106 protein-coding genes, 2 tRNA genes and 3 pseudogenes (2 of these 111 running past the window's edge) are annotated in these 112,369 nt (G+C 74.2%); 45 read left to right on the top strand and 66 right to left on the bottom strand.

The window, feature by feature from the left end; genetic code table 11:
* On the top strand, positions 1 to 245 hold the 3' portion of the coding sequence (locus EV376_RS00485; RefSeq protein ID WP_130320195.1) for a hypothetical protein. 1 nt of this gene lie to the left of the window's left edge; 245 of the gene's 246 nt are visible here — the last part of the coding sequence; its start codon straddles the left edge of the window (only 2 of its three bases are visible, at positions 1 to 2); it ends in the stop codon at positions 243 to 245.
* A complete protein-coding gene (locus EV376_RS00490) occupies positions 242 to 493 on the top strand; it encodes a flavin reductase (protein WP_130320196.1) in 252 nt (83 codons plus the stop codon). The genes EV376_RS00485 and EV376_RS00490 overlap by 4 nt, the downstream gene beginning before the upstream one ends.
* Before the next feature lie 290 nt (positions 494 to 783).
* On the opposite strand, the gene cutA is transcribed toward EV376_RS00490, so the two are convergent.
* Genes cutA through EV376_RS00505 form a run of 3 tightly spaced genes read right to left on the bottom strand, consistent with a single transcriptional unit; the run spans position 784 to position 2,960 of the window.
* Positions 784 to 1,104: a divalent-cation tolerance protein CutA gene (gene cutA / locus EV376_RS00495; protein WP_130320197.1), complete on the bottom strand. Its 321-nt coding sequence runs from the start codon at positions 1,102 to 1,104 to the stop codon at positions 784 to 786.
* Positions 1,105 to 1,113: 9 nt separating this feature from the next.
* Positions 1,114 to 2,130, bottom strand: a complete 1,017-nt coding sequence (locus EV376_RS00500; protein ID WP_130320198.1) for a 1-acyl-sn-glycerol-3-phosphate acyltransferase — start codon at positions 2,128 to 2,130, stop codon at positions 1,114 to 1,116.
* The gene (locus tag EV376_RS00505) at positions 2,130 to 2,960 is read right to left on the bottom strand and encodes a patatin-like phospholipase family protein (RefSeq protein WP_130320199.1); all 831 of its coding nucleotides are present in this window, start codon (positions 2,958 to 2,960) and stop codon (positions 2,130 to 2,132) included. The genes EV376_RS00500 and EV376_RS00505 overlap by 1 nt, the downstream gene beginning before the upstream one ends.
* A gap of 119 nt (positions 2,961 to 3,079) precedes the next feature.
* On the opposite strand from EV376_RS00505, the gene EV376_RS00510 reads away from it, so the two are divergent.
* A complete protein-coding gene (locus tag EV376_RS00510; RefSeq protein WP_130320200.1) occupies positions 3,080 to 4,639 on the top strand; it encodes a serine/threonine protein kinase in 1,560 nt (519 codons plus the stop codon).
* Between the two features lie 14 nt (positions 4,640 to 4,653).
* On the opposite strand, the gene EV376_RS00515 is transcribed toward EV376_RS00510, so the two are convergent.
* The 5 genes from EV376_RS00515 to EV376_RS00535 all read right to left on the bottom strand — a co-directional run bounded on the left by EV376_RS00515 (position 4,654) and on the right by EV376_RS00535 (position 10,620).
* Positions 4,654 to 5,709 (bottom strand): glycosyltransferase family 4 protein, encoded by a 1,056-nt coding sequence (locus tag EV376_RS00515; RefSeq protein ID WP_130328469.1) that lies wholly within the window; start codon positions 5,707 to 5,709, stop codon positions 4,654 to 4,656.
* Positions 5,710 to 5,872: 163 nt separating this feature from the next.
* Positions 5,873 to 6,538, bottom strand: coding sequence for a BON domain-containing protein (locus EV376_RS00520; RefSeq protein ID WP_130320201.1), 666 nt, complete (start codon positions 6,536 to 6,538; stop codon positions 5,873 to 5,875).
* A gap of 175 nt (positions 6,539 to 6,713) precedes the next feature.
* Positions 6,714 to 8,303, bottom strand: coding sequence for a trypsin-like peptidase domain-containing protein (locus tag EV376_RS00525; RefSeq protein WP_130320202.1), 1,590 nt, complete (start codon positions 8,301 to 8,303; stop codon positions 6,714 to 6,716).
* 62 nt (positions 8,304 to 8,365) lie between these two features.
* Positions 8,366 to 9,922, bottom strand: a complete 1,557-nt coding sequence (locus tag EV376_RS00530) for a sensor histidine kinase (protein ID WP_130320203.1) — start codon at positions 9,920 to 9,922, stop codon at positions 8,366 to 8,368.
* Positions 9,919 to 10,620: a response regulator transcription factor gene (locus EV376_RS00535; RefSeq protein WP_130320204.1), complete on the bottom strand. Its 702-nt coding sequence runs from the start codon at positions 10,618 to 10,620 to the stop codon at positions 9,919 to 9,921. The genes EV376_RS00530 and EV376_RS00535 overlap by 4 nt, the downstream gene beginning before the upstream one ends.
* Positions 10,621 to 10,897: 277 nt before the next feature.
* On the opposite strand from EV376_RS00535, the gene EV376_RS00540 reads away from it, so the two are divergent.
* From EV376_RS00540 to EV376_RS00570, 7 genes are all read left to right on the top strand, one after another.
* A complete protein-coding gene (locus EV376_RS00540) occupies positions 10,898 to 11,578 on the top strand; it encodes a hypothetical protein (protein ID WP_130320205.1) in 681 nt (226 codons plus the stop codon).
* Between the two features lie 196 nt (positions 11,579 to 11,774).
* Positions 11,775 to 12,710 carry an ABC transporter ATP-binding protein gene (locus tag EV376_RS00545; protein ID WP_130320206.1) on the top strand — a complete coding sequence of 312 codons (936 nt, stop codon included), beginning with the start codon at positions 11,775 to 11,777 and terminating at the stop codon, positions 12,708 to 12,710.
* Complete coding sequence (locus EV376_RS00550; protein ID WP_130320207.1) at positions 12,707 to 13,528, top strand: ABC transporter permease subunit; 822 nt, start codon at positions 12,707 to 12,709, stop codon at positions 13,526 to 13,528. Before EV376_RS00545 ends, EV376_RS00550 begins: the two co-directional genes overlap by 4 nt.
* Before the next feature lie 358 nt (positions 13,529 to 13,886).
* The gene (locus EV376_RS00555; RefSeq protein WP_130320208.1) at positions 13,887 to 17,618 is read left to right on the top strand and encodes a multifunctional oxoglutarate decarboxylase/oxoglutarate dehydrogenase thiamine pyrophosphate-binding subunit/dihydrolipoyllysine-residue succinyltransferase subunit; all 3,732 of its coding nucleotides are present in this window, start codon (positions 13,887 to 13,889) and stop codon (positions 17,616 to 17,618) included.
* Between the two features lie 77 nt (positions 17,619 to 17,695).
* Entirely contained in the window at positions 17,696 to 17,869 is a 174-nt protein-coding gene (locus tag EV376_RS00560) for a DUF6104 family protein (RefSeq protein ID WP_486482846.1), read from the top strand.
* A gap of 90 nt (positions 17,870 to 17,959) precedes the next feature.
* Positions 17,960 to 20,035 (top strand): phosphate acetyltransferase, encoded by a 2,076-nt coding sequence (pta, locus tag EV376_RS00565; protein ID WP_130320210.1) that lies wholly within the window; start codon positions 17,960 to 17,962, stop codon positions 20,033 to 20,035.
* A 151-nt stretch (positions 20,036 to 20,186) separates the two neighbouring features.
* Complete coding sequence (locus EV376_RS00570; protein WP_130320211.1) at positions 20,187 to 21,302, top strand: acetate kinase; 1,116 nt, start codon at positions 20,187 to 20,189, stop codon at positions 21,300 to 21,302.
* Between the two features lie 155 nt (positions 21,303 to 21,457).
* Here EV376_RS00570 and EV376_RS30015 read toward each other — a convergent pair whose 3' ends face one another.
* Complete coding sequence (locus EV376_RS30015; protein ID WP_165437929.1) at positions 21,458 to 21,625, bottom strand: hypothetical protein; 168 nt, start codon at positions 21,623 to 21,625, stop codon at positions 21,458 to 21,460.
* Between the two features lie 158 nt (positions 21,626 to 21,783).
* Here EV376_RS30015 and EV376_RS00575 point away from each other — a divergent pair, with 158 nt between their 5' ends.
* Both EV376_RS00575 and EV376_RS00580 read left to right on the top strand, forming a co-directional pair.
* Positions 21,784 to 22,689, top strand: a complete 906-nt coding sequence (locus EV376_RS00575; protein ID WP_130320212.1) for an alpha/beta hydrolase family protein — start codon at positions 21,784 to 21,786, stop codon at positions 22,687 to 22,689.
* Positions 22,690 to 22,827: 138 nt separating this feature from the next.
* On the top strand, positions 22,828 to 23,796 hold the full coding sequence (locus EV376_RS00580; RefSeq protein ID WP_130320213.1) for an alpha/beta hydrolase: 969 nt from the start codon (positions 22,828 to 22,830) through the stop codon (positions 23,794 to 23,796).
* Positions 23,797 to 23,881: 85 nt separating this feature from the next.
* On the opposite strand, the gene EV376_RS00585 is transcribed toward EV376_RS00580, so the two are convergent.
* The 3 genes from EV376_RS00585 to EV376_RS00595 all read right to left on the bottom strand — a co-directional run bounded on the left by EV376_RS00585 (position 23,882) and on the right by EV376_RS00595 (position 26,589).
* Positions 23,882 to 24,844, bottom strand: a complete 963-nt coding sequence (locus EV376_RS00585; RefSeq protein ID WP_130320214.1) for a zinc-binding dehydrogenase — start codon at positions 24,842 to 24,844, stop codon at positions 23,882 to 23,884.
* Between the two features lie 76 nt (positions 24,845 to 24,920).
* On the bottom strand, positions 24,921 to 26,096 hold the full coding sequence (locus tag EV376_RS00590; RefSeq protein WP_130320215.1) for an NAD(P)-dependent malic enzyme: 1,176 nt from the start codon (positions 26,094 to 26,096) through the stop codon (positions 24,921 to 24,923).
* A gap of 142 nt (positions 26,097 to 26,238) precedes the next feature.
* Positions 26,239 to 26,589, bottom strand: a complete 351-nt coding sequence (locus tag EV376_RS00595) for a S24/S26 family peptidase (RefSeq protein WP_130320216.1) — start codon at positions 26,587 to 26,589, stop codon at positions 26,239 to 26,241.
* Positions 26,590 to 26,666: 77 nt separating this feature from the next.
* On the opposite strand from EV376_RS00595, the gene sodN reads away from it, so the two are divergent.
* Both sodN and EV376_RS00605 read left to right on the top strand, forming a co-directional pair.
* A complete protein-coding gene (sodN, locus tag EV376_RS00600; protein ID WP_130320217.1) occupies positions 26,667 to 27,071 on the top strand; it encodes a superoxide dismutase, Ni in 405 nt (134 codons plus the stop codon).
* Positions 27,072 to 27,267: 196 nt separating this feature from the next.
* Positions 27,268 to 27,675 carry an ATP-binding protein gene (locus EV376_RS00605; RefSeq protein WP_130320218.1) on the top strand — a complete coding sequence of 136 codons (408 nt, stop codon included), beginning with the start codon at positions 27,268 to 27,270 and terminating at the stop codon, positions 27,673 to 27,675.
* A 13-nt stretch (positions 27,676 to 27,688) separates the two neighbouring features.
* Here EV376_RS00605 and EV376_RS00610 read toward each other — a convergent pair whose 3' ends face one another.
* Positions 27,689 to 28,078 carry a hypothetical protein gene (locus EV376_RS00610; RefSeq protein ID WP_130320219.1) on the bottom strand — a complete coding sequence of 130 codons (390 nt, stop codon included), beginning with the start codon at positions 28,076 to 28,078 and terminating at the stop codon, positions 27,689 to 27,691.
* Positions 28,079 to 28,121: 43 nt separating this feature from the next.
* Between EV376_RS00610 and EV376_RS00615 the strand changes: the two genes are divergently transcribed.
* Positions 28,122 to 29,072: a diacylglycerol kinase family protein gene (locus EV376_RS00615; protein WP_130320220.1), complete on the top strand. Its 951-nt coding sequence runs from the start codon at positions 28,122 to 28,124 to the stop codon at positions 29,070 to 29,072.
* Positions 29,073 to 29,516: 444 nt separating this feature from the next.
* Complete coding sequence (locus EV376_RS00620; RefSeq protein ID WP_025616811.1) at positions 29,517 to 29,774, top strand: WhiB family transcriptional regulator; 258 nt, start codon at positions 29,517 to 29,519, stop codon at positions 29,772 to 29,774.
* Positions 29,775 to 29,873: 99 nt separating this feature from the next.
* Here the strand turns inward: EV376_RS00620 and EV376_RS00625 are convergent, their stop codons facing one another.
* The 4 genes from EV376_RS00625 to EV376_RS00640 form a co-directional block, all read right to left on the bottom strand.
* Complete coding sequence (locus EV376_RS00625; RefSeq protein ID WP_130320221.1) at positions 29,874 to 30,650, bottom strand: CbiX/SirB N-terminal domain-containing protein; 777 nt, start codon at positions 30,648 to 30,650, stop codon at positions 29,874 to 29,876.
* A complete protein-coding gene (locus EV376_RS00630; RefSeq protein WP_130320222.1) occupies positions 30,632 to 31,393 on the bottom strand; it encodes a phosphoadenylyl-sulfate reductase in 762 nt (253 codons plus the stop codon). Before EV376_RS00630 ends, EV376_RS00625 begins: the two co-directional genes overlap by 19 nt.
* Positions 31,390 to 31,548, bottom strand: a complete 159-nt coding sequence (locus tag EV376_RS00635; protein WP_130320223.1) for an IS1 family transposase — start codon at positions 31,546 to 31,548, stop codon at positions 31,390 to 31,392. Before EV376_RS00635 ends, EV376_RS00630 begins: the two co-directional genes overlap by 4 nt.
* Before the next feature lie 67 nt (positions 31,549 to 31,615).
* A complete protein-coding gene (locus EV376_RS00640; protein ID WP_130320224.1) occupies positions 31,616 to 33,322 on the bottom strand; it encodes a nitrite/sulfite reductase in 1,707 nt (568 codons plus the stop codon).
* Between the two features lie 343 nt (positions 33,323 to 33,665).
* On the opposite strand from EV376_RS00640, the gene EV376_RS00645 reads away from it, so the two are divergent.
* Positions 33,666 to 35,111 carry a glycosyltransferase family 39 protein gene (locus EV376_RS00645; RefSeq protein WP_486482480.1) on the top strand — a complete coding sequence of 482 codons (1,446 nt, stop codon included), beginning with the start codon at positions 33,666 to 33,668 and terminating at the stop codon, positions 35,109 to 35,111.
* Positions 35,112 to 35,132: 21 nt separating this feature from the next.
* Here EV376_RS00645 and EV376_RS00650 read toward each other — a convergent pair whose 3' ends face one another.
* On the bottom strand, positions 35,133 to 36,656 hold the full coding sequence (locus EV376_RS00650) for a PAS domain-containing sensor histidine kinase (RefSeq protein ID WP_130320226.1): 1,524 nt from the start codon (positions 36,654 to 36,656) through the stop codon (positions 35,133 to 35,135).
* A gap of 25 nt (positions 36,657 to 36,681) precedes the next feature.
* Entirely contained in the window at positions 36,682 to 37,713 is a 1,032-nt protein-coding gene (locus EV376_RS00655) for an SIS domain-containing protein (protein WP_130328470.1), read from the bottom strand.
* Between the two features lie 184 nt (positions 37,714 to 37,897).
* Between EV376_RS00655 and EV376_RS00660 the strand changes: the two genes are divergently transcribed.
* Positions 37,898 to 39,718: a tetratricopeptide repeat protein gene (locus EV376_RS00660; protein ID WP_130320227.1), complete on the top strand. Its 1,821-nt coding sequence runs from the start codon at positions 37,898 to 37,900 to the stop codon at positions 39,716 to 39,718.
* A gap of 133 nt (positions 39,719 to 39,851) precedes the next feature.
* On the opposite strand, the gene EV376_RS00665 is transcribed toward EV376_RS00660, so the two are convergent.
* Positions 39,852 to 41,426 (bottom strand): MDR family MFS transporter, encoded by a 1,575-nt coding sequence (locus EV376_RS00665; RefSeq protein WP_130320228.1) that lies wholly within the window; start codon positions 41,424 to 41,426, stop codon positions 39,852 to 39,854.
* Between the two features lie 112 nt (positions 41,427 to 41,538).
* On the opposite strand from EV376_RS00665, the gene EV376_RS00670 reads away from it, so the two are divergent.
* A complete protein-coding gene (locus tag EV376_RS00670; RefSeq protein ID WP_486482481.1) occupies positions 41,539 to 42,123 on the top strand; it encodes a TetR/AcrR family transcriptional regulator in 585 nt (194 codons plus the stop codon).
* Between the two features lie 27 nt (positions 42,124 to 42,150).
* Here the strand turns inward: EV376_RS00670 and EV376_RS00675 are convergent, their stop codons facing one another.
* Together EV376_RS00675 and EV376_RS00680 are read right to left on the bottom strand one after the other, a co-directional pair.
* The gene (locus tag EV376_RS00675; protein WP_130320230.1) at positions 42,151 to 42,654 is read right to left on the bottom strand and encodes a GNAT family N-acetyltransferase; all 504 of its coding nucleotides are present in this window, start codon (positions 42,652 to 42,654) and stop codon (positions 42,151 to 42,153) included.
* The gene (locus tag EV376_RS00680; RefSeq protein WP_091068708.1) at positions 42,651 to 42,866 is read right to left on the bottom strand and encodes a biotin/lipoyl-binding carrier protein; all 216 of its coding nucleotides are present in this window, start codon (positions 42,864 to 42,866) and stop codon (positions 42,651 to 42,653) included. The genes EV376_RS00675 and EV376_RS00680 overlap by 4 nt, the downstream gene beginning before the upstream one ends.
* Positions 42,867 to 43,134: 268 nt before the next feature.
* Between EV376_RS00680 and EV376_RS30615 the strand changes: the two genes are divergently transcribed.
* A complete protein-coding gene (locus EV376_RS30615) occupies positions 43,135 to 43,209 on the top strand; it encodes a 50S ribosomal protein bL37 (protein ID WP_370461611.1) in 75 nt (24 codons plus the stop codon).
* Between the two features lie 57 nt (positions 43,210 to 43,266).
* Here the strand turns inward: EV376_RS30615 and rsrA are convergent, their stop codons facing one another.
* The 5 genes from rsrA to EV376_RS00705 form a co-directional block, all read right to left on the bottom strand.
* The gene (rsrA, locus tag EV376_RS00685; protein WP_130320231.1) at positions 43,267 to 43,554 is read right to left on the bottom strand and encodes a mycothiol system anti-sigma-R factor; all 288 of its coding nucleotides are present in this window, start codon (positions 43,552 to 43,554) and stop codon (positions 43,267 to 43,269) included.
* A 1-nt stretch (position 43,555) separates the two neighbouring features.
* Positions 43,556 to 44,350: a sigma-70 family RNA polymerase sigma factor gene (locus EV376_RS00690; RefSeq protein ID WP_130320232.1), complete on the bottom strand. Its 795-nt coding sequence runs from the start codon at positions 44,348 to 44,350 to the stop codon at positions 43,556 to 43,558.
* Positions 44,351 to 44,620: 270 nt separating this feature from the next.
* Positions 44,621 to 45,241, bottom strand: coding sequence for an alpha/beta family hydrolase (locus tag EV376_RS00695; protein WP_130320233.1), 621 nt, complete (start codon positions 45,239 to 45,241; stop codon positions 44,621 to 44,623).
* Positions 45,242 to 45,413: 172 nt separating this feature from the next.
* A complete protein-coding gene (locus EV376_RS00700; protein WP_130320234.1) occupies positions 45,414 to 45,809 on the bottom strand; it encodes a WhiB family transcriptional regulator in 396 nt (131 codons plus the stop codon).
* A 197-nt stretch (positions 45,810 to 46,006) separates the two neighbouring features.
* Positions 46,007 to 46,726, bottom strand: coding sequence for an SOS response-associated peptidase (locus tag EV376_RS00705; RefSeq protein WP_130320235.1), 720 nt, complete (start codon positions 46,724 to 46,726; stop codon positions 46,007 to 46,009).
* A gap of 103 nt (positions 46,727 to 46,829) precedes the next feature.
* Here EV376_RS00705 and aroA point away from each other — a divergent pair, with 103 nt between their 5' ends.
* The 4 genes and pseudogenes from aroA (at position 46,830) to EV376_RS00725 (ending at position 51,063) form a co-directional block, all read left to right on the top strand.
* Positions 46,830 to 48,131 carry a 3-phosphoshikimate 1-carboxyvinyltransferase gene (gene aroA, locus EV376_RS00710; RefSeq protein ID WP_130320236.1) on the top strand — a complete coding sequence of 434 codons (1,302 nt, stop codon included), beginning with the start codon at positions 46,830 to 46,832 and terminating at the stop codon, positions 48,129 to 48,131.
* Positions 48,132 to 48,220: 89 nt separating this feature from the next.
* Positions 48,221 to 49,237 carry a ribosome small subunit-dependent GTPase A gene (gene rsgA / locus EV376_RS00715; RefSeq protein ID WP_486482482.1) on the top strand — a complete coding sequence of 339 codons (1,017 nt, stop codon included), beginning with the start codon at positions 48,221 to 48,223 and terminating at the stop codon, positions 49,235 to 49,237.
* Between the two features lie 25 nt (positions 49,238 to 49,262).
* Positions 49,263 to 50,081, top strand: coding sequence for a histidinol-phosphatase (gene hisN / locus EV376_RS00720; RefSeq protein WP_130320238.1), 819 nt, complete (start codon positions 49,263 to 49,265; stop codon positions 50,079 to 50,081).
* A gap of 59 nt (positions 50,082 to 50,140) precedes the next feature.
* A pseudogene (locus EV376_RS00725) lies at positions 50,141 to 51,063 on the top strand (hypothetical protein).
* Here EV376_RS00725 and EV376_RS00730 read toward each other — a convergent pair.
* The gene (locus EV376_RS00730) at positions 51,018 to 52,220 is read right to left on the bottom strand and encodes a glycosyltransferase (protein ID WP_130320239.1); all 1,203 of its coding nucleotides are present in this window, start codon (positions 52,218 to 52,220) and stop codon (positions 51,018 to 51,020) included. The pseudogene EV376_RS00725 and the gene EV376_RS00730 overlap by 46 nt on opposite strands.
* A 199-nt stretch (positions 52,221 to 52,419) precedes the next feature.
* On the opposite strand from EV376_RS00730, the gene EV376_RS00735 reads away from it, so the two are divergent.
* From EV376_RS00735 to EV376_RS00745, 3 genes are read left to right on the top strand one after another with little or no spacing between them, the layout of a single operon-like run.
* Positions 52,420 to 53,418 (top strand): SDR family oxidoreductase, encoded by a 999-nt coding sequence (locus tag EV376_RS00735; RefSeq protein WP_130320240.1) that lies wholly within the window; start codon positions 52,420 to 52,422, stop codon positions 53,416 to 53,418.
* Positions 53,418 to 54,185, top strand: a complete 768-nt coding sequence (locus EV376_RS00740) for an ATP-binding protein (RefSeq protein ID WP_130320241.1) — start codon at positions 53,418 to 53,420, stop codon at positions 54,183 to 54,185. The genes EV376_RS00735 and EV376_RS00740 overlap by 1 nt, the downstream gene beginning before the upstream one ends.
* A gap of 49 nt (positions 54,186 to 54,234) precedes the next feature.
* A complete protein-coding gene (locus tag EV376_RS00745; RefSeq protein ID WP_130320242.1) occupies positions 54,235 to 54,807 on the top strand; it encodes a DUF5709 domain-containing protein in 573 nt (190 codons plus the stop codon).
* Between the two features lie 7 nt (positions 54,808 to 54,814).
* Here the strand turns inward: EV376_RS00745 and EV376_RS00750 are convergent, their stop codons facing one another.
* On the bottom strand, positions 54,815 to 55,450 hold the full coding sequence (locus EV376_RS00750) for a response regulator transcription factor (protein WP_130328471.1): 636 nt from the start codon (positions 55,448 to 55,450) through the stop codon (positions 54,815 to 54,817).
* Positions 55,451 to 55,520: 70 nt separating this feature from the next.
* Entirely contained in the window at positions 55,521 to 56,639 is a 1,119-nt protein-coding gene (gene macS, locus EV376_RS00755; RefSeq protein ID WP_486482483.1) for a MacS family sensor histidine kinase, read from the bottom strand.
* Positions 56,640 to 56,757: 118 nt separating this feature from the next.
* On the opposite strand from macS, the gene EV376_RS00760 reads away from it, so the two are divergent.
* Positions 56,758 to 57,204 (top strand): ATP-binding protein, encoded by a 447-nt coding sequence (locus EV376_RS00760; protein ID WP_130320244.1) that lies wholly within the window; start codon positions 56,758 to 56,760, stop codon positions 57,202 to 57,204.
* Between the two features lie 82 nt (positions 57,205 to 57,286).
* On the opposite strand, the gene EV376_RS00765 is transcribed toward EV376_RS00760, so the two are convergent.
* From EV376_RS00765 to EV376_RS00800, 8 genes are all read right to left on the bottom strand, one after another.
* On the bottom strand, positions 57,287 to 58,120 hold the full coding sequence (locus EV376_RS00765; protein WP_130320245.1) for a phosphoribosylaminoimidazolesuccinocarboxamide synthase: 834 nt from the start codon (positions 58,118 to 58,120) through the stop codon (positions 57,287 to 57,289).
* Positions 58,121 to 58,230: 110 nt separating this feature from the next.
* Positions 58,231 to 58,482, bottom strand: coding sequence for a hypothetical protein (locus EV376_RS00770; RefSeq protein WP_130320246.1), 252 nt, complete (start codon positions 58,480 to 58,482; stop codon positions 58,231 to 58,233).
* Positions 58,483 to 58,595: 113 nt separating this feature from the next.
* A tRNA-Met gene (locus tag EV376_RS00775) sits at positions 58,596 to 58,669 on the bottom strand.
* 167 nt (positions 58,670 to 58,836) lie between these two features.
* A tRNA-Met gene (locus tag EV376_RS00780) sits at positions 58,837 to 58,913 on the bottom strand.
* A 98-nt stretch (positions 58,914 to 59,011) separates the two neighbouring features.
* Positions 59,012 to 59,905 carry a hypothetical protein gene (locus EV376_RS00785; protein ID WP_130320247.1) on the bottom strand — a complete coding sequence of 298 codons (894 nt, stop codon included), beginning with the start codon at positions 59,903 to 59,905 and terminating at the stop codon, positions 59,012 to 59,014.
* Positions 59,895 to 60,404, bottom strand: coding sequence for a SigE family RNA polymerase sigma factor (locus tag EV376_RS00790; RefSeq protein WP_130320248.1), 510 nt, complete (start codon positions 60,402 to 60,404; stop codon positions 59,895 to 59,897). Before EV376_RS00790 ends, EV376_RS00785 begins: the two co-directional genes overlap by 11 nt.
* A 147-nt stretch (positions 60,405 to 60,551) precedes the next feature.
* Positions 60,552 to 63,545, bottom strand: coding sequence for a UPF0182 family protein (locus tag EV376_RS00795; protein ID WP_207227988.1), 2,994 nt, complete (start codon positions 63,543 to 63,545; stop codon positions 60,552 to 60,554).
* Positions 63,546 to 63,655: 110 nt separating this feature from the next.
* Entirely contained in the window at positions 63,656 to 64,669 is a 1,014-nt protein-coding gene (locus tag EV376_RS00800; protein WP_130320250.1) for a YlbL family protein, read from the bottom strand.
* A gap of 182 nt (positions 64,670 to 64,851) precedes the next feature.
* Between EV376_RS00800 and EV376_RS00805 the strand changes: the two genes are divergently transcribed.
* Entirely contained in the window at positions 64,852 to 66,060 is a 1,209-nt protein-coding gene (locus EV376_RS00805; RefSeq protein WP_130328472.1) for a zinc-dependent metalloprotease, read from the top strand.
* Between the two features lie 99 nt (positions 66,061 to 66,159).
* Here the strand turns inward: EV376_RS00805 and EV376_RS30620 are convergent.
* The 3 genes and pseudogenes from EV376_RS30620 to EV376_RS00815 all read right to left on the bottom strand — a co-directional run.
* Positions 66,160 to 66,558 (bottom strand): annotated as a pseudogene (locus EV376_RS30620) (hypothetical protein); the annotation flags it as partial.
* Positions 66,559 to 66,855: 297 nt separating this feature from the next.
* Positions 66,856 to 67,101: pseudogene (locus EV376_RS30625) on the bottom strand (hypothetical protein); the annotation flags it as partial.
* A 127-nt stretch (positions 67,102 to 67,228) separates the two neighbouring features.
* Positions 67,229 to 67,747 carry a M48 metallopeptidase family protein gene (locus tag EV376_RS00815; protein WP_130328473.1) on the bottom strand — a complete coding sequence of 173 codons (519 nt, stop codon included), beginning with the start codon at positions 67,745 to 67,747 and terminating at the stop codon, positions 67,229 to 67,231.
* 498 nt (positions 67,748 to 68,245) lie between these two features.
* On the opposite strand from EV376_RS00815, the gene EV376_RS30020 reads away from it, so the two are divergent.
* The 3 genes from EV376_RS30020 to EV376_RS00825 all read left to right on the top strand — a co-directional run bounded on the left by EV376_RS30020 (position 68,246) and on the right by EV376_RS00825 (position 71,123).
* On the top strand, positions 68,246 to 68,413 hold the full coding sequence (locus EV376_RS30020; protein WP_007464795.1) for a DUF5679 domain-containing protein: 168 nt from the start codon (positions 68,246 to 68,248) through the stop codon (positions 68,411 to 68,413).
* 193 nt (positions 68,414 to 68,606) lie between these two features.
* Positions 68,607 to 69,656 carry a PqqD family protein gene (locus EV376_RS00820; protein WP_130320252.1) on the top strand — a complete coding sequence of 350 codons (1,050 nt, stop codon included), beginning with the start codon at positions 68,607 to 68,609 and terminating at the stop codon, positions 69,654 to 69,656.
* A 120-nt stretch (positions 69,657 to 69,776) separates the two neighbouring features.
* Positions 69,777 to 71,123: an ABC1 kinase family protein gene (locus EV376_RS00825; RefSeq protein ID WP_130320253.1), complete on the top strand. Its 1,347-nt coding sequence runs from the start codon at positions 69,777 to 69,779 to the stop codon at positions 71,121 to 71,123.
* 345 nt (positions 71,124 to 71,468) lie between these two features.
* Here the strand turns inward: EV376_RS00825 and EV376_RS00830 are convergent, their stop codons facing one another.
* The 3 genes from EV376_RS00830 to EV376_RS00840 all read right to left on the bottom strand — a co-directional run bounded on the left by EV376_RS00830 (position 71,469) and on the right by EV376_RS00840 (position 74,504).
* The gene (locus EV376_RS00830; RefSeq protein ID WP_130320254.1) at positions 71,469 to 71,831 is read right to left on the bottom strand and encodes a WhiB family transcriptional regulator; all 363 of its coding nucleotides are present in this window, start codon (positions 71,829 to 71,831) and stop codon (positions 71,469 to 71,471) included.
* A gap of 131 nt (positions 71,832 to 71,962) precedes the next feature.
* Positions 71,963 to 72,220: a hypothetical protein gene (locus tag EV376_RS00835; RefSeq protein ID WP_130320255.1), complete on the bottom strand. Its 258-nt coding sequence runs from the start codon at positions 72,218 to 72,220 to the stop codon at positions 71,963 to 71,965.
* A gap of 124 nt (positions 72,221 to 72,344) precedes the next feature.
* The gene (locus EV376_RS00840) at positions 72,345 to 74,504 is read right to left on the bottom strand and encodes an ATP-dependent DNA helicase UvrD2 (protein ID WP_130320256.1); all 2,160 of its coding nucleotides are present in this window, start codon (positions 74,502 to 74,504) and stop codon (positions 72,345 to 72,347) included.
* Between the two features lie 81 nt (positions 74,505 to 74,585).
* Here EV376_RS00840 and EV376_RS00845 point away from each other — a divergent pair, with 81 nt between their 5' ends.
* Positions 74,586 to 74,828 (top strand): mycoredoxin, encoded by a 243-nt coding sequence (locus tag EV376_RS00845; RefSeq protein WP_130320257.1) that lies wholly within the window; start codon positions 74,586 to 74,588, stop codon positions 74,826 to 74,828.
* A gap of 60 nt (positions 74,829 to 74,888) precedes the next feature.
* Here EV376_RS00845 and EV376_RS00850 read toward each other — a convergent pair whose 3' ends face one another.
* Positions 74,889 to 76,163, bottom strand: coding sequence for an MFS transporter (locus EV376_RS00850; protein WP_130320258.1), 1,275 nt, complete (start codon positions 76,161 to 76,163; stop codon positions 74,889 to 74,891).
* A 162-nt stretch (positions 76,164 to 76,325) separates the two neighbouring features.
* Between EV376_RS00850 and EV376_RS00855 the strand changes: the two genes are divergently transcribed.
* The 3 genes from EV376_RS00855 (at position 76,326) to EV376_RS00865 (ending at position 78,085) form a co-directional block, all read left to right on the top strand.
* The gene (locus EV376_RS00855; RefSeq protein ID WP_130320259.1) at positions 76,326 to 77,306 is read left to right on the top strand and encodes a Scr1 family TA system antitoxin-like transcriptional regulator; all 981 of its coding nucleotides are present in this window, start codon (positions 76,326 to 76,328) and stop codon (positions 77,304 to 77,306) included.
* Positions 77,307 to 77,380: 74 nt separating this feature from the next.
* On the top strand, positions 77,381 to 77,608 hold the full coding sequence (locus tag EV376_RS00860; RefSeq protein WP_130320260.1) for a DUF397 domain-containing protein: 228 nt from the start codon (positions 77,381 to 77,383) through the stop codon (positions 77,606 to 77,608).
* A 201-nt stretch (positions 77,609 to 77,809) separates the two neighbouring features.
* The gene (locus EV376_RS00865; RefSeq protein WP_130320261.1) at positions 77,810 to 78,085 is read left to right on the top strand and encodes a hypothetical protein; all 276 of its coding nucleotides are present in this window, start codon (positions 77,810 to 77,812) and stop codon (positions 78,083 to 78,085) included.
* Positions 78,086 to 78,291: 206 nt separating this feature from the next.
* Here EV376_RS00865 and nudC read toward each other — a convergent pair whose 3' ends face one another.
* The 3 genes from nudC to EV376_RS00880 form a co-directional block, all read right to left on the bottom strand.
* Positions 78,292 to 79,239 (bottom strand): NAD(+) diphosphatase, encoded by a 948-nt coding sequence (nudC, locus tag EV376_RS00870; RefSeq protein ID WP_130320262.1) that lies wholly within the window; start codon positions 79,237 to 79,239, stop codon positions 78,292 to 78,294.
* Positions 79,236 to 80,576, bottom strand: coding sequence for a M16 family metallopeptidase (locus EV376_RS00875; protein ID WP_130320263.1), 1,341 nt, complete (start codon positions 80,574 to 80,576; stop codon positions 79,236 to 79,238). Before EV376_RS00875 ends, nudC begins: the two co-directional genes overlap by 4 nt.
* A gap of 116 nt (positions 80,577 to 80,692) precedes the next feature.
* Complete coding sequence (locus tag EV376_RS00880; protein ID WP_130320264.1) at positions 80,693 to 81,997, bottom strand: M16 family metallopeptidase; 1,305 nt, start codon at positions 81,995 to 81,997, stop codon at positions 80,693 to 80,695.
* Positions 81,998 to 82,134: 137 nt separating this feature from the next.
* Here EV376_RS00880 and EV376_RS00885 point away from each other — a divergent pair, with 137 nt between their 5' ends.
* Genes EV376_RS00885 through EV376_RS00900 form a run of 4 tightly spaced genes read left to right on the top strand, consistent with a single transcriptional unit; the run spans position 82,135 to position 85,285 of the window.
* A complete protein-coding gene (locus tag EV376_RS00885) occupies positions 82,135 to 83,196 on the top strand; it encodes an ABC transporter substrate-binding protein (RefSeq protein ID WP_130320265.1) in 1,062 nt (353 codons plus the stop codon).
* On the top strand, positions 83,193 to 83,972 hold the full coding sequence (locus EV376_RS00890; protein ID WP_130320266.1) for an ABC transporter ATP-binding protein: 780 nt from the start codon (positions 83,193 to 83,195) through the stop codon (positions 83,970 to 83,972). The genes EV376_RS00885 and EV376_RS00890 overlap by 4 nt, the downstream gene beginning before the upstream one ends.
* Entirely contained in the window at positions 83,962 to 84,846 is an 885-nt protein-coding gene (locus EV376_RS00895; protein WP_130320267.1) for an ABC transporter permease subunit, read from the top strand. The genes EV376_RS00890 and EV376_RS00895 overlap by 11 nt, the downstream gene beginning before the upstream one ends.
* Position 84,847: 1 nt before the next feature.
* The gene (locus tag EV376_RS00900; RefSeq protein ID WP_130320268.1) at positions 84,848 to 85,285 is read left to right on the top strand and encodes an Rrf2 family transcriptional regulator; all 438 of its coding nucleotides are present in this window, start codon (positions 84,848 to 84,850) and stop codon (positions 85,283 to 85,285) included.
* A gap of 76 nt (positions 85,286 to 85,361) precedes the next feature.
* Here EV376_RS00900 and EV376_RS00905 read toward each other — a convergent pair whose 3' ends face one another.
* The 7 genes from EV376_RS00905 to EV376_RS00935 form a co-directional block, all read right to left on the bottom strand.
* A complete protein-coding gene (locus EV376_RS00905) occupies positions 85,362 to 85,550 on the bottom strand; it encodes a hypothetical protein (protein ID WP_130320269.1) in 189 nt (62 codons plus the stop codon).
* A 163-nt stretch (positions 85,551 to 85,713) separates the two neighbouring features.
* Positions 85,714 to 87,042, bottom strand: a complete 1,329-nt coding sequence (locus EV376_RS00910; RefSeq protein WP_486482484.1) for a DEAD/DEAH box helicase — start codon at positions 87,040 to 87,042, stop codon at positions 85,714 to 85,716.
* Positions 87,043 to 87,257: 215 nt separating this feature from the next.
* Positions 87,258 to 87,461: a transcription antiterminator/RNA stability regulator CspE gene (gene cspE, locus EV376_RS00915; protein WP_130320270.1), complete on the bottom strand. Its 204-nt coding sequence runs from the start codon at positions 87,459 to 87,461 to the stop codon at positions 87,258 to 87,260.
* 201 nt (positions 87,462 to 87,662) lie between these two features.
* Positions 87,663 to 91,076, bottom strand: a complete 3,414-nt coding sequence (locus EV376_RS00920; protein ID WP_130320271.1) for an ATP-dependent DNA helicase — start codon at positions 91,074 to 91,076, stop codon at positions 87,663 to 87,665.
* An 85-nt stretch (positions 91,077 to 91,161) separates the two neighbouring features.
* A complete protein-coding gene (locus EV376_RS00925; RefSeq protein ID WP_130320272.1) occupies positions 91,162 to 94,695 on the bottom strand; it encodes an ATP-dependent DNA helicase in 3,534 nt (1,177 codons plus the stop codon).
* Between the two features lie 114 nt (positions 94,696 to 94,809).
* Positions 94,810 to 95,361 carry a TIGR00730 family Rossman fold protein gene (locus EV376_RS00930; protein ID WP_130320273.1) on the bottom strand — a complete coding sequence of 184 codons (552 nt, stop codon included), beginning with the start codon at positions 95,359 to 95,361 and terminating at the stop codon, positions 94,810 to 94,812.
* A 2-nt stretch (positions 95,362 to 95,363) separates the two neighbouring features.
* Positions 95,364 to 96,215 (bottom strand): LOG family protein, encoded by an 852-nt coding sequence (locus tag EV376_RS00935; RefSeq protein WP_130320274.1) that lies wholly within the window; start codon positions 96,213 to 96,215, stop codon positions 95,364 to 95,366.
* Between the two features lie 155 nt (positions 96,216 to 96,370).
* Here EV376_RS00935 and EV376_RS30025 point away from each other — a divergent pair, with 155 nt between their 5' ends.
* Positions 96,371 to 96,541: a hypothetical protein gene (locus EV376_RS30025; RefSeq protein WP_165437931.1), complete on the top strand. Its 171-nt coding sequence runs from the start codon at positions 96,371 to 96,373 to the stop codon at positions 96,539 to 96,541.
* A gap of 66 nt (positions 96,542 to 96,607) precedes the next feature.
* Here EV376_RS30025 and dapE read toward each other — a convergent pair whose 3' ends face one another.
* On the bottom strand, positions 96,608 to 97,681 hold the full coding sequence (gene dapE / locus EV376_RS00940) for a succinyl-diaminopimelate desuccinylase (protein ID WP_130320275.1): 1,074 nt from the start codon (positions 97,679 to 97,681) through the stop codon (positions 96,608 to 96,610).
* 25 nt (positions 97,682 to 97,706) lie between these two features.
* Here dapE and dapD point away from each other — a divergent pair, with 25 nt between their 5' ends.
* On the top strand, positions 97,707 to 98,666 hold the full coding sequence (dapD, locus tag EV376_RS00945) for a 2,3,4,5-tetrahydropyridine-2,6-dicarboxylate N-succinyltransferase (RefSeq protein ID WP_130320276.1): 960 nt from the start codon (positions 97,707 to 97,709) through the stop codon (positions 98,664 to 98,666).
* Positions 98,667 to 98,715: 49 nt separating this feature from the next.
* On the opposite strand, the gene EV376_RS00950 is transcribed toward dapD, so the two are convergent.
* Positions 98,716 to 102,042 carry a S8 family serine peptidase gene (locus EV376_RS00950; protein WP_130328474.1) on the bottom strand — a complete coding sequence of 1,109 codons (3,327 nt, stop codon included), beginning with the start codon at positions 102,040 to 102,042 and terminating at the stop codon, positions 98,716 to 98,718.
* Positions 102,043 to 102,215: 173 nt separating this feature from the next.
* Between EV376_RS00950 and EV376_RS00955 the strand changes: the two genes are divergently transcribed.
* A complete protein-coding gene (locus EV376_RS00955; protein ID WP_486482485.1) occupies positions 102,216 to 102,770 on the top strand; it encodes a sugar O-acetyltransferase in 555 nt (184 codons plus the stop codon).
* Between the two features lie 4 nt (positions 102,771 to 102,774).
* Here the strand turns inward: EV376_RS00955 and EV376_RS00960 are convergent, their stop codons facing one another.
* The 5 genes from EV376_RS00960 to fdxA are packed head-to-tail and all read right to left on the bottom strand — an operon-like array spanning position 102,775 to position 106,573.
* Entirely contained in the window at positions 102,775 to 103,422 is a 648-nt protein-coding gene (locus EV376_RS00960; protein WP_130320277.1) for a nucleoside/nucleotide kinase family protein, read from the bottom strand.
* Positions 103,422 to 104,057, bottom strand: a complete 636-nt coding sequence (locus tag EV376_RS00965) for an SIMPL domain-containing protein (protein WP_130320278.1) — start codon at positions 104,055 to 104,057, stop codon at positions 103,422 to 103,424. Before EV376_RS00965 ends, EV376_RS00960 begins: the two co-directional genes overlap by 1 nt.
* Before the next feature lie 29 nt (positions 104,058 to 104,086).
* A complete protein-coding gene (locus EV376_RS00970; protein WP_130320279.1) occupies positions 104,087 to 105,112 on the bottom strand; it encodes a prephenate dehydrogenase/arogenate dehydrogenase family protein in 1,026 nt (341 codons plus the stop codon).
* A 31-nt stretch (positions 105,113 to 105,143) separates the two neighbouring features.
* Positions 105,144 to 106,250 carry a succinyldiaminopimelate transaminase gene (gene dapC / locus EV376_RS00975; RefSeq protein WP_486482847.1) on the bottom strand — a complete coding sequence of 369 codons (1,107 nt, stop codon included), beginning with the start codon at positions 106,248 to 106,250 and terminating at the stop codon, positions 105,144 to 105,146.
* Positions 106,247 to 106,573 (bottom strand): ferredoxin, encoded by a 327-nt coding sequence (gene fdxA, locus EV376_RS00980; protein WP_088992046.1) that lies wholly within the window; start codon positions 106,571 to 106,573, stop codon positions 106,247 to 106,249. Before fdxA ends, dapC begins: the two co-directional genes overlap by 4 nt.
* A gap of 78 nt (positions 106,574 to 106,651) precedes the next feature.
* On the opposite strand from fdxA, the gene EV376_RS00985 reads away from it, so the two are divergent.
* On the top strand, positions 106,652 to 107,704 hold the full coding sequence (locus EV376_RS00985) for a GNAT family N-acetyltransferase (RefSeq protein ID WP_130320281.1): 1,053 nt from the start codon (positions 106,652 to 106,654) through the stop codon (positions 107,702 to 107,704).
* Positions 107,705 to 107,781: 77 nt separating this feature from the next.
* Here the strand turns inward: EV376_RS00985 and EV376_RS00990 are convergent, their stop codons facing one another.
* From EV376_RS00990 to mshB, 3 genes are all read right to left on the bottom strand, one after another.
* Positions 107,782 to 108,249 carry a hypothetical protein gene (locus tag EV376_RS00990; RefSeq protein WP_130320282.1) on the bottom strand — a complete coding sequence of 156 codons (468 nt, stop codon included), beginning with the start codon at positions 108,247 to 108,249 and terminating at the stop codon, positions 107,782 to 107,784.
* Positions 108,250 to 108,331: 82 nt separating this feature from the next.
* On the bottom strand, positions 108,332 to 108,790 hold the full coding sequence (locus EV376_RS00995; RefSeq protein WP_130320283.1) for a hypothetical protein: 459 nt from the start codon (positions 108,788 to 108,790) through the stop codon (positions 108,332 to 108,334).
* On the bottom strand, positions 108,787 to 109,707 hold the full coding sequence (gene mshB, locus EV376_RS01000) for an N-acetyl-1-D-myo-inositol-2-amino-2-deoxy-alpha-D-glucopyranoside deacetylase (protein WP_130320284.1): 921 nt from the start codon (positions 109,705 to 109,707) through the stop codon (positions 108,787 to 108,789). The genes EV376_RS00995 and mshB overlap by 4 nt, the downstream gene beginning before the upstream one ends.
* 86 nt (positions 109,708 to 109,793) lie before the next feature.
* Between mshB and EV376_RS01005 the strand changes: the two genes are divergently transcribed.
* Complete coding sequence (locus tag EV376_RS01005; protein ID WP_130320285.1) at positions 109,794 to 111,935, top strand: prolyl oligopeptidase family serine peptidase; 2,142 nt, start codon at positions 109,794 to 109,796, stop codon at positions 111,933 to 111,935.
* Between the two features lie 109 nt (positions 111,936 to 112,044).
* Here the strand turns inward: EV376_RS01005 and EV376_RS01010 are convergent, their stop codons facing one another.
* On the bottom strand, positions 112,045 to 112,369 hold the end of the coding sequence (locus EV376_RS01010; RefSeq protein ID WP_130320286.1) for an ABC transporter substrate-binding protein. It continues 1,418 nt past the right edge of the window; only the last 325 of its 1,743 coding nucleotides appear in the window; its start codon lies beyond the right edge, outside the window; its stop codon occupies positions 112,045 to 112,047.

The raw sequence follows: 112,369 nt of genomic DNA on the forward strand, positions 1-112,369 counted from the left end.
TGCGCCCGATGAATCTCGCCCCGAACACCACGATCCGGGTCCCGGACGAGGGCTACCGCTTCGGCACCGGCCCACTGACCTTGACGATCACCGAGGTCGTCGCGAGTGCGGTGGTCGGCGGCAAGGTCTGGGTCCAACTGAAGGGCCGCGAGATCCGCCCCGACTGGTCGGTGGCGCCACGGGAGCGGTACGCCGAGGTGCGCCTCGACCTGGTCACCGAGATCGAGCCGGCGCGGGTGCTGTGAGCCGACGGCGCAGGACCGAGCACGCACCGTCCCGCCCGACGTGGCGCTGCCGGGCGTGCGGCATCGCCTGGCCCTGCTCGCCCGCGAAGCTGCGCCTGCTCGGCGAGTACCGCACCGACCGGATCGCCCTCCTGGTCTACCTCGCCGCCTGCCAGGAAGAAGCCGCCCGACAGCTGGCCGGGCTCGACGACCTGCCGACGCCGGAGCGCCTGGCCGAGCGCTTCACAGGTTGGGCCCGGGCCCGCTAGCCGCGCCGCCGGGCCAGGCCCAGCAGCCCGCGGCGGCGGCACGCGGGCCCCGCCCGGCGGCGATCGACTACCGGCATCGGCGTGGCACGCGGGGAGCGCGTGGCACGCGGGGAAGAGAAGTCGCAGTGCGTCGGTATTCCTCTCCGGCATTTTTATGACGGAGAGGAATACGCCACGGCAGCGACCACGGCTCTCCCCGAGGACACGCGAGCCACGGCTCTCCCCGACGACACGCCAGGTCTCCGACCACGCGGACAGGTAAAGGCCCGGCCGCCAGCCGGGCCGGGAACCTACGGGCGGGTGTGCTCGTGCACCCAGGCGGCGTAGTCGGGGTTGCCGCTCTCCACCCGGGTCACCAGGATCTCCGGCACCTCGTACGGATGGCTGGCCCGGATCTGCTCGACCAGCGCGTCGACCCGGTCGGGCGCGGTCTTGAACTGCACGGACCACTCGGTGCTGGTCTCCACGCCCTGCCGCCACCAGTACGTGCTGTCCACCTGGCCGCCGACCTGGGCGCAGGCCGCGAGCCGGCCGGCCACCGCCGCGGCCGCGAGCACGTCCGCGACCGAGCGGGCGTCCACCACCGTCGTCACCACGCAGATCTGTTCCACGAGCGCACCCTACGTGGCGCCGTCCCGGTTGGCCGCGATCCACGCGTCGATGCGCCCCCACCAGTCGAAGAGCCAGTCGATGCGCTCCTGCTTACCGGCGGGCACCTCCTCCGGGGGCACCGACCAGAAGCGCATCACGATCCGCTTGTCCATCGGCAGTTCCCGCCACACGTCGGCGACGGTGAGCATCCGGTCCAGACCGGTGTGCGCCACGAAGATGACGCCCGCGTCGGGGGCGGCGTCCAACGCGGCCAGCAGGCCGCCCGGCTGCGGCGCGAGCACGTGCCGCAGCCGCTCCGCGCGCAGCGCCATCAGCTCGTGGCCCAGCTCGCGCAGCCGGGCGATGGCCCGGAGCCGCCGTTTCGGGGTGAAGTTGCCGCCCTCGGGGAAGATCACGAACACGTCGTCGTCGTCCAGGCCGGTGGCCAGGTACCCGATCTGCTCGGTCATCGTGCTGCGGCCGTCGGGCCCGGGTGCGATGAAGCGGCTCGGCAGCCGGTTGAGCAGCACGTCGATCGCCGGGTCCCACTGGAGGCTGTCCTTGAGCACGATCCGCGGCTCCCGGCGGAACCAGTTGACCAGGGCATGGATCAGGATGAACGAGTCGCCGGGGCCGGCGTGCCGGCACACCACCAGCTCCGGCCGGCCGGGCAGGGCGGTGTCCGGGTCGGCGCCGGCCACCTCGATGGACAGCCGCAGCGCCCACCGGGCCTGCCAGAACAGCACCCGCAGAAACCAGCCGGCGAGCACGTAGTGCGCCCGTTGGAAGGCCGGGGACCGCACCCGCCAGCCGAAGCCGGAGGCCACCCAGAGCCCGAAGAGCGCGAGCAGCGCCGCCGCGTCCCAGACCAGGTAGACCACGCCGATCCAGAGCAACCGCAGCGGCCGCAGCCGGCCGGGAACGAACGGCGAGAGAGCCAGGCCGAGCAGGGCCCAGGCCGGAATCGTCGTCACCATCAGGAACGCGAGCAGCACCACACCCGGCGCGAGGACCAGCCGGCGCAGCCACCGGGGTGGTAGCGGCATCAGCGCTCCAGCTGGGCCAGGTAGTGCCGGGTGGCGGTGTACGCCCGGCTGATCCGCCGCCCCACCGCCGCCATGTCCCGGTACGCCCACGGCGTGTCGTCGCGGGGCCGCAGCCCTCCGGTCGGCAGCACGTGCACCTCCACCCCGTCGGGCACGGCCGCCAGCTCCCGCGCGAACCGGTGCCGGCGGGCGATCTCGAACGCGACCTGGGCGATCTCCCAGGGTCGCCGGGGCGGGCTGAGCTCCCGTTCGATCCGGCCCACCTGGAGTACGAAGATCCGGGTGGCCCCGGCCGCCACCGCCTCGCCGATGGGGACCGAGTTGACGATGCCGCCGTCGACGTAGTGCTCATCGCCGATGCGGGCCGGGGGCAGCAGCCCCGGCACGGAGGCGCTGGCGATGACCGCCGGCACCACCGGCCCGCGGTCGAACCAGTGCTCGGCGGCGCGCTCGATGTTCGCCGCGCAGCAGCGGAACGGCACCCGGAGGTCCTCGAAGGTGGTGTCCTCGCCGAGCTCGCTCTCCAGCAGCCTGCGCAGGGGGCGCGGCGAGTGCAGGTGGGTACGCGCGGCGAACCGGCGCAGCTGCCGGGCGACCGAGTCGCCGTACACCTCGCTCGCTTCGGGGGAGGCCCAGAGCCGGACCAGGCGGTCGGTGACCGCCTCGCAGGGGTCGGCGGCCACCAGGGCGCCGTTGACCGCGCCGATCGACGTGCCGAGCACCAGGTCGGGCCGGATGTCGGCGCGGAACAGCGCCCGCAGCATGCCCACCTCGACCGCGCCGAGGACGCCGCCGCCCCCGAGCACGAACGCCACCGGTCCCCGCCCCATGCTCCCAATCCTGGCACGGCCGCGCCGCACCCCCGTTCCAGGTGGCCGCCGGGACCGTTGACAGCTGCGAAACATTGACGCAACCTGATAGCGCTCCCACCCCGAGGCAGGTGCGATCCGTGAAGCCGGCACTGCATCCCGGCCGGTTGCTGTCCCGCAGGTACCGGCTCATCGACCAGATCGGCGCCGGCGGCATGTCGGTCATCTGGCGGGCCCACGACGAGGTGCTGGACCGCGTGGTCGCGGTGAAGGTCCTCGTGCCGTCCCTCGCCGCCGACGCCCGTTTCCGGGACATGGTCCGCGAGGAGGCGCGCGCCGCCGCCCAGCTGGACCACCCGCACGTGACGTCGGTGCACGACTACGGCGAGACGGTCGCCCCGGACGGCACCATCACCTCGTTCGTCGTGATGGAGCTGCTGGCCGGCGAGGAGCTGGAGCTGCGGCTGACCGAGGGGCCGCTGCCCTGGGCGGAGGCGGTCGAGATCGGCGCGCAGGTGGCCGACGCCCTCGCCGCCGCGCACCGCCTCGGCATCGTGCACCGGGACATCACCCCGGCGAACGTGATGATGACCCGTACCGGCGCCAAGGTGCTCGACTTCGGCATCGCCACCCGGATCGGCGCCCCGGACGAGGACGAGGACGGCGGCACGTTCGGCACCCCGGCGTACGTCGCCCCGGAACGGCTCGACGGCGCGCCCGCCCAGCCGGCCACCGACGTGTACTCCCTCGGCGTGCTGCTGTTCGAGGCGCTGAGCGGCCGGGTGCCGTACCCGGCCGACACCTGGGAGCAGCTCAGCGCGGCGCTGGCCGAGGGGGCCGCGCCGACCCTCGCCGACGTGCCGGACCTGCCGTCCGAGGTGGCCCGGGTGTGCCTGCGCTGCCTGGCCCGGGACCCGGCCGCGCGGCCGACCGCCCGCCAGGTCGCCACCGTGCTGCGCGACCAGATGCTCCCCGCCGACCCGCAGGCCGCCACGACGCTCACCCTGCCCGCCCTCGGCGCGTCGTCGGCGGACGATCCGCCGCGGCCCGCCGCCGTACCGTCCACACCCGACGAGCCGCGGCACCCGACTCCCGCCGCCGTACCGGACGCGCCGCACCAGCCGCCGCAGGGCGGGCCGGCCGAACCGGTGGGCTCGGAGCCGGCGGCCCGCGCCGCCGCTGGACCGGCCACGGCGGAGCGGGTCCGGCGCCGCCGGCTGCGGCCCGTGCTGGTCGCCCCGATCGTGCTGGTCGTCGGGGTCGCCGTGGCGCTGCCGGCGCTGTGGAAGGAGGAGCCGGCTCCGCCCCGGACGCAGCCCTCGGCCGGGCCGGTCGAGGCGCCACCCACCGGCGAACCGGGCACCCCGGCCACGCCGACCGACCGGCCGGCGCCACCCACCGGGAGCCCGGTGCCGGTGCCCAGCCGGGCCGGCGACAGCCTGGTGGCCGCGGTCAATCGGGTCGAGGGCGTGATCGGCGCCGGTCTCAGCGACGGCGGCATCCGCTCGGACGTGGGCGTGGACTTCCGCAACGAGCTGCGCAACCTGACCGACGCCGCGCGCGCCGGCGAGGACGTCGCCGACTGGGTGGCGCGGCTGCGCGACAAGGTCGCGGTCCGGCTGCGCGACGGCGCGATCACCGATGCGTACGCGGCGAAGCTCGACGGCGCGGTCGCCGCGCTCGCGGCGACCCAGGCCTGATCCGGCCGGCCGCCTCAGCGGGCGGCGACCCGGACCGACTCGCGGACCGGCGCGGCCGTTCGGGCGACGAACCGCCGGAAGACCGCCTCGTAGCCCTCGACCAGCCGGGCGGTGGAGAAGTTCTCCGCGACGTGGGCTACGCAGGCCGCCGGGTCGAGCCCGGTCGCCGCCCGCAGGGCAGCGGGCAGCTCGTCCGTTCCCCGGCAGATCAGGCCGGTGCGGCCGGGCTCGACCAACTCCGGCACGGAACCCCGGTTCAACGCCACCACGGGAGTGCCGGTGGCCATCGCCTCCAGCATCACCATCCCGAACGGCTCCTCCCACTGGATCGGCATGACCAGGCACCGCGCGTCGAGGAGCAGCCGGTACGTGGCCGCCCGGTCGGCGTCGAGCACCACCCGGACGTCGTCGCCCAGCATCGGCCGCACCACCTCCTGGTAGTAGCGGCGCTCGGCGGGTTCGTTGCACTTGCCGGCGAGGGTCAGCGGCAGGCCGGCGGCGCGGCAGGCGCGGATGGCGAGGTCCGGCCCCTTGTCCGGGCTGAACCGGGCCAGCCAGAGCACCGGTCCCCGGCCGGGCGTCCGCTTGTGCGGGATGTCCTCGACGTCGAGCGCGTTGTGCACGGTGCCGACCCAGGGCAGCCCGGGGTTGAGCCGCCGCTGGGCGTGGGAGATCGCCACCAGGCCGACGCCGTGGTCGGTGTCGCTGAGCACCGTGCCGTACTCCCCCACCGGGTTGCCGTGCACGGTGGCGACCGTGGGCACCGCCCGCCGCCCGGCCACCAGCGGACCGATGGTCGTGTGGTCGTGGATCAGGTCGAAGTCGTCCGGACCGATGAGGTGGTTCACCTGGGCGAGGTGGGCCAGTTCGGGCAGGGACTCGCCGAGCCGGTCGTACTGCAGGTGCGGGACGGTCGACACGAAGCGGGCGGCGGTCCCGGTCTTCTCGCCGGCACCGAACAGGGTCACCGCGTGGCCGCGGGCGAGGAAGCCGTCCACCAGACCGGCGACCACGTGCTCCAGCCCGCCGTAGCCGGGCGGCGGCACCGACAGCCACGGCGGCACCACCATCGCGATCCGCAGCGGCGCTTCGGCCGGCCTGCCGTCCGGGTGGTTCACCGCCACGAGCCCTCCCCCTCGGTCCCTGGTGGCCGCCGGCCCGCTGTCGCCCAAGGGGCGGCGGTCCTTGGCGGTTTCCCGATGGCGACACGGCTAAACCGGACAAGCAGGGCATTCAGCCGCCCACGAGAAGGTGGTCCCGGACCGCCCGGACGCCCTCCGCCGACCACGCGATCCGCTCGGCCTGGTCCCGCTCCCACCAGGACCGGACCACCCCGCCGAGAACGACGGTGTCCCCGTCCACCTCGACCGTCACCCGCTCGGTGCCGATCCCCCGCAGCAGGGCCCGCTGGACGTCGCGCCGGATCCGTTCACCGTCCGGCCGGACCGCTGGCCGTACCTCGATCAGGTTCGTCACCCCGCGTACGCCGCGCAGCCGCCGCACCTCGGCCTCCGCGGTCCGCCGCTGCCAGCCGAACTCGACCTCGCCGCGCAGCATCACCCACCCGTTGGCGACCGTGACGTCCAACCGTTCCGCCGGCACGAAGCTGTCCCATTCCAGCGCCCGGCTCACCGCGATCGCGATCTCCCCGTCGGTGTACTCCTCGGTCCCCAGCAGCCGGACCTCCAGGTCGTCGGCGACCGCGCGGACGCCCCGGACCCGCTGCGCGCAGCGGTGTGCCGCCCACTTCCGGGCGTACGCGTCCACCCAGCCGGTCAGCGTCACCACGCCGTCGTCGACGGTGACCCCGATCTCCTGCGGCTCGACCCGGGGATCCCAGGCGAGTTCCTCCAGCACGTCCCGCTGGATCTGCGCGTCGGTGCGGACGGCCGTGGTCATCGCTTCCCTCCGTACGCCTCGTGGTTCCCGGAGTCCGACGGTGCCCGGCGCGCGGGTGACGGCGGTTCACCCGGACCGGGTGAACCGCCGTCGGCGGAAAGGCGCGGCGGGCGGCGGAGCCAACCCCCTTGGCTCCACCACCCGCCGCAGGAGGGAGGAGGAAAGTCTGTACTCGTTAGGACGCTTCGGCGAGCGTCACGGTTGCCTTCGATTCGGCGCCGTTCCGCTTGTACGTCACCTCGACCCGGTCCCCCACCTTGCCGGCCTGGACCGCGCCGACCAGGTCGTCGGAGTCGTTGATCACCTTGTCGCCGAAGCGGGTGATGACGTCGCCACGCTGTAGGCCGGCCTTGTCGGCGGCGCTGCCCGGCGTGACGGCGGCGACCAGCGCGCCGCCGCCCTCGGCGCGGTTGACGCTGACGCCGAGCGTCGGGTGGCTGACCTTCTCGCCGCGCTGGAGCTTGGCCGCGACGTCCTTGGCCTTGTTGCTCGGGATGGCGAACCCGACGCCGATGTTGCCGGTGCTGCCCTGACCGCTGGTGGCGATGGCGGTGTTGATGCCGATCACCTCGCCCCGCGTGTTGACCAGCGCGCCGCCGGAGTTGCCGGGGTTGATCGGCGCGTCGGTCTGCAGCAGCCCCGCGATCGACGAGACGCCCTGGCCCGGCACCTGCTGCGAACTGCCGGCCTGGATGGTCCGGTCCCGGGCGCTGAGGATGCCGGCGGTCACCGACCCCTGCAGGCCGAGCGGACTGCCCAGCGCGAGAACCTGGTCGCCGACCTGCATGGCGTCGCTGTCGCCGAACGTCGCCGGCTTCAGGTCGCTGACCCCGGACGCCTTCACGACCGCCAGGTCGGTCTTCGGGTCGGTGCCGACGATCCGGGCCTGGGCCGTCTCGCCGTCGGCGAAGATCACCCGCACGACGTCGCCGCTCGCCGAGGCGATGACGTGGTTGTTGGTCAGCACGTAACCGTCGGCGCTGAGGATCACGCCCGAGCCCTCGCCGTTGTCGGTGGCGATCGACACGACGCTGGGCTGCACCGATGCGGCGATCCTCGGCAGGTCGGCGCTGTCGATGATCGGCGCCGCCGAGTAGGTGCGGGTGATGCCCGAGTCGCCGTCGAGGGCGAGCGCGAGCGCGCCACCGGCCACGCCGGAGCCGAACATCAGGCCGAGCACCAGAACGCCGGCGCCGACGAACTTCGCGGCGCGGCCGGGGCGCGGGCCGGTCTGGCCGCCCTGCGGGGCCGCCCACGGCGGCAGGGGCTGCCCCGCCAGGTGCGGCGGCTGGCCGGGGTGCGGCTGGCCCGGCTGGTGCGGGTGGTGCGGCGGGCCGTACCCGCCCGGGTGGTGCTGCTGGTGCGCCTGGCCCGGCTGGCCGTACCCGCCCGGCTGGCCCCCACTCCAGCCGGGCTGCTGCCCGCCGTACCAGGGCCCGGCCGGGTAGCGGTGCTGCTGGTAGCCGGGCGGCCCGTACGGGTGCCCGCTGGACGGCGCGGCGCCGGACACCGGGTACGGCGGCGCCGAGGGCGCGGCGCCCGGGCTGTCGGTGGTGGCGGGCGCCGGGGTCCGCGGGTCGCGCGCGGCCTCCGGCGACGGCGCCGGAGCGGCCTCGCCGGTGCTCGCCGCAGCGGCGTCACCGGCGGTGGCGGTCGGGGAGTCGGACTGCGCGCGCTCGACGGAGGGGAGCTCGGCGGTGGGGTGCGACGGCTCGGCGTCGGTCGGGGCCGGCCGGCGCTGCGGGTCGGACTCGTACTCGGTCATGGCTCCACCATCTCCCCTGCCACTTCGACCTGCCTGTAACCAACCTGAGGGTTGGCTGAAAGTCACACCTCGTCGCCGTCCGTATCCGGCGCCAGGGGCAGCCGGACCTGGAACGTCGCACCTCCGCCCGGGGTCTCCGCCACCTCGACCGTGCCGTGGTGGGCGGCCACCAGCGCGGCGACGATCGCCAGCCCCAGGCCGGTCCCGGTGATGCCGCCGGCCCGGCGGGAACGCGCCGCGTCCGCCCGGTAGAAGCGCTCGAAGACCCGCTCGGCCTGGTCCGGGGAGAGCCCGGGGCCGGTGTCGGCGACCTCGACCACGGCCAGGTTGTCGGCCTCGGACCGCAGCCGCAGGGTCACCGACGCCTCCGGCGGGGTGTGCGTCAGGGCGTTGGTCATCAGGTTGCCGATCACCTGCCGCAGCCGGGCGTCGTCGCCGTACACGACGAGAGGCCCGGAGCCCGGGACGATGTCCAGCTCGATCCGCCGGTCCGGCGCGACCGCCCGGGCCGCCTCCACCGCGTCCGCGGCGAGCACCGGCAGCTCGACCGGCGCCGGTGCCAGCGGGCGCTCCCGGTCGAGCCGGGCGAGCAGCAGCAGGTCCTCCACGAGCAGGCCCATCCGGGCGGCCTCGTCCTCGATCCGGCGCAGCAGGTCGGCGGTCTGCTCCGGTGCGCTCGCGGCCCCCTGCCGGTAGAGCTCGGCGAAGCCCCGGATGGTGGTCAGCGGCGTCCGCAGCTCGTGCGAGGCGTCCGCGACGAACTGCCGCATCCGCTCCTCGGAGCGCCGGGCGCGGGCCTCGGAGGCGCGGGCGTTCGCCGCGGCGTCCCGGGCGGTGGACTCGGCGGCGCGGGCGGCGGCCTCCGAGGCGGCGCGGGCGGTGAAGGCCACCTCGATCTGGGTGAGCATGGCGTTGAGCGCCCGGGACAGCCGCCCCAGCTCCGACGTCGGGCACTCCTCCCCCGCCTCGGGGTCGGGCACCCGGCGGGTGAGGTCGCCGCCGGCGATGGCGGCCGCCGTCTGCTCTATCTCCACGAGCGGCTTCAGGCTGGTCCGGACGATCGCCGCGCCGATCGAGGCGAGCAGGATCAGCACCGCGCCGCCGACCAGCAGGTCGATCCAGACCAGCCGCTTGACCGCCTGCTCGACGTCGGTGAGGTGCTGCCCGATGGCCACCCACTGGCCGTTGGCCAGCTCGGTGTAGAGCACCCGCCAGCGCACGTGGCTGCCCTGGGCGGGAGCGGTGACCGGCCCCCGGCTGCCCAGCTTGGCGAAGCCCTCCGCGTCGGACGGCCAGCGGGGCAGGTCGGCGGCTTCGAAGCGCTTCCGGTCGAAGACGCTGCCGACGACCTGGCCGGTGCGGGGATCCGTCACCACCACCAGGTAGTCGGTCGGGACCCCGAACTCGTCGCGGTCGGTGACCACGGCCGCCGAGATGTTCTTCGCCGCGTTCTCCAGCTCCAGGTCGACCTGGCCGACCAGGTAGCTGCGCAGGAAGTACGTGGTCAGCGAGCTGATCACGAGCAGCGCCAGGGCGACCAGCGCGAGCACCGCGGCGACCAGTTTGACCCGTAGCGGGACGCTCCGCAGCTGCGCCTTCGCCTGGTGGACGACGCTCACGCCGCCGGCTTGCGCAGCACGTACCCGACCCCCCGCAGAGTGTGGATCAGCCGGGGCTGGGTGTTGTCGACCTTGCGCCGCAGGTACGAGATGTACGACTCGACGATGTTGTCGTCGCCCCGGAAGTCGTAGTTCCAGACGTGGTCGAGGATCTGCGCCTTGGAGAGCACCCGGTTGGCGTTCAGCATCAGGTAGCGCAGCAGCTTGAACTCGGTCGGCGACAGCTGCACCCGCTGGCCCGCCCGGTACACCTCGTGAGTCTCCTCGTCCAGCTCCAGGTCGGCGAAGGTGAGCCGGGACGGGGCCTGCTCGCCGGTGCTGGTGCGGCGCAGCACCGCCCGGATCCGGGCGGTCAGCTCCTCCAGGCTGAACGGCTTGGTGACGTAGTCGTCGCCGCCCAGGGTGAGCCCGCGGATCTTGTCGTCGGTGGCGTCGCGGGCGGTCAGGAACACCACCGGCGTACGGGTGCCGCCCTCGCGCATCATCCGGATGACCTCGAACCCGTCCAGGTCGGGCAGCATTACGTCCAGCACGACCAGATCCGGGCGGTGGTCCTTCGCCGCGTTGAGCGCGGCGCTGCCGCTGGTCGCGGTCGCGACGTCGAAGCCCGCGAAGCGCAGGCTCGCGGAGAGCAGTTCGAGGATGTTGGGATCGTCCTCGACGACGAGCAGTCGCGCCTCGGTCTGGGTAGCGGCCATGCGGCCCATCATCCGCGCTCAGGCTGCGTCACACCTGGGCGGTCCCTGAAAAGAATCTGTGAGCGTCGGTCAGGCGGGCAACGGGTGGCTGCCGCGCGGACGCGGCACCGGCACCCGGGACGCCGGCACGAGCTGGCCGGCCGACTCGCCCCGCCCGGCCGGCGCCCGGTGGTGGCGGACCGGGCCGCCGTGGTGGTGCGAGCGCCTGGCAGGCTGCCGGAGGGCGGGCCGCCACGGGGCGGGCCGACCGACCGGGGATGAGGATGGAGACACCCGCATGATCATCGGCTCGCGGTACAACGGCCCGCCGGGCACGGGCAACGGTGGCTGGAGCGCCGGGACGTTCGCGATGGCGGCCCAGCGGTCGGGGCCGGTCGGGACCGGCCCGGCCGGCACGACGGGGCCGGTCGAGGTGACGCTGCGCCGGCCACCGCCGCTGGAGACGCCGCTGACCCTCGACGCCGGCGAGGTCCGCGACCCGGACGGCCACCTGGTCGCCCAGGTCGCGGCGGTCGCGGAGTTCCCAGCGGTGGCGGAGCCGGTCGACCTGCCGGCCGCCCGGGCGGCGTCGACCGCGTACCCGGGGCTGGTGGACCACCCGTTCCCCGGCTGCTTCGTGTGCGGCCCGGACCGGGCCGACGGGCTGCGGATCTTCCCCGGCCCCCGTCCCGGCGGGCGGACCGCCGCCCCGTTCCGGGTGCCGGCGGGGGTGGACGCGGCCACCGTCTGGGCGGCGCTGGACTGCCCCGGCGGATGGTCGGTGATCGCCCCCGGCCGGCCGTACGTGCTGGGCCGGATCGCCGCCGTGGTCGCGGCGCTGCCCGCCCCGGGAGACGAGTGCGTGGTGACCGGCGTCATGGCCGGCGCGGAGGGTCGCAAGGCGCAGGTGCACAGCGGCCTGTACGACCCGGACGGCACCCTGCTCGCCTGGGCCCGCGCGACCTGGATCGCGGTGTAGCCGGAAAGCAGGGCCCCCGCGCAACGGATTCCGAGGTGAGGGGCCCCCGTTTAACATCCTGGCGGATCATTCCTCAGGGGGAGTCCCTCCTGCCCGAGGCGGACACGCGGCTACGGATCACGCCTGATTGACCTGGTTGCGCCGGCCGGCCACGCTGTGCAACGGCGTACCCCGACGCACCACCGATGGGAGAAGAATGACTGACGGGCAGCGAAGCCCCACCAGCGACGGCCAGATCACGGTGTCCGGCCTGACGAAGGTCTACCGCAACGTCCGCGCGGTCGACAACCTGTCCTTCACGGTCGAGCCGGGCCGGGTCACCGGCTTCCTCGGCCCGAACGGCGCCGGCAAGACGACCACGCTGCGGATGCTGCTGAACCTGGTCACCCCGACCGGCGGCCAGGCGACCATCGGTGGCCGCCGGTACGCCGACCTGGCCGACCCGCTGCGGCACGTGGGGGCGGTGCTGGAGGCGTCCAGCGCGCACAAGGGCCGTACCGGGATCAACCACCTGCGGGTGATCTGCGCCGCCGCCGGCCTGCCGCGCTCCCGCGCCGACGAGGCGCTGGCCCTGGTCGGCCTGACGCCGGCCGCGAAGCGCAAGTTCAAGGGCTACTCGCTGGGCATGAAGCAGCGGCTCGGCATCGCCGCGGCGATGCTCGGCGACCCGCGGGTGCTGATCCTGGACGAGCCGGCGAACGGGCTCGACCCGGAGGGCATCCGGTGGATGCGCGGCTTCCTCAAGAACCTGGCCACCGAGGGGCGTACGGTGCTGGTCTCCAGCCACCTGCTGTCGGAGATGCAGCTCCTCGCCGACGACGTGGTGATCATCGCCGCCGGCCGGCTGGTCCGGCAGGGCCCGGTGGACCAGGTGATCGGCTCGATGGCGCAGGGCGCCCGGGTACGGGTGCGCACGCCGCAGGCCGACGCGCTGACGGCCGCGCTGAAGGACACCTCGGCGACCGTTGACGTCGACGAGAACGGCGCCCTGCTGGTCGGCGGCGTGGACGCCCCGGCGGTCGGCCGGGCGGCCCTGGCCGCCGGTGTCGAACTGCACGAACTCACCACGGAACGCCCGGATCTGGAACGGGTCTTCCTGGAGCTGACGGCCGGAAAGGCGGACATCCGATGAACCTCGTCCGAGCCGAACTGGCCAAGATCCGCACCACCAGCACCTGGTGGATCCTGGCCCTGATCTACCTGCCGCTGTGGGGCCTCACCCTGTTCTTCAACTACATCCAGACGGACGCGCTGGTCAACGGCAACCTCGGGGAGATCCCGGAGGACCAGGCCGACGCGGTGGCCGCGGTGGCCGCCCCGGACGCCCTGGCGGCGAACCTCTACACCAACGGCCAGTTCTTCGGCCTGATGATGGTGATGCTGCTCGGCATCCTCGTGGTGACCAACGAGTTCTTCCACCAGACCGTCACCACCACGTTCCTCACGACGCCGCACCGGAGTGCCGTGATGGCGGCCAAGGTGGTGGCCACGGCCATCCTGGGGCTGATCTTCTGGCTGGTCACCACCGGCGCGAACCTGCTGGTCGGCTCCGCGGTGCTCGAGTCCGTCGGGGTCGGGGCCCGGTTGGGGAGCGTCGCCTGGGAGGCGATCGGACTCAACGCGCTGGCGTACCTGCTCTGGGCGATCCTCGGGGTGGGGCTCGGCGTGCTGATCCGCAGCCAGATCGGCGCCACCGTCACCGGCATCCTGCTCTACCTGGGCGGCACCATCGGGGCGGCCATCGTCATCAGCACGCTGGCCGGACGCTTCGGAGACTGGATCAACAATCTCCAGATCCTGGTGCCCTCCCTCGCCTCCAGCCTGATGGTCGCCGGAACCGAGATCCCGGGGAACCCGCCGCGCTGGGCGGGCGCCGTGGTGCTGATCGGGTACGCGGTCGTGGCCGGCGTGATCGGCACCCTGACCGTGCGTCGGCGCGACATCTCCTGACCGGGTCGGACGAGCGGGGCGGCACCGGCACGGGTGCCGCCCCGCCGCACGTGCGGCCGCCGTCACACCCGCCCCGCCGCAGGTCGGGGCGCTGCCGCTCCCGCCCCGCCGCACGTCGGCGGCGCACACATCGCGACACGCCGAACTGGCGCGGCGGACACTCCGGTCGTTACCAGCAGTCGCCGGAACACGCAGCGTTTGGCGAACTTCTGGCATCTTCTGTGAAACCGACCACGCGACGGAGGCGGAAATGCCTGCCGGTTCGGTACGGCGTAGCCTTGGACCCGATTCGCGCGCGCCCGCAGGACCGGCGCACGGCGCGACGAGCAGACTCGCGTGAAAGAGGCGATTACCGGCCGTGTCGACCCAGCAGACTTCGCACGAGAACCCACTGGCGGGTTTCGGCCCGAATGAGTGGATCGTCGAGGAGATGTACCAGCGGTACCTCACCGACCCCACCAGCGTCGACCCCGCCTGGCACGACTTCTTCGCCGACTACCGCCCGGTGCCGGGCGCACCGCGCGGCGACGGCAAGGCCGCCGCACCTGCCAAGCCGGAGCCGGACGGCCAGCCGGAGCCGGCCGCCACCACCGGCCAGCCCGCTCCGAAGGCTGAGCAGAAGCCGGCCGCGAAGCCCGCGCCGAAGCCCGCCGAGAAGCCGGCCGCGGCCAAGGCCGCCCCGGCGAAGCCGGCCGCCGCGAAGCCCGCCGCCAAGGCCGCCGCGCCGACCGCCGCCGGCCCGCAGACCACGCCGCTGCGCGGCGTCGCCGCCCGGATCGTCCAGAACATGGACGCGTCGCTGAGCGTGCCGACCGCGACCAGTGTGCGCGCCGTCCCGGCCAAGCTGCTGGTGGACAACCGCATCGTCATCAACAACCACCTGGCCCGCGGGCGCGGCGGCAAGGTCAGCTTCACCCACCTGATCGGGTACGCGCTGGTCCGCGCGGTGACCGAGCACCCGGAGATGAACAACTCGTACGCCCTTGTGGACGGCAAGCCGGCGCTGGTCCGCCCGGAGCACGTCAACCTGGGCATCGCCATCGACCTGGTCAAGCCGGACGGCAGCCGCAACCTGGTGGTGCCGTCCATCAAGGGCTGCGAGCAGATGGACTTCCGGCAGTTCTGGCAGGCGTACGAGGACGTGGTCCGGCGCGCCCGCAAGAACGAGCTGACCATGGAGGACTACGCCGGCACCACGATCTCGCTGACCAACCCGGGCGGCATCGGCACGGTGCACTCGATGCCGCGGCTCATGCAGGGGCAGAGCGCGATCATCGGGGTCGGCGCGATGGAGTACCCGGCGCCGTACCAGGGCATGAGCGAGGCCACCCTCGCGGAGCTGGCGGTCAGCAAGGTCATCACGCTGACCAGCACGTACGACCACCGGGTCATCCAGGGCGCGCAGTCCGGCGAGTTCCTGAAGGTGATGCACGAGCTGCTGCTCGGCGAGCACGGCTTCTACGACCAGATCTTCACCTCGCTGCGCATCCCGTACGAGCCGGTGCGCTGGATGCGCGACGTGGCCGTCGACGGCGAGGGCCAGATCAACAAGACCGCGCGGGTGCACGAGCTGATCCACGCGTACCGGGTGCGCGGCCACCTGATGGCCGACACCGACCCGCTGGAGTTCAAGATCCGCAAGCACCCGGACCTGGACGTGCTCCAGCACGGGCTGACCCTGTGGGACCTGGACCGCACCTTCCCGGTCAACGGCTTCGCCGGCAAGCAGCGGATGAAGCTGCGCTCGGTCCTCGGCGTGCTGCGCGACTCGTACTGCCGGCGGGTCGGCATCGAGTACATGCACATCCAGGACCCGGAGGAGCGGCGCTGGATCCAGGAGCGGGTCGAGCGCAAGTACGAGAAGCCGTCGCCGGAGGAGCAGAAGCACGTGCTCAACCGGCTCAACGCGGCCGAGGCGTTCGAGACCTTCCTGCAGACCAAGTACGTCGGGCAGAAGCGCTTCTCGCTGGAGGGCGGCGAGTCGCTCATCCCGCTGCTGGGTGAGGTGCTGGAGGCTTCCGCCGAGAGCGGCCTGGACGAGGTCGTGATCGGCATGGCCCACCGGGGCCGGCTGAACGTGCTGGCGAACATCGTCGGCAAGCCGTACGAGAAGATCTTCTCGGAGTTCGAGGGCCACCTGGACCCGCGCTCCACCCAGGGCTCCGGCGACGTCAAGTACCACCTCGGCCAGAACGGCAAGTTCACCACGCCGGACGGCGAGCACGCGGTCAAGGTCTCGGTGGTGGCGAACCCGTCGCACCTGGAGGCCGTCGACCCGGTGCTGGAGGGCATCGTCCGGGCCAAGCAGGACCGGATAGACCTCAAGCTGGAGGGCTACACCGTGCTGCCGCTGGCGGTGCACGGCGACGCCGCGTTCGCCGGCCAGGGCGTGGTCGCCGAGACGCTCAACCTGTCGCAGCTGCGCGGCTACCGCACCGGCGGCACGGTGCACGTGGTGGTCAACAACCAGGTCGGCTTCACCACCGCGCCGGAGTACAGCCGCTCCAGCCTCTACAGCACCGACGTGGCGCGGATGATCCAGGCGCCGATCTTCCACGTCAACGGCGACGACCCGGAGGCCGTGGTGCGGGTCGCCCGGCTGGCCTTCGAGTACCGGCAGGCGTTCAACAAGGACGTCGTGATCGACATGGTCTGCTACCGGCGGCGCGGGCACAACGAGGGCGACGACCCGTCGATGTCCAACCCCGAGATGTACAAGATCATCGACTCGAAGCGGTCGGTCCGGAAGCTCTACACCGAGGAGCTGATCGGGCGGGGTGACATCACCGTGGAGGACGCGGAGGAGCTGCTGCGCGACTACCAGGCGCAGCTGGAGCGGGTGTTCAAGGCCACCCGCGACGCCGCCACCACACCGCGCCAGCTCAGCCGCCCGAAGCGGGAGGACGAGCCGGAGCCGCAGGTGGACACGGCGACCGACGCGGCCGTCGTCAAGGCCATCGGCGAGGCGCACGTCAACCTGCCGGAGGGCTTCACCCCGCACAAGCGCATCCAGCAGCTGCTCGACCGGCGGGCCAAGATGTCCGTCGAGGGCAACATCGACTGGGGCTTCGGCGAGATCATCGCGTTCGGCTCGCTGCTGCACGACGGGATAACGGTCCGGCTCGCCGGGCAGGACTCCCGCCGCGGCACCTTCGTCCAGCGGCACGCCACGGTGGTCGACGCGGAGACCGGCGACGACTACATCCCGCTGAACTCACTCACCGGTGACGGGGAGCGGTCCCGCTTCTTCGTGCACGACTCGCTGCTGAGCGAGTACGCGGCGATGGGCTTCGAGTACGGCTACTCGGTGGAGAACGTCGACGCGCTGGTCTGCTGGGAGGCGCAGTTCGGCGACTTCGTCAACGGTGCCCAGTCGGTGATCGACGAGTTCATCTCCTCCGGCGAGGTGAAGTGGGGTCAGCGCTCCGCCGTCACCCTGCTGCTGCCGCACGGCCACGAGGGACAGGGCCCGGACCACACCTCCGGCCGCCCGGAGCGGTTCCTCCAGCTCTGCGCCGAGGACAACATGCGGGTGGTCATCCCGACCACCCCGGCGAACTACTTCCACCTGCTGCGCCGCCAGGCCCTGTCGCCGAAGCGCAAGCCGTTGGTGGTGTTCACGCCGAAGTCGCTGCTGCGGCACCGGCTCTGCATCTCCCAGGTCGAGGACTTCACCACCGGCACCTTCCAGCCGGTGCTGCCCGACGGCGGTGCCCCGGCGCCGGAGCAGGTGAAGCGGGTGCTGCTCTGCTCGGGCAAGGTCTACTACGACCTGTTCCAGGCCCGGCAGGAGCGCGGCATCACCGACACCGCGATCATCCGGGTCGAGCAGCTCTACCCGATGCCGATCGAGGAGATCCGCGCCGCCCTGGCGGCGTACCCGAACGCCGAGGACTTCGCCTGGGTCCAGGAGGAGCCGGCCAACCAGGGCGCCTGGTCGTTCGTCGCGCTGAACATGCTGGAGCACCTGGACGGTGTCCGGCTGCGCCGCATCTCCCGCCCGGCGGCGGCCGCCCCGGCGGTCGGCTCGGCCAAGATGCACGAGGTCGAGCAGTCCGCTCTGATCGAGGCCGCCCTCCCGCGCCCGTAACGTCAGGCAGAGCGCCGAGAGTCGGGGCAGGGACCGCCGTGGTCCCTGCCCCGTTCGCGCAGAACGAGGAACTGGACATGTACTTCACCGACCGTGGCATCGAGGAACTGGTCGAGCGCCGGGGCGACGAGCAGGTCAGCATCGAGTGGCTGGCCGAGCGCCTGCGCGACTTCGTCGACCTGAACCCGGAGTTCGAGACGCCGATCGAACGCCTGGCAACCTTCCTGGCCCGCCTCGACGACGACGACTAACCCCCACACCCCCGCCCACCCGGCCCCCGCCCGTCCGCGGGACGGGGACGGGGTGGGGGGCCCGGGCGGGGAGCACGATGCTCTTCTAGGGTGGATCTCGTGGCACGGAGTGTGTACCTGACCAGTGTGGGGTCCGGCGGGGGCAAGTCCACCGTCGCGCTGGGGCTGGCCGAGTTGCTGTCCCGGCAGGTCGGGCGGATCGGGGTGTTCCGCCCGCTGGTCCGGGGAACCGCGCCGGACCCGATCCTCGCCCTGCTCAGCGAGCGCTACCGGGTCGAGCTGCCGCTCGAGGACCTGGCCGGGACGACGTACGGCCGGGCCACCGAGATGGTCGCCGACGGGCGGCGGGAGCAGCTCGTCTCCAGCATCGTCGAGCGGTACCGCGAGGTCGAACGGCGCTGTGCCCCGGTGGTCGTGGTGGGCAGCGACTTCGCCGACGGCGGCGACGGCGCCGGTCCCCGGGAACTGGCCTTCAACGCCCGGTTGGCCACCGAGTTCGGCAGCGTCGTGGTCCCGGTCGTCGACGGGTACGGGCAGGAGCCGGCCGCCATCGCCGCGGCGGCCCGCGGGGCGTACCACGATCTGGAGGACCTCGGGGCGACGGTGCTGGCGGTGGTCGCGAACCGGGTGCCCGGACCGCTGACGCTGCCCGACCTGCCGGTGCCCGCGTACGCCATCCCGGAGGTGCCGACCGTGTCGGCGCCGACGGTGGCCGAGGTGGCGGCGGCGCTCGGCGCCACCCTGCTCAGCGGGGACGACGTCGCGCTCAGCCGCGACGTGCTGGACTACGTCGTCGGTGCGGCCCACGTGCCGACACTGCTCGACCACCTCACCGAGGGCGCCCTGGTGATCATGCCGGGCGACCGGGACGACCTCCTGGTCGCCACGAGCGCCGCGCACGTGGCGGGCCAGGTCTCCCTGGCCGGGCTGGTGCTCACGCTCGGCGTGCAGCCGGACCCACGCGCGATGCGGCTGGTCGAGCGGCTGAAGCCGGGCCTGGCGGTGCTCTCCGTGGCGAGCGACAGCTACCACACGGTCGCCGCGTCCAGCCGGATCGAGGGCCGGCCCAGCGCCGGCAACCCCCGCAAGGTCGAGGCCGCGATCGGCGTGTTCGAACGCTGCGTGGACACCGACGACCTGGCCCGCCGGCTGCGGGTCAGCCGCTCGGAACGGGTCACCCCGCTGATGTTCGAGAACGACCTGCTCGACCGGGCTCGCGCGCGGCGCCGGCACGTGGTGCTGCCCGAGGGCGCCGAGGAGCGCATCCTCCGGGCGGCCGAGATCCTGCTGCGCCGGGGCGTGGCGGACCTGACCCTGCTCGGCCGGCCGGACGACGTCGCGCGGCGCACCCGGGAACTCGGCGTCGACATCTCGGGCGCGCAGGTGGTCGACCCGGTCACCAGCGGGTGGCGGGACGAGTTCGCCGCCGGGTACGCGAAGCTGCGCGCCCACCGGGGCGTCACGCTGGACCTGGCCCACGACATCGTGGCCCAGCCGAACTACTTCGGCACGATGATGGTGCGGACCGGGTACGCCGACGGGATGGTCTCCGGGGCCACCCACACCACCGCCGCGACCATCCGGCCCGCCTTCGAGATCATCCGGACCGTGCCCGGGGTCTCGGTCGCCTCCAGCGTCTTCTTCATGCTGCTCGCCGACCGGGTGCTCGTGTACGGCGACTGCGCGGTCAACCCCGACCCGGACGCCGCCCAACTGGCCGACATCGCGATCTCGTCGGCCGACACCGCCGCCCGGTTCGGCATCGAGCCGAGGGTGGCGATGTTGTCGTACTCCACCGGCAGCTCCGGGGCCGGCGCGGACGTGGAGAAGGTCGCGGCGGCCACCCTGCTGGTCCGCGAGCGGCGGCCGGACCTGCAGGTCGAGGGCCCGATCCAGTACGACGCGGCGATCGACCCGGCGGTGGCGGCGACGAAACTGCCCGACAGCGCGGTGGCCGGACGGGCGACGGTCTTCATCTTCCCGGACCTGAACACGGGCAACAACACGTACAAGGCGGTGCAGCGCTCGGCCGGGGCGGTGGCGGTCGGGCCGGTCATGCAGGGCCTGCGCCGGCCGGTGAACGACCTGTCCCGGGGCGCCACCGTGCCGGACATCGTCAACACGGTGGCGATCACCGCGATCCAGGCCGGGGAGGCCGACTCATGAGCGAGCGTCAGCGAACGGATCAGCGACGCGGCGCCCTGGTGCCTCGTGCCGGGACAGCCCACGGTCCGGAACCGGGCCGGGACCGCACGGGCGTTCCGGGACCCGCCGAGCCGGCCGGGGCCCGGACCGTTCGGCGGAGCGGAGTGCCGGCATGAGCCGGGTGCTGGTGCTCAACTGCGGATCGTCGTCGGTGAAGTGGCGGCTGTACGACGGCGACGGGGTCGTCGACAAGGGCACCGTCGAACGCGTCGGGGAACCCGACGGCGGCCCGGCCGACCACGAGAGCGCCGTCCGGCAGATCCTCGACCGGCTCGACCTGGCCGGGCTCGCCGCGGTGGGGCACCGGGTGGTGCACGGCGGGAAGCGCTTCGGGGCACCGGTCGTGATCGACGACGAGGTGCTCGCCGCCATCCGCGACCTGGTGCCGCTCGCCCCGCTGCACAACCCCGCCAACCTGGTCGGCATCGAGGTCGCCCGCGCGGCCCTGCCCGACGTGCCGCAGGTCGCCGTCTTCGACACCGCCTTCCACACCACGCTGTCCGAGGCGGCCGCGACCTACGCCATCGACCGGGAGATCGCCGAGCGGTACGGCATCCGGCGGTACGGCTTCCACGGCACCTCCCACGCGTACGTCTCGCGGCGCACCGCGGAGCTGCTCGGCCGTCCGTACGACGAGATCAACACCATCACGCTGCACCTGGGCAACGGCGCGAGCGCGACCGCCGTCGCCGGCGGGCGGAGCGTGGCCACCTCGATGGGCATGTCACCGCTGGAGGGCCTGGTGATGGGCACCCGCAGCGGCGACCTGGACCCGACGGTGATCTTCCATCTGCGGCGGGAGGCCGGGATGGGCGTCGACGAGATCGACGACCTGCTCAACCATCGCAGTGGCCTGCTCGGGCTGACCGGCGCCAACGACATGCGCGAGGTGCTGGCCCGCCGGGCGGACGGCGACCCGGCCGCCGCGCTCGCCTTCGACGTGTACTGCCGCCGGATCACCGCCTACGTCGGCGCGTACTACGCGCTGCTCGGCCGGGTCGACGCGGTGACCTTCACGGCGGGCGTCGGCGAGCACGCCGCGCCGGTCCGGGAGGCGGCACTGGCCGGGTTGGAGCGGTTGGGCATCGCCGTCGACCCGCGGCGCAACGCCGGCACCGGCGACCGTGTGGTCTCCCCGGACGGCGCCGAGGTGGCGGTCTGCGTGGTGGCCACCGACGAGGAGCGGGAGATCGCCCGGGCGGCTCGGGAGGTGGCCGGCGCGCGCTGAGGCTCGTGCCGGGCACGGCGGACCGCCGGGCCCCGGCCGGGAGCGGGCGGCACAGCCGGGAGCGGCTCGGCCCGGGAATGCGCGGCTCGGCCGGGAGAGCGTGGCCCGGCCGGGAGCCGCTCTGGCCCGGAGAGCGTGGCCCGGCCGGGAGCGGCTCAGCCGAGGGCCAGCCAGGCGACCAGGACGGCCAGCACCAGCACGACCGCGGCGGCGCCGACGAGCAGGGGCATCCGGTTGGCGGCCGGCGCGGCGGGCTCGGGCGTGTTCGCGAAGGCGCGGAACGCCTCGGTGTTGCCGCTCGGGTCGGAGTAGTTCTCAGACATGCCGCCGACCATAGCGAAGGACGTCGACACGCGGGGTCCCCGGCCGGCGTGGCTGCCGCGGGTCGAGCCGGCCGGTCGAGGTCATCCGTCCGGGTGGCGCGTACTCCCGGACCGGTCGGTCAGGCCGCCCGGGCGACCCGGACACCTACCGTGGATCCGTGGGGGTGCGGCTGGTCGCCGCCGTGTTGACGGCGTTGCTGGCGGGCTGCGCGCCGGCCACCGCCGCCACCGGGGGGCCGCCGCCGGCACGCCGGGCGCCCGTGGGCGCGTACGCCGTCGGCGTGCGTACGCTCACCATCGACCCCGGCTCGGCGCGGCCCCTGCCGGTGACCCTCTGGTACCCGGCCGACGACGGCGCGATGGCCGACGGGCGGTTCCCGGTCGTCCTCTACAGCCACGGGCTGCACAGCCTGCCGGCGTTGCACGCCGAGCTGACCAGTCGCTGGGCGGCCGCCGGCTTCGTGGTGGCCGCACCCGCCTACCCGCACACCCGCCGCGGCGCGCGGCGGTTCGACCGCGCCGACGTACGGCACCAGCCGGCCGACGGCTGGCGGGTGATCCGCCACCTGGCGCGCCTCGACAGCCGGCGCGGCGACCCGCTCGCCGGGCACCTGGACCTGGCCCGGGTCGCTGCGGCGGGCCACTCCGCGGGCGGCTTCACGACGGCCGGCATGTTCACGATGGCCGGCCGGTCCGCGCCGGGTGGACGGGCGGTGCGGCTGCGCGCCGGCATCGTCATCGCCGGCGGCGGCATGGCGGGCGGCTTCGCCGGGCCGCCCGCCCCGGTGCTCTTCGTGCACGGCACGTCGGACCGCGTCGTGCCGCTGGCGGTCGGCCGGGCCGCGTACGGCCGCGCCTCCGGACCGGCGGCCTTTCTGAGCCTGCTCAACCAGGGCCACGGCGCGTACCTGGTGCCCGGGCGGCCCGGTTTCGACCAGGTCCTCGCCGCCACCACGGAGTTCCTCCGCTGGACCCTCTACGGCGACCCGGACGCCCGCCGCCGCCTCCCCGCCGCCGCCCGCTCCCCCGGCGGGACGACCTTCGAGCAACGCCCCACCCCCTGAGCCCGAGGACCCCGACGGATGATGGTCAGCCGGAAACCTGCCGGCGTGTCGCCCGGCTGAGCGTCATCCGTACCCCGCGAGCGCGCCGGTCGCCGAGACGCGCCGGGCCCGCGCATCCGGCAGGGCACAATCGAAGCCATGTCGCGTCACCTCACCCCCGCTCTGCTCGCCGGCGCCCTGGTCGCGGCCGGCCTCGCCGGCTGTTCCACCGACACCGGCCGGCAGACCGCCGTCCCGACCGCCCCGCCCACCGCGTCCGGGGCACCCAGCGGCGCACCGGCGGCGCTCACCGGCAGCGCCCCGGCGGAGAGCTTCGCGGTGGGCGTACGCCAGCTGGACCTGACCCGCGACGCCCGGAAGCTGCCGGTGACCGTCTGGTACCCGGCGGCCGGCGAGGCGGGCGGGCAGCCGCGACGCGGCCTGCCGGCGGCGTCCGGGCGCTTCCCGGTCATCGTGTTCAGCCACGGCCTGGGCGGGCGGCCGGCCGACTACGCGTCGCTGCTGACCCGCTGGGTGGCGGCCGGGTTCGTGGTGGCCGCGCCGACGTTCCCACACACCGCGCGGGGCGGTGACGGCAACGTGCTCGACGTGCTCAACCAGCCCGCCGACGTGTCGTACGCCCTCACCCAGGTGCTCGCCCTCGACCAGCGGGCCGACGACCCGCTGCACGGCCGGCTCGCCACCGACCGGGTCGCGGCGGCCGGCCACTCGGCCGGCGGGGTGACCACGATCGGGTTGTTCACGACCGGCCGGGACGAGCGGCTCGACGCGGGCGTCGTCTTCGCCGGCACCGCCCTGGGCGTGGGCACGGCGTTCGCCGGCGCCGCCGCGCCGCAGCTGTTCGTGCACGGCGAGGCGGACGAGGTCGTCGAGTACGCCGCCGGCAAGGCCGCGTACGACAAGGTGCCGTGGCCGAAGGCGATGCTCAGCCTGCCGAAGGGCGACCACGGGCGCGGCCTGCTCAGCGACGGCGTGTCGCTGCGGGTGGTCTCCGACACCACGATCGAGTTCCTGCGCTGGACGCTCTACGGTGACGAGGCCGCCAAGCGACGCATCCCCGCCGGCGCCGCCCGCGGCGACGTCGCCGTCCTGGACAACCACCTGTAGCGTCCGCGCGGCGCCGGTACCCGGGCGGCGCACTCTCCCGGAGGGCGCGAAACTCCGTCCGGGAAAGTGCGCGGCTGCCCGGGGCTCAGCGCGTGTGGTCGACGACCACCTTGCCGAAGACGTCGCCGGAGTGCAGGCGGGCGAACGCGTCCTCGACCTTCGAGAACGGCACCACGCTGTCCACCACCGGGCGCACGCCCCGCTCGGCGCAGAACGCCAGCAGGGCGGCCAGCTCCTCCGGGGTGCCCATCGAGGTGCCCAGGATCTCCAGCTGCATGGCGAAGACCCGGCGCAGGTTGACCTTCGGTTCGTGCCCGGCGGTGGCGCCGGACACCACGATCCGGGCCATCGGCGCCGCGGACTTCAGGGAGTGGTCGAAGGTTGCCGCGCCGACGGTCTCGATGACCACGTCGACCCGCTCCGGCAGCCGGGCGCCCGGCTCGACGGCGGTCGCGCCGAGCGCCGCAATGCGCTCCCGCTTGGCCGCGTCGCGGCTGGTCGCGTACACCCGCTTGCCCAGCGCGGCGGCGAGCGCGACGGCCGCGGTGGCCACACCGCCGCCGGCGCCCTGCACCAGCACGGCATCGGCCTCGTCCACCCGGCCCTTGGTGGTGAGCATCCGCCACGCGGTCAGCCAGGCCGTGGGCAGGCAGGCCGCGTCCGCCGGCGTCAGGCCCGCCGGCAGGGGCAGCAGGTTCGCCCGGGGTACGGCGACCCGCTCGGCGAGCGTGCCCGGAAAGTGCTCGGAGAGGATCGAGATGCCCCGCGGGTCGCCCGGGGTGGGGATCACCGGGTAGACGACCACGTCGTTGCCGTCCGGGTCGACGCCGGCCGCGTCGCAGCCCAGGATCATCGGCAGCTGCTCCTGGCGCAGCCCGACGCCGCGCAGGGACCACAGGTCGTGGTGGTTGAGCGAGCTGGCGGTGACCTGGAGGGTCACCCAGCCGTCGTCCGGGTGCGCGGGCTCGGGCCGCTCGCCGACGGTGAGCGCGGTGAGCGGGTTGGCGTCGTCGAAGCGGGAGACGAAGGCGGCACGCATGATCGGCACCGTAACAAGGTGGGCGGGCGTTAAGAAGGGCCCCTTCCTGTGCGAAACCCAATAGGAAGGGGCCCTGCCCTGCGGCTCAGCGGGTGACGCCGTCCCGGCGGGCGGCCTCGGCGACCGCCTCGGCCACGGCGGGGGCGACCCGCGGGTCGAGCGGCGACGGGACGATCGCCTCGGGGGTCAGCGCCTCGGCCACCACCCCGGCGATCGCGTCGGCGGCGGCGACCTTCATGCCGTCGGTGATCCGGGTCGCCCGGGCGTCCAGCGCCCCGCGGAACACACCGGGGAAGGCGAGCACGTTGTTGATCTGGTTGGGGTAGTCGCTGCGGCCGGTGGCGACCACCGCCACGTGCCGGGCGGCCACCTCCGGGTGCACCTCCGGGGTGGGGTTGGCCAGGGCGAAGACGATCCCGCCGGACGCCATGCCGGCCACCGCCTCCTCCGGGATCAGCCCACCGGAGACGCCGATCAGCACGTCGGCGCCACGCAACGCCTCGGCGATGTCGCCCTGCCGGCCGTCGGCGTTGGTCAGCTCCGCCAGCTCGGCCTTCGTGCCGGTGAGCCCGTCGCGGTGCCGCCCGATGATGCCCCGGGAGTCGCAGACCACCACCTGCTCCGGGTTGACCCCGCCGGCGACGAGCATCTTCGTCACCGCCACCCCGGCGGCGCCCGCCCCGCTGACCCCCACCCGCAGGTCGCCGAGCTTGCGGTTGAGCAGCGTCGCCGCGTTGCGCAGCGCGGCGAGCACGACGATGGCGGTGCCGTGCTGGTCGTCGTGGAAGACCGGGATGTCCAGCGCCTCGTCGAGGCGCTGCTCGACCTCGAAGCAGCGCGGCGCGCTGATGTCCTCCAGGTTGATGCCGCCGAACGACGGCGCGAGGGCCCGCACCACCGCCACGATCTCGTCCACGTCCTGCGTGTCCAGGCAGACCGGTACCGCGTCCACCCCGCCGAACTGCTTGAACAGCACGGCCTTCCCCTCCATCACCGGCAGCGCGGCGCGCGCGCCGATGTTGCCCAGACCGAGTACGGCCGAGCCGTCGGTGACGACCGCGACGGTGTGGCCGGTCCAGGTGTAGTCGTCGGCGAGGCGCTCGTCGGCGGCGATCGCCTCGCACACCCGGGCCACGCCCGGGGTGTACGCGAGCGAGAGGTCCTCCCGGCTGGTCAGCGGGACCGTCGAGGCGACGGCCATCTTGCCGCCGCGGTGCAGCCGGAAGACGGGATCAGCAGGGTCCACGGTGGACGGTGACATTGGTGACTCCAGGATCTGTCGATGCAGACGGACCGGCCGGTCGGGGCGCAGGTGAGGCGACGAGCGGCGGTGCGAGGTGCGGGGGGTCACCCGGACACCTGCCGAGCATAGTGTCGAGCGCGCGCATCGGATGTGAGTAGGGTCATACTCGACGGCGACTGAAGAGCCGGGGGCGCGGCCAGTAGCGGGCCACCACCCGCCCGCGCACGTCCGCCACCCCGTATGCCCGGGAGTCGTCGGCGACCAGCGGGTTGTCCCCGGCCAGCCACCAGCCACCGTCGGCGGGGCACACCGCGCGCTTGACCACCAGCAGGTCCGGCCGGCTGCGGAAGACCCCGATCACCACGTCACCGGCCCGGACGCGGCGGTCCCCACGCCGCACCAGCAGCGCGTCGCCGTGCCGCAGCGTCGGCGACATGGAGGGGCCGGTGACGAGCACGGCGGACAGCGGCCACCGCGGCCGGGATTCCGCTCCCGGCGGCTGCCCGCGCATCCGATACACCTCCACCGGGTACCCGTTCCAGGAGTAATGTCGGCTTGGATCATCGCAAACTTCCCAGGAGGATCCTGATGCGACTTCCGCGCATCCTCACGCCCCGCGTGACCGCCAGCGCCCACTGCGACCTGCCGTGCGGCGTCTACGACCCGGCGCAGGCCCGCATCGAGGCCGAGTCGGTGAAAATGATCTGTGAGAAGTACCAGGCGAACACCGACCCGGAGTTCCGCACCCGCGCCATCCTGATCAAGGAGCAGCGGGCCGACCTGGTGAAGCACCACCTGTGGGTGCTCTGGACCGACTACTTCAAGCCGGCCCACTTCGAGAAGTACCCGCACCTGCACCAGCTCTTCAACGAGGCCACCAAGCTGGCCGGCGCGGCCGGCGCCAAGGGCGCGACCGACCCGTCCAAGGCCGACGAGCTGCTCCAGAAGATCGACGAGATCGCCAAGATCTTCTGGGAGACCAAGCAGGCGTGACGCCGGACACTCCGGCGACCACGGTGCGGCCGGCACGTCCTGGGTACGTGCCGGCCGCCGGCTTCCCCGTCGCGACCGACGCGCGGCCGGTGACCAGGTGGGCCGGACACCGGCCGCCCGGTGATCCGGCCGCCACGGTCGCCCCCGCCGGGCCGTTGGCGGCACCGGGTAGAGTCCCCGACCGGGGGGATGACGCGTGACTCCAACGACCGGCCAGCCGGCGACCGACGACGACGTGGTGCACCTGACCGTGCCCGCGGACGGCGGCTACCTCGGCGTGCTGCGTACGGCCACCGCCGGGCTCGCGGCGCGGTTGCAGTTCGCCCTCGACGAGATCGAGGATCTGCGCATCGCGGTCGACGAGGCGTGCGCCATGCTGCTCGCGGTCGCCACCCGGGACGCCGAGCTGGACTGCCGGTTCGCCGTCACCGACGACGCACTCACCGTCGAGGTGACGGTGCCGACCGTCCGGGGTGCCAAGCTGCCGGCCGAGTCGTCCTTCGCCTGGAAAGTGCTGACCGCGCTGACCACGTCGGCGTCGGCGAGCGCCGCGGGCGAGCGCGCGACCATCTCACTGCTGACCCGCCGCGCGTCCACCTACTGACGCCGGGGCCCGGTCACTCGAAGCCGAGCGCCCGGGTGGTCGGGTTGCTCAGCAGCAGCGCGGTGACCCCGAGGCCGAGCGCCATCAACGGCACGCCGAGCCAGCCCAGCCCTCCCTGGATCATGTACCAGCCGATCGGCAGCAGCATGAGCTGAAGCACGATCGCCGGTGCCCGCGCGCCGGCCCGCCGCCGGGTGAGCCCACCGGCCAGTGCCCAGAGCGCCGCCGCCGCGCCCGCCGCGAACGCCGTCACCAGCAGGGCCGACACCAGGTCGACGGTGGGCGCCGTGAGATCGGCCCAGAGCAGCCAGGCGGCGACCAGGCCGAGGGCGACCGCCTCGCCGCGCAGCAGCAGGACGGCCGTCCGGAGCGGAGCGGGGATCGGGTCGGAGGCGATGGTCACGGGCGCCACGATACCCGTGGCACGGCGCGGTACAGTGCCGCCCATGCGGGCCGTCCTGGTGGTCAACCCCAAGGCCACCACCACCAGCGAGCGCAGCCGGGACGTCCTGGTCCGGGCGTTGCGCAGTGAAGTCGATCTCTCGGTGCGGTACACGCGGCGCCGGGGTCACGCCACGGCGCTGGCCCGGGAGGCGGCCGAGGAGGGCGTGGACGTCGTCGTCACGCTCGGCGGCGACGGCACCGTCAACGAGGTGGTCAACGGCCTGATGTCGGCGCGGCCACCGGCGGTGCCGACCGGTCGGCCGACGGCCGACCGGCTGCCCGCCCTGGCGACCGTGCCGGGCGGCTCGACGAACGTCTTCGCGCGCGCCCTCGGCCTGCCCCGGGAGTGGCCGGAGGGCACCAGCATGATCCTGGAAGGGCTGCGGCTGGGCCGGCATCGCACGATCGGCCTGGGCCGGGCGGACGAGCGCTACTTCACCTTCTGCGCCGGCTTCGGGATCGACGCCGCGGTCATCCACCGGGTGGAGCAGGCCCGCCGCCGGGGCCGGGTCTCGACGCCCGGGCTCTACTTCCGGTCGACGGTCGCCCAGTACTTTCTCGGCTCCGACCGGCGCCATCCCGCCATCGTGCTGGAGCGGCCGGGCGAACCGGCCGAGGAGCAGTTGGCCACTGTGATCATCCAGAACACCGCACCCTGGACGTACCTCGGCGACCGCGAGATCAACCCGAACCCGGAGGCGTCGTTCGACCTGGGCCTGGACGTGCTCGCACTGCGGCAACTCCGGGTCGCCAGCACGGCACGGACGGTCACCCAGTTCTTCTCCCGGCAGCCGGATCCGCACGGCAAGCAGGTGCTGCGACTGCACGACGTGGCCGAGTTCACCCTGGTGGCCCGCAACCCGCAGGCCTTCCAGCTCGACGGTGAGTACCTGGGCGAGCGGGAGAAAGTCAGATTTACCTCCGTGCCTGCGGCACTGAGAGTAATCTGCTAGATCTCGGGTACTCCCGTTGGTTGACGCCGACCCGCCGCAACCGGAAACGGCGGGCGCCACACCGAGGGTGAGAGCCGGAAATGTCAGCAATGTCACGCGGACCGTACTATATTGAAGCTCGACTGTGGTACTCCGGGTAACCGGATCACCGGCAAATCTGGACAAATGGGTTGTGGGCTTGCTCACCGCTCGGAGTTTTTCCGAGCGTCACCCTTGACATCGCGACTGTTCGTGAAAGTATTCACAAGCGAACTTGAGTTACCGGGACATTGCCTGGGCACGCTCAGCAGGTTGAGTTGTCCAAGCAGGTCCACGGAACCAACAGCCTGCTCACGCACTGCCGGGTCGCCGTACGCGAACCGTCACGGCCGGCACTGCGGACGCATATAGGAAAAGCACCACTGCAACATCTGCCACCCATCCAGAATGAGGAGTGTTGCCGCCATGGACTGGCGTCACCATGCTGTCTGCCGCGACGAGGACCCGGAGCTGTTCTTCCCGATCGGGACGTCCGGTCCGGCCCTCCTGCAGGTGGAGCAGGCCAAGGCTGTCTGCCGGCGCTGCCCGGTGACCGACCAGTGCCTGCAGTGGGCCCTCGAGTCCGGTCAGGACGCTGGCGTCTGGGGCGGGATGAGCGAGGAGGAGCGGCGCGCCGTCAAGCGTCGCGGCGGCCTCCGGGTGCTGCGCGCTCACACCGCCTGACCACCAACCGAAATAGCACACGCCCCGGTCGGCTCAGCCGCCGGGGCGTTCTGCTGCCCGGAGCCGGTGCGAACCGGGGCATGTCAGGAAGGGGTCCCGCTACCACCGGGGGCGTTGCGAAGGGTCCCCTCCGTGCACCGCGTCCACCCGGCGGAGGACCAGGTCGGCCAGTTCGGGTGCGTCGGTCAGCGGAGCGGCCACCGCCACGGCGCCGGCGTCCCGGGCCGACGCCGCCACCGCGTCGTGGAACAGGCCCGGCGCCAGGAAGTACGCGGCCACCGCCACCCGCCGCGTGCCCTGGGCCCGCAGGCGGGCCACCGCCGCGCCGGCGCCCGGCGGGGCGGCCGAGGCGTACGAGACGCGGGTCCGGGTGTCCAGGGCCGTCGCCAGGGCGGCCGCGACGCGCCCCACCGAGGCCCGGGCGGCCGGGTCCCGGGTGCCCGCCGCGGCGAGCACCAGCCCGTCGTACCCGTCGGGCTCCGCCTCGACGAGCCGCCGCCGCAGGCCGGCCAGCAGGGCCTGGTCGACCGGTCCCGGGGCCGGGCCGAGCACGTCGGTCACCAGCACCGCCAGCTCCGGCGCCGAGGCGCGCGCCGCCGCCACGGCCTCCGGGATGTCCACCCGCCGGTGGTACGCGGCGGTCAGCAGCAGCGGCACCAGGACCACCCGGGAGTGGCCGGCGGCGGCCAGTTCCCGCAGCACCTCGGTGGGCCCGGGACGGGTGTGGTCCAGCCAGCTGGGCAGCACCCGCAGGCCGGGCCGGGCGGCGGAGACCGCCCGGGCCAGTGCCCGGGTGGCCTCGGCGGCGCGCGGGTCCCGGCTGCCGTGGGCGACCAGGACGACCGGGTCCGGCCCGGTCAGACGTGCAGCCCGCACTCGGTCTTCTCGAACATCGCCCAGCGACCGGCGCGCGGGTCCTCCCCCGCCTTCGTACGGCGGGTGCAGGGCCAGCAGCCGATCGAGCCGTAGCCGCGGCTGAACAGCTCGTTGACCGGCACGTTCCACCGCGAGACGTACCCGTCCACGTCCGCCTGCGTCCACGCCGCGATCGGGTTGACCTTGACCTTGCCGCGACGCGCGTCGAAGGTCACCACCGGCGTGTTCGCCCGGGTCGGGGACTCGTCCCGGCGCAGCCCGGCGGCCCACGCGTCGTACCCGGCGAGCGCCCGCTCCAACGGCTCCACCTTGCGCAGCTGGCAGCAGTCGTCCGGGGAGCGGTTGAACAGGCGGGGGCCGTACTCGCCGTCCTGCTGGCCGACGGTCAGCCGGGGCCGGATCGACCGGACGTTCACCGGCAGCGTCCGGGCCACCTCGTCGCGCACCTTGAGCGTCTCCGGGAAGTGCAGCCCGGTGTCCAGGAAGACCACGTCCACACCGGGCGCGACCCGGGAGAGCAGGTGGGCCAGCACCGCGTCGGCCATGGAGCTGGTGACGCAGAACCGGTCCCCGAAGGTCTCCGCGGCCCATCGCGCGATCTCCAGGGCCGGAGCGCCCGCCAGCTCCCGGCCGGCCGTCTCGGCCAGCGCACGCAGCTCCCGCGGATCCCGCCGCCCCGGCTCGGCCCGCTCCGGCCCGCCGACGCCGACGAGCCCCAGGCCGGCGGCGGACTCCAGACTCATCGGGCCACCGCCGTCGAGAGCAGGCCGGTGAACTTCACGGTGAAGACCCGGGCGCAGGCGTGGCACTCCCAGGCGCCGTGGCCGGCCTCGCTCGGCCGCAGGTCCTCCTCCCCGCAGTACGGGCAGTACAGCGGCACGGACCGGGAGTCACTCATCGCGCCACCTCGCTCCGGTAGGTGCCGCGACGAGGCTCCACCGCACTGCGCCGGCTGATTCGCTCGCTCATCTGAGTTCCTCCTCGTCGACCCTGATCACCCAGTCGGCGAACGTCTCGCCCTCGTTCCGGCCGACCAGGTACCGCCGGGCCAGCCGTTCCACGTACTCCGGAAGCTCCGCCGCGGTGGTCTTGAGACCGCGCAGCTTGCGGCCGAACCCGGCGGTCTGTCCCTGCGCCATGCCGAGGCCGCCACCGAGGTGCACCTGGAAGCCCTCCACCTGGCGGCCGTCCGGGCCGACCACCAGTTGGCCCTTCAGGCCGATGTCGGCGACCTGCGTGCGGGCACAGGCGTTCGGGCAGCCGTTGAGGTGGATCGAGATGTCGGCGTCGAAGTCGCGCAGCCGCTCCTCCAGCCGGGCCACCAGTTCCTCGCCGCGCGCCTTGGTCTCGACGATGGCCAGCTTGCAGTACTCGATGCCGGTGCAGGCCATGGTGCCGCGCCGCCAGGCCGACGGGCGCGCCTCCAGACCGATCCCGCGCAGCGCCTCGACCAGGGATCCGGTCCGCTCCGGCGGCACGTCGAGCACCAGCAGCTTCTGGTACGGGGTCAGCCGTACCCGGCCGCTGCCGTGCGCCTCGGCGACGTCGGCGAGCCGGGCCAGTTGGCTGCCGGAGACGCGGCCGACCACCGGGGCGGCACCGACGTAGCTACGCCCGTCGCGCTGCTCGTGCACGCCGATGTGGTCGATCGGCTTCGCCGGCAGCTCGGCCGACGGCCCGTCCAGCAGGGCGCCGCCCAGGTACTCCTTCTCCAGCACCTCCCGGAACTTCGCCACCCCCCAGTCGGCGACCAGGAACTTCAGCCGTGCCCGGTTGCGCAGCCGCCGGTAGCCGTAGTCCCGGAAGATGCCGACCACGCCCGCCCACACGTCCGGCACCTCGGGCAGCGGCACCCAGACGCCGAGCCGCTTGGCGAGCATCGGATTGGTGGAGAGGCCGCCGCCGACCCAGACGTCGAAGCCGGGGCCGTGCTCGGGGTGCTCGACACCGAGGAACGCGACGTCGTTCGCCTCGTACGGGGTGTCGACCAGCCAGGAGATCGAGGTCTTGAACTTGCGCGGCAGGTTGGAGAACTGCTTGTCCCCCACGTACCGCGCGACGATCTCGTCGAGCGCGGGGGTCGGGTCGAGCACCTCGTCGCGGGCCACGCCGGCGACCGGGCTGCCCAGCACGACACGCGGGCAGTCGCCGCACGCCTCGGTGGTCTGCAGGCCGACCGACTCCAGCCGCCGCCAGATCTCCGGCACGTCCTCGATGCGGACCCAGTGGTACTGGATGTTCTGCCGGTCGGTGATGTCGGCGGTGTCCCGCGCGAACTCCCGGGAGATGTCGGCGACCACCCGCAGCTGGGCCAGGGTCAGCTCGCCACCGTCGACCCGTACCCGGAGCATGAAGAACTCGTCCTCCAGCTCGTGCGGCTCGAGCACGGCGGTGCGCCCGCCGTCGATCCCGGCCCGGCGCTGGGTGTAGAGACCCCACCAGCGGAACCGGCCGCGCAGATCCTGCGGGTCGATCGAGGCGAAGCCCCGGTGGGCGTAGATGTTCTCGATCCGCGCCCGGACGTTGAGCGGGTCGTCGTCCTTCTTGATCCGTTCGTTGGCGTTGAGCGGCTCGCGATGACCGAGCGCCCACTGGCCCTCCCCGCGTGGCCGGCGGGGAGCCCGGACCGGTCGGGGGTCCTCCGGCCGGTCCGGAATGCTGCTGACCGCCATCGCGGCGTCCTCCGTTGTCTCGTGTGGCTCGGGGATGCGCGGGCGCAGCGGCCTACCCGTGTGGAACGGGCTGGGGACAACGGTGTCGGAACAGCCGGCGCGCAGCGCCCGAGACGGAATGGGTCGGGCGTCGTCAGTGGGCCGGACAGATCGCGCTGCGCACGCGGCCGTAATCGACGTGGCGCCGGGCCACGAAGCGGCGGTCGACAGCGGCGGTCATGACGTCATGCTGCCACAGCGTCACAGGACCGGCCAACGTGTCCGTGCGGCATCCCACATCACGGGCCGGCGGTCGTCGGTAACCGGCCACGCCGGGCGCCGGTGCCGTGCGAGGCTCGGCGACGTGGGCGGAATGTCCGTGACGCGGCGCCTGCCGGTGGGGCTGCCGCCGGCGTTGCTGGCGCTCGCGGTCACGCTCACCGGTCTGGACCGGGCGCAGCTCTGGCGGGACGAGCTGGCGACCTGGAGCGCCGCCACCCGCTCCACCGGCGACCTGCTCCGGCTGGCCGGCACCATCGACGCCGCGACCGGGCCGTACTACCTGCTCATGCACGGCTGGCTGGCCGTGGCGGGCGACTCGGCGGTGGCGCTGCGGCTGCCGGCCGCGCTCGCGATGACCGGAGCCGCCGCCCTGACCGCCGTGCTCGGTGAGCGGCTGGCCGGCCGGTCCGCCGGGCTGCTGGCCGGCCTGCTCTTCGCGGTGCTCCCCGGCACCTCCCGGTACGGGCAGGAGGCCCGCCCCTACGCGCTGGCCACCGCCCTGGCCGTGCTGGCCACGCTGCTGCTCGTCACCGCCCTGCACCCGCCGCCGGGCACCCGCCCGGCGCGTCGCGTAGCGCGCTGGGCCGGGTACGCCGTGGCGGTGGCCGCGCTCGGCCTGACCCACCTGGTCGCGCTCACGCTGCTGGCGGCGCACGGAGTGGCCGTTCTCGCCGCCGCCCGGCGCGGCTGGCGGACCGCCGCGTCCTGGCTGCTCGCGCTCGTGCCGGCGGCGCTGCTGGTCGGGCCGCTGCTGGTGGTCGCCCGGGGGCAGCGTGCCCGCCAGCTCGACTGGGTGGACGCCGCGCGCCCCGCCGACCTGGCCGGCCTGGCCGGCGGGGTGGCCCAGAGCGGGGTGGTCGGGGGTCTGCTGGTCGGGCTGGCGGCGCTCGGCGCCGCCCGGCTGGGCCGGCGGGCGCTGCTGCCCGGGGCGGCGGTGCTGCTGCCGGTGCTGCTGGTCTTCGCCGCCGGCGTGCTGATGCCCCTCTGGGTGCCGCGCTACCTGGTCTTCGTGGTGCCGTTCGGGTGTCTGCTGGCCGGCGCGGCGCTGGCCGGCGTGCCGCTGCTCCCGGCGGTGGGCGTGGTGGCGCTGGCCGGCGCGCTCGGCCTGCCGGATCAGGCGACGCTGCGCCGTACCCACGAGTGGCCCCGCTCCGCGACGGTCGACTACGCGGGGGCCGCCCGCGTGGTGGCCGCCGGCCAGCGGCCGGGCGACGCGGTAGTCTACGCACCGCGCGAGAGCTGGCTCTTCCTCGACCTGGGCCTGGAGTACCACCTCGGTGACCGCCGCCCGCGGGACGTGCTGGTCACCGCCGACCAGGCCCGCCGGGGCGACCTGTGGGCGGCCGAGTGCGCGCGCCCGGCCGAGTGTCTGGCCGGCGCCGGCCGGGTCTGGCTCGTGGTCGCCGGCCGGCGCGCCGATCCGCTCGCCGCCCTGCCCGGCGCGAAGGGGGCCGCGCTGCGCGCCGGCTGGACCACCGAGGGGATCTGGCACCCCGCCGGCCTGACCGTCGCCCTACTGAGCCGCTGACCCCCGGCCCCACCCCGCACCTCACGGCCGGACGAGCGGCACCACCAGCGTCGCCTCGGTGCCACCGCTGGCGCTCGCCCGCAGCTCGATGGTGCCGCGCAGCTCACCGGTGACCAGCGCGCGGACGATCTGCAGGCCGAGGTTCCCGCCGCTCTCGGCGTCGAACTCCGCGGGCAGCCCGCTGCCGTTGTCGGCCACCGAGACGTGCAGCATCTTGCGGAACCGGTGCGCCGAGACCACCACCTCCGGGGCGGGGCCGGACCCGTCGCCCGCGGGGGCTTCGCCGCCCGACGGGAAGCCGTGCTCCACGGCGTTCAGCAGGAGTTCGTTGAGGACCATCACCAGCGACGTGGCGACCTCGGCGGGGAGCACGCCGAAGCTGCCCTGCCGGCGCATCCGGACCGTCGACTCGGTGGCGGCCACCTCGGTCGCCGCGCTGGCCACCCGGTCGACGATCCCGTCGAACTCGACCACCTCGTCGCTGGACATGGAGAGCGTCTCGTGCACCAGCGCGATGGAGGCGACGCGGCGTACCGAATCCTCCAGCGCGAGCCGGGCCTCGGGTATGCCCACCCGGCGGGCCTGGAGCCGCAGCAGGGCCGCGACGGTCTGGAGGTTGTTCTTCACCCGGTGGTGGATCTCCCGGATGGTGGCGTCCTTGGTCATCAGGGCGCGGTCCCGGCGGCGTACCTCGGTGACGTCGCGGACCAGCACCAGCGCGCCGATGGGCACCCCGGCGGGCATCAGCGGCAGCGCCCGGGTGAGCATCGTCGCCCCGCGGGCCTCGATCTCGCGGCGCGGCGGAGCCTCGCCGCGCAGGGCGGCGAGGACCCCGGTGGCGGCGTCGGTGCCGTCCAGCGGATCCGCGGCGAGGCGGCGGTGCAGGGCCGCGAGATCCTCGCCCACCAGGTGCGCGGCGTAGCCGAGCCGGCGGTACGCCGACTGCGCGTTCGGGCTCGCGTACGTCACCTTGCCGCTCGCGTCCAGCCGGACCAGCCCGTCGCCGACCCGGGGGGCCGACGTCGTCTCCCCCTGGTGCCGGGCCGGCGGGAAGGTGCCGTCGGCGACCATCTGCGCCAGGTCGTCCGCGGTGGTCAGGTAGTTCAGCTCCAGCTGGCTGGGCGTACGGGCGGTCGACAGGTTCGTGTCCCGCCCGACCACCGCGATCACCTCGCCGTGCTCGCCGTCGGCGGTGCGCAGCCGCACCGGGATCGCCTCGTGCCGCGCGGGCACGTCCCCGTACCAGACCGGGTCGCCCTCCCGCCAGATCCGGCCCTGCCGGTACGCGACCTCCAGGTGGGCCACCTCCGGCCCGCCGACGATCCGCCCCACCTGGTCGTCCTGGTACGCGGTCGGCGCCGTCGTCGGCCGCACCTGGGCCACGCAGAGGAACGTCCCGTCCCCGTCCACCGGAACCCAGAGCAGCAGGTCGGCGAAGGAGAGGTCGGAGAGCAGCTGCCAGTCGCCCGCGATCCGGTGCAGGTGGTCGATGTCGGCCGGGCGGAGCTGGGTGTGCTCCTCGGCGAGGTCGCGCAGCGTGGACACGGTGACCAGCCTGCCACGGCGGCGATCACATCGTCGCGGTGACCTTCTTGAGGCCCCGCGGCGCGTCCGGGTCCTCGCCCCGGGCCAGCGCGAGCGCCAGCGCCAGGCGCTGCAGCGGCAGGATGTCCAGCAGCGGGGCGTACCGCTCGTCCACCTCGGGGACGGCGATCCGCGTCGCTCCCGGCACGTCGGCGGAGCCGACCACCACCACGTCCGCACGGCGTTCGCCCAGCCGCGGCAGCACCTCTCCCATGGCCCGGCCGCCAGGGCCGGAGCCGACCACCGCGAGGACCGGCACGTCCGGGTCGGTCATGGCGAGCGGGCCGTGCAGCAGGTCCGCGCCGGAGAAGGCGAGCGCCGGCAGGTACGAGGTCTCCATCAGCTTGAGCGCGGCCTCCCGCGCGGTCGGGTACGCGTACCCCCGGCCGGTCGTCACGAGGTGTGCGGCGAACCGGTAGCGGGGGGCCAGCTGGGCGGGGGTCTCGTCGGCGAGGGCGCGGGTGGCGAGCTCGGGCAGCGCGTCGAGGGCCGCCCGCTCGGCGGCGGGGAGCACGCCGTCGCCGGCCCGGACGCCCTCCACCAGCATCAGCAGCGCGAGCAGCTCCGCGGTGTACGTCTTGGTGGCGGCCACCGCCCGCTCGTGCCCGGCGGCGATGTCGACGCTCAGCTCGGCGACCCCGGCGAGCGGCGAGTCGGGCGCGTTGGTGACCGCCAGGGTGAGCGCGCCGGAGGCGCGGGCGGCCCGCAGCACCTCGGTGAGGTCGGGGGAGCCGCCGCTCTGGCTCACCCCGACGACGAGCGCGTCGGAGAGGTCCGGCCGCGCGCCGTACACGGTGACGGAGCTGGGCGAGGCGAGCCCGGCGGGCAGGCCGAGCCGGATCTCGGTCAGGTACGCGCCGTAGAGCGCGGCGTGGTCGGAGGTGCCGCGCGCGGTGAACACCACGTGCCGCGGCCGGCGGTCGGCGACGGCGGCGGCGACGCGGGCGATCGCACCGGCGTGCTCGGCGGAGAGCAGCCGCGCATATCCCGCCGGCTGCTCGTCGATGTCGGCGGCCATGCCGGCCCCTGGACGCGTCACGGAAGCTCCTCCCAGTGCGCGATTACCGCGCGTTTCCTGCTCAGTCTTGCACGTTTGGCCGGCTTCAGGCAAAGCAACGAGCAGCATCGCGCAGATGATCACAAGGAATCCTCAACATCACCTACGCTGACCCGGCCCGAGAGCACCAACGCGAGAGGACGACGTGTCCCCGGACGAGCGAGACCTGCCGGCGGCGGAGGAACTGGCCCTGGCCCGACTGGCCCTGGCCGACGGCGACCTGGCGCACGCCGCCACGCACGTCGCCGGCGCCCTGGCGCAGGCACCGACCCTGCCCGAGGCACACGAACTCCTCGCCCGGCTCGCGGTGGCCGGCGACGGCGGGCTCGACCTCTTCCCCCTGCACCGGAACGTGTTCGTCGGCACCGTGGTCGCCCGCGCCCACCTGCTCGCCGCCGCCGGCCGCCCCGCCGAGGGGCTGGACCTGCTCGTCGCGGCCACCGGCCACGCGCCCGCGACCCCGTGGGCGGAGGTGCCCTGGGTGACCGCTCCCGACCTGGCCGAACGCCTCGACCCGGACCGCACGGCCCGGATCCTCATGCAGATCTGCGCCGCCACGCCCGACCCGGTGCCCCGCGCCGGCCGGGCCGCCCTCACCCCGTACCTGGTGCTGGCCCGCAACGCGGTGACCGTCCACCCCGAGCACGCTCTCCTGCTCGGGGCGGCCTCCGCGCTGGCCCGGCGGATCGGCGAGGTCGCCCTGGCGATCCGCTGGGCGACCCGGGGCGTACGCGCCGAGCCGTCGAAGATCGGCGAGGTGTGGCTCGGGTACGCGTACCGCAGCGCGGGCCGGATCCGGGACGCGCTGGCCGCGCTCGAACGGGCCGTCGCCCACGACCCGGACGACCTGGCCGTCTACGCCGACATCGCGGGCACGCTCGCCGACCACGGGCGGCTGGACGACGCCCTCGACTGGATCGACCGGGCGCTGGCCCGGGACCCGTCATTCGACTGTGCCGTGCACACCGCGTACCGGCTGCGCTTCCGGCGCGACGGCGACGTGGCGCACCTGGTCGCGCTCGCCGACTTCGCGCGGGAGCACCCGGACGACTCCCACGAGCACGCCGACCTCGCCGAGTCCTGCACCGGCCGGCCGTGGCTCGGGCAGGTCACCCCGGCCACCGGCCCGGTCGCCGGCGCGCTGCGGGCGGCCTCCGGAGACGTTCCGGGCGGCGTCCTCCGGCTGGCGTCGCCGACACCGCCGAGCGCCCTGCGTACCCTCCGCGCGGCCGCGCCCGGCCTGCGGATCGAGGTGATCGGCGCGCCCGACCCGGACCCGCGCGAACCGCGGCGCGCGACCGGGCGGCAGCTCTGGCGGTACGACGGTGCGGCCGTCGAGCCCGCCGTCCCGCCGCCCTCGCCGGAGGCGGCCGAGCACCTACGGCAGTTCGTGCACCCGGCGTGGCCCCACCCGCCGGCGGCGTACGACGCGGCCGTCGCCCTGGCCACCCTGGACCTGCCGGACCTGCTCGGCCTGCTGGCCCACCCGCCGGCACCCCCGCCGACCGGGTTGGGCCGCGTCCTCGACGGCCAGGATCCGGCGCTGTGGGTCCGCAGCGTGCAGGTGTGGGCCTGCCTGGGTCTGCTGCACCACCGCACCGACGAGCCGTGGCCGGCGTCCACCCGCCGGGCCGTGCTGCTGGACCTGGTCTGGGAAACCGAGGACTGGACCACCGAGGCCGCACTGTTCGCCCTGGTCACCGCCGCCTGGGTCGATCCGGCGGTGCGCGCCGACGTCGCCACGGTGGTCACCGAGCGGCTCGCCGACGCGGCGGAGGTGGCGGCGACCCGGCCGGTCCCGGTCGCCGCGTCCCTGGGTCACCTGGCGCTGGCCACCCCCGGCCTGGCCCCGGAGACACGTGAGCTGGCCCGGGCCCTGATCGGCGCCCCACCATCCGGATCGCCCACCCCGGGCGGCCTCCGCCGCCTCTGGCGGCACCTCATCGCGCTCCTCCGCCGTCCCTGACCACACCCGCAGCGGAGCCACCCGCCTCGCGGGGCCCGCCTGATCCGCGCAACTTCCCTGAAGGTGCTGCCTCCTGACGCGTGACGCGGCGAGGCCGCACCTTCAGGGAAGTTGCGGCCTCGGTAAACGCCGGTCAGGGGGTCTTCGCGAGGGTGGGCTCCGGCTCGTCGGCCGGGGCCGGCGGCGGGATGTTCACGGTGCGCAGCGGGATCTCCTTGACGAACCAGGCGAGCACCGGCACCGCGACGGTGAACAGCACCGCCCAGAGGAACACGTGCGAGATCGAGTCGGCGAGGCCGCCGAGGACCAACTCCCGGGCCTGGGTCGGCAGCTCCCGGAGCCGTTCCAGGTCCATGGCCGCGCCCGCCTCGCCGCCGCCGCCGAACGACCCCCCGGCCGGCGAGTCGGCCAGCCGGTTGGCGAAGACGGCCCCGAAGAGCGAGATGCCGAACGAGCCGCCGATCGAGCGGAAGAAGGTGGCCGCTCCGCTCGCCGCACCGAGGTCGCGCTGTTCGACGCTGTTCTGCGCGATGAGCATGGAGGTCTGCATGAGGAAACCCATGCCGACACCGAGCACGACCATGTAGAGCGAGGACTCCAGCTTGCTGGTGTGCAGGTCGAGGCGCGTCAGCAGGGCCATGCCGGCGGTCATCACGACGCCGCCGACGATGGGGAACGCCCGGTAGCGTCCGGTCTTCGTGATCGCCCGGCCGACCACCAGCGAGACCACCAGCATGCCGAACATCAGCGGCAGCAGGAGCAGGCCGGAGTTGGTGGCCGAGGCGCCCTGCACGGTCTGCTGGTAGAGCGGCAGGAAGTTCATCGCGCCGAACATCGCGAACCCGAGCAGGAAGCCGATCATCGAGATCAGCGCGAAGTTGCGGTTGGCGAAGAGCCCGAGCGGCAGGATCGGCTCGACGGCCCGCCGCTCCACGAGCGCGAAGGCGACCAGCGCGACCACGGCGAGCGCGGCCAGGCCGAGGATCGCCGGGGAACCCCAGTCGTACTCGTTGCCGCCCCACGTGGTGATCAGCACGATGGCGGTGATGCCGACCGACAGCAGCGCGGCGCCCGGCCAGTCGATCCGGTGCTCGGTGCGGTGTCGGGGCAGGCGCAGGGTGGCGGCCAGCAGCGCCAGCGCCACGCCGCCCAGCGGCAGGTTGACGTAGAACGCCCAGCGCCACGAGAGGTGATCGGTGATGAAGCCGCCGACCAGCGGACCGGCCACCATGGCGATGGCCATGATTCCGGCGATCATGCCCTGGTAGCGGCCCCGCTCGCGGGGCGGCACCAGGTCGCCGATGATCGCCATGACACCGACCATCAGGCCGCCCGCGCCGAGACCCTGCACGGCCCGGAAGGCGATCAGCTCCACCATCCCGTCGCCCGGCCCGCCGAAGACTGCCGAGCCGGCCATCCCGCAGAGCGCGGACCCGATCAGGAAGATCACCACGGCCGTCAGGAAGATCGTCTTCCGGCCGTAGAGGTCACCGAGCTTGCCCCAGATCGGGGTGGAGACGGTGGTGCCGAGGACGTACGCGGTGACCACCCAGGTGAAGTGGTCCAACCCGCCGAAGTCCCCCACGATCCGCGGCAGGGCCGTGCTGACGATCATGTTGTCGAGCATCGCCAGCATCATGGCGATCATCAGGCCGAAGAGCACGATCCGGACATTGGGTCGTGCCGGCGCCTGCGCTGCGTGGGCCATGGATAGGCTCCCCCCGGGACGAATGCAGCTTACTTGCCGACCGGCTAGCCAGCTTACTAGCCGGACGGTAAGTTGGGTATCGAACAGCGGTCAAGCGAACCAGGTGGTGAGGGTGAGGGAGAACACAGGCGGCACGCGGGAGCGCATCAAGGCCGTCGCGCTGGAACTCTTCACCGAGCAGGGGTACGAGAAGACCTCGCTGCGGGAGATCGCCGAGCGACTCAACGTGACGAAGGCGGCGCTCTACTACCACTTCAAGAGCAAGGACGAGATCGTCAGCAGCTTCGTCGAGGACCGCCTCGACCAGATGGACGACCTCGTCGCCTGGGCCGAGGCTCAGCCGGACACCCTCGCCACCCGGCGCGCGGTGCTGGGCCGCTACGCGGACACCATGTTCACCGGGCAGTTGCCCTCGGTGATGCGCTTCTTCGAACAGAACCAGACGGTGCTGAAGAGCCTCACCGCCGGCCAGCGGATGCGGGAGCGAATGTTCCGGCTGGCCAGCGTGCTCTGCGGCGGCGACACCTCAGCCAAGGCACAACTGCGGGCCGTCCTGGCCCTCTTCGCCGTACACACCAGCTGGTTCGCGGTGCGGGCACCGGAGGTCTCGGACGCCGAGCGCAGGCAGCTCGCGCTGGAGGTCGCCGACGAACTGCTCGCCGGCATCGGCTCCCGCGCCGGCGACGGGTCCGCCTGACTCCACGGGAGCCCGGTCGCCGGCCGGTCAGGCCGGCAGATCCAGGCGCAGGCCGAGCAGGTGCACACCGTCGAGCGGGGACCAGTCCTTCTCCGGTACGCGGACGAACCCCCGCCGCTGGTAGAGCCGCCGCGCCGGGGCGGCGAAACCGTCCCGGACACAGATCACCACGGCCGCGCAGCCCAGCTCAATCGCCCGCGCCACGCAGGCCTCCACGAGGACGGCGCCGACCCCACGGCCCTGCGCGGCCGGGTCCACCGCGAGCATCCGGAACTCCGCCTCACCCGGCCCGGAAAGCTCGGCGTACCGGGTGCCGGGCAGCACGAACGTCACCGATCCGAGCACGGCGTCGCTGGCCTCGTCGACGGCGACCAGCACCTCGCCGTGCTCGGCGCGGGTGGCCACGTCGGCGAGCACCGCCGCGTACCCGTTCTCGCCCTTGAGCTGCCCGTCCGCCTCGTACGCGGCGACCGTCAGCCGGGCCACCGCCGGGTGGTCCGCCGGCGCTGCGAGGCGTACCCGGAGGCTCAACCGATCACCGCGATCAGGTCGCCGTCCTGCACCACGTCGCCCTCGTTGACCGCGAGCTGCTGCACGACACCGTCGGACTCGGCGACGACCGGGATCTCCATCTTCATGGACTCCAGGATCACGAGCGTGTCCCCCTCGGACACGGTGTCGCCGGCCGACGCGACGACCTTCCAGACGTTCGCCACCATCTCGGCGCGGATCTCCTCGGCCATCTCCCGGCCCCTTCTCTCGTGACTGCCTGCCGACGTATCCAATCATGACGGTGGGCCACAGCGGGCACGGAGCGGGTCGCCCGCAGGTTGATCCATTCCGCCGCGGCCGCGCCCGCTCCGGCGGGTCGGCCGGCGCGGCGTACCGGCTACGGCCCCGGCGGGCGGCGCTCCTCCTTGACGGCACTAGCATCAGCGGGTCGGACCGGGTCGGTGCGCCGCGGCGTCGAGGGCGCCGGCGACGGCCAACGACCAACACGAGGAGGTCGCCATGGCGAAGAAGGCTCGCAAGAAGAAGGCTCGCAAGAAGAGCGCCGCCAACCACGGCAAGCGCCCCAACTCCTGAGCCGCGAAAGACGAGGGCCCGGGTCGTCCGACCCGGGCCCTCAGCACGTCCCTGTTGTCAGTCCGCCAGTTCGCGCGACTCGCTCGTCTCGAAGACCACCAGCTCGGTGAGCTTGACCCGGAGCCGCTCGCGCAGCTGCTCGGGGGCCGTCTCGTTGCCGCAGCAGCGGGCGACGAGCGCCTTGACCTCCTGCTCGATGCCGTACTCGCGCAGGCACGGCCCGCACTCGTTGAGATGCATCCGGATCAGCGTGCGGCGCTCCTCGGCGCACTCCAGGTCAAGGTAGAGGTAGACCTCCGCCAGCACCTCGCGGCAGTCCGTCTCGTGCGGCTCTCCACAGCTCACGTCACACCTCCCGACCGGCGGCGGCGGTCGAGCCCTTGGCCGACGCGGAGGTGAAGCCCCGCTCCGCCGCGTACTGCTCGAGCAGCTTGCGCAGATTACGACGGCCGCGGTGCAGCCGCGACATCACCGTGCCGATCGGCGTGCCCATGATGTCGGCGACCTCCTTGTACGCGAAGCCCTCGACGTCGGTGAGGTAGACGGCCAGCCGGAACTCCTCCGGCAGCGCCTGCAGGGCCTCCTTGACGTCGCTGTCCGGAAGCCGGTCCAGCGCCTCCGTCTCGGCCGAGCGCAGACCGCTGGAGGTGTGCGACTCCGCCTCGGCGAGCTGCCAGTCGGTGATCTCGTCGGTCGGCGCCTGGATCGGCTGTCGCTGCCGTCGACGGTAGGAGTTGATGTAGGTGTTGGTCAGGATCCGGTACAGCCAGGCCTTCAGGTTCGTGCCCTGCTCGAACTGGTGGAAGGCGGCGTACGCCTTCAGATACGTCTCCTGGACCAGGTCCTCGGCGTCCGCCGGGTTGCGGGTCATCCGCAGACCGGCAGCGTAGAGCTGATCGACGAAGGGCATCGCATCCCGTTCGAACCGGGCCCTGCGTTCGTCCGTCTTCTCGGTGGTCAACCGCACATCCCCTCGCGTCGGATGCTTCCCCGCCGAGGATACGTGTACCCGCTCAACGCCAGATTCAATTCCACCGGTTGTGCCCGCGCTCACCGCCGGCCACTTCGGGCCGTCCAGCAGCTGGCGCAGCTGCCGCGCGCCGCGCTCGTCCCGCTCCCGGGCCTGCGTGTCGGTCGGCACCGGTCACCCCCCTCGTCGGAAAAGTCGTCCGCCGGGTGCAACGCGTACCGACGGGCCGGACATTCCGGCCGCAGGCCCCGTTCCTGGTCCCGGCTCGACCTCGGCGGAGACCGACGCTGGGACCAGGAAGGGCCTGGGAGGACCGGTGCCGCGCCCCCGAACCGGGGCATACGGCACCATCCGGAGCAACGAGGTTTTCCCACCCCGGTCACGCCTCACCGGACAGGTCGACCCGTCCGTCCGATGCGAAGCCCGCCCCGGGGGCCGGCTTCAGCGCGCCGCCCAGCCGCCGGCGCGCAGCCAGTCGAGCACCACCGCCGCCGTACCGGCCGGATCCTTGCGCAGGTCGTGCCGCTCCCCCGGGCGGGTCACCACCCGCACCGCCGGCCCCGCCTCCGGCACCCCGAAGGGGTCACGGTCGCCATTGACCACCAGCGTCGGGACGCCGGTCGCCAACTCGCCGGCCCGGGACCGTTCCGGGCGGCCCGGTGGGTGCAGCGGGAACGCGAGGGCCACCACGGCTGCGGCGCCGACCCCGGTCGCGGTGCGGCAGGCCACCCGCGCGCCGCTGGACCGGCCGCCGACCACCAGGGGTACGCCGCTCCAGCGCTCCCGCAGCGCGGACACCACGACCGTCCACGCCTCGTCGAGTTGCCCCGCCGGTGCGGGGGCGCGCCGGCCGGCCACCCGGTAGGGCTGTGTCACCCGCCCGACGACCAGCCCGGCGGCCAGCGCGGCGTCCCGGACCGCGACCAGGTCGGGCGCGTCCACGCCGCCACCCGCGCCGTGTCCGAGCACCAACAACGCGACCGGCGGCCCGGCCGACGGCGGCAGGTCGAGGTCCACCCGGGCTGGCCCGCGTGGGGTGACGATCTCCTCGGTAAGCGGCACGCAGCCATTCTGGGCCGCCCGCCGCCGGCCCAGCGACGCGCCACCCGGTGCGCCACCCGACAGGACACCCGGACGGAGCGCGGAACCTTGATCCACTCGACGGCACGCGGATCGCGCTGACCGCGAGACGTCGAGTGGATCAAGCGTGCGGCGGGAACACCACCGTGGCGGCTCAGCGGCCCAGCGGCATCAGGGTGAGCAGTCGGTCCCGGACCGGCGGGCCCGCCTCGTCGGCGGCGTCCGGGTCGGGCTGCACCTCACTGCGCCAGGCGACCAGCATGGCCCGGCGCTCGCGGGGCGTGGTGCCGCCCCAGACGCCGTGGCAGTCACCGACGTCCAGCGCCCAGGCCAGGCAGGAGCCCTGCACCTCGCAGGTGCGGCAGAGCGCCACAGCGGCATCGGCCGGTTCGTTGGGCGCCGGAAAGAACGTCTCCGGATCCACGCTCTGGCAGGTGCCTCTGGTTCGCCACGCTTCGTCCTGCCGGCGCTCGCGCAGCGCTCGCAGCAGGCGTGGATCTCGTCGTGCGGCGGCCACCTCGTGCGGACGGGGCATACGTGCCCGGGTCATCCACCCACCTCCCCCGTGGGACCGGCAGAATCGATGGACGTCGTCCGCCCCGTGCGAATCGACGCCCACCACCGGCGCTGTGTTCTATCGCACTTCCCGATGTCAATACAAGGGGTAGTGGGGAACATGGACGAACAACTCAGCGACGTTTCACCCGGAACCCTGGCAAAACGCGCTGCGACACGGCGGCTCGGGACTCAGAAGAGCGTCATCTCCTCCGGCTCGACCACACGGGCGCGGGGCAACGGCGCGGCGACCCGCTCGACGAGGTGCGGGCCGTCGTTGCGGACGTCGCCCACCGCCGGCCCGACCGGGCGGATCTCCAGCCCGGCCAGCCACTCCACCGGCGGCGGGACGAGCAGGCCCTCCGGCCGGTCGGTCGGCCCCAGCCAGGCGCCCCACCGCTCGGCAGGCAGCAGCAGGGGCATCCGGTCGTGCACCTCGGCCAGGTCACCGACGGCGGCGGTGGTCACGACGCTGCACGTCAGCAGCGGGCCGTCAGGGCCGTCCCACACCGACCAGATGCCCGCGAAGGCGAGCACCGAGCCGTCCCGCGGCGTCATGTAGTACGGCTGCTTGCCGCCCGGGTGGCGGACCCACTCGTACCAGCCGTCCGCCGGCACCAGGCAGCGGCGACGGGCGAAGGCGCGGGCGTACGCCCGGCTCGTCGCGACCGTCTCCGCGCGCGCGTTGATCATGCGGGCGGCGGTCGCCGGGGACCGGGACCAGGCCGGGACGAGGCCCCAGCGCCCGAGCGAGAGCGCCCGGTGGCCGTCGGAGGTGACCCGGACCAGCGGCACCGGGTCGGTGGGGGCGACGTTGTGGTCCGGGCCGAGCCGGCCGCCGGTCTCGTCGTACGACTCGAACAGCGCGCTCAGGTCCCCCGCGGACCGGGTCGTCGCGTACCTCCCGCACATGCCGCACACGCTAACCCGCAACCGGCCGATCGGCTGTCCCGCTGACCGGGAGTACGACCGGGCGGCCGGCGGCACCGGGCGCCGGAAGCGGCAGAATGTAACCGTGGGGAATCTGACCGCGACCCGGCCGCTGCGGCCGTGGACCGCTCCGACCGCCTCGGACCCGGTCTCGGCGACGCTGCGCCTGCCCGGCTCCAAGTCGCTGACCGCGCGTGCCCTGGTGCTCAGCGGGCTGGCCAGCGGGCCGTCGACGCTCGCCGGCCCGCTGCGGGCCCGGGACACCGAGCTGATGGCCGGCGGCCTACGGGCGATGGGCGCGCACATGTCGATCAGCGATGACGAGCGCTGGCTGGTCCGGCCGCATCCACTGGTCGGTCCGGCGCACGTCGACGTCGGCCTCGCCGGCACGGTGATGCGCTTCCTGCCCCCGGTCGCCGGCCTGGCTGACGGGCGGATCACGTTCGACGGCGACCCGCAGGCCCGGGTCCGCCCGCTCGGGCCACTCATCGACGCCCTGCGCCGCCTCGGCGTACGCATCGACATGCCGCCCACCGGGAGCCTGCCGCTGACCGTCCTCGGCGCCGGGCGGGTCGCCGGCGGCGAGGTCGTGATCGACGCCTCCGCCTCCAGCCAGCTCGTCTCCGGGCTGCTGCTGGCCGCGCCGCGCTTCGACCGGGGCGTGGTGGTCCGGCACGTCGGCCCGCCGGTGCCGTCCGCGCCGCACCTGCGGATGACGGTGCAGATGCTGCGGGCCGCCGGCGCCGCCGTCGACGACACCACGCCGGACGTCTGGGCGGTCGAGCCGGGCCCGCTCACCGGCCGCGGCTGGGAGATCGAGCCGGACCTGTCCGGCGCGGTGCCGTTCTTCGCCGCCGCCCTGGTCACCGGTGGCGAGGTGACCGTGCGGGGCTGGCCGCGCAGCAGCGCCCAGCCGGTCGAGCGGCTCCGCACGCTGCTGCAGGCGATGGGCGGCGAGGTGACCCCGTCCACCGCCGGGCTGACCGTCCGGGGCACCGGCGCCGTGCACGGCCTCACCGCCGACCTGTCCGACGTGAGCGAACTGACCCCGGCGCTGGCCGCGCTGGCGTTGCTCGCCGACTCCCCGTCGCGCTTCACCGGCATCGCCCACATCCGGGGTCACGAGACCGACCGGATCGCGGCGCTCGCCCGGGAGTTCACCGCCCTCGGCGCCGACCTCACCGAGTCGCACGACGGGCTGGAGATCCGCCCCCGACCGTTGCGGGGCGGGGTGTTCGAGACGTACCACGACCACCGCATGGCACACGCCGCGGCGATCGCCGGCCTGGCCGTGCCCGGCATCGAGCTGAGCGACGTCGCCTGCACCTCCAAGACGATGCCGGAGTTTCCGGCACTATGGTCTGCGATGGTGACCGGCAAGAGCTGAGGGAGCGGGTCCTGGCGACGAAACGGCGGGAGTACGACGAGGACGACGTACGGGTCCGGCCCGGGAAGTCCTCGCGCCCCCGTACGCGGATGCGCCCGCGCCACGCCGACGCCGTGGAGGGGTTCGTCACCGCCGTCGACCGCGGCCGCTACACCTGCGTGCTGCCCGGCACCGACCCCGACGCGCCTCCGGTGACCGCGATGCGCGCGCGGGAGCTGGGCCGCAAGTCGGTCGTGGTGGGCGACCGGGTCGGGCTGGTCGGCGACACGTCGGCCGCGCCCGGCGCGCTGGCCCGGATCGTCCGGATCGGCGACCGCAGCTCGGTGCTGCGCCGCACCGCGGAGGACGACGCCACCACGGCCGAGGGCCGGCTGGAGCGGGTCGTGGTCGCCAACGCCGACCAGCTGGTGATCGTCAGCGCGCTGGCCGACCCGCCGCCGCGGACGGGGTTCATCGACCGGTGCCTGGTGGCCGCGTACGACGCCGACGTCGAGCCGCTGCTCTGCCTCACCAAGGCCGACCTGGCCGGGCCCGAGGGGGTGCTCGGGTACTACGCCGAGCTGGAGCTGCCGTACGTGCTGATCCGCCCGGACTCGGCCCTCGACGCCCTGCGCAGCCTCCTCGCCGGGCGGATCTCGGTGCTGGTCGGGCACTCCGGCGTGGGCAAGTCGACGCTGGTCAACCGGCTGGTTCCGGACGCCGCCCGGGCGGTCGGCCAGGTCAGCGCGATCGGTCGGGGCCGGCACACCTCGACCAGCGCGGTGGCGCTGCGGCTGCCGCCGCTCCCCGGGCAGGACGATGACGCGGGGCCCGGCTGGATCATCGACACGCCCGGCGTACGCAGCTTCGGGCTGGCGCACGTCTCCGCCGACAGCCTCCTGCACGGCTTCCCGGATCTGGTGGAGGGCACGGTCGACTGCCCGGCGAACTGCCCGCACACCGCCGAGGAGCCGGCCTGCGGTCTGGACGCGTGGGTGGCCGCCGGCAAGGCCGACCCGCGCCGGCTGGCCTCGTACCGCCGGTTGCTCGCCTCCCGCGCCGGGGAGAGTGACCCGCGCGGCGAGCCCGACCCACGGGGTCCGGGCGACCCACCAACCGGCGGCTGACCCGGCCGGCGCTACCGTCTGCGGCATGACCGGGTACGCCGACGACCTCGCCCTCGCCCACCGCCTCGCGGACGCCGCCGACGCGGTCTCCAGCGCGCGGTTCCGCGCACTGGACCTGCGGGTGGACGCGAAGCCCGACCTCACCCCGGTCTCCGACGCGGACACCGCCGTCGAGCGGGAGATCCGGGCGCTGCTGGCGACGCACCGGCCGGGCGACGGCCTGCTCGGCGAGGAGTACGGCGAGCAGCCCGCGGCCGGCCCGGACGGGCGACGCTGGGTGGTCGACCCGATCGACGGCACGAAGAACTTCATCCGGGGTGTGCCGGTGTGGGCCACGCTCATCGCGCTGCTGGAGGGCGACCGCCCGGTCGTCGGGCTGGTCTCCGCCCCGGCGCTGGGCCGCCGTTGGTGGGCGGCGCTCGGCGCGGGCGCGTACGCCGGACCGGACCCGGCCTCCGGCACGCCGATCCGGGTGTCGGCGGTGGCCGACCTGGCCGACGCGAGCTTCTGCTACTCCTCGTTGACCGGCTGGGAGGAGAACGGCCGGCTGGGGGCGGTCCTGCAGATCATGCGGGACGCCTGGCGCAGCCGGGCGTACGGGGATTTCTACGGTTACATGCTGCTGGCCGAGGGGGCACTGGACGTGATGGTCGAGCCCGAGTTGTCGCTGTGGGACATCGCCGCCCTGGTGCCGATCGTGACCGAGGCCGGTGGCGCGTTCACCGACCTGTCGGGGCGTCCCGCCCCTGCTGACGCCGCCTCCGCCGAGATCAGCGCGATCGCCACGAACGGTGCGCTGCACGCCGAAATCCTCACCCGTCTGGGTCGGGCGTCCGCGCGCTGATCTCCGTCTACCTCTATCCTCGCCAGGTGGTCTCATCCGGCTGGTGCTTCCTCGCGTCGATGATCGTCGCGTACGGCATCGCCAACCTGCTCCAGTCGGTCGCGGTGGCCCGCACCACCGTGCACCATTCGTTCGATCCGGGGCTGCTGCTGCGGCTCGCCGGCCACCGCACGTACCTGGTGGGCCTGGGCTGCCAGGTCGGCGGTTTCGTGCTGGCCTTCCTGGCCCGGCGGGACCTGCCGCTCTTCCTCGTCCAGGCCAGCGTGGCGGCCGGGCTCGGCGTGACGGCCCTGCTCGGGGTGCTGCTGCTCAAGTGGCGGCTGCCGGCCGCCGAGGTCGCCCTGCTGGTGCTCCTCTTCGCGGGGATAACCGGGTTGGTGCTGTCGGCCCGGCCGGCGCCGTCGCGGCAGCTCGGCACCGCCGGCCTGATCGCCCTGGCGGTCACGCTCGGCGTGATCGCCGTGCTGGGCGTCTTCGCGGTCCGCCTGCACGGGTCGCCCGGCTCGGTGGCGCTCGGCTCGCTGGCCGGACTGGCGTTCTCGGCGGCGGCCGTGGCGGCCCGGCCGCTGGCGTCCGCGCCCTCGGTCGAGGCGTTCGTCGGCGACCCGCTGCTGTACCTGCTGATCGCCCATTCGGTCGTCGGCCAGCTACTGCTCGGCCTGGCCATGCAGCGCGGGTCGACCACGGCGGCCGTGGCGGCGATGGACGCCGCCGGGGCGGTGCCGGCGGCGGTCGTCGGGCTGCTGCTGCTCAACGACAAGATCTGGCCGGGGCGGGAGTGGCTGGCCGCGGTGGGCTTCCTGGTCACCCTCGCCGCGGTGATCGGGCTGACCCGGTACGCGGAGCCGCAGCACCACCACGCCATCGCCGGCGAACGGGAGCCGGCGATGGTCGGCGCCGGCCGTCCCGGCTGAGCGCGGTCGCGGCGGCCGGCCGTCAGGCGGCCTCGACCGGCCTGCGGCGGCGGACCACCCGCTCGTAGAGCCGTTCCAGCGCCCCGGCCGTGCGGTCCCAGGTGTAGCTGCACCGCACCCGGTCCACGGCGGCGTGCCCGTACGCGAACCGCCCGGCGTTGTCCGCGATGAGCCGCCGCAGCATCACCCCGAGCGTGCGCACGTCACCCGGGGGCACGAGCCGCCCGGTGACCTCGTCCACCACCGCGTCGGCGATCCCGCCCATCGCGTAGCCGACGACCGGCACACCGCAGGCCATCGCCTCCAGGGACACCCGGCCGGCGGACGAGTAGTGCGGAGTGCAGGCCACCACGTCCGCCGAGCGGTACCAGGTGGCCATCTGCTCGTGCGGCACCGCCCCCACCAGGGTCACCTGGTCGGCGACCCCGTTGCGTTCGGCCAGCTCGCGCAGGTGGCGCGCCTCGGCGTGCCGGGCGAGCCGCTCGGCGGGCGGCCCCCCGGCGATCACCAGCTCCGCGTCGCCGACCAGCCGCATGGCGCGGATCAGGTCCTCCTGGCCGTGACCGGCGGCGAGCGCGGCCACCGAGAGGATCCGCGGTCGCGCCTCGCGTGGCGCCGCCTCCCCGTCCGGGTGGAACTGCCCGGTGTCCACGCCCGGCGGGACCAGCGCCACCGACGTGCGTTGCAGGCCCATCCGGGTCAGCTCGTCGACCTCGTCGTTGGACTGGGCCACCGCGACGTCCACCGCGCGGATGAGCGCCCGCTCCAGCGGGATCCGCTCGTCCGGGGCGTCGTAGCGGGCACCGAGGTGGCGCAGCTGCTCCACGCCGAGCGAGTGGAAGGTCTGCACGACCGGGATGTCGGTCTCCCGGACCGCGTGGGCGGCGGCGAGCCCGCCGATCCAGTAGTGCCCGTGCACCACCTCCGGCGCCCACTCCTCGGCCCACCGTTCGGCCAGCCAGCGGCCGTACTCGGCGACGAAGGGGACCAGCTCGGCGGTGGGAACCGTGGCGGCGGGACCGACCGGGACGCGCTCGACCAGGTAGCCGTCGATCGTCTCCGTCGCCGCCGGGCCCGGGGCGTCGCGGCGTTCGTACAGTCGGACGTCGTGACCCCGTCCGGCCAGTTCGGCGGCGATCCGGGCGATGTGCTGATGGGTGCCGACGGCGGGGCCGCCGGCACGCCGGGACGGGTCGGCGTGCGCGCAGACGAGGCCGACGCGCATGGTCACCTCCAGGCGGTCTTCTCAGCGGTGGTCCTCCCGGTCAGAGGGTCCCATTAACCCGGGGTCCGGGAGCCGAAACCTGGCAGATCGGAAGGAGGCTGACGGGTGCCGCGGATGATTGCCGCCGAGCAAGGACCACGCGGACCCTGGATCGGACCCGGATTGGCATGACCCCTCCGGGGCGGGGTACCGGCGGAGAATGCCTCTCACCCGCAACCTCGCCGACGCCGTCGTGGTGGTCACCGGTGCCTCCAGCGGGATCGGCACGGCGACGGCGTACGCGCTCGCCCGCCGCGGCGCCGCCGTCGTCCTGGCCGCCCGCAGCGACCCGGCCCTGCGCCGGGTCGCCCAGCGCTGCCGTGAGCTGGGCGGGCGCGCCGTGGTCGTCCCGACCGACGTGACCGACCCGGCGGCGGTGGAGCGGCTCGCCGCGCGGGCGGCGGAGGAGTTCGGCCGGATCGACGGTTGGGTCAACAACGCGGCGGTCAGCGCCGTCGGGCTGTTCGACGAGATCCCGGTCGAGGAGTTCCGGCAGGTGCTGGAGGTCAACCTGCTCGGCACCGCGTACGGCATCCGGGCCGCACTGCCCCACCTCGCCGCGGCGGGTGGCGGCGTGGTGGTCAACAACGCCTCCGTGCTGGCCGAGGTGGCCATGCCGTACCAGTCGGCGTACAACGCCACCAAGCACGGGATCCGCGGGCTGGCCGACACGGTCCGCCAGGAGCTGCGGGTGACCGGCCGGGGTGACATCTCGATCTGCACGGTGCTGCCCGCCACGATCGACACCCCGTTCTACCGGCACGCCGCCAACCACAGCGGACAGGAGCTGGTGCCACCGCCCCCGGTCTACCCGCCCGAGGTGGTGGCGAACACCATCGTCCGCATGCTGCGCCGGCCGCGCCGCGAGGCGTACGCCGGCGGCGCCGCCCGCCTCCTCGGCCTCCAGTGGCGGGTCGCCCCGGCGCTCGCCGAACGGGCCCTCGGCTGGTACACCCACCGCACCCAGTTCGGCCCGGCCGCCCGCCTCGACAGCAGCGGGAACGTGTTCACGCCGGACGCCGGCGCGGAGCGCGAGGGCGGCTGGCACGGCCGGCGTCGCCACCTGGTCCGGATGGGCACCGCGTTCGGGCTGGCGGCGGCCGGAACGGCGGTCGGGACCGTCGCGGCGATGGCCCGGCGGGGACGGGCAGGTCGCTGATGGACCGTGGCGACCGGTCGGGTGCGGGGGCGTCGCGCGGCCGGCCGAACCGGGCCGTGCTGCCGACCGGCGTGCACGTGGAGCCGGACGAGTCGTCCGGGGTGGTCCGGTTGAGCGGGTTGCTCGATCCGCCGGGCACGGGCGCGGTGCGGGACGCGCTGCTCGGCCGGCTGGTCGACCGGCCCGGCCCGCTGGTGGCCGACCTGACCGGCCTGCGGGCGACCGACCCGGCGCTGTTCGACGTCTTCGGCGAGGTGCGCCGGGCGGTGCTCGACTGGCCCGCCGCCGAGCTGCTGCTCTGCGACCCCACCGGCACGGTCGCCGGAACCCCGGCCTGGCCCACGCTGGACGGCGCGCTGGCCGCCCGCGCCACCTCCCCGCTGGCCGCGGTGCTCACCGCCGACCTCGCCCCGGTCGTGGGCGCCGCCCGGCAGGCCCGGCAGCTGGTCGGCGACGGCTGCGCCCGGTGGGGCGTGCCCGAGTTGACCGAGGCGGGCTGCATCGCGGTCACCGAGCTGGCCAACAACGTGGTCGCCCACGCCCGGACGCCGATGACGGTCCGGCTGGCGCCCCGCGACAGCGCCCTGCACCTGGCCGTCCGCGACCATTCGTCCCGGCTGCCGTCCTACACCGGGCTGGCGCCCCGGCACACCGCGGGTGGTCGGGGACTGTTGCTGATCGACACCGTCGCCCGGCGCTGGGGCACCACCGCCGTGCCCGGCGGGAAGGTGGTCTGGTGCGTTCTGCACCCCGACGACCAGACCTGACCGCCCCCGTCGACGGTTACGGGGCACTGGGCAGGGGTAGAGCAGCGGTATGCGCGACGACGAGTACCCGACCCCCGTGTCCGATCCCGAGGCGGAGGGCCTGCCCGACACCGCCGACGACGACTCGACCGCGAACGACGACGTCCTGACCGGGCGGGAGGCGGACGGCCCGGAGCCGGCGCAGCTGCCCGGGGACCGGACGCCGGTGGCCGTCGACCGGTTCGGGACCACCGCCGACGAACAGGCCGACGGGGAGTCGCTGGACTACAAGCTCGACCGGGAGCAGTACGAGCGTCCGGCGGACGATCCGCTGGCCGGCCCGGTCGACCCGGACATCGCGGCCGAGGCGGACAGCGAGGAGCAGGCCGCGCAGGCCCAGCTCGACGCCGACGTGATCGACCCGGGGCCGACCTCGGACCCGAACTCGCCGGTCTCGCTCTACGACCACGGGCAGCTCGGCAGCGTGACCGACGCCGAGGTGGGCCGGCTGGTCGAGCCGGACGAGGGCGCCCACACCGACCAGGAGACCGACTCGATCGCGTACGACGCCGGTTCGGCCGGCGGTGGGGCGACCGCCGAGGAGCTGGCGGTCCACGAGACCCGCCCGCCCCACTCGGTCTGACCGTCGCTCAGTCGTCGAGGCCCCGCTCGATCGCGTACCGGGTCAGCTCGACCCGGTTGTGCAGCTGGAGCTTGCCCAGCGTGTTCTGCACGTGGTTCTGCACCGTCCGGTGCGAGATCGCGAGGCGCTCGGCGATCTGCTTGTACGACATCCCCTTCGCCACCAGACGCAGCACCTCGGTCTCCCGCTCGGTGAGCCGGGGTGCGCCGTCGTGTTCCGGGGCGGTCGGTCCGGCCGCCAGGCGCCGGTACTCGCCGAGCACCAGGCCGGCCAGCCCGGGCGTGAAGACCGGCTCCCCCGCCGCCGTCCGCCGTACCGCCGCCAGGAACTCCGCCGGGGCGGCGGACTTCACCAGGTAGCCGGTGGCGCCCGCCTTGACCGCGTCCAGCACGTCCTGCTGTTCACCGCTCGCCGAGAGCATCAGCACCCGGACCTCGGGCAGCGCGGCCCGCAGCCCCCGGATCACCGCAACCCCGGAGATGTCCGGCAGTTGCAGGTCCAGGACGACCACCTCGGGCCGCGCGGCGGGCGCCACCCGGACCGCCTGTCGTCCCTCGCCCGCGGTGGCCACCACCTCGTGGCCCGCCTCGGTCAGGTCGCGGGCCACCCCTTCCCGCCACATCGGGTGGTCGTCGACCACCATCACCCGTGCCACGTCTCCTCCTCCGGTCTCCGGGCACCCGTGCCACCGCCGCGCCGGCCGATGGCCGGACTCACCGCCCCGGCCGGGGCACGGTCAGCTCCACCTCGGTCCCGGCGCCCGGGGCGGACGTGATGCGGACCGTCCCGCCGAGGTCGGCGATCCGGCCCCGGATCGAGCGGGCCACCCCCAGCCGCCCCTGGGCCGCCGCCTCGGCCAGGCGACCGTCGGTGAAGCCCGGGCCCGCGTCGCGGACGGACACGGTCACCGTGCTGCCCTCGTCCTCGATCAGCACCCAGGCCCGGCCACCGGCGTGCCGCCCCACGTTGTCCAACGCGGCCGCGGTCGCGGCGGCCAGTTCCCGGGCGACCGGGCCGGGCAGCGGCACCGGGTCGGCCGGGGCCGACAGCGAGACCGACGGCGACGCGTACCGCCCGAGCAGCGCGCGCAGGTCCGCCGGCCCGTCGGCCGGAGCGGGCGCCGCGCCGGCGATCAGCGCGCGCAGCGCCGCCTCCTGCTCGCCGGCGAGCCGGGCCAGTTCGCCGGCCTCGCCGTCCAGGTGCGCGCCACGCCGCTGCACCAGGGCGAGGACCTGGAGTACGGAGTCGTGGATGTCGCGGGCCAGCCGTTCCCGCTCCCGGGTGGCCGCCTCCAGCTCGACGGCCCGCTGGAGCCGCTCCTCGGCGGTCACCGCGAGGCGGGCCACGTGCCCGACCACCACCCCGGCGAGGAGCAGCAGGATCACCCCGGTGAGCGAGGACTCGCCGATCCGCTCCCGGGTGGCGAGGTCGGCCGTGCCGAGCACCAGCGCGGCGACGGTGCCCCGCCGTCGACCGCCGGAGACCGCCCAGGCCAGGACCGGGCCGGCGAGCCACGCCACCGCGAGCGTGGGCACGCCGGCGGCGAGTGCCTCCCGCCCGACCACCCACGGGGTGGCCAGCACGACTCCCACGACGACGCCCAGGTCGGCCAGGAGCAGCGGCCAACCACGCCGGGCGGGGCGCGCGTACCCGACGGCCGTCACGGCCGTCCAGGCCGCCATCGCCAGGACCAGGCCGCCGGCGGCCAGCGGGTGCGCGTACCGGTCCGCGTGGCGCACGGCGACCACGCAGACGTACGCGAGCGAGGCCACCCGGAACACGGCGATGGCCCGCCACAACGGGACCTCGAAACCACCGGCTGACGTGGGCACGCCCGACACGATGCCACAGCGGCACCTTCCCGCAGGTGGCGGCGGATGCGGGTCGGGAAACCCTGACGTACGGTGGAAATGCCGTGAAAACCACGACGATCCGTTGCCGGAAGGGGCCATGACGAATGCGGAACCGCACGCACCGCGTACGGTTGTGCCCATCGAACCTCCCCCGCTGATCGCCGAAGCCTTCGACCAGGCTCAGGTGACCGAGCTACGGCACTCGGTCACCGCCTGCGCGCGTGCCGCCGGCCTCCAGGGGCAGCGGCTGGACGACTTCGTGCTGGCGGTCAACGAGCTGATCACCAACGCGGTCCGGCACGGCGGCGGTCGCGGCTCGCTGCGGATGTGGCGGCAGCGGGGCGTGCTGGTCTGCGAGGTCGCCGATCACGGGCACGGGATCAGCGCCCAGCGACTCACGGATCACAGCCGCCCGGCCCCGGAAACGGCCGGCGGCTGGGGGTTGTGGCTGGCCCGCGAGCTGAGCGACACCATGGACGTGGTGACCGGTGCCGCCGGCACCCTGGTGCGCATCTCCACGGCCCTGACCCCGCACCCCGCCTGACCCAGCCCCCGCCCCTGGCGTTCTGCCCGGTAGCGGCGGTCCGTCAGGGCGACACGTGGGCGATTGTGCGGAGCGGGGCTCGCTACGCCCAGCGGTTGCCGGTGAGCTTCTCGTACACGTCGACGTAGCGGGCCCGGGTGGCCTCCACGACCTCGGCCGGCACCTCCGGCGCCGGCCCCTGCCGGTCCCAGCCGCTCGCCGTGGCCCAGTCCCGGACGTACTGCTTGTCGTAGGAGAACTGGGCACGCCCCGGCTGGTATGACTCGGCCGGCCAGAACCGGGACGAGTCGGAGGTCAGCAGCTCGTCGCCGACCACCAGCGTGCCGTCGGCCGCCCAACCCAGCTCGATCTTGGTGTCGGCGATCAGGATGCCCCGGTCGGCCGCCAGCTCGGCTCCCCGCCGGTAGAGGTCCAGCGTGATCCGGCGCAGCCGCTCGGCGGTCTCCGCCCCGACCTTGTCCACCACCTCGGCGAAGGTGATCGGCTGGTCGTGCTCCCCGACCGGCGCCTTGGTGGACGGCGTGAAGATCGGCTCGGGCAGGATCGACGCCTCGACCAGCCCGCGCGGCAGCTCGACGCCGGAGACCGCGCCGGTGCGCTGGTACTCGACGAGGCCGCCACCGGTCAGGTAGCCCCGGGCGACGCACTCCACCGGGACCATCTCCAGCCGCCGGCAGCGGATCGCCCGGCCGGCGAACTCGGCCGGCACGTCGGTCGCCGAGATCACGTGGTTCGGCACCAGGTCGGCGAGCTGCTCGAACCACCACAGCGAGAGCGCGGTGAGCAGCTTGCCCTTGTCCGGAATCGGCGTCGGCAGCACCACGTCGTAGATCGAGATGCGGTCGGAGGCGACCAGGATCAGGTCATCGCCGTCGGCGTAGACGTCCCGGACCTTGCCCGAGTGCAGAAGTTCCACGCGCCCTAGTAGACCACGCGGCCCGCCTACGGCCCGCGCCGGTGGTCCGCGGCCCCGGGCCGGCGGGAAGCCTCCCGCCGCGTCGGCGACGCACCCCGCCGGCGGTGGGATCAGCGCGGCGGGCCGCCGCGGCGATTCCGGTTCATCATCCGCACGATGAGGAAGACGATCAGAGCCACGACGACCAGGCAGCAGAGCAGCCCGAGGAAACCGAAACCGCCGCCGCGACGGCGCCGGACGGCCTCGACCGCCAGCTCGCCCGGACCGCTGGACGCCCAGGCCGCCACCGGGACGAACACCGACAGCACGACCGCACCGAGGACCGCGCTCAGCCGGCCCCACCACCTACCGAAAGCAGACATGGCCCCATCCTCGCCGAGAAGCGCAACCCCGGCAGGGCGCTCGGCGCGGAATGGCTCACCGAGGGTGGACACGACGAAGGCCCCGGAGCGATCCTCCGGGGCCTTCGGACGAGTAGCGGGGACAGGATTTGAACCTGCGACCTCTGGGTTATGAGCCCAGCGAGCTACCGAGCTGCTCCACCCCGCGTCGGCTCCACCAGTGTAGCCCATCGCGCCCGGCCATGATCCTCGCCCCCGGACACCGTCGACGGATCTCCCGGACACCGTCGGCGCATCCCCTGGCCGCCACTGGCGGGTCCGTCGACGGAAGATGCGGAAAGGCCCCGAGGAGGACTCCTCGGGGCCTTTCCGATGTGGTAGCGGGGACAGGATTTGAACCTGCGACCTCTGGGTTATGAGCCCAGCGAGCTACCGAGCTGCTCCACCCCGCGTCGGTGAAACAACCGTAGCGCACCACCCCGGCGCGGTGCAAAACGACCGGTGGACCGGGCGTTCCGGCCCGGGAGCCCGGAACCGCCCGGTCGCGCTCTCAGCCCAGCCAGGCCTCGATCGCCGCCACGGCACGCCGGCTGTCGGCGTCCACCTGGGTCCGCTCGGCCGAGGTGCCCTCCCAGCCCTGCTCCCACAGGATCGTCACCACGTCGTCGACGCGGATCGCCCGGATCAGCCGCACCTCCTCCCCGCCGACCGGGTTCCCCTCCAGGTCCCGGGCGTCGGTCCGGATCTCGAAGAGCACCGACTCGTCGCCGTAGCCGCTGTCAGCCAGCAGCCGCAGGCGCGACGTCGCCGGGTCGCGGCCGCCCGTACCCTCCTGCCGCGGGCAGGCGCGGACCGCCTCGCGCAGCTCGCGCAGCGCGTCGTCGGCGCGCCCGGCCGCGTAGACGGTGACGGTGTGCACGTAGCTGCCGTCGGGCACGTAGTCCGCGGGCGACTCGGGGTTCTTGTAGGCCAGGTGCCGGCTCCGGCGCTGCACGATCGCATCGTCGCTGGCGAAGCGGGCCTCGCACAGCGACGGCAGCACCTCGGCCTCGACGAAGTTCGCGGCGCCCTTGTCGTTGGCCGGCGCGAGCTGGAAGAACGCCCGGTCCGGGATCGACGTGGGGCCCGGTCCGCCCGGGGTCGTGCTCGACGAGGTCGACGGCGTGCCGCTGGGGGTCGCCGACGGCGTCGGGCTCGGCGCGGTCGGCGCCGGAACCGTCGGCGTCCCGCCGGGCGGCGCCACCGGCGCCGGATCGCCGGCGAGCACCAGCCGGCTGCCGGTCGCCACCCCGGCGACCAGGACCGCCGCCGCGAGCGCCGTGCCGGCCACCCGGATCCGGGCCCGCCGGTCGGCGGACCGCCGGAGCGCCTCCGGCGCGGGAAGGGCCCGGGGATCCGCCTCGCCGGCGAGCGACCGGTAGAAGTCGGACAGGTCACGCGACATCGTTCGCCTCCAGTCGCTCGTCGTTGATGTCGGGCAGCAGGGCCGCCAGGCGGGTACGCCCCCGGGACAGCCAGGACTTCACGGTCCCGGCCGCCACGTCCATCTCGCGGGCGATGTCCTCGACGGTCATGTCGTAGAGGTAGTGCAGGGCGAGCGCCTGCCGCTGGTTGGCCGGAAGTTGCCGGAGCGCGCCGACCAGCAGGACGCTGTCCTCGTTCGGCGGCGACACCGGCTCCGGCGCGCCGGTGCGCCGCAGGGCCGCCCGCCAGCCGGTGAGCCGGCGCCAGCGGTCGGTCGCCAGCCGGGCCACCACCAGCCGCAGCCACGCCTCCGGTGCGGGGTGCGCGATCAACGTGCCCCACTGCCGCCAGGCCCGGGCGTACGCCTCCTGCACGAGGTCCTGCGCCTCGGCGTGGTCGCCCGCGACCGCGTAGCCGTAGCGGAGCATCCGGTGCGCGGTGCTCCGGTAGAACTCGTCGAAACCCGCCGCGTCCCTCATGTCCTCATCACGTGTCTCCCGGGCCGGTCACCGTCATCTGCTGTGAGAACGGGGCCGCGGCCCGCCGGGTTGCACCCGGCGGGCCGCGAACACGGCGGCGCCCCCGGATCCGCTCACCGGATCCGGGGGCGCCGCCGTTTCGCCGGGTCAGCCGCCGGGTGTTCCCGAGGGGGTGGGTGTCGGCGTGCCGCCGGCGCCCGGCGTCGGGGCGGCGGCACCCTGGGCCTGCTGGAACGCGGTGATCGCCTCGTCCAGCGCCTTCAGCGCCCGGCCGTACCGTTCGAAGTCGCCCGAGGCCTGCGCGGCCCGGACCTCCGCGATCGCCGCCTGGACCCGGTTCGCCGCCTCGGCCAGCTCACCGGTGAGCGGGGGCGGGGTGGTGCCCGGCGACGGCGTCGCCGACGGTGACGGCGAGGGCTCCCCGGACGGCGGTGGCGGCGGGGTCGGCGTGCCGGCCTGCTTGCCCTGCTCGACGAGTTGCTTGATCCCGTCGGTCAGGTTGTCGGCCAGCACGACGAACGAGCCGCCGTCGCCGTACGACAGGAGCACCTTCTGCAGCAGCGGGTATGCGTCCTGCTGGTTGCTCTTCACGTAGACCGGCTCGACGTAGAGCATGCCGTTGCCGAACGGCAGGGAGAGCAGGTTGCCGTACTGCACCTGCGCCTGGTTCGACGAGAGCAGGTTGAGCTGCTGCCGGATCTGCGCGTTGTTGGTCATCTGCTGGTGCACCTGCACCGGACCGGAGATCCGGGTCTGGTCCGGCAGCTCCAGCACCTCGAGGCGCGGCTCCCCGTCCACGTACGAGCCCGAGATCAGCGCGGCCAGGTTCTGCCGGCCGTTCGGGGTGACCGCGGCGGTGAGCTGGAAGCGCGCCGAGTCCTGGCCGGGGAACTGGGTGAACAGGTAGTACGGCGGCTGCTTCTGCCCGCTGTCCGGAGCGTCCGGCACGTTGGGCACCTGCCAGAAGTCCTGCCCCGAGTAGAAGTCGCCGGGGTTGGTGACGTGGAACCGGGTGAGCAGGTTGCGCTGCACCTTGAACAGGTCGGCCGGGTAGCGGAAGTGCTCGGTCAGCTCGGCCGGGATCTCCGACTTCGGCTTGACGAGGTCACCGCCGAAGGCCTTGTTCCACGCCTTGAGGACCGGGTCGCCCTCGTCGAACTCGTAGAGGGTGACCGTGCCGTCGTACGCGTCGACGGTCGCCTTCACCGAGTTGCGGATGTAGTTGACGTTCTCCCGGGCCAGCTGGAAGGTGCCCCGGTTGGTCAGCTCGTCGGTGGTCTCGGTCTGCAGGTTGATCCGCTCGGCGTACGGGTAGGTCGCGGCGGTGGTGTAGCCGTCGATGATCCACTGCACCCGGCCGTCGACCACCGCCGGATACGGGTCGCCGTCCACGGTGAGGAACGGGGCGACCTTCTCCACCCGGTCGCGCGGGTTGCGGACGTAGAGCAGCTTCGAGTTCTCGTTGACCGCCTCGGAGAGCAGGAAGTTCGTCTCCTGCTCCTTGATGGCGTACAGCAGGCGGCGGGTGAACGAGCCGATCTCGACGCCGCCGGAGCCGGTGTAGGTGTAGTACGACTCACGCCCGTCGTCGCCCTCGCCCACCGGCCGGTCGAACTCGGCCGGGTTGGCGTCCGGGTTCGACCGGCCGACGATGGCGTAGTCCCCGGCCTCCATCCGCTCGCCGAAGTAGATGCGCGGCTGGGTGGCCGGGATCTGCTCGGTCTGGGAGGAGCACGCCTCCTGGGCCTTCTCGCCGAGGAAGCCGGAGACGAAGAACGGCTGGCCACCGCAGACGACCTGGTTGGCGGGGGCGGCGACCACGCCGTAACCGTGGGTGTAGACGGTGTGCCGGTTGATCCAGTTGCTCTGCTGGGCGGTCAGCTCGCCGTAGTTGATCTCGCGGACGCCGACCACGTAGTCCTGCGTCTTGCCGTTGACCGTGTACCGGTCGATGTCCAGCTTCGGCCCGAAGTCGTAGAAGCCGCGGACCTGCTGCAGCTGCGTGTACGTCTCGCTGACCAGCTGCGGGTCGAGCAGACGGGCGTTCGGCACCACGGCGGTGTCGGTGGCCAGGGTCGCCGGCGGGGTCAGGTTGCTGGCCGCGTACGGCTCGGTCTCGACGCCGTCCAGGTTGAAGGCCGTGCGCGTCGCGTCGATGCTGCGCTGGATGTACGGCGCCTCCTTGTCCCGGGCGCTCGGCTTCACCTCGAAGGTCTGCACCGCCCACGGGTAGATGCCGCCGATGGCCACCGCCGACACGCCGAGCAGGGCCAGCGAGATGCCCGGCCAGACCAGGTTCCGCATCCAGGCGTTGGAGAACAGGATGATCGCGATCGCCACGACGACCGAGATGTAGGCGAGGATCTCCTTCGCCGGCAACAGCGCGTTGACGTCCGCGTAGCCGGCGCCGTACACGTTGGCGCCGTCGTTGTACTCCAGCAGCATCGCCCGCCGGTCCAGCACGTACGCGACGGCCTTGAGCAGCACGAAGGCGGCGACCAGGGCACTCAGGTGGGCGCGCGCCGCGTTGCTCATCCGGTCGCCGACGCCCTGCAGCCGGACGCCGCCGAAGATGTAGTGCACGGCGAGCGACCCGATGAGGGCCAGCACCACCGCGGTGAACCCCACCCCGAGGAGGTAACGCCAGAACGGCAGGTCGAAGACGTAGAAGCCGACGTCGACGCCGAACTCCGGGTCCTTCACGCCGAAGTCGCCACCGTTGCGGAACAGCAACCACTGGTTCCACCGGCTCTGCGCGGACAGGCCGGCGAAGAGGCCGACCACGGCGGAGACCAGGGCGATCCAGGTGCCGAGCCGGGGGCTCAGCAGCATCCGGTAGCGCTCGAGGGTGGCCTGCTCCGGGGACTGCGGCCGCAGCCGGGGCCGCATCCGCTGCGCCAGCCAGAGGTTGCCGCCGATGACGACCGCCATGCCGAGCCCGATGGTGAGGAAGAGCAGCAGCCGGGTGACGAGCACCCCGGTGAACACCTGCTTGTAGTCGACCTCGCCGAACCACAGCCAGTCGGTCCACGCCTGCACACCCCAGCCGAGCAGGGTGAACAGCACGAACACCCCGACCAGGACACCGATCGTGACGCGTCCGCGTCGGCTCATCCTCGGCAGGGGGGCACTGCTACGCATGACCACTGTTGGCTCCGCACGCTCGATGTGATCGGCTCCGACCAGGCCACCAGAGTACGGGGTCTTCCTGAACGTGTCGGTCCATGGTCATGGCGCGGGCGGCGCGGCGGTCAGCAGCGGGCCGGTTCGCCCCCCGTACGCAGCGTCTCCAGGGCGGTCAGCGCCTCGTCCAGCGTGGCGACCCTGAGCAGCGGCAGGCCGGGCTGCGGGTTGCGCTTGGCCTCGGCGCAGTTGTCGGCCGGGACCAGGAACACGGTCGCGCCGGCGTCCTTCGCGCCGACCAGTTTCTGGGCGATGCCGCCGATCGGACCGACCCGGCCCTCGTCGTCGATGGTGCCGGTGCCGGCGATGATCCGGCCGCCGGTCAGATCCTCCGGGGTCAGCTTGTCGACGATCCCGAGGGCGAACATGAGGCCGGCGCTCGGGCCGCCGATGTCCGCCAGGGAGATCGTCAGCGTGAACGGGTGCGGCTGCTGCTGGTCGATCTCGACGCCGATCCGGGGACGGCCGTCCTGCTCCCGGCTGGTGATCCGGGCGGTGCCCGCGGTGCCGTCGCGGGTGTAGCCGATCTCCAGGGCGGTGCCGGCCGGCTTGGCGCGGATCAGCTCGGTGAGCCGGCTGGCCGCCGTCACCGGCTGCCCGTCGACCGAGGTCAGCACATCGCCGGGCTTCAGGACGGCGGCCGACGGGCCGTCCCCGGCGACCGTCTTGACCACCACCTGCACCGGGAAGCCGAGCTCACGCAGCGCCGCCGTCTCCGCACTGGTCTGGGAGACCTTGAAGTCCTCCGCGTTCCGCTCCTCGACCTCCTCCCGGGACTCCCCCGGCGGGTACACCAGCTCGCGGGGCACCACCGCCTCGTCGTCGGAGAACCAGCCCTGGATGGCGGAGCGCAGCTTGACCGAGGGCTGCACCCCGACCGTGGTCAGCCGCAGTTGGCCCGCCGACGTGGAGGTCTCCCGCCCGGTGACCTGGATGACCTCCTTGCCGTCCTCGGTGCCCAGCGTGTTGACGGTCGGGCCGGGGCCGAGCACCACGTACGGGATGGGCGCCGCCAGCACGCCGATGCTGAGCAGGGTGGTGAGCAGAGCACCGAGCAGGACGGTCACGCCGCGACGTCTCATGCCGCAGAGCGTACCGATCGGGTGCGGCCGGGCCGGCGGACGAGCCGGGACTTCGCCGTGAGCGCAACGCCAGCGGACGCGGCCTGGGGCGGGGCGCGCGTACCGTAGACCTCGTGCCTGATATTCCGTTCGGTTTCGCGCTCCCGGGTGGGCAACCACCAGACCCCAACGACCCCGCGCAGATGCAGCAGTTCATGGCGCAGCTGCAGCACCTGCTCTCGGCGCCCGGCAGCGGCCCGGTGAACTGGGACCTGGCCCGCCAGGTGGCCGCGAGCCAGCTCGCCGCCGCCGGCGATCCGGCGGTCTCGCCGTACGAGCGCAACGCGGTGGAGGAGGCCCTGCGCCTGGCCGACCTGTGGCTGGAGCCGGCCTCCGCGCTGCCGTCGGGCATCCACACCTCGGTCGCGTGGAACCGGAACGAGTGGATCTACAAGACCCTCGACGTGTGGCGCAAGCTGTGCGACCCGGTGGCCAGCCGGATGGTCGGCGCCATGGGCGACCTGGTGCCGCCGGAGGCACGGGCCCAGCTCGGCCCGATGCAGTCGATGGTGGCCACGCTCGGCGGGGCCCTCTTCGGTGGCCAACTGGGCCAGGCCCTCGGCTCGCTCGCCGCCGAGGTGCTCTCGGCGGGCGACATCGGGCTGCCGCTCGGCCCGGCCGGCACGGCCGCGCTCATCCCGGCCAACATCCGGGAGTACGGCGCCGGCCTGGAGCTGCCCGAGGACGAGGTCCGCCTCTACGTGGCCCTGCGCGAGGCCGCCCACCAGCGGCTCTTCCAGCACGTGCCGTGGCTGCGCGGGCACGTGCTCAGCGCGGTGGAGATGTACGCGGCGGGCATCCGGGTCAACCGCGAGGCGATCGAGGAGGCGATGGGCCGGGTCGATCCGACCGATCCGGAATCGATGCAGGCGATCGCGCTGGAGGGCATCTTCACCCCGGAGGACAGTCCGGCCCAGAAGGCCTCGCTGGCCCGGCTGGAGACCGCACTCGCCCTGGTCGAGGGCTGGGTCTGCCACGTCGTGGACAGCGCCGCCGGCAACCGGCTGCCCAACGTCGTCCGGCTCGGCGAGGCGTTCCGGCGGCGGCGGGCCGCGGGCGGCCCCGCCGAGCAGACCTTCGCCGCACTGGTCGGTCTGGAGTTGCGGCCGCGCCGGCTGCGGGAGGCGGCGGCGCTGTGGGCGGCGCTCACCGAGCACCGGGGGATCGCCGGCCGGGATGCCCTGTGGGGCCACCCCGACCTGCTGCCCTCCGACGACGACTTCGCCGACCCGGTGGCGTTCGCGCGGTCCCAGCTCGACCTCGGCGAGCTGGAGAACTTCGACTTCAGCGCCCCCGGTGGTCCGCAGGAGCAGCCCCCGGCCGAGCCGGACGAGGGCCCGGAGACCCGCTGACCGCACCGGGCCGACTGATCATGAGGTTGGCGGCGATGCCGATCTCCGGCACCACCGCCAACGTCATGGTCAACGCGGGCCCGCCCGGCGGTGGCCGGGTCAGCGCAGGCGGCCGGTGCCGGAGAGCAGGGCGCGGGTGGCGTCCCAGCCCTCGATGGCCGGGTTCAGCCGGGCCAGGTCGGCCGGGCCGCGTAGCCGGTGCCACGCCGGCGTGACCGCGAGTTCGCCGGGTCGGGGCGCCGCCGCGCGTACGGCCGCGGGCACGGCGCTGTCCAGGTCCAGCTCCGGCAGCCACTCCGGTACGGGCAGCCGGGCCGCCACGCCGAGCAGGCCGGGCCCACTCCCCTCGACCGGTGCCACCGCCAGCGGTCGGGTGGTGAGCGGCCGGAGCAGCTTGCCGATGATCAGGCCCGGTACGTCCGGTGCGTCCCCGGCGATCACCGCCACCTGGCCGTAGGCCCCGGAGGGCACCTCGCGGTCCGCGCCGGCCGGCTGGCCCTGCTCGTCCCACGCCGGCTGTTCGGGCACCGGCTCGCCCGCCCCCTCGCCGCCCATCGGGTCGGGCCCGTGCCCCACGGCGGCCAGGCCGGGCTCGCGGGTCGGCCCACCGTTCACCGGTCCCGGCCGGTGGGCCGGCCCACCGAGGGCCGGGCTCGGCTCGCGCGTCAGCCCACCGGTCGCCGGGTCGGCCGCGCCCACCGGTCCGGGGCCGGCTCCGGCGCCGCGCGACAGCACCGGGACCGAGGGGTCACCCGGATCCGGGGTGGCGTCCGGCGCGGCCTGGACGTCCGGCCCGCAGGCGGCGAGTACGGCGTCGACGGTCGGGGTCGGCACCTCGTAGACCCTGGTCCCGGGCCAGACCACGGCGTCGGCGAGCCAGCGGTCGGCCGGGGTCACGGCGACCGCGGTCTCGACCTCGTTCAGCGTGGCGAGCAGGTCGACCACGTCCTCGGCGAGCGCGGTACGCCACTCGGTCGGGTCGATACCGGGCGGCGTCCAGGCGACCGGACCGAGCAACGCCACCACCACACGTCGTGCCACGGCCCGACCCTAACGCGTAGCGCCCCGCCGCGACCGTGATCGACTCCGCGTGCAGGTGCCGTACGCGTTGACAAGGCAGCCCTGCTCTACCGCAGGCGTCGAGAAGGGGCTCCTCCTCACCGCAGGGTCAGGAGACGGAGACGGCCGCCACACCCTCCAGGTAGCCCCGGGCCCGCTCGGTCTTCGGGTACCGGCCGACCAGCTCCCAGAACCGTGCGTTGTGGCTCGGGACGATGAGGTGCGCCAGTTCGTGCAGCAGCACGTAGTCGATGACCCAGTCCGGCATGTCCTGCACCCGGTGCGAGATGCGGATCGTCCGGTCCGCCGGGGTGCAGGAACCCCACCGGCCGTTCTGGTTGGTGACCCAGCGCACACTGGCCGGTACGGCGTCCAGCCCGTGATCGGCCAGGTAGAGCGTGATCAACCGGGTGGCGCGCGCCAGCAGCTCGTCATCGGACCGGGCGAACCGGCCCTCGCGGGCGGCGAGCCGGGCGAGCATGCGGTCGACCCACTCGCTCTCCTCGGCCCGGGAGAACTGGTCGGGGATCAGGACGACGACCCGCTCACCGTCGCGGTACGCGGACACCGTGCGCCGCCGGCGCTGGCTGCGCCGTACCTCGACGACCGGCTTGCGCGGCGCTGCCATCAGCGAGCCGCGCAGCCTCGGATTCCTGTCACGAGGCATAGCTAATGCGTACTGACCAGGGTCCGCAAGGGCCTACCCCACGACACGCGCCCGGAAAATGGGGATTGGTCGCTGGTAGTCCCGAAAATTTCTGTGACGGAGCGTCTTCATCGACGGTCCGTGACGGCGAACGGCCGCCCGCGGGCGCCCGTCTCCACGTTAGGTGATCATCAGAGCGCCGGTCGCGCCGGGTCCCCTGGGCCCTGATCCGGGCATCCGGTCGGCGTGTCCCCGCCAAACTCACTTATCAGACGTATTTCGCCATGCACACTCTCGACGTCAACTTGCTCACAGTGTCGATGCGGAGCTGACATGGAACCGCCCAGACCTGGGTAGGGTCCGCGGACCAGCGGTCACGACGGTGGCCGCGCCGAAAGACCCAGCGCCGGAGCCCCGTGGCCCGCCGCCGGGAACACCGCCGGATGAGCGTTCGCCGGCGGACGAGACGAGGAGGGCACCGTGGCCGACCAGGCCCAGACCTACAACGGTTACTGCGTCAAGTGCAAGGAGAAGCGGGACTTCGAGGGACACGTCGAGGTCTCCAAGACCGGGATGAACATGGCCAAGGGCAAGTGTCCGGTGTGCGGCACAACAGTGAACCGCATCCTGGGCAAGGCCAAGGTCTGAACGTCCCGGACCGCGCGGAAGGGGTGGCCGTCCGGCCACCCCTTCCGCCGTGCCGGCCACTGTCGGTTGCCGGACAGGCACCCCCAGTACCTGTGGAAAACTCGCTGAATCCTGTGGACAACCCTGGACAGGGCTATGCACACCTGTGGACAACGATCCACGGAAAGCACGGACGCGGTCACTATTCGTGTCCATGAGCCCAGCCGCCCTGCCCCGACCGACCCTGCTTCCCGGTCTCACGCTCCTCTGGCGGGACCGGCACACCCTGCAGCTCGGCGTCGACCCCGGCCGGGCGGTGCTGTTGGAGCTGGCCAATCCCCGGGCCGCCCGGCTCCTCGACCTCCTCGACGGCGCGCACAGCGAGCGGCACGTCGTCGAGCACGCGGCCACGCTCGACGTCGGGCGGGACGAGGCCCGCACGCTGCTGGACGCGCTACGGGCGGCCGGCCTGGTCGTACCCGCGCACACGCTGCTGCCGCGGGACCTGGCCGGCCCGCCGCGCGCCCGGCTCGCCGCCGAGGCCGGGGCGCTCGCCCTGACCGCGCGGCTGCCCGGAACGCCCGCCCAGGTGCTGCGCCGCCGCCGGGCCGCCCGGGTGCTGGTGACCGGAGCCGGCCGGCTCGGCGCCCCGGTGACCGTCGCCTTGGCCCAGGCCGGGATCGGCCACGTCCGGCCGCAGCTGGCCGGCCCGGTCCGGCCGGCGGACCTGGTCGGCACCGGGATCGACGCCGCCGACCTGGGCCGGTCGCTCGACGACGCGGTCCGCGACGCGCTGCTGCGGTCCGCGCCGGGCACCGCCACCGGCCCACTCCGCCCGGGCCGGGCGGATCTCGTGGTCCAGCTCGGCACGGACCGGCCGGCCGCTCTGCTCGCCGCCGCCCACGCCCAGCGCCGCCAGGCGTACCTGCTGATCGACCTCCGCGAGGCCGTGCCGGTCATCGGGCCGCTGGTCCGGCCGCCCGTCGGCCCCTGCGTGAACTGCCTCGACCTGCACCGGACGGACCGCGACGCCGACTGGCCGGCGCTCGCCGCTCAGCTCGCCGGTGCGGCGCCGGAGGATGCCTGCGCCGCGGCGACGCTGCTCGCCGCCGCGGCGTACGCCACCGGGGAGGCGCTGGCCCACCTCGACGGGGGTACGCCGGAGACGGTCGCCTGCACGGTCGAGGTCACCGCGGCCGGCCGGCTGCGTCGCCGGCTCTGGGCGCCCCACCCGTCCTGCGCCTGCTCCCGGCAGCCCCGGTGAGGCCCGTCCCCCACCGATCGGCCCACCGGATCGGCCCCGGCGACCGACTCGTCAGCGTTGGGGCACCCCAGCCCGCCGGCACGGCAGCCGCGGGCCCGCCGAGTCGGTAACAATGACCAGGTGACCGACATCCCGCGCCGGGCCGTGTCCCGGACCGCCAAGCTCGCCGCTCTACCGCTCGGCTTCGCCGGTCGGACCGTCCTGGGCATGGGTAAGCGCGTCACCGGGCTCGCCTCCGACGTCATCTCCGCCGAGATCCAGCAACGCACGGCCGAGCAGCTCTTCAGCGTTCTCGGGCAGCTCAAGGGCGGCGCGATGAAGTTCGGCCAGGCGCTGTCGGTCTTCGAGGCGGCCCTGCCCGAGGAGATCGCCGCCCCCTACCGGCAGGCGCTGACCAAGCTCCAGGAGGCCGCGCCACCGCTGCCCGTGGCGAGCGTGCACAAGGTGCTCGCCGAGCAGCTCGGCCCGGACTGGCGGGACCGGTTCGTCGAGTTCGACGACACCCCGGCCGCCGCCGCCAGCATCGGGCAGGTGCACCGCGCGCTCTGGCGTGACCCGGGCTACGACCCGGCGGGCGCGCCGCGCAGCCGCGACGTCGCAGTCAAGATCCAGTACCCGGGCGCCGGTGACGCCCTGCTGGCCGACCTCAAGCAGCTCTCCCGGCTGGGCGGGATGTTCCGGGCCATCCAGCCGGGGCTCGACGTCAAGCCGCTCCTGGCCGAGCTCCGGGAGCGGATCACCGAGGAGCTGGACTACGAGTTGGAGGCCGAGTCGCAGCGGGCCTTCGCCACGGCGTACGCGGACGACCCGGAGATCTTCATCCCGGCGGTGGTCGCCGCGTCTCCCCGCGTCCTCGTGACCGAGTGGGTCGAGGGGACACCCCTGTCGAAGATCATCCGGGAGGGCAGCGAGGAGCAGCGCGACGAGGCGGGCCGGCTGATGGCCACCCTGCACCTCTCCGCCCCGATGCGGGCCGGGCTGCTGCACGCCGACCCGCACCCGGGCAACTTCCGGCTGCTGCCGGACGGGCGGCTCGGGGTGATCGACTTCGGAGCGGTCGCCCGGATGCCCGAGGGCACGCCCGAGCCGATCGGCCGCATCGCCGCCCTGGCCCTGCGCGGCGACGCCGACGAGGTGGTGCAGGGTCTCCGCTCGGAGGGCTTCATCGGCTCCACCGAGCAGATCGACGCCCCGGCGGTGCTCGACTTCCTCCGCCCGATGCTGGAACCCATCGCCGCCGACGAGTTCCGGTTCACCCGGGCCTGGCTGCGTGCCGAGGCGACCCGCCTGGCCAGCCCCCGCTCGCCCGCTTACCAGCTGAGCCGGCAACTCAACCTGCCCCCGTCGTACCTGCTGATCCACCGGGTGACGCTGGGTTCGATCGGGGTGCTCTGCCAGCTCGAGGCGAAGGCCCCGTACCGGGGCATCCTGGAACGCTGGCTGCCCGGCTTCGCGCCGGTCGCCTGATCCGCCGACGGGCGCGCCCGGAGTGATCCGGACGCGCCCGTCGCGCGTGATGGTGTCATCCCGGGGCCCTTCCGACGCCGGAGGCGTAGCGAAGGGACCCTTCCCTACAGAACGCCCAGCTCGCGGGCCGACCGGTTGCGGGCGGCCATGGCGACGGTACGGGCGGAACGGTGTGCCTCAGTGCTCGTGGTGCTGCGACCGGCCTGAGGCCGGAGCATTCGAGCCCTCGACAACGCTTCGTTGAGTAGTTGCAGGTCGGTTCCGTTCGACAGGTGCAGCATCTTCGTCAACTTTCTCGTCGGCCGGTGGGACACCGGCGATCGGTTCGTGCGGATCGGGAAGTTGTCAGGCCGCCAGCCGGACCGCGTCACGCGTGGACAGCCCACTGGCTGCCAGGCGCGCCTCGGCCTCGACCCGGAGCGCGGCGTCACGGGCGACGTCCTCCTTGCGCGGACGGCCACGGGGCCGCTTGCGCGGAACGACCGCGCCACGCTCGAAGATCTCGCCACCCCAGACGCCCCAGGGCTCGGCCCGCTCCACCGCACCGGCGAGGCACTCGACGCGCAGCGGGCAGTCCCCGCAGAGCGACTTGGCCAGCTCGAGCTCGGTGGGCGAGTCAGAGAACCACAGGTCGGGGTCGAACTTCCGGCAGGGCAGGTTCGCCTCCAGCTCGACGTTCGCGTCGAGCGGGGCCAACGCCAGACTCATCGCCCGGTCACCTCTCTCTCACTTCGATCTTGTGGATCGCTTTTCCGACGTACTTCGGCGGGGCAAAAAACTAGGCCGCGGATCCCGGTATGCGGGTTCCGCGGCCTCGAGGTGAGCCGGTGGTCTGGTGATCAGACCGGTCTACCTCGAGGTGGAACACCGCGGACGTCCATGCGCCGCTTGGCGCCATCGACACCCTTGGCCGTGAAGCCACTGGTCCCCTGGATCCCGTTCGGTGCCGGCGCGAGAATCAGCTCGGCCTGAGTCTCGACCTGGTGCACCTGCGGAACCGACGGGCGCGGAGCGGCGACGGCCACCCGGACAGCCGACAGCGGAGCGACGGCAGCGGGCAGCGCCGCCGGACGCTCGTTCATGTAGAAGATCTCCATCGGTGCCACCTCCCTGACGTGCTCTCGTGTCGACTGGACCTCACGCTCGTGAGCAGCCCGAATGCCGCCGCTCGCGAGGTGTGCCATGAGGCTATGACGCACCCCGGGGCGAGGGCAAACGAATTTACGGCGAGATTTCGAAAGTTTTCTCCGGGCAGATCTCGTCCACCGCCGCGCCGGCCACCAGCGCCAGCACCGCCTCCCCGTACAGGCCCAGCTTGCGGGGCCCGATGCCGGCGATCGCGGTGAGGTCCCGGGGCTGGCGGGGCCGCCGCTCGGCCAGCGCGACCAGGGTCGCGTCGGTGAAGACCACGTACGCCGGAACCCGCTGGCCACCGGCCACCCGGCGCCGCCACTCGCGCAGCCGCTCGTGCAGTTCCTCGTCGATGTCCGACGGGCAGGTCGCGCACCGGCCCACCTTGCGGTCCGGGCCGGCGAGCAGGGTGGCACCGCAGATCCGGCAGGAGACGATCTGCGTACGCCGCCGGTCCGCGCGCCGCACCCCGCCGGCACCGGCCCGCTCGGCCCCGCCCGAACGGTCCAGCTGGGGCAGGAAGCGGCAGGGCCGCCGGGCCCGCCCGCCGGGCGAACGGGCCGAGGCGTACGACAGCCAGAGCCACTCCCGGGCCCGGGTGATGCCGACGTAGAGCAGGCGGCGCTCCTCCTCCACCTGCTCGGGGGTCTTCGCGTACGTGGTGGGGAGGGTGCCCTCGGAGAGGCCGACCAGGAACACCGCGTCCCACTCCAGGCCCTTCGCGGAGTGCAGGGAGGCGAGCGTCACACCCTCGACCGTCGGCGCGTGCTGGGCGGCGGCCCGCCGGGCCAACTCCTCGGTGAAGTCGGCGAGCGTGACCGGGCGCTCGACCGCCGCCGCCGGCCCGATCGGCAGGACCGGTGCGGTGGCCGCGTACTCCTCGGCGAGCTGGACCAGCGCGGCGAGCGCCTCCCACCGCTCGCGGGCGGCGCCACCGGCGGGCGGGGTGTCCGGTGCCCAGCCCACCGCCGCCAGCGCCTCGACCACGGCGGCCGGCAGCGGGGTCTCCCCCGGGATGGACCGGGTGGCGGCCCGCAGCGCGACCATCGCCTGCCGGACCTCGACCCGCTCGAAGAACCGCTCCGCGCCCTGCACCTGGTACGGCACCTCGACCTCGGTCAGCGCCTTCTCGTACGCCTCGGACTGCGCGTTGGTGCGGAAGAGCACGGCGATCTCCCGGGCCGGCGTGCCGGCGTCGACCAGGGCCCGGCAGCGGGCGGCGACCGCGGCCGCCTCGGCCGGCTCGTCGGTGAAGATCCGCAGCTCGGGCTCCGGGCCGGGCGGGCGCTGGCCCACCAGCTCCAGGCGCAGGCGCGCCTCGGTGCCCCGGGCCTGCGAGATCACCGCGTTGGCCAGCCCGACCACCTGCGGGGTGGAGCGGTAGTCGCGGACCAGGCGGACCACCGTCGCGCCCCGGTGCCGGCGGGGGAAGTCGACCAGGTACGACGAGGTGGCGCCGGTGAACGAGTAGATGGTCTGGCTGGCGTCGCCGACCACGGTCAGGTCGTCCCGGCCGCCGAGCCACGCCTCCAGCAGCCGCTGCTGGAGCGGGTTGACGTCCTGGTACTCGTCGACGACGAAGTGCCGGTACTGGGCGCGGACCTGCTCGGCGACGTCCGGGTGCTCCTCGATGCCCCAGACCGCGGCGCGCAGCATGTCCTCGAAGTCGATCACCCCACCGGACCGCTTGACCTGCTCGTACGCGGCGAAGACGGCGGCGACCTGGGCCGCCTCGTACGGGGTCTCGCGCAGCGCCTTGGCGGCCGCCACCACGTACTCCCCGGGCTCGACCAGGGACGACTTGGCCCACTCGATCTCGCCGGCGAGGTCGCGGGCGCCGGTCCGGTCGGCGCGGATCCCGACCTTCGCGGCGGCGAGGGTGACCAGCCGGACCTTGCTGTCCAGCAGCTCCGGCATCGCGCGCCCGTCCAGCAGCCGGGGCGCGAAGTAGCGCACCTGGCGCAGCGCTGCGGCATGGAAGGTGCGCGCCTGCACGCCCGGCACCCCGAGCGCGCTGAGCCGGCTGCGCATCTCGGCGGCGGCCCGGGCGGTGAAGGTGACCGCGAGCACGTGCCGGGCGGAGATCTCGCCGGCCAGCGCCCGGTAGGCGATCCGCGAGGTGACCGCCCGGGTCTTCCCGGTGCCGGCGCCGGCGAGGATGCAGACCGGGCCGGCCGGGGCGGTCACCGCCGACCGTTGCTCCGGGTCGAGCCCGGCGAGCACGCGCTCGGACGCTGAGTGAACCACCACAGCGAGGAATTGTTCCAGCAGGGCCGGACGTTGCTGCGGATAGCCTTGCTTGACTCTCGACCGGACCTTGGAGGCCTGACGATGCTGACGATGTATTCCACCCCCTGGTGCGGCTACTGCCACCGGCTGAAGTCGCAGCTAGACCGGGAGGGCATCGGGTACGAGGTGGTCGACATCGAGCAGGACCCGGCGGCCGCCGAGTTCGTGATGAGCGTCAACGGCGGCAACCAGACCGTGCCGACGCTCCGCTTCGCCGACGGCAGTGCGCTGACCAACCCCTCGATCACCCAGGTCAAGAACCACCTGGCCACCCTGGCCGCCTGACCCCCACCCACCCCGCCCCCGGGCGCCGCCCGGGCGCCGCCCAAGCTGTCGATCATGAAGTTATCGCCCCGGCGACCGGCGTGTCGCGCCGATAACTTCATGATCGACCGGTGGTCTCGGGGTGGGTAGGGCGGGGTGGTCAGGGCTGGGGGGTGGGGGCGGGGTCAGGGTGCGGTTGCGCCAGAGGTAGGCGCCGGCGAGCAGCGTGGCCAGGCCCACGGCCGCGAAGAGCAGCCGGTAGTCGAACACCCCGACGAGCAGGGCGCCGCCGCCGATGGAGAGCGCCTGCGGGCCGCTGACCACCGCCTCGGAGGCGGCGGCGACCCGCCCGATGAGCCCCGGCGGCGTGCGCCGCTGGATCAGCGTGTGCAGCCCGACCATGGTCAGCGGCAGCGACACCCCGGCCAGCAGGACGGCGGCGAACCCCAGCCAGAGGCTCGGGTACGCCAGCGCCAGCGCGGCCGGCCCGAACAGCGCCACCCCGGCCGCGAGCGTGCCCACCTCGCCCGCCCGCCGCACCACCCCGGGGGACAGCAGCCCACCGACCAGCCCGCCGATCCCCTGCACGGTCACCAGCACGCCGACGAACGCGGCGTCGCGGCGGAGCCCCAGATCGACGTACGCGAAGATCAGTGACTCGCTGAAACCCATCACCAGCGAGCCGGCGCCGTAGCCGAGCAGGGCCCGGCGCAGGGCCGGCTCGCCGGCCAGGTGCCGCAGCCCGGCACCCAGCTCGGTCGACCAGCGCGGCTCCCGACGCGGCCGGGCCGGCTCGGCCACCCGGAGCAGGCCCACCACCGCCGCGGCGGCCAGGAAACCCGCCATCGCGACGCCGGCCAGCAGCCAGCCCCCGGCGACGGCGTAGAGGCCGGCCCCCGCCAGCGGGCCGACCAGCCGGAGCCCCTGGCGTACGGTCTGGAGCACGCCGTTCGCGTCGGCCAGCAGGTCCGCCGGCACCAGTTGCCGGATCAGGCCGCTGAGCAGCGCGCTGAGCGTGATGTACGACAGGCCGTAGAGCGCCGCCACCAGGTAGATGATCCACACGTCGGTGCGGTCGCGGACGGCGAACAGCGGCGTGAGCAGGGCCGCGGTGACCAGGTTGGCGGCCACGAAGAGCGGCCGCCGGGGATGCCGGTCGGCGAACCAGCCGACCAGGGGCGCCAGCGTCATCGGCGCGATGATCGCGAAGATGGTGGCCCCGGCCTGCCCGCTCGACCCGGTCAGCTCCTTCACCCAGACGGCGAGCGCGAGCAGCAGGATCGATTCGGCCGTCATGCTCGCCAGCAGCCCGCCGAGGAGCAGCCGGAAGTCCGGGCGGCGCAGGACGGTGCGCATGTGTCCTCCGTCGAGGGAGTGGTACGCGGCGTGCCGTCTTTCTGACGAGACACGCCCCCGCCGGAACCTCCGGCGCCGGTCGCGCCGTCCATACTGACGGTGGGGGGCGAATCTCATACAGTTACCGTCGCGTCCACGGCGGTCTACGGGAAAGAGGACATCGTGCCTCCTGCCGCACCCAGTCCCATCCTGCGACGGCGCAGGCTGGGCATCGAGCTGCGCCGGCTCCGCGAGGCGGCCGGTCTCACCGGGGACCAGGTCATCGAGCGGGTCGGCTGGGCCTCCGCGTCGAAGCTGTCCCGACTGGAGAACGGCCGCAGCCGGCCCGACCCGCAGGACGTCCGCGACCTGCTGGCGCTCTACCGGGCCGACCAGGCGCTGCGCGACGATCTGCTGGCCATCACGCAGGAGGCCGGGGACATGCGCGGCTGGCTGAAGAACTACCCGGTGATGACCCAGCAGCAGCGCAGCTTCGCCGAGCTGGAGGCGGGCTGCGTCGAGATCTCCGAGTACAACCCGGTCCTGGTGCCGGGCCTGCTGCAGACGCCCGGGTACGCCCGGGTCCGGATCGCCTCGGCCCGCGAGGTCGACGAGGCGGCCGGCGAGCCGGAGGACACCGAGGACATCGAGACCGAGGTCGCGGCCCGGCTGGCCCGGCAGTCGCTGCTCACCCGGGCGTCGGACGCGCCCCGGTACACGGCGGTGCTCGAAGAGGCGGCGCTCGGTGGCCGCGCCGGCCCGCCGGACGTGCTGCGGGAACAGCTGGGGCAGCTCTGCGAGCTGGCCATGCTGCCGAACGTCACGCTGCACGTGCTGCCCCGGGACGCGCGGGTGGGCGGCTGGTACCTGCCACCGACGGCGTTCTCCCTCTACCGGTTCGCCGATCCCCAGGATCCGGAGACCCTCGCGATCGAGGGCGGGTTCCTGAACACCATGTCGACGGAGGCAAAAGCACTAAATCGCTATAAAGTGGTGTTCGAGTGGTTATGCATGGCGGCGCTCTCCGCGTCGGACACCCTCTCCTGGCTGATCCAGGCCACGGGGCGGCTACCCGACGCGGCGGCCCCGTCCACAGTGGCGTACGGGCCGGCAACGGCGCCGGCCCAACGCCGCCGGCACCCCGGGCGCCTGACGGAACGGTGAACCAGGCCGCACCCCGCCGTCGGGCCGTGCGGCACCGCTCGTTCCATCGGTCGGTTCACCACAGGAGTGAGACCATGAACAAGATCCGCAACACGTCGTCCGCCATCGCCGAACTGGCCGAGGCACCGTGGCGAAAGAGCACGCGCAGCCAGACCTCCAACTGCGTCGAGGTGGCGCCGCTGTCGGCCGCGGTGGCCCTCCGGGACAGCAAGGACCGCGGTGGGCCGGTCCTGCTGTTCGACCGGGCCGAGTGGCGGAGCTTCCTGGCCAGCGCGAAGGAAGGCCGGTTCGACCGGACCTGACGGCCTGTCGCGGGGCCGCCGGTGTCGAGCCGGCGGCCCCTTCGCGTGTCCTGAACGGACGCCGCCTCGCCTGATCGGACAAGCCTCCCGGCCGATGGTGGCGTTTCGGTTGCCGGTGCCGCTACGCGGCGTAGCATTGCCGATGAATGACGTGGAACTTCCACCCCGTTCCCGATCGTCGCGGCACATCCGGAGACCGACATGCGGTTCCTGATCGTTCGCACCGACGTCCGCGCGGCAGCCGACACGGACATCGCCGCTGCCTGGGCCGGCGGAGGCCGCCTGCGCGACGAGACCGCCTGGCCCGAATCCCGCCGGCAGGTCGTCCACGCCGAGGACCGGGACGCCGCGCTGGTGCTGGCCCGGGCCCTCGCCTCGGTCGGTGCCGTCCGCGCCGGCCGGCAACGGGTGAAGGTGCTTCCGCTCGTCGAGCCGCATGCGCTCTGGCCGACCTGGCCGGACGACCGGGGCGGCTGACCACAGGCGTCCGTCGTGGCCGGCCCGGCTCCCCCGCCGTGTTCCTTGCCCCAGCCGGCCACGACGGCACGGTTCCCGGCCCGTGACCGTCGCGGCAACGGCGGTCACGGGCCGGGACCGTGTTCCGGCCCGGGCCGGTCGGCCCCGCGACACCTCCCAGCCAGGACGCCAGCCACCGCCCACCCGGCCGGCGTCGGCCGGCCCGGTCAGCAGCGGCCGTCGAGCCAGTGGTGGATCAGGAAGCGGGCGATCGACGACGACGGCGGCAGGGTCAGCCGGTCACCGTCCACGTCGACGGGCCGCCCGGCCAGCGCCGCCCCGATCTCGGCCCGGGTGAACCAGCGGGCGTGAGCGATCTCCGCCGGGTCGACCCGCAGCGGGTGCTCCGGATCGGCCGTGGCGTGGAAGCCCAGCATCAACGAGCCGGGGAACGGCCAGGCCTGGCTGCCCACGTACCCGATGCCGGTGACCGGGACGTCGACCTCCTCGCGGACCTCGCGCAGCACGGCCGCCTCGGCCGACTCGCCCGGCTCCACGTAGCCGGCGAGGCAGGAGAAGCGCCGCTCGCCCGGCACGCGCGGCCAGGCGACGTTGTTCCCGAGCAGGCAGCGCCCGTCGAGACCGGGTACGCCGTCGTGCACCAGGACGATCATCGCCGGGTCGGTACGCGGCCACATCCGCTCGCCGGCCGGCGCGACCCGGGACCAGCCGGCCTCGTCCATCGTGGTGGCGCTCCCGGTGAGCGGAGAGTAGGTGTGCCGCTGATGCCAGTTGAGCAACGCCAGGCCGGTGGTGAAGAGGCCGGCGTCACGGTCGGCGAGCAGGTGGCCGACCTCCCGCAGGTGCGCCGCGTGGGTGCCGGGCAGCGTCGGCAGCGGCGTGTCCACCGCGAACACCGGCACGCCGTCCGGCTCGACGCCGAGGAAGATCGCACGCGCGACGGCCTCGTCCGGTACGTCCCCGGGGCCGACCAGCACGAGCGCGGGTGGGTCGGAGCCGGCGCGCACCAGCGCCCGCCCCTCGTTCCCGCCGTCGAGCACCAGCACCCGGGCCCGCCCCCACGCCTGGCCCAGCCAGTCGGGGTCGGTACGCCGGTGCGCCGCCCGGTCCAGCGTGGAGCGGGCCAGCGGCGGGGCCGGCTCGCCGCCGTTCACTGCCCGACCGGTTCGGTGACGACGGTGGTGAGCGCCGCCAGCTGCGGGGCGACCCGCTCGGCATCGCCCAGGACCACGGTGACCGCCCGGGCCGGGGCGAGGTACCGGGCCGCCACCTCTGCCACGTCGGCCACGGTCGCCTTCGCCAGTCGCGCCGCGTGCTCGGCCAGGAAGTCCAGGCGCAGGCCGTTGCCGGCGTACGCGCTGGTCAGTGAGGCCAACCCGGCCTGGGTGGACATGCCGAGCTGGAGGGTGCCGAGGGCGTACTGCCGGGCCTGCTCCAGTTCCTCCTCCTTGGGCGGGACGGAGGCCAGCCGGCCCAGCTCGTACGTGGTCTCCAGCAGCGCCGGCCCGGTCACCTCGGTCGCCACCTCGGCGGCGGCCACCAGCACGGACCCGGCGACCGAGTGCTCCACCAGCGAGTGCGGCCCGTACGTGTAGCCCTTGTCCTCGCGGATGTTCTCCACCCAGCGCGAGGAGAAGTAACCACCGAAGATCAGGTTCGCCAGTTGCAGTGCGGCGTGGTCGGGGTAGGTCCGCGGCACCGCCGGCAGCGCCACGCGCAGCGACGACTGCACCGACCCGGGACGGTCGACGAGCAGCAGCGGCCCGGGCTCCAGCGGCGGGGTGGGCGGCAGGTCGGCGACGTGCCCGGCACCGTTCCAGCCGGACAGCGCCTTCTCGGCCGCATCCAGCGCCCGGTCCGGCTGCACGTCCCCGACCAGCACCAGGACCGCGTCGGCCGGGTGCACGCGCTGGGCGTGCAGGGTCCGCAGCACGCCCGGACGCACCGCCCGGACCTGCTCCGGCTCGGGGGTCTGCACCGCGTAGGGGTGCCGACCGTAGATCCGCTTGAGCAGGGCGGTGCGGGCCAGGTGTGCGGGCTGGCTCTGGGCCACCTGGATCCGGTCGATCAGCCGGTCCCGTTCGGTGGCGACGTCGTCGGCCGGGTACGTCGCACCGGTCAGCACGTCGGCCAGGAGCTCCAGCATCCGGTCCAGGCCGGTGACCAGGCCGGTGCCGGAGAGCATGAGCCGGTCCGGGTCGATCCCGGCGGACAGCCCGCCACCGACCTTCTGCAGCTCGGCGGCGATCTGCACGGCGGTCATCGCCTCCGTGCCGGAGAGCAGGGTCTGCGCGAGCATCGCGCCGCGGGCCAGGTGCACGCGCCCGAACGGCATCCAGAGCCGCAGCTCGACCAGGGGCACCGCCGGCCGGCGTACCGCGATCACGGTGAGGCCGTTGCCGAGGGTGCGCTCGGCCTGCTTCGGCAGCTTGAGCCGGCGGGTGGGGCCGAGCGGCGGCAGGGCGCGCGGCGCGGCGGGGACACCACTCATCGGAGCCTTCTTCGTTCGCGACTGCGGGGCTCGCAAACCCGGCTCACTCCTCGCGCTCACCGGAGCCTTCTTCGTTCGCGACTGCGGGGCTCGCAAACCCGGCTCACTCCTCGCGCTCACCGGGCACCTCCGGCGATGACCTCGATGGACGCACGCCGCTCGGGCCGCAGCGTGGCAGCGGCCGCCCGGACCGCCTCCTCGGTGACCTCGCCGACCAGGCGGGGCAGGTCGTTGAGCAGGCCCGGCTCGCCGCGTTGCTGTTCGAGAACGGCCATCCGCAGCGCCCTGCCGAGCACCGCGTCGGTGTCCCGCAGCAGGTGGGTGGCCATCCGGGCCTGGGTGCGGGCCAGCTCGCCGTCGGTCAGCCCGTCGGTGGCCAGCCGGTCCAACTCCTCGTCGAGGGTGCGCAGCACCTTGTCCACGTCACCGCGGGGTGGCAGGTGCGCCTGGAGCAGCAGGGCCGTCGGGTCGCGGACGTCGAACGGGTCGCCCATGAAGCCCAGGTAGCCGCCGACGCTGGTGACCGTGCGGTCCCGCTGGACCAGCCGCTCGACCAGCCGGGAGGCGTCGCCGTCGGTGAGGACCTCGGCGAGCACCACGTACGGCAGGTAGCCGGCGAAGTCGCCGACCGGGTCGGGCACCCGCCAGGCCGAGGCCACCGCCGGCAGCGGGGCCAGCTTGTCGGTGTACGACCTGCGCCGCTCGGCGGTCAGGTCCGGCTCGACGAAGCTCGGCCGTTCCGGGGCCGGGCGGGCCGGCACGTCGCCGAAGTGCCGGCCGATCAGCTCGGTCGCGGCGGCGACGTCGATGTCCCCGCTGACCGCCAGCACCGCGTTGCCGCTGGCGTAGTAGCGCCGGAAGAAGTCGGCGGCGTCGTCGACCGTGGCCGACTCCAGGTCGTCGAAGGATCCGTAGCCGTCGTGCGCGTTGGGGAAGGTGTCGAACATGACCGGCGGCAGGGTCAGCCAGGGGAACCCGCCGTACGGACGGTTGAGCACGTTGACCCGGATTTCCTCCTTGACCACGTCGACCTGGTTGCGCAGGTTCTCCTCGGTCAGCCGGGGGCCACGCATCCGGTCCGCTTCGAGGAACAGCGCCCGCTCGAGGGCGTTGCTGGGCAGCGTCTCGAAGTAGTCGGTGTAGTCGAGGTGGGTCGACCCGTTGAAGGTGCCGCCGGCGCCCTGGACGTGCCGGAAGTGGGCCAGCTTCTCCAGGTTCTCCGAGCCCTGGAACATCAGGTGCTCGAACAGGTGGGCGAAGCCGGTGCGCCCCTCTGGTTCGGAGCGGATGCCGACGTCGTAGACGACCGCCACCCCGATCACCGGGGCGCTGCGGTCGGGGGTGAGCACCACCCGCAGGCCGTTGTCGAGCGTGAACCGCTCGACGGGATACCTCGTCGCTGGGATCTTCGCTCTCGGCACGTGATCGACCCTAACTCGTCCCCGCCCCCGGTACCGGCGACCTTCCCGTCCCGGGATGTGGATGCGTCTTGACGGCGGTCGGAACTAAGTCCACTCTCCCTATCAACCAAGTAGGAATACTCCGGATTGGATGGACGATGAGACGCTCCCCCATGCGCCGGCTGGTCGCCCTGGCCGCCGTCGCCGTCGTCGGCGCGGCGACCCTGGGCACGGCCGCCTGCGGCGACGACAGCGACAGCGCGGGGGGCGGGTCCGGCCCGGTCACCCTCCGGCTCGGCTACTTCCCCAACATCACCCACGCACCGGCCGTGGTCGGCGTCGAGAAGGGCATCTTCGCGGAGCAGCTGGGCGACGGCGTGAAGCTGGAGACCACCACCTTCAACGCCGGCCCGTCGGCGATCGAGGCGATCTTCTCCGGGGCGCTCGACGCCACGTACATCGGTCCCAACCCGACCGTGAACGCGCACTCGAAGTCCAAGGGTGAGGCGGTCCGGGTCGTCTCCGGCGCCGCCTCCGGCGGGGTCGCCCTCGTGGTCAAGCCCGAGATCACCTCGTGGGAGCAGCTGCGCGGCAAGAAGATCGCGACCCCGCAGCTCGGCAACACGCAGGACGTGGCGATCCGTTACTGGTTGCAGGAGAAGGGCCTCCGGACCACCAAGGAGGGCGGCGGCGACGTCACCATCGTCCCGCAGGAGAACGCCCAGACGATCGAGACGTTCGGCACCGGTGCGATCGACGGCGCGTGGGTACCCGAGCCCTTCGTCTCCCGACTGGTCAACGCCGGCGGCAAGGTGCTGGTCGATGAGCGCGACCTCTGGCCGGACGGGAAGTTCGTCATCACCAACCTGATCGTCAGCACGAAGTTCCTCAAGGCCCACCCCGACGTGGTGCAGAAGCTGGTCGAGGGCCAGGTCGCGGCGAACGAGTTCGTCAACAGCAAGCCGGACGACGCGCACCAGGCGGTCTCCGACCACATCGGCAAGATCACCGGTAAGCCGCTCGACCTGAAGCTGATCAAGCAGGCGTGGTCGACCCTGGAGTTCACCAACGACCCGATCGCCTCGTCGCTGAAGACCGGCCTCGACCACGCCGTCGCGGTCGAACTGACCCAGCCGGTCGACCTCACCGGTCTGTACGACCTGAGCTACCTCAACCAGGCGCTCAAGGCACAGGGCCAGCCCGAGGTCGCCCAGCCATGACGTCGACCACGACGGCGCCGCGCAGCGCGACCAGCCCGGTCGCGCTGCACGGCGTGACCAAGGTGTACGGGCGCGGCGCGAGCGCCGTCCTCGCCCTCGACGGCGTCTCGCTCGACGTCGCCCCCGGTGAGTTCGTCTGCCTGGTCGGCGCGTCCGGCTGCGGCAAGAGCACCCTGCTCAACCTGGTCGCCGGGCTGGACCGGCCCAGCGGCGGTCGGATCGACCTGCCCGACGGTGTCAACCCGGGACTGATGTTCCAGGAACCGGCGCTCTTCCCCTGGCTCACCGTCGAGGGCAACGTCGAGGTGCCGCTGAAGCTGCGCGGGCTGCCCCGGGCCGAGCGCCGGGAGCGGGTCGCCGACCTGCTGCGGACCGTCCATCTGGCCGACTTCGGTCGCAAGCGCCCGCACGAGCTGTCCGGTGGCATGCGGCAGCGGGTCGCGCTGGCCCGCACCCTGGCGTTGGACACGCCGGTGCTGCTGATGGACGAACCGTTCGGCGCGCTGGACGCGATGACCCGGGACATCCTGCACGACGAGCTGGAGCGGATCTGGACGCAACGACGCCTCACGGTGCTCTTCGTGACCCACAACGTCCGGGAGGCGGCCCGGCTCGCCGACCGGATCATCCTGCTGTCCAGCCGCCCGGGCCGGATCATCCACACCACCCCGGTCGACGTGCCCCGGCCCCGGCGCATCGACTCAGCGGAGGTCGCCGCGATCGCCGCCGACGTCACCGACCGGCTCCGTACGGAGGTGGGCCGCCATGGCCAGTGACACCCTCACCAGCGCGGCGCGTACCGACGCGGAGATCTCCGGGCTGGACGCGCTGGAGATCGCCGGCCGGGAGAAGGAGAGCTCCCGCCTCGCCCGGCTCTGGGCGGGCAGCTGGCCGAAGCTCGCCGCCCTCGCCCTGGCCCTGCTCATCTGGCAGGCGGTCGTCTGGACCGGCTGGAAGGACCCGTGGGCGCTGCCGCCCCCGGGGCCGGTCTTCGCCGACCTCGCCGCCTATGTGACCAGCGCGGCGCTCTGGGACGGTCTGGCCACCACCGCCCGGCGGGCGGCCGTCGGCTTCGCCGCCGCCCTCGCGATCGGGCTCGCGCTCGGCCTCGCGGTGGCCCGGGTCCGGATCCTCCGGGCCGCGTTCGGCTCGATGATCACCGCGTTGCAGACCATGCCGTCGATCGCCTGGTTCCCGCTGGCGATCCTGCTCTTCGGGCTCACCGAGCAGGCGATCTTCTTCGTGGTGGTGCTCGGCGCCGCGCCGTCCATCGCCAACGGGGTCATCCACGGCGTGGACTACGTGCCGCCGCTGCTGCTGCGCGCCGGCCGCAACCTCGGCGCCCGGGGCGTCCGCCTCTACCGGTACGTGATCGCACCCGCCGCCCTGCCCGCGATCGTGGCGGGACTCAAGCAGGGCTGGGCGTTCGCCTGGCGCAGCCTGATGGCCGGCGAACTGCTGGTGGTCATCGCCACCCGGACCTCGATCGGTGCCCAGCTCACGTACGCCCGCGAGCTCAGCGAGGCGGAGCGCCTGATCGCGGTGATGATCGTGATCCTGGTGATCGGCCTGCTGGTCGACGCGGCCTTCGGCGCGGCGGACAAGGCGATCCGGCGCCGCTGGGGCGTCCTCGACCCGGCCGGTCAATGACGTGTACGTCTCCGCGCGCAGCGACTACGCGCTCCGGGCCATGCTGGCCGTCGCCGAAGTGTCCGGCGGTGAACTGGTGAAGGCGGCGATGCTGGCCCGGAACCAGGAGATTCCGTTGAGCTTCCTCCAGGGCATCCTCGTCGACCTGCGCCGGGCCGGCCTGCTGCACAGCCAGCGCGGCACCGAGGGCGGGTACGCCCTGGCCCGGCCCGCGACGGAGATCACCGTCGGCGACGTGCTGCGCGCCGTCGGCGGCTCCCTCACCGCGGTGCGTGGCCTGCCCGCCGACCGGGCCGGGTACCGGGGGGTCGCCGTCGGGCTGCGGGACGTCTGGCTGGCCGTGCACGGGGCGATCGCCCTCGTCGTCGACCGGACCACCCTCGCCGACCTGCTCGGTGCCGGGCGGCAGCCGTCGGACGTACCGGTGCTGGGCGGCTGACCCACGGGTCGGCTCCGGCCGGACCATGCCCCAGGTCCGGCCGGAGCCGGTTTCCCGCGCGGCCGTCGGACGACCGTCAGCCCTCGGTCGTCGCGGGCCTGTCCTGCGGGCCGTGCAGCTCGACCAACCCGGCCGGCGCGGCGCCGTCCGGCACGGCGTGCCACGGCGAGAAGACGGCGACCAGGGCGAGCAGCACGCCCGCGACGGCCACCGCCACCACGAGCAGCAGTTCCCGCACCGCGCCCGAGTCGGTGTCCCCCGTCATGGCCGTCCCTCCCCCGCCGAGCGGTCGGCCCGGCGCTGTCCCCCCGTGGCACAGCGTCCACGCGCGAGGGGACGGACACAGTCGCCCATCGGACTCGCCAGGTGCTGATTGCCGACTCAGCGGTCAGCGGCAGGGGCGACCGGCGCGCGGGCCGGGCGACCGGTCAGCTGCTGCGGGGACGCCGAGCCCGGCGGGAGCGGCCCGAGGACCGGTGACCGACCCGGCCACCGGCGCCGCCGGCGCGGCCCGCCGGGCCGTCGACCCGGCCGTTCGCACCGCCCGCGGGCGCGGGAGCCGGCAGGGCGATCGTCACCGGTACGCCGGACGGCTCCCGGGCGCCGGTGACCCGGGTGAACTCGGGGTCGCCCGGGCGGGCCTGGGAGGACGCGGGACGGATCCCGGCCGTCGCCATCAAGCGGGACACGTCCTGCCGCTGCTCGGGCAGGACCAGGGTGACGACGGTTCCGGACTCCCCGGCGCGGGCGGTCCGGCCGCCCCGGTGCAGGTAGTCCTTCGCCTCGGTCGGCGGGTCCACGTTGACCACCAGATCCAGCCCGTCCACGTGAATGCCCCGGGCCGCCACGTCGGTGGCGACCAGGGCGGTCACCTGCCCGGTGCGGAACTGCTCCAGGATGCGGGTGCGCTGGGGCTGCGACTTGCCGCCGTGCAGCGCCGCCGCGCGTACGCCCTTGGCGAGCAGTTGGCGGGCCGCCCGGTCGGCGCGGTGCTTGGTGCCCATGAACAGGATGGTCCGGCCCTCGCGGGCCGCGATCCAGCTCAGGGCGGCCGGCTTGTCCGCCGCCTCCACGTGCAGCAGATGGTGGGTCATCGCGGTGACGGTGGCCGTGCCCGGATCCACCGAGTGGGTGACCGGTCGGGTGAGGAACCGGCGGACCAGCTTGTCCACACCGCCGTCGAGGGTGGCGGAGAAGAGCATCCGCTGGCCGTTCGGGGCGACCTGCTCCAGCAGCCGGGTGACCTGCGGCAGGAACCCCATGTCGGCCATCCGGTCGGCCTCGTCCAGCACGGTGACGTCGACCTGGTCGAGCCGGACGTCGCCCCGGTCGATCAGGTCGTGCAGGCGTCCCGGGGTCGCCACCACCAGCTCGGCGCCGGCCCGCAACTCGGCCGCTTGCCGATTCAGCGACAGGCCGCCGACCACGGTGGCGCAGCGCAGCCCGACCGCCCGGGCGTACGGGTCGAGGGCCGTGGTGACCTGCTGTGCCAGCTCACGGGTGGGCACCAGCACGAGGGCGAGCGGACGCCCCGGCCGGGCCCGCCGGCCGGCGGTGCGGGAGAGGACGGGAAGTCCGAACGCGAGGGTCTTGCCGGAGCCGGTGCGGCCCCGGCCGAGCACGTCCCGGCCGGCGAGCGAGTCCGGCAGCGTCGCGGCCTGGATCGGGAACGGCGCGGTGATGCCCTGGGCGGCCAGCTCGGCGAGCAGCGCCGGGGCCAGCCCGGTCTGGGCGAAGGACGGGGTGACGGTGGTCATGGTGAAGCCTTCCTCGACGCGGCACGTGTCGAGGAAGGGCGCCGGGCGGCGCTGTCGACCGGCGGAACCGTCCGCCGGGACTCACAAGCACGAACCGAAGGGGGTACGGGCCGGCCCGGCCCCGCGTCGCCGCCTGGTGGCCAGGTCGACGGCGGGGCGGGCCGGTCCCGTCACCGCGCCCGGAGGGTGCGGTGGTGGTACGCGATCCCGAGGGATCAGAGCGGGCGGATGTTCTCCGCCTGCGGGCCCTTCTGGCCCTGGGTCACCTCGAACTCGACCCGCTGGTTCTCGTCCAGGCTCCGGTAGCCGGAGCTCTGGATGGCCGAGAAGTGGGCGAAGACGTCCGAGCCGCCGTCGTCCGGGGTGATGAAGCCGAAGCCCTTGTCAGCGTTGAACCACTTGACGGTGCCGATAGCCATTTTTCGTCTCCTTGACGGAACGTCGGACCCGCGCCTGTCGCGGGCCCGAAGAGGAGCGTCCGCGCGGAAGTGCGCGGCCCGCCTGTCGCTTCTGGTCGCCCCGCCCGGAGAACTCCGGACACAACAAAGAGCGCCTGGGGCCACAATCCACCAGGCGCACACAGAGTCTCTGGGAACCATAACTGCAACGCGCTCAACGTATCACAGATGTGGCGGGCGGGCGTCCTTCTCCGGTTGTTCGGGGATGGCGGCGATCAGCGCGGTGAGGCCGGTCACGTCCAGCAGGTCCACCGGCCGGACCGTCACCCCGTCCCGCACGTAGTGGAACGCCGCACCGACCCGCTCGACCGGCACGCCGGCCAGCTCCGCCCACGCCAGCCGGTAGACGGCCAGCTGCACCGCCGCCGCCTCGGCGGCCGGCCCGGTCGGCTGCCGGCCGGTCTTCCAGTCGACCACGTCGAACCGGCCCCCGGGCCGGCTGAAGACGGCGTCCATCCGGCCACGGACCACCACACCGGCGACGACCGTCGCGAACGGCACCTCCACCTCGACCGGCGCCCGGTCGGCCCACTCGCTGGCCAGGAAGCGTTCCTGGAGCTCGGCCAGCGCCTCGTCCGGCGCGGCGTCGGCGTCCGCCGCCCCGGGCAGTTCGTCCACGTCGAGCAGCCGGTCGGCCCCGAACCGCTGCTCCAGCCAGGCGTGGAAGGCGGTGCCCCGCCGGGCGTACGGGTTCGGTTCGGTGGGCAGCGGGCGGCGCAGCGACCGGGCCAGTGCCGCCGGATCCCGGCGCAGCGCCACGAGCTGGGTCACCGAGAGCTGCCCGGGCAGCACGACCTCGACCGGCCCGGCCTGCCGGGTCAGCTCGGCCCGTTCGGCGAGGAGCAGGTCGGCCTCCCGCCGCCACCGCGCCACCTCCGGGTCGTCGGCGACCGGATCGGTGGTCCCCGCCGGCTCGCCGGTCGCCCCGGCGCCCCCCGGCGGGCGGGCGCCGTCGGCGAGGTGCCGGCGGACCAGCGCCGCGGCCTCGGCGAGCGCCGGCCGGCGGGCGCCCAGTGGGTCGGCGGGCCATTCCGCCCGGAGCACCATTTCGGTGGTCGGGTTCACCGCGTCCGGCGCCGGTTCCGGGGCCCACTCGTCGACCACGTGCCCGTCGCCCGCGTCGACGCAGGCGTCGTGCACCTCGCGCAGCAGCACCGACGGGCCGCGCGGGCGCTTGGTCCCCTCGCCCCACCAGTGCCCCGAGCAGAGCAGGAGCCGGCGGGGCCGGGTCACCGCGACGTACGCGAGGCGGCGCTCCTCCCGCTCGTCGTGCGCCCGCCAGGCGTCGGTGAAGTCCTCCAGCGCCCGGGCCACCCCGCGCTGGTCCTCCGCCTCCGCCAGGGCCAGCGCGGGCAGCCCGTCGGCGTCACCGCGGAGCGGGAACGGCAGCACGCCCAGCCCGCCCAGCCAGTGGTCGGAGTTGCGCACCGGCCCCGGCCACACCCCGCGGCTGAGCCCGGCGACCGCCACCACGTCCCACTCCAGGCCCTTGGCCGCGTGGGCGGTGAGGATCTGCACAGCGCCCTCGACGACCTCCACCTCGCCGGGGGTGAGCCCGCGCTCCTCGTCCTCAGCCGCGGCGAGATAGGCGAGGAACGCCGACAGGGTGGCCCCCGGCGTCTCCCCGCTGAACCGGGCCGCGACGTCACCGAGCGCGTCCAGGTGCCCGCGGGCCAGGCCGGCGTCGCCGGCGCCGTCCCGGCCGGCCCGCACCGCCACCTCCACGTCGAGGCCGATCGTCCGCTCGACGTCCGCGATCAGGTCCGGCAGCGACTGGTCCAGCCGGTACCGCAGCAGGCCCAGCTCGCGGGCGTACGCGCGCAGCCGGGCGTAGCCCTCGGCCGAGTACGCCTGCGCCGGGCCGAGGTCGGCGAGTGCCTCCACCAGCGTCGCCTCGTCCAGGGCGTCCGGGACGATCTCCGGTTCGTCGCCGGACGCGAGCTGCCGGCGGGCGGACGCGATGGCCCGCGCCCGGCGGTGCAGGGCGACCAGGTCCCGCGGGCCGATGCGCCACCGGGCACCGGTCAGCAGGCGCAGCAGCGCCGCGCCGTCGGTCGGGTCGGCCAGCACCCGCAGGGTGCACACGACATCGCGGACCTCCGGCGTGTCCAGCAGGCCGCCCAGTCCCACCACGTCGACCGGCAGTCCGCGCGCCCGCAGCGCCGACTCGATCGCCGGGATCTGGCTGCGCAGCCGCACCAGCACCGCGGTGGTGGGGCGCGCCGTGACCGGGATGTGCTCGGGCAGCACGCCGGGCATCCCCGCCGCGCCCTGCCAGGCCCGCAGGACGCTGTCGGCGATCCAGTCCGCCTCGTCCGCGTACGTCGACAGCAGCGCGCAGTGGACGGTGCCGGCGGCGGCGCCGCGGGGGCTGCGGTGCGGGATCGGCTCCTTGACGCTCAACGCGGCGTGCAGCTCCGGCACCCGGGCGCCGGCGGCCCGCAGCGGCGTGGCGAGGGCGTTCGCCACGCCCAGGATCTCCGGGCGGTTGCGCCAGCTGGTGGTGAGGCCGCGGACCCGCGCCGGCGTGCCGTCGGCGCGGGCGAACTCGGCGGGGAACCGGTCGAGGGTGCCCGCGCTCGCGCCGCGCCAACCGTAGATCGACTGGCAGGGGTCGCCGACCGCGGTCACCGGGTGCCCGCCGCCGAAGAGCGCGTTGAGCAGCACCACCTGGGCGTGGCTGGTGTCCTGGTACTCGTCGAGCAGCACCACCCGGTAGCGGTCCCGCTCGATCTCGCCGACCGCCGGGTGGTCCCGGGCGACCCGGGCGGCCCGGGCCAGCTGGTCGGCGAAGTCCATCGCCTCGAAGTCCTCCTTGCGCCGGGCGTACGCCCGCACCAGCGGGAGCAGCTTCAACCGCGTCTGCTGGAGGGCCAGGGCCTTGCGCACGTCGGCGTAGACCCGGCCGGGCGTGGACTGCACCTCGGCGAAGAACCGCCCCGTCCAGGCGGCCAGGCCGTCCGGGTCGACCAGGTGCTCGTCCAGCTCGCCGGCCAGCGCCAGCACCGCGTCGGTGATCGTACTGGGCATCCGGTCCACGTCGGACATGTCGCCGTCGTAGTTGCGCACGATCAGGTCGACGAGTTGCCAGCGGGACGCCTCGGTGAGCAGCCGGGTGGAGGGCTCGTAGCCGGCCCGCAGCCCGTGCTCGGTCACGATCCGCCCGGCGTACGAGTGGTAGGTGGAGACGGTCGGCTCCCCGGCCAGCGGGTCGTCGAGCGGATCCCGCCCCCGCCGCCCGAGCCGGCGGACGAGCTGGTCCAGCCGAGTCCGTACGCGGTGCGCCAGCTCCCCGGCGGCCTTGCGGGTGAAGGTCAGGCCGAGCACCTGCTCGGGCCGGACGTACGAGTTGGCCACCAGCCAGACCACCCGGGCGGCCATCGTCTCGGTCTTGCCGGAACCGGCACCCGCGACCACCAGCAGCGGCTCCACCGGCGCGGCGATGATCGCCGCCTGCTCGCGGGTGGGTGCCGGCAGCCGCAGCAGCTTCGCCAGCTCGATCGGCGTGTACCGCGGGCCGGCATCGGCCGTCCGGGGGGCCGGCGTCGCGGCGCTGAACAGGGTCGGCTGGGTCACGGCAGCGGCTCTGTTCGCGACTGCGGGGCTCGCCCGCTCACTCCTCGCACGGCACGGGTGGTCCTGGTTCGCGGGGTTCGCACGCTCACTCCTCGCGGGTCTCCGGCCGGGACCTGGTCGGCGGTTCGACGACCTGGCGCCCCTGCCCGGACACCGGGCAGCTCGTGCGCACCGGGCAGACCCGGCACTTGGAGTTGGCGACCGCGGCGAAGGTGGCGGCGGCCATCGTATCGGCGGTGCGCCGGACCAGCGCCGTCGCCCAGCCGGCCTCCGGGCCCTCGCCGGCCGGCGGCTGGGCCTGCTCCTTCGCGTCCTTCGCGCCGGTGCCGAGCTGCACCAGCGCCGCGCCACCGGGCTCCTCCCCGAACTCGGCGAACGCCCCGGCCTCGACCGCCGCCTGGTACGCGCCCAGCTGCGGGTGCTCCGCCAGATCCGCCGCGGTGACCGCGGTGGACTTGCCGGTCTTCAGGTCGACCACCACGAGCCGGCCGTCCGCGTCCACCTCCAGCCGGTCCACCCGGCCGACCAGGTCGACCGGCCGCTGCGGGTCGTCCAGCCGGACGGCGAACTCGTGCTCGATCGCGAGCAGCCGGCGCGGGTTGGCGGCGAGCCAGCGCAGCAGCTTGTCCACCATGGCCTCGGCCCGGGCGCGCTCCGGCCCGGCCATCCAGCGGGCCGCCAGCTCGATCGCGTCGAACCTTGCCGCGACGTAGTCCAGCAGGGCGCCCCGGTCCGCGCTGGCGTCCTCGGCCAGCATCGCGGCGGCGTGCACCAGGTTGCCCACGCCCTGGGCGGTGCCGGCCGGCGCGCTTCCACCGTGGCGTTCCAGCAGCCAGCGCAGGCTGCACCGCAGGGCGCTCTCCATCGCCGACGGGGTGACCCGGACCGGCTCCCCCTCGTCGACCAGCGGCCGGTCGTCCGAGAGCGGTCGCAGCCCCCACCAGTCGTCCGGGTGCGCGCCGGCCACCCCGGCGGCGGCCAGGCGGGCCAGCTCGGCCGCCGCCGCGTGCCGCCGGGCCGCGGGCGCGGCCGGGTCGGTGACCGCGGTACGCAGTTCGGCCACCAGGGACGCCAGGGTGAGCGCCCGGGGCGGCCGGCTGAGCGGCAGCGTGATCACCCGGTCGGACCCCGGGTCGCCGTCCCCCGCCGGCCCGTCGCCGTCCTCCCCCCGCCCCGGAGGCTCGTCGACGGGCAGCGCCCGGGCGGCGCCGTCACCGGCTCGCCGGGCTGCCGCGTCATCGCCGTCCGGCGCGTCCCGAGCCGGAGACGGGCCGGCGGGCCCGGGGCCGGCGGGCGGGGACGGAGCACCATCCGGGCCGGCGGGCCCGGGGCCGGCGCCACCGCCCGGCGGGTCCGTCGGGCCCAGCTCGTAGAGGAAGCGGCTCGGCTGCTCCTCGTGGTCGTCCCCGCCGACCGCGGCGCTGGCGACCGCGCTGACCAGCAGCCGACGGCGGGCCCGGGTCACCGCGACGTGGAAGAGCCGCCGTTCCTCGTCGAGCAGCGCGGAGGTCTGGCCGACCACCGTGGCGAGGCGGCCGGCGCCGGCCGAGCGGCCGGCCAGCACGTCGACGAGGCGCTCGGACCCGAGGAGGCTGCCGCGCAGCCGCAGGTCCGGCCAGACGCCCTCCTGCACGCCGGCGACCGCGACCAGGTCCCATTCGAGGCCCTTCGCCGCGTGCGCGGTGAGCAGCCGCACCGCGTCGCCCCGGTCGGCGGTCGGCGCGAGCGTGTCGGCCGGCAGGTCCTGCCCGAGCACGTGGTCGAGGAAGACCTCGGTGCGGGCGCCGGGCAGCCGGTCGGTGAAGCGGGCGGCGGCGTCGAACAGCACCATCACCGCGTCCAGGTCCCGGTCGGCCGCCTCCGCGCGGCGGCGCCGGGCGACATCCCCCTCGCCGGTCGCCGCCGGGGTCCGGGCCAGCGCCGCCGACCACAGCTCGGCGAGGCCGCTGGCCCGCCAGACGGCCCAGAGCACCTCCTCGGCGGTCGCGCCCGGCCGCCCGGCCGTCTCGCGGGCGACGGCCAGCAGGCCGGCCACCGTCTGCGCCGGCTCCGCCCACCGCCGGTCGATGCCGGCCAGGTCGGTCGGGTCGCGCAGCGCCTCGACGATCAGCTCGCCGGACGGGCGGCGATCGCCGGCGGCCAGCGCCATGACCCGCAACCCCTGGCGCAGCCGCCGCTCGGCCAGCGGGTCGGCGCCGCCGAGCGGCGAGTGCAGCAGGGCGACCGCCGCCTCCTCGTCGAGCCGCTCCGGCTCCAGCGCGCAGCGCAGCAGGAGCAGCAGCGGAGCGACCGCCGGCTGCAGGTGCAGCGGCAGGTCCTCGCCGTGGACCACGGTCGGCACCCCGGCGGCGTGCAGGGCGCGGCGCAGGGACGGGAGCTGTCGCGCGGTGGACCGCACCAGCACGGCCATCTCCGACCAGGGCACACCGTCGAGCAGGTGCGCCTCCCGCAGCGCGTGCGCCAGCCAGGCCGCCTCGCTGGTGGCGGTGCGGAACGTGCGGACCTCGACCGCGCCGGGCGCCGCGCCGGGCAACGGTCGCAGCCGCCGGTGCGCCGCCGGGCCGCGCAGCCGGCGGGCCAGCCGGGCGTCGGCGGCCAGCAGCCGGGGGCCGGCCCGGTACGACGTGGTCAGCAGGACCTGGGCGGCGGGCGCCCCGGAGGCGGTGCGGAACCGGTGCGGGAACGCCACCACGCCGCCCGGGTCGGCGCCCCGGAAGGCGTACGTGGACGAGTCGGGGTCGGCGAAGACGACCAGGGTCCGGCCGCCGCCGGCCACGGTGGCCAGCAGGTCCTGCTGGGCGGGGTCGGTGTCGGCGTACTCGTCGACGTACACGTACGCCAGCCGGCGCCGCTCCGCCGCCAGCAGCTCCGGGTCGTCGAGCAGCATGCCGGTGGCGGCCCGGACCAGCTCCGCCGGGTCGTACGCGATCGAGCCGCGGTTGCTGACGTCGCGCAGCGCGAGCACCGCCACGTACTCCCGGAGGAACCGCGCGGCGGCCGGCCAGTCGGCGCGGCCGAGCTTCTCACCCAGCCGGGCCAGCTCCACCGGGCCGACGCCGCGCTCGCCGGCGCGCATCAGCAGGTCCCGCAGTTGGGCCGCGAAGGCCCGGGTGCGCAGCGCCGGGCGTAGGTCCTCCGGCCAGCCGACCGGATCGTCGCCCGGCTCCTCGCCGACGAGGTCGAGCAGCTCGCGGATGATCAGATCCTGCTCGGGGCCGGTGAGCAGCCGGGGTGACGGTTCGCCGCGCTCGGCGGCGGCGCGCCGGAGCAGCCCGAACGCGTACGCCGGGAAGGTGCGCACGAGCGGCTCCCGCAGCACGCGGTGACCGTCGCCGGCGATCCGGGCCTCGATCCGCTGCCGCAGGGCGGTGGCCTGCCGGCGGCTGAACGTGAGCACCAGGACGTGCTCCGGATCCACCCCCTCGGCCACCCGGGCGGCGACCGCCTCGACCAGGGTGGCGGTCTTGCCGGTGCCGGGCCCGCCGAGCACGAGCATCGGGCCGTCGGTGTGCCCGACCACCTCCGCCTGCCGCGGATCGTCGACCCGCTCCCTCACCCACCCACCGGCCCGTCGGTCGGCGGCATCGGCGGGCCGGCGCACCAGCCGGTACGCCTGCATCCTCACATCCCACCAGACCCGACCGACACATCCGCACCAACCCACCCACCCAACCCGCGTCGATCGTGAGGTTGACGGCGCGACACGCCGGGGCCGACGCCGACAACTTCATGATCAGCCCGGGTGGAGGCTCGCCTCGAGGACGTCGAGGGCGGCGGGGACGGCGTCCACCACCGTGAGCAGCGCCAGGCCGGCCGGCTTCAGGAAGGTCTGGCCGGCGAGGCCGCCGAGCCAGTCGAGCAGGGGGCGGTAGAAGCCGTCCGTGTCCACGATGACCATCGGCTTGCTGTGCAGGGTCAGCGTGGCGGTGGTCCAGACCTCGAACAGCTCGTCCAGCGTGCCGAGGCCGCCCGGCAGGGTGAGGAACGCGTCCGACTTGTCGATCATGAGCGTCTTGCGGTCCGCCATCGACTCGGTGACCAGCAGTTCGTCGGCGGCGAGGTCGGCGACCTCCAGGTCGACCAGGGACTGCGGGATCACGCCGAGCGTGCGCCCACCGGCGGCCCGCGCACCGTCGGCCAGCGCCCCCATCATCCCGACGCTGCCGCCGCCGCTGACCAGCGTGTGGCCACGCCGGGCGATCGCCGCGCCGGTCTCGGCTGCCAGGTCCAGCCAGCGCTGGTCGAGCGTACGGGAGGAGGCGCAGAACACGCAGATCGCCGCCACGGTCAGTCCCGGCCCCCCTCGTCGGCGGCGGCCTGCTGATCGGCCGCGGCCCGGGCGACCGCCTCCTCGCGGACCGACTCCTGCTCGGCGGAGAGCACCGCCTCGGCCTCGACGATGTGCCGTACGGCCGCGTTGATGTCGTCGGTGACGCAGATCAGCTCCAGGTCGACCGCCCCGATCTTGCCGTCGGCCGCCATCGTGTCGCGCAGCCAGTCGAGCAGCCCGCGCCAGTAGTCGAGGCCCATCAGCACCACCGGGAAGCGGGTCACCTTGCCGGTCTGCACCAGGGTGAGCGCCTCGAACAGCTCGTCCATCGTGCCGAAGCCGCCGGGGAGCACCACGAAGGCCTGGGCGTACTTGACGAACATGGTCTTGCGGGCGAAGAAGTAGCGGAAGTCGATGGCCAGGTCGACCCAGTCGTTCAGACCCTGCTCGAAGGGGAGCTCGATGCCGAGGCCGACGGAGAGCCCGCCCGCCTCGCTGGCGCCCCGGTTGGCCGCCTCCATCACGCCCGGGCCGCCGCCGGTGATGACCGCGTAGCCGGCCCGGGCCAGCGCGGCGCCCAGCGCCTCGGCCATCCGGCACTCGGGGCTGTCCGGACGGCTCCGCGCCGACCCGAAGACGCTGACCGCCGGCGGCAGGTCGGACAGGGTGTCGAAGCCCTCGACGAACTCGGAGAGGATCCGCAGTGCCCGCCAGGCGTCCCGGGTCTTCCAGTCACTGCGCTGGCGGGAGTCCAGCAGCCGCTGGTCGGCGGTGCTGTTGGTGACCGCCCCGCGGCGCAGCGTGACCGGGCCGCGGTGCCGCTCCCGCCACGGCTCGCGCTCCCCCGGCCGCCCGTTGCTCTCGCTCATGGGAGCAACCGTAGTGGAGACGCACCCGGGTGCGGCGCAGGGCGAGCGGCCCGGGAAATTCCTCGCCGCGGCGGGCAACTATTTCGCTCGCCCGTACGTCTTACTATTCACATACCGGGTATGCCCCGGCGCGCGCCTTCGGGGGAGGAGCCAGCGTGATCAGCAACAGCGAGAAGATGCGGATCCGCCGCCAGATGCAGCGGCGGATCCGGGACGTGGTGGCCGAGCGCCGCCGCGCCCGCCTGATGGAGCCGTCCACCACGGACGTGACCGGCGACCCGGCGGAGCCCACCGCCGGCGATTCGGCGCTGACCCGGACGGCCTGACCCGCGCGTTCCCCGCCGGCCGGGAGGGTCGGGGGCCGACCTCCCGACCGGCGGGAGCGCACCGGATCAGGCCGCGGAGAGCCACCGGTGCAGCACGGCCGCGCCGTCGCGGATCTTGCTGATCTCGACGTGCTCGTCCGGGTGGTGGGCGAGGTTGGGGTCGCCGGGGCCGAAGTTCAGCGCCGGGATGCCCAGCGCCGCGAACCGGGCCACGTCCGTCCAGCCCAGCTTGCCGATGGGCGCCGCACCCACCGCCGCCAGGAACTCCTTCGCCGGCGCCGCCTCCAGGCCCGGCGCCGCGCCGGCCGCCGAGTCGGTGACCGTCACCTCGAAGCCGTCGAACACCTCGCGCACGTGCGCCTCGGCCTGCTCCGGCGTACGGTCCGGCGCGAAGCGGTAGTTGACCTCGACCTCGCACCGGTCCGGCACCACGTTGCCGGCCACCCCGCCGCGGATCCGGACCGCGTTCATGCCCTCGCGGTAGTCGCAGCCGTCGATGGTCACCCGGCGGGCCTCGTACGCCTGGAGGCGGCGCAGCACCTCACCGGCGGCGTGGATCGCGTTGACCCCGTGCCAGGAGCGCGCCGAGTGGGCGCGGACACCGGTGGTGGCGACCGTCGCCCGCAGCGTGCCCTGGCAGCCCGCCTCGACGATGCCGTACGTGGGCTCCAGCAGCAGCGCGAAGTCGGCCCGGAGCCACTCCGGGTGCGCCTCGGAGACCAGGAAGAGGCCGTTGTACTTCGACTCGATCTCCTCCGCCTCGTAGAAGAAGTACGTCACGTCGTACCGCGGCTCGGGCAGGGTCACCGCGAGGTGCAGCGCGTACGCCACCCCGCTCTTCATGTCGGAGGTGCCGCAGCCGTACATGAGGTCACCGCGCACGGTGGACGGGAAGTTGTTGTTGAGCGGGACCGTGTCGAGGTGCCCGGCGAGCACCACCCGCTGCGCCCGGCCCAGGTCCGTGCGGGCCATCACCGTGTTGCCGTGCCGGTAGGTGCTCAGGTGCGGCACCTCGCGCAGCACCTCCTCGACGCAGTCGGCGATCGCCTTCTCGTCCAGGGAGACCGACTCGATGTCGACCAGGGCGCGGGTCAGCGCCACCGGATCGGCGAGGACCTCGGGGGTCAGCGGGTTTTCCATAATCCGCACGGTACCGTGGACAGACGTGACGACCGCGCAGTCTGCCTGGGGCATCGGCCTGGCCACCGTGACCACTGACGATCAGGTGCTCGACACCTGGTACCCGACCGGCAAGCTGGGCCTCGGCGAGCTGCCGCTGGTCCCCGGCGAGGACGAGGCGGACGTCCTCGACCTGCCGCCGGGAGCGGTCGGCGACCGGGCGCTGCCGGGTCTGCGTACCGTCCAGGTGGTCACGGTGATCGGCTCGCTGGAGGACCCGATCAAGGACGCCGCGGACGCGTACCTGCGGTTGCACCTGCTCTCCCACCGCCTGGTCCGGCCCAACGAGCTCAACCTGGACGGCGTCTTCGGCAAGCTGGCCAACGTCGCCTGGACCTCGGCCGGGCCCTGCCCCCCGGAGCGGGTCGACGAGCTGCGCGTCATCGAGCGGGCCGCCGGCCGGCACCTCGCGGTGTACGGGGTGGACAAGTTCCCCCGGATGACCGACTACGTTGTCCCGTCCGGAGTACGGATCGCGGACGCGGACCGGGTCCGGCTCGGCGCCCACCTCGCCTCCGGCACGACCGTGATGCACGAGGGCTTCGTCAACTTCAACGGCGGCACGCTCGGCGCCTCGATGGTCGAGGGGCGGATCGTGCAGGGCGTGGTGGTCGGCGACGGCTCCGACATCGGCGGCGGCGCCTCGATCATGGGCACCCTCTCCGGCGGCGGCACCGAGAAGGTCCGCATCGGCGAGCGGAGCCTGATCGGCGCCAACGCGGGCGTGGGGATCTCGCTCGGCGACGACTGTGTGGTGGAGGCGGGCTGCTACGTCACCGCCGCCTCCAAGATCACCCTGCCGGACGGCCGGGTGGTGAAGGCCCGCGAGCTGTCCGGCGTCGACGGCCTGCTGTTCTGGCGCAACTCGGTGACCGGCGCGCTCGAGGCGAGGCCGCGGACCGGCCGCGGCATCGAGCTGAACGCCGCGCTGCACGCCAACGACTGACCGGCCGCCCGGCGGGCCCGCGGGACGATCGCGGACCCGCCGGGACGGCTCACTTCAGGCGGTACGCCTGGCTGATGCGTGTGGTCACCGTGTTGCCGTCGGTGTCCCGGGCGCTTGCCCGCAGGGACACGTACCCGGCGGCGTCGGGGTGCCGGACCAGGGCGACCCAGCCGCTCCCGGCACGGAGCACTGTCGCCTTCCGCCACGTCTTCCCGCCGTCGTACGAGGCGTCGACGGTCAGCTTCGCGACGGTCGCGGTGCCCGCACCGGGCTGGCGCCGCACCTCGACCGGGATCGGCAGCAACTTGCCGGCCCGGGCGCTGTTGTCGGCGGTCAGCGGCGGGGCGAACCGGATCGACGACAGCGGCAGCCGGACGAAGTCCTCGCCGGGCATGTGCCTGGACCGGAAGGTCCAGGTGGACTCAACCTCGGTGCTCAGGTCGGTGAAGCTCCGGGTCGCCTCGACGGTGAGCCGGTAGTCCGCCGCGGCCGGCGGCACCGGGAACTCGCCGTAGCCGGCGTACCCGGACTCGCCGACCAGCTTCCCGTTGCGCCAGAGCCGGGTCCGCTCGGTGTCCGCCAGCGAGTAGCCGGGGTGACCGGCGGCGTCGCTGAAGACCGGCAGGCCGACGTAGAGGGTGTCACCCGAACGGGTGACGCTCTGCTCCGGCCAGCGTGGCCTCGGGAAGGACGGCCCGTACGGGGCCCGGTTCCAGTCCTCGTGAACGGTCCGGCCGGCCCGGTACGCGGTCGGGACGGAGAAGAGCGCGGCCTTCGGCAGCAGCCAACCCTCCGGGTCGAGCACCCCGAAGTCGATCTCGGACTCCCAGCGCACGCCCTTGGTGTTGTAGTGCTCCACCCGTTCGCCCGGCACGGCGGTGGGCAGGATGATCGCCGAGCCGCCGGTGTTGTACTCCAGTTCGGGCAGGACGAAGCGCTCCGCCAGCATTCCCTCGTAGCCGCCCCGGAACCGGTGCACCACGGTGGCGAGGTCGCCGGCCTGGTAGTGCCGGACGAAGCCGGTGGGCATCCGGCCGGGGATCGCCTCGCTGAGCGCGTACAGGTACGGGCTGGACGCCGCGTCCAGGTCGGCCCACTGGCTGCTTACGGTGGCCACGAACTTCTCGGCGGAGACGCGGCCGCCGGTGACCGGACCGGCGGCGAGGCCGTCGAAGGTGTCGGCCCAGACTCCGAAGCCGAAGATTCCGCCGTCGTCGGTGTAGAAGACCGCGCCGACGTCGATCAGCACCGGAGCCGCCCCCCGCCTGGGAATGGTGGTGAGCACCGGCTTGGCGGTCCGCGCGTCCACGGTGAGCGCGCCGTCGCGGTCGACCACGAGTTCCGGCTCGGCCAGCATGGTCAACGCTCCCGGTTCGCCGTCCGGCCCCGGCTCGTAGATCAGCGAGTTCAGCCCGTACCGGCCCTTCGGCAGCCGCACCTCGGCGGTGCCGCCCGAGCCGAAGGCGTCCCGGACGACGTACGCGTCCAGCCCGACGAAGGTGCTCGACCAGTGCTCGGGCGTCGTCCCGGCCCGGCCGAGGTGGGTCAGGGTGATGTCGTAGCTCTCCACCTCGCGGTTGACGGCCAGCGGGGTGACCGCCACCGTGTCGCCGGAGCGGGCCACCACCCGGCCGGTCCAGTAGCCGTCGGCGTCGCCCAGCCGGGTGTCCACGGTGACGGTGGTCTCCACGCGCCCGCCGGACGGGACGGTGACCCGGTCGGCACCGAGGCTGAGCATGCCGCCGGGCGCCGGTCGGCCGCCGGGACCGGTCGCCTCGACCGCGAGGTCGAGGGTGACCGGGTCGGATCCCGAGTTGTGCCAGGCGACGGTACGGGTGACCGGCGCGTCGTCGTCGTGCGGCCAGAGGGTCCGGCCGAAGGAGATGCTGACCGGGTCACTGGTCACGGCCTGCCCGATCGCCCGGGTCAGGTCGACCCGCCCGGCCCCCTGCTGGTACGCGGTCTGCTCCGGGTGTGGCCGAGCGGACGCCATCAGGGTCGACTTGAGCTGCCCGGCGGCCCAGTCGGGGTGCTGCTGGGCGAGCAGCGCCGCCGCGCCGGCCACGTGCGGAGTGGCCATCGAGGTGCCGGAGGCGGTGACGTACCGGTCCCCCACCGGGTCGCCGATCAGGCCGTGTGCGGACCGGGCGGCGACGATGTCCACCCCGGGGGCGGTGATGTCGGGCTTCAGCGCGTCGTCACCGACCCGGGGACCGCGGCTGCTGAAGTCGGCGAGGTCGTCGTTCCGGTCGACCGCGCCGACGGCCAGCGCGGCGTCCGCGCTGGCCGGGGAGCCCACCGAGCCGTCCATGGCGTCGTTGCCGGCGGCGATCACGAAGAGCGCTCCGGTCTGCGCGGTCAGCGTGCCGACCGCTTCCTCCAGTGGGTCGACCTCGGGGCTGTCCCAACCGCCGAGGCTCATGTTGATCACATCGGCCCGCTTGTCGACGGCAGCCCACTGCATGCCGGCCAGGATCGCCGACTCCGTGCAGCCAAAGTCCTCGCAGACCTTGCCGTCGAGCAGCGTCGCGTCGGGCGCGACCCCCTTGTACCGGCCGCCCGACGCGGCGCCGTTGCCGGCGATGGTCGAGGCGACGTGGGTGCCGTGCCCGATGGTGTCCCGGGCGTCGGGCGTCTCGGTGAAGTTGCGCGCCTCGCCCACCCTGCCGGCCAGGTCGGGGTGGGTGGCGTCGACCCCGGTGTCCAGCACCGCCACGGTCACGCCCTCGCCGGTGAGGCCGGCCGACCAGGCGGTCGGGGCACCGATCTGGCCGACGCTGTGGTCGAGGGTGACGGTGCGACGGCCGTCGAGCCACAGTCGCTCGACGCCCCCCGCCGCGCCGAGCCGGGCACCGGCGCCACCGGCCCCGAGTGCGGACCACACCGCACCCGCGTCGGACTTGCCGGCCGTCAGGGCGGCGCCGTTGATCGCGGGCAGGTCGCGGGTCAAGCGCGTGCCGGCGGGTGCGGCGGTGGCGCGCCGGGCCGGGGAGTCCGCGTACGACACGAGCAGTGGCAGGCTGTCGCGGCGGGCGTCGTCGTAGCCGGCGGCGATCAGCCCGGTGACGTCGAAGAGCCGGCGGTCGACCCGGCCGGCCTGGATCAGCGGGACCGCGTCCTGCGGCACGACGGACAGGTGACCACGCTCCCGGCGCACCTGGAAACGCAGGTCCTCCCGGTCCGGGCCGGGGCGCACCGCGGCCTTGCCGGCGGCGGTCACGGTCACCCGGTCCCCGGTGATCAGGGTGAGCGTGTGCGATCTGCCGGCAGCCGGCGTGGTGGCCGTGATGGCCGTGGTGGCCGTGGTGGCCGGTGCGGCGCCGGCCGGGGGCGCGGCGGAGGCGGCGGCCGGCGTGGTCACCGCCAGCGCGAGCACGAGGCCGATGACGACCGTTTTTCTTCTTCTGTGCAACGGATCCTCCTCGTTGAGCGTTTATCTACGGGAGTCGCATTGACGGTCATCAGAATTACATACCGGGTATGCAATGTATAGTCCGGAAGATGACGTTCCGCCGACATTTGCGAGCGGGTGTCCGGCATGATCAGCCGGTGACGTCCATGAAGGAACGCATGCTCGCCGGCGAGCTTTACCTCGCCGACGACCCGGAGATCGAAGCCGACCGGAACCGCGCCGCCGCCCGGATGGAACGGTTCAACGCCGCCCCCAACGCCGGGCCGGAGCGGGAGGTGGCGCTGCGGGAGCTGCTCGGCGACGTCGGGGAGGGCGCGTACGTCCGGCCGCCGCTCCACGTCGACTACGGGTCGCGGATCACCATCGGGCCGCGCAGCTTCGTCAACTACAACGCGGTCTTCCTCGACGTCGCCCCGATCACGATCGGCGCCGACGTCCAGGTCGGGCCGAACGTGCAGCTGCTCACCCCCACCCACCCCGTCGAGCCGGACCCGCGCCGCGACAAGTGGGAGGCGGCCCGGCCGATCGTCATCGGCGACAACGTGTGGCTGGGCGGCGGGGCGATCGTGCTGGCCGGCGTCACCGTCGGCGCGAACACGGTGGTCGGCGCCGGCGCGGTGGTCACGAAGGACCTACCGCCGAACGTCGTCGCGCTCGGCAACCCCGCCCGGGTGGTCCGCCAGCTCGCGTGACGCGCTAGGCGGGCGGCGGCTCGGCGAGGCGGACCACCAGGTCGGCCCGGGACGCCGTGCCGGCGACCAGGCCGGCGTTCACCTCGTCCGTGCCCTGCGCCCAGGCCCGGGCCTCCTCGGGCGAGCGCCCGTACGCCTCGTGCCGGGCGGTGAGCCGGCGCAGCCGCAGCTCCGCGTCCAGGTCCAGGAACCACGCCTCGTGCAGCAGCGCCCGGATCTCCTCCCACGGGAACTGCGACACCAGCAGGTAGTTGCCCTCGGTGACCACCAGCCGCACCTCCGGCGGCACCTCGATCGCGCCGGCCACCGGCTCCTCCAGGTCGCGGCGGAACTCCGGCGCGTACACCGAGGTGGGTTCCAGGCGCTTCAGCCGGCGCAGCAGCGAGACGTACCCGTTGGCGTCGAAGGTGTCCGCGGCGCCCTTGCGCGCCGCCCGACCCAGCCGGACCAGCTCGGCCTGCGCCAGGTGGAAGCCGTCCATCGGCACCAGCCGGGCGGCCGGGCCGACCGCGGCGACGACCTGCTCGGCCAGCGTCGACTTGCCCGCGCCGGGAGCGCCGGCGATGCCCAGCAGCTGGCGCGGGCCGGCCTCGGCGAGCGCGCGGGCGCGCGCCACCAGCTCGTCGACGGGTACGACCCGGGCCGTCGCCATCAGTCGAGGACCGGCTCGCTGATCGTGAACCGCGCGTGCACCGCCGCCTGCACGGTCTGCTGCCGCGGCTCCAGCTCCAGCTCGGGTGCCCCGCCGGCCTCGGCCGCGTACGCCATCCGGGCCAGCATCGGCCGGTCGGTGTCGGCGTCGGCCAGCTCGACCAGCGCGGTGATCCGGGCGCCGAGCGCCTCCGCGTACTCGCGGGCACGCTGCAGCGCGTCGGCGATCGCGGCGTGCCGGGCCTCGCGGTGCACCGGGCTGTCCGGGCGCAGCGACCACCACGGCCCCGACACCTCGACCTGGTCCTGGTCGGCGAGGCGGAGCATCAGCTCGCCCAGCGGGTCGAAGTCGCCGACCGTGACGGTGGTGCTCACGCTGCCGTGATACGCGACGATCCGTTCCCCGGAGCGCCGGGTCTCCGGCCGGACGCGCAGCTCGCCGGTCTCCCGCCGCACGATCATCGGGCCGTACCCGTCGAGGAGCACCCGGACGGCGGCGGCCCGCTCGGCCAACCGGCTCAGCGTGGTCTCCCGGTCCCGGTCGCGGGCCGTCGCGGTCACCGCGAACTGGGCCAGCTCGGGCGGGACCTCCCGGTACGCCTCGCCGCGCACCGCCACGACCGGCCCGTCCACCATGCCCTCACCCTAACCGCGCTCGCGGCCCCTCACGCTCCGGACGGCGTCGGGAGGTGAGCGGTGTAGGAGACCCGCTCCTCCCGGACGTGACAGCCGCCCAGGTGCCCGCCGGCCGCGCCGACCGCCCGCAGCCAGGCCACCTCCTCGGCGTGGTCGCCGCCGGCCGGAAAGTCCCGGACGCGGGTGCGGTACGCGCGGCGGGACACCAGGTCGCGGGCGGCGCCCGCCGCCGCGTGCAGCGCCGTGAGCCGGTCGGCGTCGCCGGCCCGCAGCGCGTCGACCAGGTCGTTCAGGTACGCCGTCACACCGGCCAGTTCGCGCAGCACCCGGTCCCGGTTGCCGAGCAGCATGTTGGCGGTCCGCGCCGCCGGGGTGGCGGCGACCCGGGTGCCGTCGCGGAAGCTGCCGGCCGCCAGGGCGAGCACCGCGTCGCGCAGCGGATCCCGGTCCGCCGCCCCGGCCAGCGCGCCGGCGAGCAGGTGCGGCACGTGCGAGGCCAGCGCCACGGCGGTGTCGTGTTCGGCCGGGGTCATCGGTACGACACGCGCTCCGAACAGCTCCACGAGCAGCCCGGTGAGCCGGCGGAAGGCGGGCGTCCCGGTGCCGGGTGCCGGACAGAGCACCCACGCGGCGGAGTCGAGCAGGGTGGGCGTGGCGGCGGCGAACCCGGCGGACTCGGCGCCGGCCATCGGGTGGCCGGGCACGAAGCGGTCGAGCAGTGCGTGCTGCTCCGCGAAGGCCGCCAGCGCACCCTTGGTGCTGCCCACGTCGGTGAGGACACAGTCGGCCGGGGTGGCCGCGGCCACCCGCAGCAGGGTGTCCGGCAGGGTGGGCAGCGGCCCGCTGCAGAACACCAGCTCCCGCCCGGCGACCGCCTCGTCCAGCGTCTCCGGGACGGCGAGGCCCCGGCCGCGTGCGTCCGCCCGGGTGGCCGGATCCGGGTCCCAACCGGCGACGTCGACGCCGGCCTCGTGCAGCCGCAGGAGCACCGAACCGCCGATCAGGCCGGTGCCGACCACCGCCGCCCGCAGTGCCGCGCCGGCCCTGACCCCCATCGCGTACCTCGGCGTCCCCGGTCGGCGGCGGTCAGGCGGCCAGCCGGCCGGCGACCGCCGCGATGTGCTCGTCGGACTCGGTCAGCGCCGCGCGGACGTGCCGGGCGCCGGCCGGCCCGTAGAAGGCGCCGGCCGCGACCAGGATGCCCCGCCGGGCCAGCCAGTCGACCGTCGCCCAGCAGTCCTCGTCGCGGGTGAGCCACAGGTAGAGGCCCGCCTCCGAGTGCTCGACGGTGAACCCGGCGCCGGTGAACGCCGCGTGCAGCACGGCACGCCGGGCCCGGTAGTGGTCCCGCTGCTCGTCGGCGTGCCGCTCGTCCCGCAGGGCGGCGACCATGGCGGCCTGCACCGGCGCGGGCACGATCATCCCGGCATGCTTGCGCACCTTGAGCAGCTCGGCGACCAGGGCGGGGTCGCCGGCCACGAACCCGGCCCGGTAGCCGGCGAGGTTGGAGCGCTTGGAGAGCGAGTGCACCGCGAGCACCCCCTCGTACGACCCGCCGCAGACCTCGGGTGACAGCACCGAGACCGGCTCGGCCTCCCAGCCCAACGGCAGGTAGCACTCGTCGCTGGCGACGACCGCCCCACGCTCGCGGGCCCAGTCGACCACCTTCCGCAGGTGCGGGGCGGGCAGCACCCGGCCGGTCGGGTTGCCCGGTGAGTTCAGCCAGACCAGGCGGACGCGGGGGGTCGGGCCGACGGCGGTCAGCGAGTCGGCCCGGACGACGGTGGCCCCGGCGAGCCGGCCGCCGTCCTCGTAGGTCGGGTAGGCGATCCTGGGCACCACGACCACGTCGCCCGGCCCGATCCCGAGCAGCGTCGGCAGCCAGGCGACCAGCTCCTTGGAGCCGACCGTCGGCAGCACGCCGAGGCCGTCCACGCCCGCCCCGCAGGCCCGCGCCACCCAGGCCGCGATCGCGTCCCGCAGCGCGGGCATGCCGGCGGTCAGCGGGTAGCCGGGGGCGTCCGACGCGTCGGCCAGCGCCTGCCGGATCACCGGGGGCACCGGGTCGACCGGCGTGCCCATGGAGAGATTGATCAGACCGTCCGGGTGCGCCGCGGCCAGGGCGGCCGCGGCGTCCAGGGCGTCCCAGGTGAACTCGGGCAGCCGAGCCGAGACCGGCGCGGGCCGGTTCAGTGGCCCTCTCCGCGCGGCGGCTGGGCGGCGACGAAGGTCGCGTCCTTCTCCACCTTGCCGATCTTCGAGGCGCCACCGGGCGAGCCCAGGTCCTCGAAGAACTCGTAGTTGGCCGCGGTGTAGTCCTTCCACTGCTCCGGGACGTCGTCCTCGTAGAAGATCGCCTCGACCGGGCACACGGGCTCACAGGCACCACAGTCGACGCACTCGTCGGGGTGGATGTAGAGCATCCGGTTGCCCTCGTAGATGCAGTCGACCGGGCACTCCTCGATGCATGCCTTGTCGAGCACATCCACGCACGGCTCGGCGATGATGTAGGTCACCGATCTTCTCCTCCGCAAGACACGCCGCGATCACCGCGACGCTATGAGCCTAGTATCTCGCCGGGGAGGAGGTCGATCGTGCTCCGACAGCAGGATGTGGGACACCGCATCGTGGTCCGCCGCATTGTGGGGATTCGCGAAGGCCGGCCCCTCTTCAGCGACGCCCTGGGCGAGCTGGTCGAACTGAGCGAGACCCATCTCACTATCGCCACCGAGCAGGGGCGGGTCGAGGTGCCGGTGGCCGAGGTGCACCGGGCGAAACGGGTCCCACCGGCCCGCCGGCCGACGGCCGTCGCGGTGGCCGCGCTGGAGCGCGCCGCCGACGAGGCGTGGCCCGCGCCGACCCGGGCCCGCCTGGGCGAGTGGCTGCTGCGCAGCGCCGACGGCTGGACCGGACGGGCCAACTCGGCGCTGCCGGTCGGCGACCCGGACCGGCCGCTCCCGGCCGCGGTCGACGCGGTGGTGCGCTGGTACGCCGACCTCGGCCGGCCGGCCCTGGTCAACACGCCGCTCCCGCTCGCCGCGCCGGTCGGCGCGGAGCTCGACGCGCGGGGCTGGACCAGCCGGCCCCCGGTGCTCGTACAGACCGTGCCGCTGGCCGCGCTCGTCGGCCGGGCAGCGGTTACCGCCGCACCCGGCCAGCCCGCGAAAACGCTGGTCACCGCGGCGGGCCCGGACGGCCCCGGGGCGCCGCCGGAGCCGGCGGCGGGCGCGGGCCGGCCGGCCGGCGACGTCGAGCTGGCCACCGCGCCGTCGGCGGAGTGGCTGGCGATCGCCGCGGGCCGCAAGGGCGGCCTGCCGGACGCCGCCCGGCACGTGCTCACCGCCGTGGACCAGGTCCGCTTCGCCCAGGTGTACGCGGGCGACCGGCTGGTCGCCGTCGGCCGGGGCACGGTCACCGGGGCGGGCCGCTGGCTCGGCCTGAGCCTGATCGAGGTGGTGCCCGAGGCCCGTCGGCAGGGGCTGGCCCGCGGGGTGATCCACGCGCTGGCGCGGTGGGGGGCGGCGGTCGGCGCCACCGACGCCTTCCTCCAGGTCGAGCAGCGCAACACCGCCGCGGTGGCGCTCTACCGCTCGCTGGGCTTCACCACCCACCACACCTACCTGACGCGGGTCGCGCCGCCGGCCTGACGCGGGATGCGGTATTCCGCGGTGTCGCCCGGGCGGGTCAGCCCGACCTGCCGCAAGCCGAGTCGATCAAGCGGCCGTCAACGGCGGACCGGCCGGCGCGGCTTGGCGGTCTTCGTCTCGGCGATCCGCCGGAGGGTCTGCGACCGGTGGTCGAGGCCGAGCGCGACGGCCAGCAGGTAGCCCAGCAGCACGCCGATGCCGGTGGCCGCGAGGTAGAGCCAGATCTGGGCGAAGAACGTGCCGGCACCGTCGCCGAACGGGTTCCGCCCGACCAGCAGCGGCCCGACGAAGATCGTCAGCGCCAGCGCGGCGCCGACCGCGGCGGCCATGTCGGCGGTCCACTCGGCCGCCGGCCGGCGCCGGCCCCAGACGAAGGCGACCACGGCCAGGATCAGCCCGATCACCACGAACATCCCGAGCGACACCCGGTCGGCGGCGGTGGTGTCGTCGCCGTCGAACCCGAACCGGATGATCAGCCGGGCGACCACGTTGACCAAGAACAGCGCACCCGCGAGCACTCCGACCGCCCGCCACCGCTGACTCATCGCACGCCTCCCGCCGTACCGCCCGCCGCCCTCCGGCGGGCCCTTCCTGGCAGGAATATCTACCACTGGAAGCGGTGCCGCGTCAGGCCCCGAGGCGCGCGGGCGGCGGCGCGGCCAGGATCTGCCGGAAACCCATCACCGCGAAGGTCATCGCGCCGGCCACCACGAGCAGCAGATCCACCCACGTCCCGGTCAGCAGCACGTCCCCCTCGGCGGTACGGATGCCGGCGACCGCCACGATCGCGAACCACGGCACCGCCGGCAACGCCACTGCCCACCGGCGCTCGACCGTACGGTGCGCGAACCAGCTCAGCAGGACGTTCGCGGCGACCGCTACCAGCACCGCCACCCCGATGAGCTGCCCGCCGACCCGGGCCGGGGCGAGGATCAGCTCCAGCACCGCGCTGAGCACCCCGCCGAGGACGGCGAGCAGGCCGCCGGCCACCCGCAGGATGAGGTCGGCCAATCGCCCGGACCCGGCGGGGGGCGGCGGGACGCTCTCGTCGGGCACGACCGACACCGGGGCGACGGGGAGGGTCACCGCGAACCGGCCGCGCCGACCGGGGACCGGTCCGGATCGACCGCGAGCCCCGCGAACAGGTCGTCCTCCCAGCCGTACGGGCCGGAGCCGGGGCCCTTCTCACCGACCGCGAGCGTGTAGTACTCCACGCCCATGAACTCGCTGCCGAAGTTGCCGGCGATCGAGTACAGCCAGGAGTTGTCCGGGATCTGGGTGGCGTGGGCGCGCATCGCCGCCTCCTTGGCGGCGTGCTGGTCGGTGGCGTCGATCCGGGCCGCGATCTGGGCGTCGGGCGTGCAGAACGGCAGCTCGGTCGCCTCCTCGATGCCCACGAACGGGTTGTCCGACGAGCCGGCGAAGTGGGCCATGCCGGCCTCCAGCACGCTCTGCGGCATCGCCGTCCAGTAGACCTTCGCCGGGGCGAACCCCTCGGCGCCGGCCAGCTCGTGGGCGCGCATCGCCACCCGGTGGGCCTGGATGTGGTCGGGGTGCCCGTAGAAGCCGTTCCCGTCGTACGTGATCATGACCTGCGGCCGGACCTCCCGCATGATCTCCACCAGGTGTCCGGCGGCCTCGTCGAGGTCGGCCTGCCAGAAGGCGCGCGGGTGCTCGTTGGTGGCCAGGCCCATCATGCCGGAGTCGCGGTAGCGGCCGGCCCCGCCGAGGAACCGGTGGTCGGCGACCCCGAGAGCACGGCAGGCCGCGGCCAGCTCCGCGATGCGGTAGCCGCCGAGCTGGTCGGCCTCGGCCGCGGCGAGCTGCGCCAACTCCGGTACGTGGATCTCGCCTTCCTCGCCCAGGGTGCAGGTCACCAGCGTGACGTGGGCGCCGGCGGCCGCGTAGTGGGCCATCGTGGAGCCGGTGCCGATGGCTTCGTCATCGGGGTGCGCGTGGACCAGCAGAAGCCGGCGATCGGGCAGCGTCGTCACGCCCGTCACTCTAACCGGCGGTTCTTCCCCGACGGCCCGGACGCGTCCAGGCAGGTCGGCCACATCACCTCCGGCACCGTCCTACGATCCGACGTGTGGACTTTCCGGAGCTGGCCGCACGTACCCGTCGGTTCCGCCACGGAGCGCCGCGCGCGATCTCGGTGGCCGACGACGGCTCGCGGGTGGTCTTCCTCCGCTCGTCCGGTCCGGAGGACCCGGCCGACGCGCTCTGGCTCCTGGACGTCGCCACCGGCGAGGAACGGCTGGTCGCCGACCCGGCCGCGCTGCTCGGCGGCGGCGCCGACACGCTCAGCCCGGGTGAGCGGGCATTGCGGGAGCGCCTGCGGCTGAGCGCCGCCGGCATCGGCTCGTACGCCCTGGACGCGGCCGGCCGGGTGGCTGTGTTCGCGCTCGCCGGTCGGCTGTTCCGGGCCGACCTGGTCCACGGCGACGTGGTCGAGGTGACCGCGGTGGGCCCGGTGCTGGATCCCCGTCCCGACCCGACCGGGCAGCGGCTGGCGTACGTGACCGACGCGGCCGACGGGGTCCGCCGGGGCGAGCTGCGGGTGGTCGAGCACGACGGCACGGACACCATGCTGGCCGGGGAGGACTCCGGGGTGACGTGGGGTCTGGCCGAGCACGTGGCGGCGGAGGAGTTCGACCGGTTCCGGGGCTACTGGTGGGCGCCGGACGGGCGGTCCGTGCTCGCCGCCCGGGTGGACGAGTCCCGGCTGGACCGCTGGCACCTGCACGACCCGGCCGACCCGGCGAGCCCGCCGACCAGCGTCGCGTACCCCCGGGCGGGCGGGCCCAACGCCGAGGTCAGCCTGCACCTGCTCGACCTCGACGACGGCTGGGTCGACGTGCACTGGGACCGGGAGACCTACCCGTACCTGACGACCGTGCACTGGGCCGACGGCGGCCCGCTGATCACCGTGCTGCGCCGGTCGCAGCAGCACGGGCTGGTCCTGGCGGTGGACCCGCGGACCGGGGAGACGCAGGTGCACGCCGAGCTGGCCGACCCGCGCTGGGTGGACCCGATCCCCGGCACACCGGCCCACCTGCCGGACGGCCGGGTGCTGGTCGGCGGGGAGCTGGCCCACGACGGGTACGACGCCCGCTGCCTCTTCGCCGACGGAACCCTGCTCACCCCGCCCTCGCTGTACGTGCGCCGGGTGGTGGGCCGGCTGCCGGTCGTCTCCGGCAACGGGCCGGCGGACCTGCTGGTGGAGGCGAGCGACGGCGAGCCGAGCGAGCAGCACCTGTTCCGGGTCCGCACCACGATCGGCGGTGGCGTGGACGCCCGCCGGATCACCACCGACTCGGGCTGGCACGTCGCCGAGGTGGGCGGGGACGTGCTCGTGGTGGGCAGCGCCTCGCTGGACCACGCCGGCTGGCGGTGGACGGTGTGGCAGGGCGACCGGGAGGTGGCCGAGCTGCGGTCGTTCGCGGCGAACCCGCCGTACTCCCCGCTGCCCCTGCTGGAGCGGGTGACCGACCGGCGGCTGCCGGCGGCGGTGCTCTACCCGGACAACCACGTCACCGGGCGCCGGTTGCCGGTGCTGCTGGACATCTACGGCGGTCCCGGGCACCAGGAGGTGCTCGCCGTCCGGTCGGCGTGGGTGGAGCGGCAGTGGTGGGCCGACGCCGGGTTCGCGGTTGTCGTCGTCGACAACCGGGGTACGCCCGGGGTGGCGCCGTCGTTCGAGAAGGCGATCCACCGGCGGATGGCGGACGTGATCCTCACCGACCAGGTGGAGGCGCTCACCGCGCTCGCCGACAAGCATCCGGACCTGGACCTCGGCCGGGTGGCCGTACGGGGCTGGTCGTTCGGGGGCTGGCTGGCGGGGCTGGCGGTGCTGCGCCACCCGGAGCTGTTCCGGTGCGGGATCGCCGGGGCGCCGGTGACCGACTGGAGCCTGTACGACACCGCCTACACGGAGCGCTATCTGGGCCTGCCGGAGGACGGTGCGGACGTGTACGCCCACCACTCGCTGGTGGAGCTGGCCGCCGAGCCGCCGACCGGTCCGGAGGAGGCCCGGCCGCTGCTGCTGGTGCACGGGCTGGCCGACGACAACGTGGTGGCCGGGCACACGTTGCGGCTGTCGGCGGCGCTGCTGGCCAGCGGGCGCCCGCACGCGGTGCTGCCGCTGACCGGGGCGACCCACATGGCCGCCGGCGGCGTCCGCGAGAACCTGCTGAAGCAGGAACTGGCCTTCCTCCGCACGCATTTGTAGGGAAGGGCCCTTGTTGACGCCCGCGGTGGCGGAGGGGCCCCTTCTCAACAGCGCGAAAGGCCCCCGGCCGACGTCGTTGTCGGCCGGGGGCCCGCTTCGGCGGTACGGGTTACGGCTTCACGTACGCGTTCACGAACGACGGGTACCCGAAGACGCTGGAGATGAACACGCCCCCCGTCTTCGAGCCGTGCACCAGGTAGGCCACGTCGACGTAGAGCGGCACGACCGGGGCGTGCTCCTTCATGATCCGCTCGTCGAGCTTGCCCCACTCCGGGCCCTGCTCGGCCGGCGACAAAGCCAGGATCCGGTCCATCTCGGCGTTGATCGCCGGGTCGTTGAAGTACGACTGGTTGCTGTTGCCCTCGGCCTTGATGGTGCGACCGTCGTAGAGCACCGGCAGGATCGAGGCGCCGCTCGGCCAGTCCGCCGCCCAG

Source organism: Micromonospora sp. CNZ295, assembly GCF_004217535.1.

Excerpts from the sequence above, each read along its gene's own strand:
- EV376_RS00500 (WP_130320198.1), bottom strand. The coding sequence starts at position 2,130 with ATGCCGCTACCACCCCGGTGGCTGCGCCGGCTGGTCCTCGCGCCGGGT.
- EV376_RS00505 (WP_130320199.1), bottom strand. The coding sequence starts at position 2,960 with ATGGGGCGGGGACCGGTGGCGTTCGTGCTCGGGGGCGGCGGCGTCCTC.
- EV376_RS00515 (WP_130328469.1), bottom strand. The coding sequence starts at position 5,709 with ATGGTGGTGCCGCCGTGGCTGTCGGTGCCGCCGCCCGGCTACGGCGGG.
- EV376_RS00520 (WP_130320201.1), bottom strand. The coding sequence starts at position 6,538 with ATGACCACGGCCGTCCGCACCGACGCGCAGATCCAGCGGGACGTGCTG.
- EV376_RS00525 (WP_130320202.1), bottom strand. The coding sequence starts at position 8,303 with ATGACCGAGTACGAGTCCGACCCGCAGCGCCGGCCGGCCCCGACCGAC.
- EV376_RS00535 (WP_130320204.1), bottom strand. The coding sequence starts at position 10,620 with ATGGCCGCTACCCAGACCGAGGCGCGACTGCTCGTCGTCGAGGACGAT.
- EV376_RS00540 (WP_130320205.1), top strand. The coding sequence starts at position 10,898 with ATGATCATCGGCTCGCGGTACAACGGCCCGCCGGGCACGGGCAACGGT.
- EV376_RS00545 (WP_130320206.1), top strand. The coding sequence starts at position 11,775 with ATGACTGACGGGCAGCGAAGCCCCACCAGCGACGGCCAGATCACGGTG.
- EV376_RS00550 (WP_130320207.1), top strand. The coding sequence starts at position 12,707 with ATGAACCTCGTCCGAGCCGAACTGGCCAAGATCCGCACCACCAGCACC.
- EV376_RS00560 (WP_486482846.1), top strand. The coding sequence starts at position 17,696 with ATGTACTTCACCGACCGTGGCATCGAGGAACTGGTCGAGCGCCGGGGC.
- EV376_RS00570 (WP_130320211.1), top strand. The coding sequence starts at position 20,187 with ATGAGCCGGGTGCTGGTGCTCAACTGCGGATCGTCGTCGGTGAAGTGG.
- EV376_RS30015 (WP_165437929.1), bottom strand. The coding sequence starts at position 21,625 with ATGTCTGAGAACTACTCCGACCCGAGCGGCAACACCGAGGCGTTCCGC.
- EV376_RS00580 (WP_130320213.1), top strand. The coding sequence starts at position 22,828 with ATGTCGCGTCACCTCACCCCCGCTCTGCTCGCCGGCGCCCTGGTCGCG.
- EV376_RS00590 (WP_130320215.1), bottom strand. The coding sequence starts at position 26,096 with ATGTCACCGTCCACCGTGGACCCTGCTGATCCCGTCTTCCGGCTGCAC.
- EV376_RS00595 (WP_130320216.1), bottom strand. The coding sequence starts at position 26,589 with ATGCGCGGGCAGCCGCCGGGAGCGGAATCCCGGCCGCGGTGGCCGCTG.
- sodN (WP_130320217.1), top strand. The coding sequence starts at position 26,667 with ATGCGACTTCCGCGCATCCTCACGCCCCGCGTGACCGCCAGCGCCCAC.
- EV376_RS00615 (WP_130320220.1), top strand. The coding sequence starts at position 28,122 with ATGCGGGCCGTCCTGGTGGTCAACCCCAAGGCCACCACCACCAGCGAG.
- EV376_RS00620 (WP_025616811.1), top strand. The coding sequence starts at position 29,517 with ATGGACTGGCGTCACCATGCTGTCTGCCGCGACGAGGACCCGGAGCTG.
- EV376_RS00630 (WP_130320222.1), bottom strand. The coding sequence starts at position 31,393 with ATGAGTCTGGAGTCCGCCGCCGGCCTGGGGCTCGTCGGCGTCGGCGGG.
- EV376_RS00635 (WP_130320223.1), bottom strand. The coding sequence starts at position 31,548 with ATGAGTGACTCCCGGTCCGTGCCGCTGTACTGCCCGTACTGCGGGGAG.
- EV376_RS00640 (WP_130320224.1), bottom strand. The coding sequence starts at position 33,322 with ATGGCGGTCAGCAGCATTCCGGACCGGCCGGAGGACCCCCGACCGGTC.
- EV376_RS00655 (WP_130328470.1), bottom strand. The coding sequence starts at position 37,713 with ATGGCCGCCGACATCGACGAGCAGCCGGCGGGATATGCGCGGCTGCTC.
- EV376_RS00665 (WP_130320228.1), bottom strand. The coding sequence starts at position 41,426 with ATGGCCCACGCAGCGCAGGCGCCGGCACGACCCAATGTCCGGATCGTG.
- EV376_RS00680 (WP_091068708.1), bottom strand. The coding sequence starts at position 42,866 with ATGGCCGAGGAGATCCGCGCCGAGATGGTGGCGAACGTCTGGAAGGTC.
- EV376_RS00700 (WP_130320234.1), bottom strand. The coding sequence starts at position 45,809 with ATGACCCGGGCACGTATGCCCCGTCCGCACGAGGTGGCCGCCGCACGA.
- EV376_RS00705 (WP_130320235.1), bottom strand. The coding sequence starts at position 46,726 with ATGTGCGGGAGGTACGCGACGACCCGGTCCGCGGGGGACCTGAGCGCG.
- rsgA (WP_486482482.1), top strand. The coding sequence starts at position 48,221 with ATGCGCCCGCGCCACGCCGACGCCGTGGAGGGGTTCGTCACCGCCGTC.
- hisN (WP_130320238.1), top strand. The coding sequence starts at position 49,263 with ATGACCGGGTACGCCGACGACCTCGCCCTCGCCCACCGCCTCGCGGAC.
- EV376_RS00730 (WP_130320239.1), bottom strand. The coding sequence starts at position 52,220 with ATGCGCGTCGGCCTCGTCTGCGCGCACGCCGACCCGTCCCGGCGTGCC.
- EV376_RS00735 (WP_130320240.1), top strand. The coding sequence starts at position 52,420 with ATGCCTCTCACCCGCAACCTCGCCGACGCCGTCGTGGTGGTCACCGGT.
- EV376_RS00740 (WP_130320241.1), top strand. The coding sequence starts at position 53,418 with ATGGACCGTGGCGACCGGTCGGGTGCGGGGGCGTCGCGCGGCCGGCCG.
- EV376_RS00745 (WP_130320242.1), top strand. The coding sequence starts at position 54,235 with ATGCGCGACGACGAGTACCCGACCCCCGTGTCCGATCCCGAGGCGGAG.
- EV376_RS00750 (WP_130328471.1), bottom strand. The coding sequence starts at position 55,450 with ATGGTGGTCGACGACCACCCGATGTGGCGGGAAGGGGTGGCCCGCGAC.
- EV376_RS00760 (WP_130320244.1), top strand. The coding sequence starts at position 56,758 with ATGACGAATGCGGAACCGCACGCACCGCGTACGGTTGTGCCCATCGAA.
- EV376_RS00770 (WP_130320246.1), bottom strand. The coding sequence starts at position 58,482 with ATGTCTGCTTTCGGTAGGTGGTGGGGCCGGCTGAGCGCGGTCCTCGGT.
- EV376_RS00785 (WP_130320247.1), bottom strand. The coding sequence starts at position 59,905 with ATGTCGCGTGACCTGTCCGACTTCTACCGGTCGCTCGCCGGCGAGGCG.
- EV376_RS00790 (WP_130320248.1), bottom strand. The coding sequence starts at position 60,404 with ATGAGGGACGCGGCGGGTTTCGACGAGTTCTACCGGAGCACCGCGCAC.
- EV376_RS00795 (WP_207227988.1), bottom strand. The coding sequence starts at position 63,545 with ATGCGTAGCAGTGCCCCCCTGCCGAGGATGAGCCGACGCGGACGCGTC.
- EV376_RS00800 (WP_130320250.1), bottom strand. The coding sequence starts at position 64,669 with ATGAGACGTCGCGGCGTGACCGTCCTGCTCGGTGCTCTGCTCACCACC.
- EV376_RS00805 (WP_130328472.1), top strand. The coding sequence starts at position 64,852 with ATGCAGCAGTTCATGGCGCAGCTGCAGCACCTGCTCTCGGCGCCCGGC.
- EV376_RS00815 (WP_130328473.1), bottom strand. The coding sequence starts at position 67,747 with ATGGCAGCGCCGCGCAAGCCGGTCGTCGAGGTACGGCGCAGCCAGCGC.
- EV376_RS00820 (WP_130320252.1), top strand. The coding sequence starts at position 68,607 with ATGAGCCCAGCCGCCCTGCCCCGACCGACCCTGCTTCCCGGTCTCACG.
- EV376_RS00830 (WP_130320254.1), bottom strand. The coding sequence starts at position 71,831 with ATGAGTCTGGCGTTGGCCCCGCTCGACGCGAACGTCGAGCTGGAGGCG.
- EV376_RS00835 (WP_130320255.1), bottom strand. The coding sequence starts at position 72,220 with ATGGAGATCTTCTACATGAACGAGCGTCCGGCGGCGCTGCCCGCTGCC.
- EV376_RS00845 (WP_130320257.1), top strand. The coding sequence starts at position 74,586 with ATGCTGACGATGTATTCCACCCCCTGGTGCGGCTACTGCCACCGGCTG.
- EV376_RS00850 (WP_130320258.1), bottom strand. The coding sequence starts at position 76,163 with ATGCGCACCGTCCTGCGCCGCCCGGACTTCCGGCTGCTCCTCGGCGGG.
- EV376_RS00860 (WP_130320260.1), top strand. The coding sequence starts at position 77,381 with ATGAACAAGATCCGCAACACGTCGTCCGCCATCGCCGAACTGGCCGAG.
- EV376_RS00865 (WP_130320261.1), top strand. The coding sequence starts at position 77,810 with ATGCGGTTCCTGATCGTTCGCACCGACGTCCGCGCGGCAGCCGACACG.
- EV376_RS00875 (WP_130320263.1), bottom strand. The coding sequence starts at position 80,576 with ATGAGTGGTGTCCCCGCCGCGCCGCGCGCCCTGCCGCCGCTCGGCCCC.
- EV376_RS00885 (WP_130320265.1), top strand. The coding sequence starts at position 82,135 with ATGAGACGCTCCCCCATGCGCCGGCTGGTCGCCCTGGCCGCCGTCGCC.
- EV376_RS00890 (WP_130320266.1), top strand. The coding sequence starts at position 83,193 with ATGACGTCGACCACGACGGCGCCGCGCAGCGCGACCAGCCCGGTCGCG.
- EV376_RS00895 (WP_130320267.1), top strand. The coding sequence starts at position 83,962 with ATGGCCAGTGACACCCTCACCAGCGCGGCGCGTACCGACGCGGAGATC.
- EV376_RS00905 (WP_130320269.1), bottom strand. The coding sequence starts at position 85,550 with ATGACGGGGGACACCGACTCGGGCGCGGTGCGGGAACTGCTGCTCGTG.
- EV376_RS00910 (WP_486482484.1), bottom strand. The coding sequence starts at position 87,042 with ATGACCACCGTCACCCCGTCCTTCGCCCAGACCGGGCTGGCCCCGGCG.
- cspE (WP_130320270.1), bottom strand. The coding sequence starts at position 87,461 with ATGGCTATCGGCACCGTCAAGTGGTTCAACGCTGACAAGGGCTTCGGC.
- EV376_RS00925 (WP_130320272.1), bottom strand. The coding sequence starts at position 94,695 with ATGCAGGCGTACCGGCTGGTGCGCCGGCCCGCCGATGCCGCCGACCGA.
- EV376_RS00935 (WP_130320274.1), bottom strand. The coding sequence starts at position 96,215 with ATGAGCGAGAGCAACGGGCGGCCGGGGGAGCGCGAGCCGTGGCGGGAG.
- dapE (WP_130320275.1), bottom strand. The coding sequence starts at position 97,681 with ATGGAAAACCCGCTGACCCCCGAGGTCCTCGCCGATCCGGTGGCGCTG.
- EV376_RS00960 (WP_130320277.1), bottom strand. The coding sequence starts at position 103,422 with ATGGCGACGGCCCGGGTCGTACCCGTCGACGAGCTGGTGGCGCGCGCC.
- EV376_RS00965 (WP_130320278.1), bottom strand. The coding sequence starts at position 104,057 with ATGGTGGACGGGCCGGTCGTGGCGGTGCGCGGCGAGGCGTACCGGGAG.
- EV376_RS00970 (WP_130320279.1), bottom strand. The coding sequence starts at position 105,112 with ATGGGGGTCAGGGCCGGCGCGGCACTGCGGGCGGCGGTGGTCGGCACC.
- EV376_RS00990 (WP_130320282.1), bottom strand. The coding sequence starts at position 108,249 with ATGAGTCAGCGGTGGCGGGCGGTCGGAGTGCTCGCGGGTGCGCTGTTC.